At 37.9% G+C, this 115,343-nt stretch carries 114 protein-coding genes, 2 riboswitches and 2 other annotated features (2 of these 118 running past the window's edge); of the genes, 40 read left to right on the top strand and 74 right to left on the bottom strand.

What is annotated here, in order from left to right; genetic code table 11:
* The 6 genes from pfkA to dnaE form a co-directional block, all read right to left on the bottom strand.
* Nucleotides 1–346 carry the beginning of a 6-phosphofructokinase gene (gene pfkA / locus F7984_RS15175; protein WP_066108917.1) on the bottom strand. 614 nt of this gene lie to the left of the window's left edge, so 346 of the gene's 960 nt are visible here — the first part of the coding sequence; the start codon lies at nucleotides 344–346; its stop codon lies beyond the left edge, outside the window.
* Nucleotides 347–639: 293 nt separating this feature from the next.
* Nucleotides 640–1,617: an acetyl-CoA carboxylase carboxyl transferase subunit alpha gene (gene accA, locus F7984_RS15180; RefSeq protein WP_066108919.1), complete on the bottom strand. Its 978-nt coding sequence runs from the start codon at nucleotides 1,615–1,617 to the stop codon at nucleotides 640–642.
* Nucleotides 1,617–2,480 (bottom strand): acetyl-CoA carboxylase, carboxyltransferase subunit beta, encoded by an 864-nt coding sequence (gene accD / locus F7984_RS15185; protein ID WP_066108920.1) that lies wholly within the window; start codon nucleotides 2,478–2,480, stop codon nucleotides 1,617–1,619. Before accD ends, accA begins: the two co-directional genes overlap by 1 nt.
* Nucleotides 2,481–2,853: 373 nt before the next feature.
* Entirely contained in the window at nucleotides 2,854–3,492 is a 639-nt protein-coding gene (locus F7984_RS15190; protein WP_066108923.1) for a FadR/GntR family transcriptional regulator, read from the bottom strand.
* A 6-nt stretch (nucleotides 3,493–3,498) separates the two neighbouring features.
* Nucleotides 3,499–4,737: an NADP-dependent malic enzyme gene (locus tag F7984_RS15195; protein WP_066108928.1), complete on the bottom strand. Its 1,239-nt coding sequence runs from the start codon at nucleotides 4,735–4,737 to the stop codon at nucleotides 3,499–3,501.
* A gap of 102 nt (nucleotides 4,738–4,839) precedes the next feature.
* On the bottom strand, nucleotides 4,840–8,196 hold the full coding sequence (gene dnaE / locus F7984_RS15200) for a DNA polymerase III subunit alpha (protein ID WP_066108931.1): 3,357 nt from the start codon (nucleotides 8,194–8,196) through the stop codon (nucleotides 4,840–4,842).
* A gap of 182 nt (nucleotides 8,197–8,378) precedes the next feature.
* Here dnaE and F7984_RS15205 point away from each other — a divergent pair, with 182 nt between their 5' ends.
* Together F7984_RS15205 and ytrI are read left to right on the top strand one after the other, a co-directional pair.
* Nucleotides 8,379–8,714 carry a sporulation membrane protein YtrH gene (locus F7984_RS15205; protein WP_066108934.1) on the top strand — a complete coding sequence of 112 codons (336 nt, stop codon included), beginning with the start codon at nucleotides 8,379–8,381 and terminating at the stop codon, nucleotides 8,712–8,714.
* Nucleotides 8,711–9,211 carry a sporulation membrane protein YtrI gene (ytrI, locus tag F7984_RS15210; protein ID WP_066108937.1) on the top strand — a complete coding sequence of 167 codons (501 nt, stop codon included), beginning with the start codon at nucleotides 8,711–8,713 and terminating at the stop codon, nucleotides 9,209–9,211. Before F7984_RS15205 ends, ytrI begins: the two co-directional genes overlap by 4 nt.
* Before the next feature lie 43 nt (nucleotides 9,212–9,254).
* On the opposite strand, the gene F7984_RS15215 is transcribed toward ytrI, so the two are convergent.
* Nucleotides 9,255–10,202 (bottom strand): DHH family phosphoesterase, encoded by a 948-nt coding sequence (locus F7984_RS15215; protein WP_066108940.1) that lies wholly within the window; start codon nucleotides 10,200–10,202, stop codon nucleotides 9,255–9,257.
* 148 nt (nucleotides 10,203–10,350) lie between these two features.
* Between F7984_RS15215 and F7984_RS15220 the strand changes: the two genes are divergently transcribed.
* Entirely contained in the window at nucleotides 10,351–10,653 is a 303-nt protein-coding gene (locus F7984_RS15220) for a YtpI family protein (RefSeq protein ID WP_066108943.1), read from the top strand.
* 69 nt (nucleotides 10,654–10,722) lie between these two features.
* Here F7984_RS15220 and F7984_RS15225 read toward each other — a convergent pair whose 3' ends face one another.
* Together F7984_RS15225 and F7984_RS15230 are read right to left on the bottom strand one after the other, a co-directional pair.
* Nucleotides 10,723–12,030, bottom strand: coding sequence for a CBS domain-containing protein (locus F7984_RS15225; protein WP_066108946.1), 1,308 nt, complete (start codon nucleotides 12,028–12,030; stop codon nucleotides 10,723–10,725).
* A 59-nt stretch (nucleotides 12,031–12,089) separates the two neighbouring features.
* Nucleotides 12,090–12,338, bottom strand: a complete 249-nt coding sequence (locus F7984_RS15230; RefSeq protein ID WP_140462225.1) for a hypothetical protein — start codon at nucleotides 12,336–12,338, stop codon at nucleotides 12,090–12,092.
* Between the two features lie 251 nt (nucleotides 12,339–12,589).
* On the opposite strand from F7984_RS15230, the gene F7984_RS15235 reads away from it, so the two are divergent.
* The gene (locus tag F7984_RS15235) at nucleotides 12,590–13,039 is read left to right on the top strand and encodes a hypothetical protein (RefSeq protein WP_140462224.1); all 450 of its coding nucleotides are present in this window, start codon (nucleotides 12,590–12,592) and stop codon (nucleotides 13,037–13,039) included.
* Nucleotides 13,040–13,198: 159 nt separating this feature from the next.
* Here the strand turns inward: F7984_RS15235 and F7984_RS15240 are convergent, their stop codons facing one another.
* Complete coding sequence (locus F7984_RS15240) at nucleotides 13,199–13,876, bottom strand: metal-dependent hydrolase (protein ID WP_140462223.1); 678 nt, start codon at nucleotides 13,874–13,876, stop codon at nucleotides 13,199–13,201.
* Between the two features lie 132 nt (nucleotides 13,877–14,008).
* On the opposite strand from F7984_RS15240, the gene F7984_RS15245 reads away from it, so the two are divergent.
* On the top strand, nucleotides 14,009–15,100 hold the full coding sequence (locus tag F7984_RS15245; RefSeq protein WP_066108958.1) for a M24 family metallopeptidase: 1,092 nt from the start codon (nucleotides 14,009–14,011) through the stop codon (nucleotides 15,098–15,100).
* Nucleotides 15,101–15,395: 295 nt separating this feature from the next.
* Entirely contained in the window at nucleotides 15,396–15,866 is a 471-nt protein-coding gene (locus F7984_RS15250; RefSeq protein WP_066108961.1) for a universal stress protein, read from the top strand.
* 65 nt (nucleotides 15,867–15,931) lie between these two features.
* On the opposite strand, the gene argH is transcribed toward F7984_RS15250, so the two are convergent.
* Together argH and F7984_RS15260 are read right to left on the bottom strand one after the other, a co-directional pair.
* Nucleotides 15,932–17,305 carry an argininosuccinate lyase gene (argH, locus tag F7984_RS15255; protein ID WP_139892799.1) on the bottom strand — a complete coding sequence of 458 codons (1,374 nt, stop codon included), beginning with the start codon at nucleotides 17,303–17,305 and terminating at the stop codon, nucleotides 15,932–15,934.
* Nucleotides 17,302–18,510 carry an argininosuccinate synthase gene (locus F7984_RS15260; RefSeq protein ID WP_066108966.1) on the bottom strand — a complete coding sequence of 403 codons (1,209 nt, stop codon included), beginning with the start codon at nucleotides 18,508–18,510 and terminating at the stop codon, nucleotides 17,302–17,304. Before F7984_RS15260 ends, argH begins: the two co-directional genes overlap by 4 nt.
* A gap of 227 nt (nucleotides 18,511–18,737) precedes the next feature.
* On the opposite strand from F7984_RS15260, the gene F7984_RS15265 reads away from it, so the two are divergent.
* On the top strand, nucleotides 18,738–19,052 hold the full coding sequence (locus tag F7984_RS15265) for a hypothetical protein (RefSeq protein WP_066108968.1): 315 nt from the start codon (nucleotides 18,738–18,740) through the stop codon (nucleotides 19,050–19,052).
* Nucleotides 19,053–19,082: 30 nt separating this feature from the next.
* Here the strand turns inward: F7984_RS15265 and F7984_RS15270 are convergent, their stop codons facing one another.
* From F7984_RS15270 to sppA, 9 genes are all read right to left on the bottom strand, one after another.
* Nucleotides 19,083–19,274 carry a hypothetical protein gene (locus F7984_RS15270; protein ID WP_139892798.1) on the bottom strand — a complete coding sequence of 64 codons (192 nt, stop codon included), beginning with the start codon at nucleotides 19,272–19,274 and terminating at the stop codon, nucleotides 19,083–19,085.
* A 47-nt stretch (nucleotides 19,275–19,321) separates the two neighbouring features.
* Nucleotides 19,322–20,155: an EcsC family protein gene (locus F7984_RS15275; RefSeq protein ID WP_139892797.1), complete on the bottom strand. Its 834-nt coding sequence runs from the start codon at nucleotides 20,153–20,155 to the stop codon at nucleotides 19,322–19,324.
* 252 nt (nucleotides 20,156–20,407) lie between these two features.
* Nucleotides 20,408–21,595 carry an acetate kinase gene (locus tag F7984_RS15280; protein WP_066108974.1) on the bottom strand — a complete coding sequence of 396 codons (1,188 nt, stop codon included), beginning with the start codon at nucleotides 21,593–21,595 and terminating at the stop codon, nucleotides 20,408–20,410.
* Nucleotides 21,596–21,798: 203 nt separating this feature from the next.
* Complete coding sequence (locus F7984_RS15285; RefSeq protein WP_139892796.1) at nucleotides 21,799–22,785, bottom strand: class I SAM-dependent methyltransferase; 987 nt, start codon at nucleotides 22,783–22,785, stop codon at nucleotides 21,799–21,801.
* Nucleotides 22,786–22,950: 165 nt separating this feature from the next.
* Nucleotides 22,951–23,451 carry a thiol peroxidase gene (gene tpx / locus F7984_RS15290; RefSeq protein ID WP_066108980.1) on the bottom strand — a complete coding sequence of 167 codons (501 nt, stop codon included), beginning with the start codon at nucleotides 23,449–23,451 and terminating at the stop codon, nucleotides 22,951–22,953.
* Nucleotides 23,452–23,573: 122 nt separating this feature from the next.
* A complete protein-coding gene (ytfJ, locus tag F7984_RS15295; protein WP_066108985.1) occupies nucleotides 23,574–24,047 on the bottom strand; it encodes a GerW family sporulation protein in 474 nt (157 codons plus the stop codon).
* A gap of 45 nt (nucleotides 24,048–24,092) precedes the next feature.
* On the bottom strand, nucleotides 24,093–24,731 hold the full coding sequence (locus F7984_RS15300) for a DUF2953 domain-containing protein (RefSeq protein ID WP_139892795.1): 639 nt from the start codon (nucleotides 24,729–24,731) through the stop codon (nucleotides 24,093–24,095).
* A 138-nt stretch (nucleotides 24,732–24,869) separates the two neighbouring features.
* Nucleotides 24,870–25,355: an RDD family protein gene (locus tag F7984_RS15305; protein WP_077248180.1), complete on the bottom strand. Its 486-nt coding sequence runs from the start codon at nucleotides 25,353–25,355 to the stop codon at nucleotides 24,870–24,872.
* 12 nt (nucleotides 25,356–25,367) lie between these two features.
* Entirely contained in the window at nucleotides 25,368–26,369 is a 1,002-nt protein-coding gene (sppA, locus tag F7984_RS15310; protein WP_140462222.1) for a signal peptide peptidase SppA, read from the bottom strand.
* Between the two features lie 131 nt (nucleotides 26,370–26,500).
* Here sppA and F7984_RS15315 point away from each other — a divergent pair, with 131 nt between their 5' ends.
* Complete coding sequence (locus tag F7984_RS15315; protein ID WP_066108994.1) at nucleotides 26,501–27,301, top strand: NAD kinase; 801 nt, start codon at nucleotides 26,501–26,503, stop codon at nucleotides 27,299–27,301.
* Between the two features lie 75 nt (nucleotides 27,302–27,376).
* Here F7984_RS15315 and mbcS read toward each other — a convergent pair whose 3' ends face one another.
* The 5 genes from mbcS to ezrA form a co-directional block, all read right to left on the bottom strand.
* Complete coding sequence (gene mbcS / locus F7984_RS15320) at nucleotides 27,377–28,960, bottom strand: acyl-CoA synthetase MbcS (RefSeq protein ID WP_066108997.1); 1,584 nt, start codon at nucleotides 28,958–28,960, stop codon at nucleotides 27,377–27,379.
* Between the two features lie 168 nt (nucleotides 28,961–29,128).
* Nucleotides 29,129–29,329 (bottom strand): alpha/beta-type small acid-soluble spore protein, encoded by a 201-nt coding sequence (locus F7984_RS15325; protein ID WP_066109002.1) that lies wholly within the window; start codon nucleotides 29,327–29,329, stop codon nucleotides 29,129–29,131.
* Between the two features lie 87 nt (nucleotides 29,330–29,416).
* Nucleotides 29,417–30,619 (bottom strand): tRNA uracil 4-sulfurtransferase ThiI, encoded by a 1,203-nt coding sequence (thiI, locus tag F7984_RS15330; protein WP_066109256.1) that lies wholly within the window; start codon nucleotides 30,617–30,619, stop codon nucleotides 29,417–29,419.
* Entirely contained in the window at nucleotides 30,619–31,764 is a 1,146-nt protein-coding gene (locus F7984_RS15335; RefSeq protein ID WP_066109005.1) for a cysteine desulfurase family protein, read from the bottom strand. Before F7984_RS15335 ends, thiI begins: the two co-directional genes overlap by 1 nt.
* A gap of 131 nt (nucleotides 31,765–31,895) precedes the next feature.
* Entirely contained in the window at nucleotides 31,896–33,590 is a 1,695-nt protein-coding gene (gene ezrA / locus F7984_RS15340; protein WP_139892793.1) for a septation ring formation regulator EzrA, read from the bottom strand.
* A gap of 195 nt (nucleotides 33,591–33,785) precedes the next feature.
* Between ezrA and hisJ the strand changes: the two genes are divergently transcribed.
* Nucleotides 33,786–34,598 carry a histidinol-phosphatase HisJ gene (hisJ, locus tag F7984_RS15345; RefSeq protein ID WP_139892792.1) on the top strand — a complete coding sequence of 271 codons (813 nt, stop codon included), beginning with the start codon at nucleotides 33,786–33,788 and terminating at the stop codon, nucleotides 34,596–34,598.
* Nucleotides 34,599–34,613: 15 nt separating this feature from the next.
* On the opposite strand, the gene refZ is transcribed toward hisJ, so the two are convergent.
* The gene (refZ, locus tag F7984_RS15350) at nucleotides 34,614–35,246 is read right to left on the bottom strand and encodes a forespore capture DNA-binding protein RefZ (protein WP_066109013.1); all 633 of its coding nucleotides are present in this window, start codon (nucleotides 35,244–35,246) and stop codon (nucleotides 34,614–34,616) included.
* Between the two features lie 352 nt (nucleotides 35,247–35,598).
* On the opposite strand from refZ, the gene F7984_RS15355 reads away from it, so the two are divergent.
* Entirely contained in the window at nucleotides 35,599–36,078 is a 480-nt protein-coding gene (locus tag F7984_RS15355; protein WP_066109018.1) for a GAF domain-containing protein, read from the top strand.
* 42 nt (nucleotides 36,079–36,120) lie between these two features.
* On the opposite strand, the gene F7984_RS15360 is transcribed toward F7984_RS15355, so the two are convergent.
* Entirely contained in the window at nucleotides 36,121–37,992 is a 1,872-nt protein-coding gene (locus F7984_RS15360) for a sensor domain-containing diguanylate cyclase (RefSeq protein ID WP_066109259.1), read from the bottom strand.
* A gap of 418 nt (nucleotides 37,993–38,410) precedes the next feature.
* Here F7984_RS15360 and rpsD point away from each other — a divergent pair, with 418 nt between their 5' ends.
* Nucleotides 38,411–39,013, top strand: coding sequence for a 30S ribosomal protein S4 (gene rpsD / locus F7984_RS15365; RefSeq protein WP_066109019.1), 603 nt, complete (start codon nucleotides 38,411–38,413; stop codon nucleotides 39,011–39,013).
* Nucleotides 39,014–39,781: 768 nt separating this feature from the next.
* The gene (locus F7984_RS19650) at nucleotides 39,782–40,876 is read left to right on the top strand and encodes a CAP domain-containing protein (RefSeq protein WP_140462221.1); all 1,095 of its coding nucleotides are present in this window, start codon (nucleotides 39,782–39,784) and stop codon (nucleotides 40,874–40,876) included.
* A gap of 126 nt (nucleotides 40,877–41,002) precedes the next feature.
* Here F7984_RS19650 and tyrS read toward each other — a convergent pair whose 3' ends face one another.
* Entirely contained in the window at nucleotides 41,003–42,265 is a 1,263-nt protein-coding gene (gene tyrS / locus F7984_RS15375) for a tyrosine--tRNA ligase (protein WP_140462220.1), read from the bottom strand.
* A 59-nt stretch (nucleotides 42,266–42,324) separates the two neighbouring features.
* Nucleotides 42,325–42,555 (bottom strand) — a binding site (T-box leader).
* Between the two features lie 150 nt (nucleotides 42,556–42,705).
* On the opposite strand from tyrS, the gene F7984_RS15380 reads away from it, so the two are divergent.
* Complete coding sequence (locus F7984_RS15380) at nucleotides 42,706–45,591, top strand: transglycosylase domain-containing protein (protein ID WP_140462219.1); 2,886 nt, start codon at nucleotides 42,706–42,708, stop codon at nucleotides 45,589–45,591.
* A 34-nt stretch (nucleotides 45,592–45,625) separates the two neighbouring features.
* Here F7984_RS15380 and F7984_RS15385 read toward each other — a convergent pair whose 3' ends face one another.
* The 4 genes from F7984_RS15385 to acsA all read right to left on the bottom strand — a co-directional run bounded on the left by F7984_RS15385 (nucleotide 45,626) and on the right by acsA (nucleotide 48,663).
* Entirely contained in the window at nucleotides 45,626–46,009 is a 384-nt protein-coding gene (locus F7984_RS15385) for an NUDIX domain-containing protein (protein WP_225983738.1), read from the bottom strand.
* Complete coding sequence (locus F7984_RS19590; protein ID WP_257469196.1) at nucleotides 45,985–46,107, bottom strand: hypothetical protein; 123 nt, start codon at nucleotides 46,105–46,107, stop codon at nucleotides 45,985–45,987. The genes F7984_RS15385 and F7984_RS19590 overlap by 25 nt, the downstream gene beginning before the upstream one ends.
* 235 nt (nucleotides 46,108–46,342) lie before the next feature.
* The gene (locus tag F7984_RS15390) at nucleotides 46,343–46,828 is read right to left on the bottom strand and encodes a GNAT family N-acetyltransferase (protein WP_139892788.1); all 486 of its coding nucleotides are present in this window, start codon (nucleotides 46,826–46,828) and stop codon (nucleotides 46,343–46,345) included.
* 116 nt (nucleotides 46,829–46,944) lie between these two features.
* On the bottom strand, nucleotides 46,945–48,663 hold the full coding sequence (gene acsA / locus F7984_RS15395) for an acetate--CoA ligase (protein ID WP_066109033.1): 1,719 nt from the start codon (nucleotides 48,661–48,663) through the stop codon (nucleotides 46,945–46,947).
* A 276-nt stretch (nucleotides 48,664–48,939) separates the two neighbouring features.
* Between acsA and F7984_RS15400 the strand changes: the two genes are divergently transcribed.
* From F7984_RS15400 to F7984_RS15410, 3 genes are read left to right on the top strand one after another with little or no spacing between them, the layout of a single operon-like run.
* Entirely contained in the window at nucleotides 48,940–49,572 is a 633-nt protein-coding gene (locus tag F7984_RS15400; RefSeq protein WP_066109036.1) for a GNAT family N-acetyltransferase, read from the top strand.
* Between the two features lie 28 nt (nucleotides 49,573–49,600).
* Entirely contained in the window at nucleotides 49,601–50,248 is a 648-nt protein-coding gene (locus tag F7984_RS15405) for an acetoin utilization AcuB family protein (RefSeq protein WP_139892787.1), read from the top strand.
* Nucleotides 50,245–51,393, top strand: coding sequence for an acetoin utilization protein AcuC (locus F7984_RS15410; RefSeq protein WP_139892786.1), 1,149 nt, complete (start codon nucleotides 50,245–50,247; stop codon nucleotides 51,391–51,393). The genes F7984_RS15405 and F7984_RS15410 overlap by 4 nt, the downstream gene beginning before the upstream one ends.
* Before the next feature lie 184 nt (nucleotides 51,394–51,577).
* Here the strand turns inward: F7984_RS15410 and ccpA are convergent, their stop codons facing one another.
* Nucleotides 51,578–52,576 (bottom strand): catabolite control protein A, encoded by a 999-nt coding sequence (gene ccpA / locus F7984_RS15415; protein WP_066109047.1) that lies wholly within the window; start codon nucleotides 52,574–52,576, stop codon nucleotides 51,578–51,580.
* Between the two features lie 301 nt (nucleotides 52,577–52,877).
* Nucleotides 52,878–53,963: a bifunctional 3-deoxy-7-phosphoheptulonate synthase/chorismate mutase gene (locus F7984_RS15420; protein WP_066109050.1), complete on the bottom strand. Its 1,086-nt coding sequence runs from the start codon at nucleotides 53,961–53,963 to the stop codon at nucleotides 52,878–52,880.
* A 203-nt stretch (nucleotides 53,964–54,166) separates the two neighbouring features.
* On the opposite strand from F7984_RS15420, the gene F7984_RS15425 reads away from it, so the two are divergent.
* The gene (locus F7984_RS15425) at nucleotides 54,167–56,338 is read left to right on the top strand and encodes a cell division protein FtsA (protein WP_077248183.1); all 2,172 of its coding nucleotides are present in this window, start codon (nucleotides 54,167–54,169) and stop codon (nucleotides 56,336–56,338) included.
* Between the two features lie 27 nt (nucleotides 56,339–56,365).
* Here the strand turns inward: F7984_RS15425 and ytxJ are convergent, their stop codons facing one another.
* Genes ytxJ through F7984_RS15440 form a run of 3 tightly spaced genes read right to left on the bottom strand, consistent with a single transcriptional unit; the run spans nucleotide 56,366 to nucleotide 57,965 of the window.
* The gene (gene ytxJ, locus F7984_RS15430) at nucleotides 56,366–56,692 is read right to left on the bottom strand and encodes a bacillithiol system redox-active protein YtxJ (protein ID WP_066109056.1); all 327 of its coding nucleotides are present in this window, start codon (nucleotides 56,690–56,692) and stop codon (nucleotides 56,366–56,368) included.
* A 36-nt stretch (nucleotides 56,693–56,728) separates the two neighbouring features.
* A complete protein-coding gene (locus F7984_RS15435) occupies nucleotides 56,729–57,433 on the bottom strand; it encodes a YtxH domain-containing protein (RefSeq protein WP_066109059.1) in 705 nt (234 codons plus the stop codon).
* 28 nt (nucleotides 57,434–57,461) lie between these two features.
* On the bottom strand, nucleotides 57,462–57,965 hold the full coding sequence (locus F7984_RS15440) for a DUF948 domain-containing protein (RefSeq protein WP_066109062.1): 504 nt from the start codon (nucleotides 57,963–57,965) through the stop codon (nucleotides 57,462–57,464).
* 164 nt (nucleotides 57,966–58,129) lie between these two features.
* On the opposite strand from F7984_RS15440, the gene F7984_RS15445 reads away from it, so the two are divergent.
* A complete protein-coding gene (locus tag F7984_RS15445; RefSeq protein WP_066109065.1) occupies nucleotides 58,130–59,245 on the top strand; it encodes an aminopeptidase in 1,116 nt (371 codons plus the stop codon).
* A 56-nt stretch (nucleotides 59,246–59,301) separates the two neighbouring features.
* On the opposite strand, the gene murC is transcribed toward F7984_RS15445, so the two are convergent.
* The 5 genes from murC to F7984_RS15470 all read right to left on the bottom strand — a co-directional run bounded on the left by murC (nucleotide 59,302) and on the right by F7984_RS15470 (nucleotide 66,711).
* Nucleotides 59,302–60,603, bottom strand: a complete 1,302-nt coding sequence (gene murC / locus F7984_RS15450; protein ID WP_066109068.1) for a UDP-N-acetylmuramate--L-alanine ligase — start codon at nucleotides 60,601–60,603, stop codon at nucleotides 59,302–59,304.
* Nucleotides 60,604–60,920: 317 nt separating this feature from the next.
* Complete coding sequence (locus F7984_RS15455; protein ID WP_140462218.1) at nucleotides 60,921–63,989, bottom strand: DNA translocase FtsK; 3,069 nt, start codon at nucleotides 63,987–63,989, stop codon at nucleotides 60,921–60,923.
* Nucleotides 63,990–64,105: 116 nt separating this feature from the next.
* On the bottom strand, nucleotides 64,106–64,915 hold the full coding sequence (locus tag F7984_RS15460; protein ID WP_066109073.1) for a DUF1444 domain-containing protein: 810 nt from the start codon (nucleotides 64,913–64,915) through the stop codon (nucleotides 64,106–64,108).
* Nucleotides 64,916–65,132: 217 nt separating this feature from the next.
* A complete protein-coding gene (locus tag F7984_RS15465) occupies nucleotides 65,133–65,444 on the bottom strand; it encodes a thioredoxin family protein (RefSeq protein ID WP_066109075.1) in 312 nt (103 codons plus the stop codon).
* 64 nt (nucleotides 65,445–65,508) lie between these two features.
* Entirely contained in the window at nucleotides 65,509–66,711 is a 1,203-nt protein-coding gene (locus F7984_RS15470; RefSeq protein WP_139892784.1) for an MFS transporter, read from the bottom strand.
* A gap of 777 nt (nucleotides 66,712–67,488) precedes the next feature.
* Between F7984_RS15470 and F7984_RS15480 the strand changes: the two genes are divergently transcribed.
* Nucleotides 67,489–69,642, top strand: a complete 2,154-nt coding sequence (locus tag F7984_RS15480) for a class I SAM-dependent methyltransferase (protein ID WP_225983618.1) — start codon at nucleotides 67,489–67,491, stop codon at nucleotides 69,640–69,642.
* Between the two features lie 502 nt (nucleotides 69,643–70,144).
* Here the strand turns inward: F7984_RS15480 and F7984_RS15485 are convergent.
* Together F7984_RS15485 and F7984_RS15490 are read right to left on the bottom strand one after the other, a co-directional pair.
* The gene (locus tag F7984_RS15485; RefSeq protein ID WP_066109087.1) at nucleotides 70,145–70,669 is read right to left on the bottom strand and encodes a DUF84 family protein; all 525 of its coding nucleotides are present in this window, start codon (nucleotides 70,667–70,669) and stop codon (nucleotides 70,145–70,147) included.
* Between the two features lie 63 nt (nucleotides 70,670–70,732).
* Nucleotides 70,733–71,809, bottom strand: a complete 1,077-nt coding sequence (locus tag F7984_RS15490; RefSeq protein WP_066109090.1) for a M42 family metallopeptidase — start codon at nucleotides 71,807–71,809, stop codon at nucleotides 70,733–70,735.
* A gap of 198 nt (nucleotides 71,810–72,007) precedes the next feature.
* Between F7984_RS15490 and F7984_RS15495 the strand changes: the two genes are divergently transcribed.
* Nucleotides 72,008–72,328 carry a hypothetical protein gene (locus F7984_RS15495; RefSeq protein WP_139892783.1) on the top strand — a complete coding sequence of 107 codons (321 nt, stop codon included), beginning with the start codon at nucleotides 72,008–72,010 and terminating at the stop codon, nucleotides 72,326–72,328.
* Nucleotides 72,329–72,742: 414 nt separating this feature from the next.
* Here F7984_RS15495 and F7984_RS15500 read toward each other — a convergent pair whose 3' ends face one another.
* Nucleotides 72,743–73,594 (bottom strand): YtnP family quorum-quenching lactonase, encoded by an 852-nt coding sequence (locus tag F7984_RS15500; protein WP_066109096.1) that lies wholly within the window; start codon nucleotides 73,592–73,594, stop codon nucleotides 72,743–72,745.
* A gap of 52 nt (nucleotides 73,595–73,646) precedes the next feature.
* A complete protein-coding gene (trmB, locus tag F7984_RS15505) occupies nucleotides 73,647–74,282 on the bottom strand; it encodes a tRNA (guanosine(46)-N7)-methyltransferase TrmB (RefSeq protein ID WP_066109099.1) in 636 nt (211 codons plus the stop codon).
* Nucleotides 74,283–74,431: 149 nt separating this feature from the next.
* On the opposite strand from trmB, the gene F7984_RS15510 reads away from it, so the two are divergent.
* Nucleotides 74,432–74,734, top strand: a complete 303-nt coding sequence (locus tag F7984_RS15510) for a YtzH-like family protein (RefSeq protein WP_077248185.1) — start codon at nucleotides 74,432–74,434, stop codon at nucleotides 74,732–74,734.
* Here the strand turns inward: F7984_RS15510 and F7984_RS15515 are convergent.
* The 7 genes from F7984_RS15515 to pepV all read right to left on the bottom strand — a co-directional run bounded on the left by F7984_RS15515 (nucleotide 74,722) and on the right by pepV (nucleotide 82,818).
* Nucleotides 74,722–75,498: a phosphotransferase family protein gene (locus F7984_RS15515; protein ID WP_066109102.1), complete on the bottom strand. Its 777-nt coding sequence runs from the start codon at nucleotides 75,496–75,498 to the stop codon at nucleotides 74,722–74,724. The two genes, F7984_RS15510 and F7984_RS15515, sit on opposite strands and share 13 nt — an antisense overlap.
* 142 nt (nucleotides 75,499–75,640) lie before the next feature.
* Nucleotides 75,641–77,776 carry a type I pullulanase gene (gene pulA, locus F7984_RS15520; protein ID WP_175354318.1) on the bottom strand — a complete coding sequence of 712 codons (2,136 nt, stop codon included), beginning with the start codon at nucleotides 77,774–77,776 and terminating at the stop codon, nucleotides 75,641–75,643.
* A gap of 5 nt (nucleotides 77,777–77,781) precedes the next feature.
* A complete protein-coding gene (locus tag F7984_RS15525) occupies nucleotides 77,782–78,744 on the bottom strand; it encodes a diacylglycerol/lipid kinase family protein (protein WP_139892781.1) in 963 nt (320 codons plus the stop codon).
* Nucleotides 78,722–79,717 (bottom strand): NERD domain-containing protein, encoded by a 996-nt coding sequence (locus F7984_RS15530; protein WP_066109106.1) that lies wholly within the window; start codon nucleotides 79,715–79,717, stop codon nucleotides 78,722–78,724. Before F7984_RS15530 ends, F7984_RS15525 begins: the two co-directional genes overlap by 23 nt.
* 125 nt (nucleotides 79,718–79,842) lie before the next feature.
* Nucleotides 79,843–80,430: an RNA 2',3'-cyclic phosphodiesterase gene (thpR, locus tag F7984_RS15535; RefSeq protein ID WP_140462217.1), complete on the bottom strand. Its 588-nt coding sequence runs from the start codon at nucleotides 80,428–80,430 to the stop codon at nucleotides 79,843–79,845.
* Nucleotides 80,431–80,528: 98 nt separating this feature from the next.
* The gene (gene dat / locus F7984_RS15540) at nucleotides 80,529–81,383 is read right to left on the bottom strand and encodes a D-amino-acid transaminase (protein ID WP_066109109.1); all 855 of its coding nucleotides are present in this window, start codon (nucleotides 81,381–81,383) and stop codon (nucleotides 80,529–80,531) included.
* 25 nt (nucleotides 81,384–81,408) lie between these two features.
* On the bottom strand, nucleotides 81,409–82,818 hold the full coding sequence (gene pepV, locus F7984_RS15545) for a dipeptidase PepV (RefSeq protein WP_066109114.1): 1,410 nt from the start codon (nucleotides 82,816–82,818) through the stop codon (nucleotides 81,409–81,411).
* A gap of 376 nt (nucleotides 82,819–83,194) precedes the next feature.
* Between pepV and F7984_RS15550 the strand changes: the two genes are divergently transcribed.
* Nucleotides 83,195–83,416 (top strand): DeoR family transcriptional regulator, encoded by a 222-nt coding sequence (locus tag F7984_RS15550; RefSeq protein WP_049669825.1) that lies wholly within the window; start codon nucleotides 83,195–83,197, stop codon nucleotides 83,414–83,416.
* A 39-nt stretch (nucleotides 83,417–83,455) separates the two neighbouring features.
* Here F7984_RS15550 and F7984_RS15555 read toward each other — a convergent pair whose 3' ends face one another.
* Complete coding sequence (locus tag F7984_RS15555) at nucleotides 83,456–84,187, bottom strand: pseudouridine synthase (RefSeq protein ID WP_066109117.1); 732 nt, start codon at nucleotides 84,185–84,187, stop codon at nucleotides 83,456–83,458.
* Between the two features lie 71 nt (nucleotides 84,188–84,258).
* Here F7984_RS15555 and F7984_RS15560 point away from each other — a divergent pair, with 71 nt between their 5' ends.
* Nucleotides 84,259–84,474, top strand: coding sequence for a hypothetical protein (locus F7984_RS15560; protein WP_066109121.1), 216 nt, complete (start codon nucleotides 84,259–84,261; stop codon nucleotides 84,472–84,474).
* A 66-nt stretch (nucleotides 84,475–84,540) separates the two neighbouring features.
* On the opposite strand, the gene F7984_RS15565 is transcribed toward F7984_RS15560, so the two are convergent.
* A complete protein-coding gene (locus F7984_RS15565) occupies nucleotides 84,541–86,163 on the bottom strand; it encodes a putative polysaccharide biosynthesis protein (protein WP_066109124.1) in 1,623 nt (540 codons plus the stop codon).
* A gap of 202 nt (nucleotides 86,164–86,365) precedes the next feature.
* Here F7984_RS15565 and F7984_RS15570 point away from each other — a divergent pair, with 202 nt between their 5' ends.
* Together F7984_RS15570 and F7984_RS15575 are read left to right on the top strand one after the other, a co-directional pair.
* A complete protein-coding gene (locus tag F7984_RS15570) occupies nucleotides 86,366–87,637 on the top strand; it encodes a BaiN/RdsA family NAD(P)/FAD-dependent oxidoreductase (RefSeq protein WP_139892780.1) in 1,272 nt (423 codons plus the stop codon).
* A 15-nt stretch (nucleotides 87,638–87,652) separates the two neighbouring features.
* Complete coding sequence (locus F7984_RS15575) at nucleotides 87,653–88,120, top strand: VanZ family protein (RefSeq protein ID WP_225983619.1); 468 nt, start codon at nucleotides 87,653–87,655, stop codon at nucleotides 88,118–88,120.
* A gap of 217 nt (nucleotides 88,121–88,337) precedes the next feature.
* Here the strand turns inward: F7984_RS15575 and F7984_RS15580 are convergent, their stop codons facing one another.
* From F7984_RS15580 to leuS, 3 genes are all read right to left on the bottom strand, one after another.
* Complete coding sequence (locus F7984_RS15580) at nucleotides 88,338–88,523, bottom strand: sporulation protein Cse60 (protein WP_066109131.1); 186 nt, start codon at nucleotides 88,521–88,523, stop codon at nucleotides 88,338–88,340.
* A 58-nt stretch (nucleotides 88,524–88,581) separates the two neighbouring features.
* On the bottom strand, nucleotides 88,582–88,890 hold the full coding sequence (locus tag F7984_RS15585) for a rhodanese-like domain-containing protein (protein ID WP_066109134.1): 309 nt from the start codon (nucleotides 88,888–88,890) through the stop codon (nucleotides 88,582–88,584).
* A 65-nt stretch (nucleotides 88,891–88,955) separates the two neighbouring features.
* On the bottom strand, nucleotides 88,956–91,367 hold the full coding sequence (gene leuS / locus F7984_RS15590; protein WP_066109137.1) for a leucine--tRNA ligase: 2,412 nt from the start codon (nucleotides 91,365–91,367) through the stop codon (nucleotides 88,956–88,958).
* Between the two features lie 77 nt (nucleotides 91,368–91,444).
* Nucleotides 91,445–91,668, bottom strand: a binding site (T-box leader).
* 130 nt (nucleotides 91,669–91,798) lie between these two features.
* Between leuS and F7984_RS19180 the strand changes: the two genes are divergently transcribed.
* Entirely contained in the window at nucleotides 91,799–91,951 is a 153-nt protein-coding gene (locus F7984_RS19180) for a hypothetical protein (RefSeq protein WP_192796817.1), read from the top strand.
* A gap of 101 nt (nucleotides 91,952–92,052) precedes the next feature.
* Here the strand turns inward: F7984_RS19180 and F7984_RS15595 are convergent, their stop codons facing one another.
* Both F7984_RS15595 and F7984_RS15600 read right to left on the bottom strand, forming a co-directional pair.
* The gene (locus F7984_RS15595) at nucleotides 92,053–92,226 is read right to left on the bottom strand and encodes a glycogen biosynthesis protein GlgD (RefSeq protein WP_066109140.1); all 174 of its coding nucleotides are present in this window, start codon (nucleotides 92,224–92,226) and stop codon (nucleotides 92,053–92,055) included.
* 13 nt (nucleotides 92,227–92,239) lie between these two features.
* Entirely contained in the window at nucleotides 92,240–92,503 is a 264-nt protein-coding gene (locus F7984_RS15600; protein WP_066109143.1) for a YtzC family protein, read from the bottom strand.
* A gap of 182 nt (nucleotides 92,504–92,685) precedes the next feature.
* Here F7984_RS15600 and F7984_RS15605 point away from each other — a divergent pair, with 182 nt between their 5' ends.
* Together F7984_RS15605 and F7984_RS15610 are read left to right on the top strand one after the other, a co-directional pair.
* A complete protein-coding gene (locus tag F7984_RS15605; protein ID WP_066109146.1) occupies nucleotides 92,686–93,660 on the top strand; it encodes a tRNA modification radical SAM protein MnmL/YtqA in 975 nt (324 codons plus the stop codon).
* Nucleotides 93,650–94,216, top strand: coding sequence for a tRNA 5-(aminomethyl)-2-thiouridylate-methyltransferase MnmM (locus F7984_RS15610; protein WP_066109149.1), 567 nt, complete (start codon nucleotides 93,650–93,652; stop codon nucleotides 94,214–94,216). The genes F7984_RS15605 and F7984_RS15610 overlap by 11 nt, the downstream gene beginning before the upstream one ends.
* 41 nt (nucleotides 94,217–94,257) lie before the next feature.
* Here the strand turns inward: F7984_RS15610 and F7984_RS15615 are convergent, their stop codons facing one another.
* The 5 genes from F7984_RS15615 to F7984_RS15635 all read right to left on the bottom strand — a co-directional run bounded on the left by F7984_RS15615 (nucleotide 94,258) and on the right by F7984_RS15635 (nucleotide 99,405).
* Entirely contained in the window at nucleotides 94,258–95,049 is a 792-nt protein-coding gene (locus F7984_RS15615; RefSeq protein ID WP_140462216.1) for an ABC transporter ATP-binding protein, read from the bottom strand.
* On the bottom strand, nucleotides 95,043–96,095 hold the full coding sequence (locus tag F7984_RS15620) for a FecCD family ABC transporter permease (protein ID WP_066109155.1): 1,053 nt from the start codon (nucleotides 96,093–96,095) through the stop codon (nucleotides 95,043–95,045). Before F7984_RS15620 ends, F7984_RS15615 begins: the two co-directional genes overlap by 7 nt.
* Nucleotides 96,096–96,272: 177 nt before the next feature.
* A riboswitch (cobalamin riboswitch) is annotated at nucleotides 96,273–96,419 on the bottom strand.
* A gap of 48 nt (nucleotides 96,420–96,467) precedes the next feature.
* Entirely contained in the window at nucleotides 96,468–97,469 is a 1,002-nt protein-coding gene (locus F7984_RS15625; RefSeq protein ID WP_066109159.1) for an LLM class flavin-dependent oxidoreductase, read from the bottom strand.
* 27 nt (nucleotides 97,470–97,496) lie between these two features.
* Nucleotides 97,497–98,579 (bottom strand): tetraprenyl-beta-curcumene synthase family protein, encoded by a 1,083-nt coding sequence (locus F7984_RS15630; protein ID WP_066109162.1) that lies wholly within the window; start codon nucleotides 98,577–98,579, stop codon nucleotides 97,497–97,499.
* Nucleotides 98,580–98,601: 22 nt separating this feature from the next.
* The gene (locus tag F7984_RS15635; protein WP_066109165.1) at nucleotides 98,602–99,405 is read right to left on the bottom strand and encodes an alpha/beta hydrolase; all 804 of its coding nucleotides are present in this window, start codon (nucleotides 99,403–99,405) and stop codon (nucleotides 98,602–98,604) included.
* Nucleotides 99,406–99,515: 110 nt separating this feature from the next.
* On the opposite strand from F7984_RS15635, the gene F7984_RS15640 reads away from it, so the two are divergent.
* Both F7984_RS15640 and F7984_RS15645 read left to right on the top strand, forming a co-directional pair.
* Complete coding sequence (locus F7984_RS15640) at nucleotides 99,516–100,046, top strand: gamma carbonic anhydrase (protein WP_066109168.1); 531 nt, start codon at nucleotides 99,516–99,518, stop codon at nucleotides 100,044–100,046.
* 103 nt (nucleotides 100,047–100,149) lie between these two features.
* Complete coding sequence (locus F7984_RS15645; RefSeq protein WP_077248188.1) at nucleotides 100,150–101,001, top strand: C39 family peptidase; 852 nt, start codon at nucleotides 100,150–100,152, stop codon at nucleotides 100,999–101,001.
* On the opposite strand, the gene asnB is transcribed toward F7984_RS15645, so the two are convergent.
* The gene (asnB, locus tag F7984_RS15650; protein WP_140462215.1) at nucleotides 100,998–102,893 is read right to left on the bottom strand and encodes an asparagine synthase (glutamine-hydrolyzing); all 1,896 of its coding nucleotides are present in this window, start codon (nucleotides 102,891–102,893) and stop codon (nucleotides 100,998–101,000) included. The two genes, F7984_RS15645 and asnB, sit on opposite strands and share 4 nt — an antisense overlap.
* A 197-nt stretch (nucleotides 102,894–103,090) precedes the next feature.
* Nucleotides 103,091–104,290 (bottom strand): methionine adenosyltransferase, encoded by a 1,200-nt coding sequence (metK, locus tag F7984_RS15655; protein WP_140462214.1) that lies wholly within the window; start codon nucleotides 104,288–104,290, stop codon nucleotides 103,091–103,093.
* A 133-nt stretch (nucleotides 104,291–104,423) separates the two neighbouring features.
* Nucleotides 104,424–104,552, bottom strand: a riboswitch (SAM riboswitch).
* A gap of 378 nt (nucleotides 104,553–104,930) precedes the next feature.
* Between metK and pckA the strand changes: the two genes are divergently transcribed.
* Nucleotides 104,931–106,520, top strand: coding sequence for a phosphoenolpyruvate carboxykinase (ATP) (gene pckA, locus F7984_RS15660; RefSeq protein ID WP_140462213.1), 1,590 nt, complete (start codon nucleotides 104,931–104,933; stop codon nucleotides 106,518–106,520).
* A gap of 136 nt (nucleotides 106,521–106,656) precedes the next feature.
* Here pckA and F7984_RS15665 read toward each other — a convergent pair whose 3' ends face one another.
* Nucleotides 106,657–106,899, bottom strand: a complete 243-nt coding sequence (locus F7984_RS15665) for a DUF2584 domain-containing protein (RefSeq protein ID WP_066109181.1) — start codon at nucleotides 106,897–106,899, stop codon at nucleotides 106,657–106,659.
* An 18-nt stretch (nucleotides 106,900–106,917) separates the two neighbouring features.
* A complete protein-coding gene (locus tag F7984_RS15670; protein WP_066109183.1) occupies nucleotides 106,918–107,748 on the bottom strand; it encodes an alpha/beta hydrolase family protein in 831 nt (276 codons plus the stop codon).
* A gap of 145 nt (nucleotides 107,749–107,893) precedes the next feature.
* Here F7984_RS15670 and F7984_RS15675 point away from each other — a divergent pair, with 145 nt between their 5' ends.
* Genes F7984_RS15675 through F7984_RS15685 form a run of 3 tightly spaced genes read left to right on the top strand, consistent with a single transcriptional unit; the run spans nucleotide 107,894 to nucleotide 110,461 of the window.
* Complete coding sequence (locus F7984_RS15675; RefSeq protein WP_066109273.1) at nucleotides 107,894–108,868, top strand: ABC transporter substrate-binding protein; 975 nt, start codon at nucleotides 107,894–107,896, stop codon at nucleotides 108,866–108,868.
* A gap of 20 nt (nucleotides 108,869–108,888) precedes the next feature.
* A complete protein-coding gene (locus F7984_RS15680) occupies nucleotides 108,889–109,656 on the top strand; it encodes an ABC transporter ATP-binding protein (protein WP_066109186.1) in 768 nt (255 codons plus the stop codon).
* A complete protein-coding gene (locus F7984_RS15685; protein ID WP_066109189.1) occupies nucleotides 109,646–110,461 on the top strand; it encodes an ABC transporter permease in 816 nt (271 codons plus the stop codon). The genes F7984_RS15680 and F7984_RS15685 overlap by 11 nt, the downstream gene beginning before the upstream one ends.
* Here F7984_RS15685 and ytkD read toward each other — a convergent pair.
* Nucleotides 110,456–110,929: an RNA deprotection pyrophosphohydrolase gene (ytkD, locus tag F7984_RS15690; RefSeq protein WP_066109192.1), complete on the bottom strand. Its 474-nt coding sequence runs from the start codon at nucleotides 110,927–110,929 to the stop codon at nucleotides 110,456–110,458. The two genes, F7984_RS15685 and ytkD, sit on opposite strands and share 6 nt — an antisense overlap.
* A 245-nt stretch (nucleotides 110,930–111,174) precedes the next feature.
* Here ytkD and F7984_RS15695 point away from each other — a divergent pair, with 245 nt between their 5' ends.
* Together F7984_RS15695 and ytzI are read left to right on the top strand one after the other, a co-directional pair.
* Nucleotides 111,175–111,417 carry a DUF6154 family protein gene (locus F7984_RS15695; RefSeq protein ID WP_066109196.1) on the top strand — a complete coding sequence of 81 codons (243 nt, stop codon included), beginning with the start codon at nucleotides 111,175–111,177 and terminating at the stop codon, nucleotides 111,415–111,417.
* A gap of 156 nt (nucleotides 111,418–111,573) precedes the next feature.
* On the top strand, nucleotides 111,574–111,747 hold the full coding sequence (ytzI, locus tag F7984_RS15700) for a YtzI protein (RefSeq protein ID WP_139063879.1): 174 nt from the start codon (nucleotides 111,574–111,576) through the stop codon (nucleotides 111,745–111,747).
* A 43-nt stretch (nucleotides 111,748–111,790) separates the two neighbouring features.
* Here ytzI and F7984_RS15705 read toward each other — a convergent pair whose 3' ends face one another.
* Complete coding sequence (locus tag F7984_RS15705; protein ID WP_066109199.1) at nucleotides 111,791–112,264, bottom strand: S-ribosylhomocysteine lyase; 474 nt, start codon at nucleotides 112,262–112,264, stop codon at nucleotides 111,791–111,793.
* A gap of 136 nt (nucleotides 112,265–112,400) precedes the next feature.
* Between F7984_RS15705 and yidD the strand changes: the two genes are divergently transcribed.
* The 4 genes from yidD (at nucleotide 112,401) to F7984_RS19595 (ending at nucleotide 114,194) form a co-directional block, all read left to right on the top strand.
* Nucleotides 112,401–112,634, top strand: coding sequence for a membrane protein insertion efficiency factor YidD (gene yidD / locus F7984_RS15710; RefSeq protein WP_066109201.1), 234 nt, complete (start codon nucleotides 112,401–112,403; stop codon nucleotides 112,632–112,634).
* A gap of 109 nt (nucleotides 112,635–112,743) precedes the next feature.
* The gene (locus tag F7984_RS15715) at nucleotides 112,744–113,703 is read left to right on the top strand and encodes a metal ABC transporter solute-binding protein, Zn/Mn family (protein WP_066109202.1); all 960 of its coding nucleotides are present in this window, start codon (nucleotides 112,744–112,746) and stop codon (nucleotides 113,701–113,703) included.
* Between the two features lie 108 nt (nucleotides 113,704–113,811).
* Nucleotides 113,812–113,973: a DUF1540 domain-containing protein gene (locus tag F7984_RS15720; RefSeq protein ID WP_077248189.1), complete on the top strand. Its 162-nt coding sequence runs from the start codon at nucleotides 113,812–113,814 to the stop codon at nucleotides 113,971–113,973.
* A 92-nt stretch (nucleotides 113,974–114,065) separates the two neighbouring features.
* Nucleotides 114,066–114,194, top strand: coding sequence for a hypothetical protein (locus F7984_RS19595; protein ID WP_264158110.1), 129 nt, complete (start codon nucleotides 114,066–114,068; stop codon nucleotides 114,192–114,194).
* A 33-nt stretch (nucleotides 114,195–114,227) separates the two neighbouring features.
* On the opposite strand, the gene F7984_RS19600 is transcribed toward F7984_RS19595, so the two are convergent.
* Both F7984_RS19600 and F7984_RS15730 read right to left on the bottom strand, forming a co-directional pair.
* Nucleotides 114,228–114,359: a hypothetical protein gene (locus F7984_RS19600; protein WP_257469186.1), complete on the bottom strand. Its 132-nt coding sequence runs from the start codon at nucleotides 114,357–114,359 to the stop codon at nucleotides 114,228–114,230.
* An 85-nt stretch (nucleotides 114,360–114,444) separates the two neighbouring features.
* Nucleotides 114,445–115,343: the 3' portion of an o-succinylbenzoate--CoA ligase gene (locus F7984_RS15730; RefSeq protein WP_225983620.1), read on the bottom strand. Its footprint extends 580 nt past the window's final position; the window shows 899 of its 1,479 coding nt (coding positions 581–1,479); its start codon lies off the right edge, out of view — the gene reads right to left on this strand; its stop codon occupies nucleotides 114,445–114,447.

Consider the following 115,343-nt stretch of genomic DNA (forward strand, 5'->3'; position numbering starts at 1 on the left):
CATGTTCTGTTAAAGCTTTGGCTCCACGATAAGAACCATCTCCACCTATAACAACAAGTCCTTCAATTCCAAATTTCTTCAATTGTTCTATACCTTGCAATTGAACATCTCTTTCCTTGAATTCCGGACAACGAGCCGTATACAGCATCGTTCCGCCTCTATGTATAATATCTCCTACAGATCCGATCTCAAGCTTTTTTATGTTCCCATTTAAAAGACCTTGGTATCCGTTGTAAATCCCATAAACCTCAATATTATGGTAAATCGCTTTTCTTACAACGGCACGTACTGCGGCATTCATGCCTGGTGAATCTCCCCCACTTGTTAATACACCTATTCTTTTCATGATATCACCCCAAGTTTAGTATTATCTTCATTGAGTACACATCTGTTTATAGCATCTGTATATAGACAGACAGAAACACAATCACGAAATATAGTTGTTTCCGTTTATTCATAATCGCATCCTTATTCTATGATAACAAAATCCTTTCGTAAAGCCCTTTGTACCAAGGAATTTTATATGAAAACGCTATCACATTGAGAGATTCTCATTATTATCAAGGGATTAAAAAAAATTGTACATCGTGTGTATTTTTCCCTATTGAACAAAAAAGAAACGTACATTTTCATGTACGTTTAATGATTCTTTACAAATTGAGTCGAAAATCCGTACTTGCCAATATTTTTATATTTTTCATATCTTTTATTGACTAGCTCTTCCTCACTCATATTTTTTAATGTATCAAGCGAATTTTTTAATATTTTATCAATCTCTTCAGCCTGATCTTTAACCGAGCGATGAGCACCGCCAAGTACTTCAGGAATAATTTGATCTATAATGCCTAACTCTTTTAAATCTGGTGCCGTAATTTTCATGGATTCCGCTGCCTTCTTTGCCATGGATGCATCTTTCCAGAGGATGGATGCAGCTCCTTCAGGAGAAATAACTGAGTAAGTTGAATTTTCAAGCATATGAATATGGTCTCCCACACCAAGTGCTAAAGCTCCGCCACTTCCTCCTTCTCCAATTACTATACAAACGATTGGCACCTTTAAACCGGCCATTTCGAATAAATTTCTAGCAATAGCTTCACTTTGACCTCTTTCTTCTGCCGCTTTACCAGGATAGGCTCCCTTTGTATCAATAAAACAAATAATTGGCCTCCTGAATTTTTCCGCTTGCTTCATGAGTCGTAAAGCTTTTCTATATCCTTCTGGATGAGGCATGCCAAAATTCCGTCGTATATTATCCTTTGTATCCTTACCTCGCTGATGACCAATAACAGTCACCGGCATCCCATGATACTTAGCTATGCCGCCCACTATTGCTTCATCATCACCAAAAAGTCGATCCCCATGACATTCAAAGAACGATGTAAATAAGTGTTCTATGTAATCGCAGGTTGTAGGGCGTAATGAGTGCCGGGCTATTTCAACTCGATCCCAAGGCTTAATATCTAGATACAGCTCTTTTTCCAATTGGCCCAAGCGTTCCTCCAGCTTATTAATTTCCTCTGTAAACTCTCCATCAGAGTGTGAAGTCATTTTCTTTAATTCATCTATTTTTTTTTGTAAATCCTGTATTGGTTTTTCAAATGACAATTCACCCGGCATTATTTACTCCCCCCTGATGTATGAATATCGATAATTGCAGCCAGTGTATCTTTCATTTTATTTCTCGGCACTACTGCATCCAGTTGACCATGTTTTAGAAGGAATTCAGCAGTTTGAAAATCTTCCGGTAACTTTTCATGGATTGTTTGCTCGATTATTCGACGGCCGGCAAATCCAATTAAAGCTTTAGGTTCTGCAAGGTTATAATCTCCGAGAGAAGCAAAACTCGCTGATACCCCACCGGTAGTTGGATGAGTCATAACCGATATAATCAAACCGCTATGCTCACTGAAACGTTTTAAGGCTGCACTTGTTTTTGCCATTTGCATGAGACTTATAACTCCCTCTTGCATTCTGGCTCCTCCGGATGCGGTAAATATAATAAAAGGTACCTTTAATTCATCAGCTTTTTCAATGGCCCGGGTTATCTTTTCACCAACTACAGAGCCCATACTGCCCATACGAAATGTAGAATCCATTACAGCAATCACAGTGGTATGACCACTAATTCGACCTATTCCTGTTACTACAGCTTCATTTTGTTTTGTCTTATTTCGATCTCTATCGAGCTTTTCTGTATAATCGGGAAAGTTCAGTGGATTTTCCGATATCATCCCCCGATCGTACTCCTCAAAAGACCCTTTATCCATTAAATTGCTTAAACGTTCAACTGCACTCATCGGGTGGTGATAACCACATTTAGGACAAACTTTATCATTTTTTAATATTTCTTTAGAGTATTTAATAGTTTTACAAGACGGACATTTCATCATAATTCCTTCAGGCACATCTTGATTTGCTTTATCAGAAGGAATGGTTGCATACTTTTTCTTTTTTGTACGAGAAAACATGTCTTTCAACAAAACTCTCGATCCCCTTTCGTAATACAGTACATCAATGGTTCATAAATAAACCTTACTGATTTTCTCATCAGCCAGTGATTACTGAAACCACCTTGTCCATTATACCTGCCATCCCATCAGATATATACAGACTATGGTAATAGGACAAACTACTTGCACATTATTGAAGTCCTATCTTATCTACATACAAGAAACACATCTTTGAAAAATCATATCCTTACCGACCAATAGGACAAATCATATGCATCTTCATTAACCCTTATGTCTTAGTAAATCTATAAACCTTAATTGCAAGCAATGGAAAGTTTATAAAATTGGCCTTATATAGTTTACAAAACGTACCTATATAAGGCCAATATACTACAGATATCTATTATTCACTTTTCGCAGTAGCTCTGATTTTTGTATCATATATTTCAAGTGCTTGATCTTTTTCCCCGTTTTCCATTAAAGCAGCTAAAATAATATATTGCTTTCGGTCTTGAATGGAGAATTCATAGCCAGATGCTTTACAGTAACTGTTTACCGTTTTCCAAATTCTTTCCATCAATCGATTGTCAGTCAAACTGGCTAATTGAGAGAAGTAAGCCTCGTCCGTAAATGAGTTGGTTCTAGCCCAATTATAGAGATCTTTAATAGTCTCAGGATTTTTACGGTTGTATTCGGACATTATACGTATACAATCTTTTTCTAACAACAATTTCACTTCAATCAAATCTTCTTTTGTTTTACCTTCTAAAATGAAAAATGAGCCAAGTAATTCAACAAGCTTATGCTCTTGAAAATCATGAATGAATGTTCCTTCTCCTCTTCTTGTTTCAATCAATCCCAAAAGCTCCAACGCTCTTAAAGCTTCTCTGACTGAGGAACGGCCAACATTTAAGCGGTCAGACAGCTCCCGTTCAGAGGGGATTTTATCACCTGGAACAAGATGATCCTCTTCAATCATTCTTTGCAGCTTGCGAACTATTTCTAAATATACTTTTGGCTGTCCTTCAGTTTGTAATTCCATCTGTCATCACTCACTTTTTCCAATGGATGATAGTAATTCTGTCTTCTTTCTGATTTCTTCCGGATCAACTTTTAATCTTGCAACCCCTGTTTCCATCGCCGCTTTTGCTACTGCAGCAGCTACTGCCGGAGCAACTCGCGGGTCAAAAGGAGCAGGGATTACATAATCCGTTTGCAGCTCTTCATCTGTAATTAGATTTGCAATCGCCTCAACGGCTGCAACTTTCATTTTCTCATTAATATGAGTTGCTCTTACATCCAGAGCCCCTCGAAAAATTCCCGGAAAGGCTAAAACATTGTTTACCTGGTTGGGGAAATCGGATCTACCAGTTCCTACGACTGCCGCACCTGCTTCTTTAGCCAATTCTGGCATAATTTCGGGAACTGGATTGGCCATCGCAAAAATGACTGGATCTGAGGCCATTGATTTAATCATTTCAGGAGTTAGCGCGCCTGCAACCGAAACACCGATAAAAACATCTGCATCTTTAATGACGTCCTCAAGACTGCCTTCCAAATGATCACGATTTGTATATTTAGCCACCTCTGCTTTTACAGCATTCATACCATATGGGCGTTCTTCATAAATCGCACCCTTGCTATCACACATAATTAAATCGCGTACACCAAAGTGATATAGTAGCTTAATAATGGCAATACCGGCAGCACCAGCGCCATTTGCAACCACTTTAATCTCAGACATTTTCTTATTGGAAAGCTTCAAGGCATTAACAAGACCTGCAACCGTTACAATTGCTGTACCGTGCTGATCGTCATGGAAAACAGGGATATTCGTTTCTTTTTTCAATCTTTCTTCAATGACAAAACAATTTGGAGCCGCAATATCTTCTAAATTAATTCCGCCAAAAGTTGGTTCAAGTAATTTTACTGTCTCCACAATTTTATCTACGTCGTTCGTATTTAGACAGATTGGAAAAGCATCGACTCCTGCAAACCCCTTAAATAATAATGCTTTTCCTTCCATCACAGGGAGGGCAGCTTCCGGACCAATATTGCCGAGTCCAAGCACTGCTGTACCATCTGATACTACGGCTACCATATTGCCCTTGAAAGTATATTCATATACTGTTTCCGGTTTATCATGTATAGCTTTACACGGTTCAGCTACACCTGGAGAATATGCCAGGCTTAAATCGTGTGCATTCCGCAGAGGTACCTTGGCCACTGTTTCCAATTTCCCCTTATTTAAACGGTGCATATGCAACGCTTCTTCTCTTAAAGTCAATTACCCACACCCCACTTTTTATCATACGATACATTTTATCCCACTTCTGGTATGACCAAAATTATACTGTAAATATATCACAATATTCTGTCTTGTACATAGTTAATCTTCTTTAATCAGGACATTTCCTTCTCCTATAATTCTTTCTAAATCTTTCAGTAGGGCGGGAGTAGGGTTCACCCAGTTTTCCTTGGATAATTGAATAGTTTTTGTATCTTTTTCGTAATATATATACACCTTTGTGTTCCCACGATATTGAATCAAAACATTACGAATAGCTGTTAAGGTTTTATTGGTTTGAACATTTGGAGCAACCTTAATATAGACGGATTTAAAAAGTTCCTTTATTTTCGGTATATCATTCTCTAAATCATAAAGATTTTGTGTGATAAATTGTTTCTTCCCATTGCGCTCCTCCAGCTTTCCTTCTATTAAAACTAAATTTCCTTCTTTTAAAATGGATGAATATTGCTTGTACACATTTGGAAAAGTAACCCCTTCCATATCACCCGTTTCATCACTTAGAAGCAGAAAAGCCATATTTTCGCCTTTCTTTGTACGGATCAGTTTAACAGATTGAATATAAGCACCAACAAATCCTGTTGAATTCAGTGGAAAATTGGACAGAGGAAGTGCTCCTGCATGTTTTAATAAAGGTCTTGAACCGCTGATTGGGTGGTCGGATAAATATAAGCCGAGAACTTCTTTTTCTTTTTGTAACTTTTTGTCCGTTGGCATCGGGTCGACTACTACATATTTCGGTTTAATGAACATATCATCAGCATCAAAAAAACCAACTTCTCCTGAATCAGGACGAACCAATTCAGCATGCTCCAGTGCCACATCTATGCTTGCCAAAATACTTGCACGATCCATTTTAAACTCGTCAAATGCACCCGCGTAACATAAATTTTCCAATACTTTTCTGTTTATGATACGGGAAGGAATACGTATACAAACATCAAATAGATCTTCAAATGGGCCATTTTTACGAGCTGCAACCAGTTCTTTTAAGACGGAAGCTCCAATGCCCTTCACAGCTGCCAGACTGTAACGCACCCCTTTATCTCCTTCAAGAATAAACGGGAAATGACTTTTATTGATTGATGGCGGATAGACTATATAATCTTTTGACTTTAATTCCTGAACGTATTGAGCTATTTTATCATCGTTTCCAATTACAGATGTCATCAACCCTGCCATAAAGCTGCGCAAATAATTTGCCTTTAAATAGGCTAACTGATATGCAATTAGGCTGTAAGCGACTGCATGACTCCTATTAAACCCATAATTTGCGAACCGGACGATTAAGTCATATACTTCATTTGCCGTATGCTGTTCGTGCCCTCTAGCCATAGCCCCTTTTACAAAATGAGCTCTTTGTTCATCGAGAACGTCTTTTTTCTTCTTACTTACAGCTCTTCTCAGCAAATCAGCTTCTCCTAAGCTGAAACCGGCCATTGTCGAAGCAATCTGGATTATTTGTTCCTGATACACAATGATCCCGTAGGTAGGCTTCAGAATTGTTTCCAATTCAGTAATAGGAAAAGTAATAGGTTCAATTCCATGTTTACGATTTATGAATGTCGGGATATTATCCATAGGGCCCGGCCTATACAGGGCATTGACCGCTACCAAATCCTCAAAAACAGTGGGTTTTAGCTTTTTAAGGACATTTTGCATGCCAGCTGATTCAAACTGAAAAATCCCTGATGTTAGTCCCTTACTTAATAACTCAAATGTGGCCGTGTCATCCAATGGAATCTGACTTAACTGAATCTTCTTACCCGATGAACGATTTACCTGTCTCACAATCTGATCAAGCAAAGTTAAATTTCGGAGTCCGAGAAAATCCATTTTCAAAAGACCAATTTCTTCTAAAATTTCCATCGGGAACTGGGTCAAATAAACACCCTCATGCCCTTCCTGAATCGGAATTAAATCGGTCAGCGGTTGATCGGTAATAATTACCCCTGCGGCATGTATGGATGTATGTCTTGGAAGCCCTTCCCACTTCTTGGCGATTTCAAAAATCCGCTTATGAAGTGCAGATTCTGCAATCCATGTACGGAAACGGCTGGATTCAGAATGCGCCAATTGTATGGTCAGTCCGTTAATAGGAGGAAGCGAACGAGATAGCTGGTCCAACTCCTTCGTGTTCAATCCACAAACTCTGCCCGCATCCCGCAAAGCGGCCTTTGCTCCAAATGTACCAAAGGTTATAATTTGTGCCACATGAATGGGTCCATATTTCTTTGCTACGTACCGTATCATTTCTTCTCTGCGATTGTCTGGAAAGTCGATATCTATATCAGGCATCGTAATCCTTTCCGGATTCAGAAACCTTTCAAACAATAGATTGTATTCAATAGGATCGACATTGGTAATTCCAAGCACATAAGCAACCATCGAACCTGCAGCAGATCCACGTCCAGGACCTGTTAATATCCCTTGTTTATTAGCATGATTCATAAAGTCCCAGACAATCAGGAAATAGTCACTGAACCCCATATCAGCAATTACAGTTAATTCATATTCCAATCGTTCAAAGTGCTTTTTATCGGGAGTTGGATAACGCTTGGCAAATCCTTTTTTGCAAATCTCTATCAAATATTGATGTGCGGACAAATCATTAGGAACGGGATACTTTGGAAGTAATTTTTGATTAAACTCTAAGTTTACACAGCATTCTTTGGCTATTTGAATCGTATTTTCAAGAGCAGCCACATCGGATGAGTACCACTCCATCATTTCAGAACGGCTCGCAAAATGCTTCCTTTCATTCTCAGACAACTCGATTTTATCCAATTCTTCTATCTTTATATTATCTTTTAAACAAGTCAATGCTTGATAAGCCAGTGAATCTTCTGGCTTCAAATAACAAATATGGTGAGCTGCAACAAGCTGGGTGTTCGTTTTGTCAGCCAGTTGTTTGATCTTCGCCCTCTCCATTCCTTCCGTAGACGGTTTAGGCAATGAAAGATAAAAAGATTGATTACCAAACAAGGTTTTATATTTCAAGAGGACTTTTTCTGCAGCTTGCTCATTGTGGAAAAGTGTACTTTCAATTTCACCTTCTATTCCCGGTGTAATGGCAATGAGGCCTCTTGCATATCCTTTCAACCATCTGAATGGCAAACCATCAGGAGACTTCGTTTGAATTGCACTCGATATCTTCATTAGGTTATGATATCCTTCATTATTTTTAGCCAGCAAAATAAGAGGATAACTTTTATGCTCTTCATCATCAAATATATCTGCAGTCAAACCTATGATTGGCTTGATTCCCTGTTCCATGCATTCCTTGTAAAAAGACACAGCCCCATACATAACATTTCGATCTGTTAATGCGATACTGCTGAAACCATTATTCTTTGCCGAGGTAACGATATCCCTGATTGATAACGTACTCTCCAGAAGACTATACGCGCTATATACATGAAGATGGATTAATGACATTCTTTCGTCACATCCTTGTTATCATTTTTGTATTTAGGAGAAATTCTCTCTTATTCTCTATTATAGAAGTCCAATGCTCAAAAAGAAAATATGTTCGATGCAAGTTGAAAAACTTTTTAGCCTAATTACATATTACTCATCCCTCCCTCATATATATGTAAAAAACAAAAAGGACGAGGTAAATGAACCAGGCTTTCTTACCAGCATTTATAAACAGTTTCTTCATTTCATTTGGCGTACTGCTTGGCGGATCTTTGATCGGTGGACTGGCTGCTTTCATAACAGGTCAACCCCCATTAACTCAAGTGTTTCGCCTATCCGAGGGTTTAAGAATTTGGGCTATTGTGGCAGCTATTGGCGGAACTTTCGATGCGGTCTATTCATTTGAACGAGGAATCTTTCATGGTGCGACAAAAGATTTATTCAAACAAATCCTGATTATTATTTCAGCCCTTGGAGGAGCTCAAGCCGGTGCTCTCATTATCCAATGGCTGACACAGGAGCAGTTAAATCCATGAGAATCCCTCCATATTATCGAAATCCCTTATGGCAACGCTTTTTCGCAGGAGTTATTATAGGGGCGATCATAAGCTGGGGGCTTTTTTTGTATATGTTCGGTGATCTGCAGGAAAAGCAAATTCAGTTAATAGAAACACAGCAGGATGCTATTAAAGATTTACACGATGAGCTTGAAATATGGCAAAATGAATACGAAATTTTAAATAAAAAAAATGAGAGTAAATTACTCGTACAGGAAGTAACCGTTCATATTACAAACTATAAAAAATACAGATTGGATCCACTCAGTATTTTTGAGGTAGAGCAAAGTATTAAGAAAGATTTCGAAAGCTTATTAGGTAAGGATTTGGAAAGTGTGAGTCATGGAAAAGAACTCCTTAAAAGAGCAATTATTAATAAGAATATCAAATTAAACGGCAGGCACTATCAATTGGAAGTCCAGGAATTAATTCTATACACGCATATCGAAATTTCATTGTCGCTCAAACAAATTTAAGAACAGCCGGGTACTCCTCTGGGTACCTGGCTGTTCCACTTAATTATTTGGATCCATAGTTGGAACAAACCTGTACGAGATCTGCAAGGACATTATTCATGTCCTCCCAATTGTAAATGGTTGCGCCAGATGCTAAGGGATGCCCGCCTCCATTATATTTCATAGCTACACCATTAATAACAGGGCCTTTTGATCTGAGACGAACTCGAATTTCATCATTTTCTTCAATGAAAAATACCCATGCCTTGATTCCCTTTACAGATCCCAAAGTACTGACAAGTGAAGATGCTCCGGAGGATTTTACACCAAATCGTTCCATGACTTCCTTCGTAATTACGACTACCCCAACTCCTGAATCAATTATTTTAAAGTTTTCAAAAACATAGCCATTCAAACGAACGACCGCTTCATCAACATCATACATACCATCGTATATATCCGTGCGATTAAATCCGTACTGAATAAGCTCGCCGGCATACAGAAATGTTTTATCGGTAGTACTTGGATATAAAAATCTACCCGTATCACCTACGATTCCTGCATATAATAATCGCGCTGCCTCCTGATTCATTCGTAATCCTTTATCCTTACCGTACTCATATAATTCATAAATCATTTCACTGCAAGAGCTTGCTGATGTATCAACCCACAAAAAATCTCCGTAAGGATCCTCATTTGGATGATGATCTATTTTAATCAAAAGATCCCCCCTCGTATACCGTTGATCACAGACCCTTTCCTGATTGGCTGTATCACAAACAATCACTAATGCTCCTTCATATGCTTCATCCGGAATCACATCAAGTCGCTTTAGAAAATGTAAAGATTCCTCTTCTTGACCAACCATGAATACTTGTTTTTCTGGAAAGGAATATTTAATGATTTCTCCCAATCCACATTGTGATCCATATGCATCAGGGTCTGGCCGAACATGTCTGTGCAGAATAATCGTATTGTATTTTTTGATTGCATCTATAATCTGTTCCTTCATCACTTTTCTCCCTTTATCTTTTGTATTTTTTATGTATGGTCATGCATATGATACCCGCAACCAAGGATAAGGAATCGAATTCCAAATTGGTACAATATTTCAATATCTTGTACAATATAGGCATACAACCCAATTGGAGGCACAGTGCATGATAATATTTGTATTTTTAATTGTAATGTCTTTTTCGTTTTTTATTTACTATAAGACAAAATACTTCAGAACCAAGTTACCTATGCAAAGAGCATATCTGTCCGGTAAATCATCCATCTCTTTAGGTGTATTTGTTGCTCTTTTCGGTCTTAATCAGCTATTCCTTTTTCATACAACTGTCACCTATATCGTCGCTGCTATTTTTATCATAGTTGGCGGATGGAGTATATATGGCGGTGTAAGAATGTATAAATATTATGCTCCCCTTGCTGAGGAAGAATATCAGGCGGCACTAAAATAATCGTATCATAATCATAACGTGAATATGCAAAATTGCCTTTATAGCTCCTATAAAGGCAATTTTTTATCGTTAACTACGCTCCAATAACTGGCAGGTCATCATGGCCTTACCGACCAATTTTCCTTCATTGAAGACTTCTATATCTACTTTTCCAAACTTCCGTCCAATTTCCAGTACCTTTGGTACAATTTCGAGTTTGCTCTCAAGCTGAACAGGCTTTAAGAAATAGATCGTCATATTCTCTACAACTAAATCACCGCGTTTATATCCTCGCAGCACTCTATTCGTTGCTTCAATTACCATAGCTGTAAATACACCATACGAGATCGTTCCCAAGTAATTAGTCATCTGAGGTGTCACCTCACACTGATAACTATCATTACCCTGAACAGCCGTCATTTGATTGGCGATGACATCATCAATCGTCTCACCGACCTGTGGTTGCCGCTGGCTCATTTGCAATGCCTTTAAAACATCTTGTCTGCTTATAATTCCAATTAAAAGATTGCGGTTATCAATGACTGGCAAGAGCTCAATACCCTCCCAAACCATCATATGAGCGGCAGATGCTACACTCGTCTTTTCACCTACAAAGATAGGATTTTTAGTCATAACTTTATCAATCTGTACGGAAGCATCAACCCCAAGAATATCCCTAGATGTAACCATTCCCTGCAGGCGCAAATTATCATCTACCACCGGAAAACGGCTATGCTTTGTCGCTTTATTCAGTTCAGTCCAACGTTCAACTGTATTTCCTGCTTTCAGTACTTCTGTTTTCTCAATTGGAATAAGAATATCTTCGACAAGTAAAATCTCTTTTTTAATCAGCTGATCATAGATTGCTCTATTAATCATTGTTGCAACAGTAAAGGTATCGTAAGACGTAGAGATCACAGGCATTTGCAATTCATCCGCAAGTTTTTTAACTGAATCCGCTGTATCAAATCCACCGGTGATGAGCACAGCTGCCCCTGTGGTTAATGCAAGTTCATGTGCTTTCACACGGTTCCCGACAATCAAAAGATTGCCTGCCTCTGTGTAACGCATCATCGCCTCAAGCTCCATAGCCCCTATGACAAATTTATTCAGAGTTTTATGAAGCCCTGATCTACCACCGAGGACCTGTCCATCAACGATATTAACAACCTCAGCAAATGTCAGTTTTTCTATGTTTTCTTTTTTCTTCCGTTCAATACGAATGGTTCCAACTCTTTCAATCGTACTGACATACCCTTTATTTTCAGCTTCTTTAATTGCTCGATAGGCGGTTCCCTCACTGACGGTCAGTGCTTTTGCAATTTGCCGTACAGAGATTTTTTGGCCAATCGGTAGTTCATCAATATATGCCAATATTTGTTCATGCTTAGTAGCCAAACTATTCACCCTTTTTCGTTATCCATTATTACTATTATAATGGGAAACGTTCCAATCAATCAATGTGACCTTTTATATTGTCTGGAAATATGGGGATTTTTTGTACCTTTTGACTGCGCAATTGTTCGTTTATTACCCACACTGTACAAAATAGCTGAAAGGTTCCCTCCCAAAACACTAAATGCGAGCGCAAGCCATGCGAATGAAAAAATGGTTTCTTCCATAGTACCTTCAAATGATAGATATGGAAGTGCCCATAATAACATCGCCAGGCCAATTACCAAACTGATACCACAACGAATTTTCATAGATTTATCCCTCCTATAAGATAAATATATGAATAAACGAAAAAAAAAGAAGTACACATAAAACTAACAGGTTCGGTTTTAAGAACAAAATTAATTATGGATACATGCAGAAGTTAATTCAATTCACATTGAATTTGCTCATTTTTGCGTGCAATAAAGGATTTTTTCAGTTGAATTCTAAGTGTTTTAGAAATTTATGTTAAACTATTTTAGTGATTGATTAGTAAATTATTCCATTAAGAGGGAAGCGTATGAAAAAGTACTTGGTTACATTGATTGTATTGATTACTTTAAGTATGGGTGGCTATTTTGTTATTGGACTATTAAACGTAACACCACCTTCACCAACCATAACTGTTGAAGATAAAAATGTAGAGGTCGCACAAGGCTCGTATTGCTGGAATGGACTCATAAATGCTGGTTGTGTTGATATGACTTCTCCTCCAGAAATTATTAAAGATCACGAATTTAAACCTGTGGTTGCATCACCTGAATCTGAATTGAACATAGAATTCAAAAACACACCGCAAGAAAATACATTAAATGTAAATCAATGGCTTACCAATGAAAAAACAGCGAATGTACATATTAGGGATAATAAGATCGTATTGCCAAAAGAAAAAGGCGTATATGGTTACGATGTATCGGCAAGATGGGAAAAGGGCGACTCAAGTTATGCTTTTGTAATAGAAATCCGCTAGTTAAAATAAATCAAGTTAAAAAGCATCGGCATAGTACCGATGCTTTTCTTGGTTACACTATGAAAAATGGTTAGATTTTAATGCTAATTCTAGTATTAATTATTCTGATATTTAGCATTTTCTACTTAAAAAACAATCCGTTCACATAAAACTCTATTTTTATAATTCAATAGATTCTCCCGGATTCAGAACCCGAACGAGTTCTGAATCACATAAGGAAGCAAAATAATATGGATCCTGCTTAATCGGTGGGAACGTATTATAGTGAATTGGAACAACTTGTTTAGGGTGCAGGAAGTCTGCAGCCAGCGCAGCATCTTCTGGCCCCATCGTGAAATTATCTCCAATCGGCAGGAATGCTAAATCAATCGGATGACGGTCACCAATCAACTTCATATCTGAGAATAAGCCTGTATCTCCGGCATGGTAAATCGTTTTACCTTCCGCTGTAATCAACAACCCTGCAGGCATCCCTCCATATATTAATTGGCCATTATCCTCAAACCCCGTTCCGTGAAAAGCTTGGGTTAATTTCACTTTTCCAAAATCAAACTCATAAGCTCCACCGATGGACATGCCATGTGTTTTTACACCTTTCCATCCCAAGTATGTACTTAATTCAAAATTACAGATTACCAACGCATCATGTTTTTTGGCCAACTGAACCGTATCACCCAAATGATCATCATGTCCATGTGTAATTAAAATATAATCCGGATTTACATCCTCCACTGTTAAATCTGTCAATTCATTTCCCGTAATAAATGGATCAATCAGCAATTGTTTCCCCTCTGTTTCGATTTTCACTACGGAATGGCCATGAAAAGATACTTTCATCTCCTTCAGTCCTTTCATTGTTTTTTCAATAAATACCCGTTAAATTAAGTTTTCTAACAATTTACATTATCCTGCATAATTGATACTCTACTTTCATAGTAACATTTACATAAAATATTATGGAGGTCCAATATGAGTAACTTAAATCACTTGGCAAATTGGCTTACCGAAAAACAGGCTGATGCTGCTTTTATCACGTCTACAGAAAATGTTTTTTACCTAAGTGGGTTCTATAGCGATCCTCATGAACGCTTATTGGCAGTAATTACTTTCCCTACTGAAGAACCTATTTTAATTTGCCCGCAAATGGAGGTTTCAGACGCAAAACAGGCTGGCTGGGGGTATGAAGTGCTTGGCATTTCTGATACCCAAAATCCATGGGAAGTTATTAAAGAAACACTGAAAAAAAGAAACATTTCTATTCAAACTCTGGCAGTGGAAAAAGAACATTTAACTATGGAACGACTTGAAGGACTTAATTCAATTTTAAACCAGCCGACATATATATCGGCGGAAGAAAAAATGCGTCAACTGCGTATGATTAAAAGTCCATCTGAATTAAAAATCATTAAAGAAGCTTGCCGTCTTGCTGACTATGCCATAAAAATCGGAACTGAAGAAATTGCAGAGGGTAAAACAGAAATGGAAATCCTGGCTGCTTTGGAGTATCAATTGAAAAGAGAAGGCGTATCCGAAATGTCCTTTGCAACAATGGTGCTAACTGGTGAAAACGCCGCTTCCCCTCATGGAGTTCCTGGACAAACGAAAGTCAAAAAAGGTGACCTGGTTCTATTCGACTTAGGTGTTGTGGTAGATGGATATTGTTCTGATATTACACGTACAGTTGCTTTCGGACAAATTAATGAAGAACAAAGGGAAATTTACAACACTGTTCTTGAGGCTCAAATTGCTGCAGTTGAAGCATGCCGACCTGGAAAAACTTGTGCCGAAATAGATTTAACAGCACGTAATATTATTAGAAATAAGGGATATGGTGACTATTTCCCTCATCGTCTTGGTCATGGCCTTGGAATTAGCGTTCACGAATATCCTTCCTTGACCGAAATCAATACACTGTCTCTTCAGGAAGGAATGGTCTTTACGATTGAGCCGGGTATTTATGTTCCTGGCAAAGCCGGCGTTCGCATAGAGGATGATCTATATGTGACTGAAAACGGGGTAGAAATTCTTACTAAATTCCCGAAAGAACTAGTAACTATTTAAGAGTACTATATAATAAACCAACAGACAGCGGGGATGAACTGCCCCTTAAAAGTTAGACACCAATCTAACTTTTAAGGGGTGTTTTTTATGTATTAAAAAAGAATACTAATCGGATTGAGAGACATTATCTTTCTTGAATCATTAAGTATTTCAAAATAATATTCAATAAATTAAGATATTCGTTATTGTATTATTTATAATATTTATAATTCATTTCAAAATATGTTCATATAATATTCCGACTTTTCGTGTAATTTATAGTATAATATAAATATACTTAAAGGAGGAGATTAATATGGCATTAACCTATAATAATATCCTTGTGGCAGTTGACGGTTCACAGGAGGCAGAATGGGCTTTCAAAAAAGCTATTGACGTAGCAAAAAGAAATGACGCTAGGTTAGTTTTAGCTCATGTTGTCGACAACCGTACATTTGCTGCAGTTGAGGCATACAGCATTTCTATTTCTGAGAGCGCTGAGCAATATGCAAAAGACCTTTTAGAGGAATATAAACAAATTGCTCTTGATGCTGGTGTTAGAGATGTAGCTCTATCTATTGAGTTTGGATCTCCAAAAGTAAAAATTCCTAAAGATATCGCTAAATCTTTTAATGTTGACTTAATTATTTGTGGCGCAACCGGTTTAAATGCTGTTGAGCGTTTCTTTATCGGAAGCGTATCTGAACATATTATTCGTTATGCAAAATGCGACGTAATGGTTATTCGTTCCGATGATAAACCTGTGGATCAAGCTGCAGCAAAGTAAGTATACACGTAATTAACAATAAAAATCCCATGCGCCGCGCATGGGATTTTTATTGTATGAGGCTCTTATTCCACTAAACTCTTTGCTTTATCAATAGCCAGTCTTACCTGATTAAAGCCAGTACCACCAGAGCTGTTTCTTCTTCTCACAGCCTCTTCCGGTTTCAAAGCTTCATAGATATCTTCCTCAATTAGATTGGATGCTTCTTTTAATTTTTCTAATGGAAGATCGAGTAGATAGTACCCCTTTTGTATACAATATAGAACTAATTTACCGACAATTTCATGCGCTTCACGAAAAGGGATTCCCTTAGCTGCCAAGTAATCAGCCAACTCGGTCGCATTTGAAAAATCGTTATAAACTGCTTCCTTCATCACATTTGTATGAACCTTCATAGTCTCTATCATTCCATTAAAAATTTTCAAAGATCCTTTTAGTGTGATAACCGTGTCAAACATGCCTTCTTTGTCCTCTTGCATGTCTTTATTGTAAGCCAGTGGCAAGCCCTTTAAGAGAGTTAATAACCCAAAGGCATTTCCATACACACGTCCGGTTTTACCGCGAATCAACTCTGCCATATCCGGATTTTTCTTTTGTGGCATAATACTTGATCCTGTTGAAAACGTATCATCCAATTCGATAAACCGATACTCTTGGCTGGACCACAAAATAATTTCTTCACTGAATCTGGATAGATGCATCATGATCAATGATGCATTATTCAAAAACTCTGCGATGAAGTCACGATCACTTACAGCATCTAAGCTATTTTCATAGATTCCATCAAACCCCATCAGCTGAGCAGTCAATTCCCGATTAATTGGGAATGTTGTACCAGCCAACGCGCCTGCTCCAAGAGGCGAGAGATTAATCCTTTTCAGGCTGTCCTGTAAACGTTCTTTATCTCGCTGAAGCATCCAAAAATAGGCCATAAAGTGATGCCCTAATGAAATAGGCTGGGCTCTTTGTAAATGAGTATATCCCGGAACAACTGTCTCGATATGCCTTTCGGCCACCTGAATCAGCGTGTTTTGGAATTCTGTAATTCCGCCGATGATTTCATTGACCTGGGAACGTAAATATAAATGCATGTCCGTTGCCACCTGGTCATTACGGCTTCTGGCAGTATGCAATTTACCTCCAACCGGCCCAATTTCATCAATAAGTAATTTTTCCAAATTTAAATGGATATCTTCAAAATCTACAGAAAAAGAGAGCTCTCCTTTTTCCGCCTTTTCTTTTAAAGAGTACAATCCATTCTTAATTAACTCGACTTCCTCTTTCGAGAGAATCTCACAGGCTCCAAGCATTGTCACATGAGCAAGGCTTCCTTCGAGGTCTTCCATCACTAATTCTTGATCAAACGCGATGGAGGCGCCAAAGGAATCAATCCATTCTTCGGCAGTTTTCGTAAATCTGCCTCCCCACAGTTTTTTCACACTGTCACCTTCTTTTGATTGTGAACCTGACTGTTTACTTTTGTAGGCAGTCCCCATAGATTGATAAATCCAACCGCACTCGCATGGTCAAATTCGTCAGCTGAAGTATAGGTTGCCAGGTTTTCATTATAAAGAGAGTATTCAGACTTTCTACCTTCCACAATAGCATGACCTTTAAATAATTTCACACGTACTACGCCAGTCACGAAGCTTTGAGATTGTTTCAAAAAGGCAATCAAAGCATCTTTCAGCGGTGAAAACCATAGGCCCTCATAAATGAGTTCAGTTAATTTCTTCTCAATTACAGGCTTAAAATGTGCCAATTCTTTAACCATTGTTAGGTCTTCCAGTTCTTTGTGCGCTTTAATTAAAGTTAATGCACCAGGACACTCGTATACTTCCCTTGACTTAATTCCAACCAAACGGTTCTCCACATGATCAATTCTGCCAACACCATGTTTACCAGCAAGATTATTAAGATTCTGGATTAATGCGGCTAAAGGAGATTCAACTCCATTTAATGCAACAGGTACTCCTTCTTTAAACGTAATCTCAATAATATCTGGTGTATCAGGAGTATGTTCAAGAGCTGTTGTTAAATCATACGCTCCCTCCGGAGGGGCTGCCCAGGGATCCTCAAGAACTCCGCATTCATTACTGCGTCCCCATAAATTTTGGTCAATTGAGTATGGGCTATCTAAATTAATCGGTACAGGAATATTATTTTGTTTTGCATATTCAATCTCTTCCTCGCGAGACCAGCTCCAGTCTCTAACCGGTGCAAGTACCTTCAAGTTAGGGTTCAAAGCTTGAATTGATACTTCAAAACGTACTTGATCATTCCCTTTTCCTGTACAGCCATGTGCCACAGCAACAGCATTTTCTTTTTCCGCTACTTCAACAAGTTTTTTTGCAATCAATGGTCGGGATAAAGCAGAAATCAATGGATATTTCCCCTCATACATTGCATGCGCCTGAAGAGCTACTAACGCATAATCATTAGCAAATTCTTCTCTGGCATCTATAACATAGGAAGAACAGGCACCAACCTTAATAGCCTTCTCTTTTATAAAATCTAAATCTTTGCCTTCGCCTACATCCAGGCAGCATGCTACCACGTCATACCCCTTTTGTTTTAACCAGGAAATAGCAACTGATGTATCTAATCCTCCTGAATAGGCAAGTACTACTTTATTTTTATTCATGAACGTTCCCCTCCGATGTATATTTATTCAAATAAAAATGTTTTTATGCAATTAGAATATGTTATTCACTTTACCAACATTATGTGACTTTTTCAAGTATTTCCTGAAAATTTATTTTATGCCGAATCATTGTAACTTTCCGCTATTATAAATTACAAAAGAAATTCGTATATATTAGCCAGATTGTGTAAACTATTTGTATGAATGAACATTGGGAGTGAATTAAAATGGAGGATTTTTTCATATACGATGAACGTCTGGGTATACCGATTCCTCACCTGAAATTGGACTTTGCTGTCTACCCTCCTATTGTACAAAAAGCCATCCTAAACCGTTGGGAACAAATTAGAGGGGAGATCCCAGAGCGTATACAGGATATTGAACGGATTATTAATCATAAATTAAATCAGTTAAATGATGAAGATGATTTTGAGGTTTCATGTACTCTAAATTACGAAATTGCTGAACATGCCTCAATCATAAATGATTTATGGATTTGGTACAGAACTGAACAGGATTTAACAGGAAAAAAACATTTATAATTTGTGGTCTATTATCAAAAAAACCGCCCATTATTGTGGGCGGTTTTTTTGATAATATTCATAAATTATGCAATTTAATCTTCCCTTACTTCCCGATGAAATGTCCATGCTCTGGAAAGTTAATTTCTCCAATACTAATTTACAAACTTTTTTAGATCCGGGTATTTTAAATAAATCAGTTGAAATCTGCTGAAGACCTATATCAGTTACAACCATATCCATTCGAGAGCTTACTCCCTATATGTAGCTACACACGGTTGATACATCTATCAAAGGTTCTCTTTTTCACTTAAGTAACGATATTTATAAAATTTATCTGCAAAATCCGTAACTTTTTTTGTTAGACGATAATTAGCACCTGAACCGATAGCCATGCTTAGAATTGGTATTCCCTTAAATACCTTTTTCCTAAAGAAATATATAGCCATCACCTTCATCATTTGTTTAATAGGCTGATCAAACCAAAAAACATTGCTCAACTCATCTTCCCCTTCATAGAAATAAGAAGGTGAATGATCCAAATCCTCCATTAAGGTCTCCCAGAAATACTTTTGCATACGTTCTGGCATTGTACCAGCATGGAATACCTTTAGTGAAATCATAATTTCATATGGGGTGTTCATTTCAAAACCATATGAAATTCCAATCAGCTGAATACTCCTTAAATTGATCACCATTTGAGCCGGCAAATCCGCTGCTAAAGCCACCCCTCCATTTACAGCCGAAATACCTCCCTGAACGAGAGAATACATCCGATGTCTGGCCACTTGCTGTTCAGCGATATAGGCCAACTGATCAATGGAAAGCTCTTTTAAGTCTTTTAGTGTTGATATATTTTCATCAAAAACGCGGGCATTTGTAAGTATACGATTCCTTGCATCAAGTTGGAATTGAGACTCATGAATCATGGAGTGCAGGTGAAATAACCAATTATCCATTTTCGAGAAAAACTCCTGTTGTGTACTCTCCGGCAACAGCGTGAACATATTCTCTATCCACCGATCATAATATGTTTCAAAATCGGTTGGCTCACTTGCCTTCATCTCCGCTTCCCACTCTTTTATTTCCATCCAAATTTCCTGATCCCGTTTCGTCAACGCCATATAATGATCACCTCTTTAAATGGTCTGATACAAAAAGTATATCACATATCGTACCAATTCCTATATTCTCGAAAATAGCTGTACAGAAGTCCTATGAATGAACAGATATAAGAATAACGCAAGATAACATCATCCATTTGAATACTCCTGAGTGAATTTAATAGCACTAAACACAAAAAAGGAATTCAGACTAGGAGCTATAAAGCTCTAGTCCGAATTCCTTTTATCATTAAACTAAAATTATGCAAGTTATTAATGTGTTAAACGTACCACATCACGGGCAATCATTACTTCTTCATCAGTTGGGATAATGATAACTTTAACTGGTGAATATGGATGGTTCACAAATTGCTCTTTTCCACGTACATTGTTTAAAGCTGGATCCCAATATACGCCCATGAATTCTAAACCTTTTAATACACGCGCACGGATTTCAGAACTATTTTCACCAATACCAGCTGTGAAGATAATTGCATCTACCCCGTTCATTTTCGCTGCGTAGGATCCAATATATTTGTGAATACCATCAGCAAATTTAGAGATAGCCAATTCAGCGCGCTCGTTACCTTCTTCAGCCGCTTGTTCAATATCACGTAAGTCGCTGGAGAAACCGGAAACACCAAGCATACCGGATTTTTTATTAAGAATATTGATTACATCATCAGCTGTTTTACCTGTTTTAGCCATTAAGAATGGGATTAAGGCAGGGTCTAAGCTTCCGGATCTTGTTCCCATTGTTAAACCTTCCAATGGAGTGAATCCCATAGTTGTATCGATAGATTTTCCGCCTTCAATTGCGGTAATACTTGCTCCATTACCTAAGTGGCAGGAGATTAAACGCAATTGCTCTAGAGGACGTTTTAATAGCTCAGCTGCACGCTCGGATACATATTTATGAGAAGTTCCGTGGAAACCATATTTACGGATTCCGTATTCTTTATAATAGTCGTATGGCAAGCTGTACAGATAAGAGCTTTCAGGCATTGTTTGGTGGAATGCTGTATCGAAAACAGCAACCGCTGGTACGTTTGGCAATACTTCACGAAAAGCTCTGATACCAGTTGCGTTCGCACGATTGTGAAGCGGCGCTAATTCAGCCAAGTCTTCAATTTGCTCCAATACTTCATCCGTAATAACAGCAGAATCCTTAAAGATTTCTCCGCCATGTACGATTCTGTGTCCAATTCCTTCAATTTCTTCAAGGGAATTGATGATTTTATATTCAGTAAGCTTTTCAAGCAAAAGCTTTACAGCAACGGAATGGTCAGGTATTTCTGTAACCATCGTTTTCTTTTCTCCATTTACTGTAATTGTAAAAATGGAGTCTTGAAGTCCGATTCTTTCTACAATCCCTTTAGTGATTACAGTTTCCTCAGGCATCTCAAATAATTGAAATTTCAAAGAGGAACTCCCAGCATTAATCGCGATTATTTTTGACATATATTCTCTGCTCCTTACATTTATGAATAGCATCGATGTTACACGGTAACTGCTTATTTTATATGTTCTCGATTCCAATTAAAACATTGAACAAGCGTTCTCGCAAGCCGAAATTACTTTGTTACCGTTTTCACAATAATATTATTTTATTTAAACAATTCTAACTTGTCAAAAAATTTATATAACGGTAATAAAACTTTCTTTTACTTTTCTTCTTCTATCCATGCATCAATTTTACTTAACATGGAAGCTGTAGCTGCCCTGTCAGATAGCTTCGGCATATTGACGAGCAAAACCTGCTTTGGTGCTTTTATATCTTTCCCTTTTTTCTGCAGGATAAGAATACTTTTAGCCGATTGCTTCGATTGGAATAAACTTTCAGGCAGCTGAATCATCCCCTGAATATATCCCTCTTCGTTAATAAATTGATGAAGAGCCTTTGCTTCAACTGTGTTGAAAAGATCATTAGGAATCAGGAAAAATAGATATGCCCCTTCTTTTGAATACGTGAAGCTTTGTTCAATTAATAAATGATGGGCATATGACATACCATTTTCAGATTTCACTTTAAAATCGGCTGCTCTCTGATCGTTTGGATAATAGCCTACCGGTAAATCACAAACTACTGCATCTGCAGGGTTAATAAACAACGGCTGCAGGCTATCCTGATGTAAAAATTGGATAGGATGGCCGATGAGATTAGCTCCACAATAGGCGAGTCGAATTAAAGTTTCATCGACCTCAACACCTGTAGCATCTAGCTCCTTTTTATCCAGTGAATTTAAAATAGAAAACAGAAGGTTACCTGTTCCGACTGCCAAATCAGTAATCGTTAACGTATCTTGATTTTTGGTGAATTTTTCGAGCAGATAAGCAAATAGAAATCCCAAGGCATCCGGAGTCATTTGATGATTTGCCTGAACATTAGATCTGCTGGATTTTAATACTGCCAATTGCCAACCTTTACGGATATCTTCTTTACTAAACTGCTCCAAAGGTTTATCCTGATAGCTGTTTTTCAAACGTTTGACTGCCAGTTCACTCAATTCTTCCTGAAGCACGGCATTATGGAACCAATTTTCTCCTGTTTCAGCGATGGCTTCCAACTCTGTAATCCCTAGTTCGTCCTGTATTATAGTTGCGGTAGATGTTATCAATTCGTATATAGATTCAACATTTGTTGTGATCATTTTAAGTTCCTCCAGCTTTTGTGCATTTTACTTTCCCCATTGTAGTATTACGTTTCATAAAGGACAAGTCTAATCATTCAAAAAAAATACGTTCATTAAAAACGCCCCTTAAACGTTAGAAAAGCCTGTCTAACTTTAAGGGGCAGAAAGTTTATATAGAGCTTTTTACTTTGCAGCTTTAGCTGCTTCAAGCGCTGCTTCATATTGCGGATGCGTAGTGCCTTCCGGTACATATTCCACATATGTCACTTTATTATTGCTGTCAACTACAAAAACAGCACGTGCCAATAAACGTAATTCTTTCATTAGTACTCCGTAAGCCTCTCCAAAAGAAGCGTCTCGGTGATCAGAAACCGTTATGACGTTTTCTAAACCTGCTGCTGCACACCAGCGTTTTTGAGCAAAAGGAAGATCCATACTTACTGTCATTACAACAACATCCCCTGCTTTTGCTGCCTCTTCATTGAATTTTCTTGTTTGAGTATCACAAACGCCTGTATCCAAAGAAGGTACGACACTAATAATTCTTACTTTTCCATCTGTATCTTTCAATGTTACTGGGGATAAATCATTAGCCAACACTGTAAAATCAGGTGCAGTGTCACCTACTTTTACTTCCTTACCAATCAATGTAACCGGATTACCTTTAAATGTTACTGTTGCCACACCAATTCCTCCTTATATTCCGATATATTCTCTACATTCTTAAGTATAGAGATATTCAAACTCTTTGTAAAAAAATAACCACATTCGCATGGAATGTGGTTATGATAAAACTTTACTAACAATCACATAAAGCTATTCCCTGATTCATTGGAAGAGGAATCTGAAGCATCCTGAGAATTAGAGTTATTTTTTTTATTGTTTTTCCCTACCTTCGAAATCATTGATTCTACCTTATCCATAGCAATCGGAGCTGAATCAAGAATTTTTTCGATTAGATGTGTACTCTCATTAAGATGAAGCATTTTTACACCATGAGCATTAACAATTAGAAACGCAATCGGTGTGATTGAAACACCACCTGCAGCTCCTCCACCGAATGGATGACGCTTCTCCTCGCCAGTACCCTGGCTTCCTCCTCGGCTAATTTGATAGTCACTGCCTCCAGCTGCATAGCCAAATCCAACCTTTGACACAGTCATTATCACACTGCCATCAGGAGTTTCTACGGGATCACCAATAATCGTATTAACATCAATCATACTTTTTAAGTTTTCCATTGCTGAATTCATAAGACCTTCAATTGGATGATTGGACATTTTATAACCTCCTGCATAGTTTTGCTTATTTCAAATTTTCATTTCCTATTCCCTTAGCATTAAACGCGCTAGCTTCCATCCTGCAACTATAGTTTTTGCCATTCGGACACGGGCTATGCATTCGATTTTCGTTTCAAATGGTTTCTTGACTGAGAAATATGGGATAATATCGATTTTAGGAGGTATCATTAATGAAAAATACTGACTGATGATACCAATAGCTCCGCCAGTTAACCCCCATAATGCTCCGGTTGCCACTGCTGTTGTTGATGCTTCACCTGTACCGTAATGAATTTCCATTTGCAAATCTGTCATTTGTATTTTAGAGGTGAATTTTTTTACAGTTTCTTGATAACTCCTAAATTGTGAAAGCATTTCCTTCAGATTCTGAAAGGCAGCTTGAACACCATCCATAGATAAAGATTCATCAGCAGAGGATTCACTTTGGTTTGATTGATTTTGTTGTCGATAAGTACTTTCTCGATAAGAAGAAGGCTGATATTTTTCGTCAGACAGCTGTACTACTTTAGAATAGTGGATAAGGCCTCTCCATAATTGAATCTTTATAATTGCCTTATTCTTTTCCTGAGTGTGATGATATTCAATATGTATCGTTACTTTCGAAAGCAAAAAGACGGATATAAGGATTAGCACAACTATACAAATCAGTAATAAAAGCTTCATCGTTTATATCCTCCCGAGTACGTCATCAAACAAACAGTATGGTCAATCATAACTGAATCTAAACTTCTCATTGACTTTTTTAACGTCGAGATAGCAAAAAGACCCCTTCTAACAGAAGGAGTCCTTTATAACCTGTATTTATTTACCGCGCTCTTCCAACACAACAACTGTATCACTGAACATATCATGAAAGCCCTGTTTCTTTGGATTAAATGCAATAACGATATAACCGAGCATAAGTACAGCGGAGATATATCGGCCAATCCATTCTCTAAAAATTACTGTTTTCCAATCCAAAGGCGTTCCATCCAATGATACCACTCTAAGACCCATAATCATTTTTCCTAGAGATTGGGCTAAAAATTTGGAAGTAAGAATGAAATACCCGAAAAATACTATCGAATCAACTATGGTATAAGCTGAGAAGATACCCGTATTATCCATAGAAATATCAAACAGTCTGAATATCGGATTGATAAATAATCGACTTATGCTGCCAATTACTATAAGATCGATGAGATAAGCCCAGAATCTCATCCAAAATCCTGCACGCAGATGGTTTGGAATAGAGTCAGGAGGCTGTATCTGTTCGTCTAAAGTCAGTTCTTCTTGATAATCTTCCATTTTCCACCCTCCTTAATTCGCAGAATATAGATACATCATCCGTGGCGATTGATTTTCAGTCATTAGGCTTTTGATCGTGCTTACCTCATCATTCACGCCTGCCCATTGCTGCATTTTCATCGAAAATAATGAGCTTAGGCTATCTGATCCAACTAAACGAACCACTTGTGCACCTTTTAGATTTTCACTTTTTTTCATATCGGCAATTACATCCTCTAAATAACCAAGCTCATCAATTAAATTAATCTCCTTTGCTTGACGGCCATCGTAGATACGCCCATCAGCAATTTTTCTTACTTCATCCTCAGGCATACTGCGCCCTTCCGCAATGACCTTCACGAATTGATCATAGGAGCTGGTAACCATCGATTGAAGAATTTCCTTTTCATCCTCTGTCACTTCTCTAAATGGATTCATAAGATCCTTAAATTTACCGCTTTTAATAGTGACCATGTCGATTCCATACTTTTCAGCTAACCCTTTAAAGTTATAGCTTTGCATAATGACTCCGAGTGACCCTGTCATTGTTTCCGGACTGGCAAATATCTTGTCGGCCGGTGTTGAAATATAATAACCTCCAGATGCAGCCTGTGAACCCATTGATACATATATTGGTTTCTTTGTTTCCTTTTTAATTTGCATTAACTTATTATGTATTTCCGCACTTTCCACGACACCTCCACCTGGGCTGTTGACGCGTAAAATAATTCCTTTGACCGTATCATTGTCCTTAATGGCATTCAATCTTTCCATAAAGGATCGGTGATTATAGGCTTCAGCCGTAAAATAACTTTCTTCCTCACCTGTGTCCTGAATGACTCCTTCTACATCCATGACAACAATTTGACTGTTCACATCCCCTTCTTCAATGATATCCTCCTCAAATAATGTATCCTCAAACAAATTTGTCATAGCAGACTCTTCACTTGAAAATGTTGAGATAGCATTCATAAGAACGGATACAAAAAATATCACCGCTGCTATTCCAAGTGCCAACCATCTTTTTTTACTCATACAAATTGTCCCCCAATCATGCTTTAAGTAGTTTTAATGTTCTTATTATTCATGATAGAATTATTATAGCACCTTATTTTGGTAAACCTATAATCAGGAGTACCAATACTAACCTACAAGGAGGGAACAAAATGGGGGAACGCAGAAATATCTTTTTTTATTACAAGCAAGGTCAAGAAATGGTGGATCAGGTCAATAAATTAAAGGATAATGCAAGCAACTACGGATTCGAACTTGTAGATGAACATAAAGATGCTAATATTATCGTTAGTGTAGGAGATGACGGAACATTTCTTCAGGCAGTACGTAAGACAGGCTTCAGAGAGGATTGCCTGTATGCAGGCATTTCATTAAACAAGCAATTAAATATGTATTGTGATTTCTACATAAATGATACGGAAAATATGGTGGAAGCAGTCACAAAGCCCGTCATTGAAGTAAGAAAATATCCTACAATTGAAGTAACGGTTGATAACCAAATAAGTTTTGATTGCTTAAATGAATGCACATTCCGTTCTGCTTTAATTAAAACAATGGCTATCGATGTTCACATTGATGACATATTATTTGAAACATTCCGTGGGGATGGGATGATAATTTCTACACCTACTGGAAGTACTGCCTACAACAAATCGGTCAACGGTGCAGTTGTAGACCCTTTGCTTGACTGTATGCAGGTGAGCGAAATAGCATCGATGAATAATAATCATTATCGTACGCTTGGTGCTTCATTTATTTTGGCTCCAGATCGTACTCTTTCTCTTCAAGTATTAGATAATGAAAACGATTACCCGATTATCGGGATGGATAATGAAGCGATGAGTATTCATCTTACCGAACGATTGGATATTAAACTGAGCGGAAGATATATCAAGACGGTAAAGTTACGTAATAATTCTTTTTGGGAAAAAGTCCACAGGACATTCCTTTAAATTTTCATACGAAGGAAACAAAAAAGATGATTCCGCTGGTCGGAATCATCTTTTTTTGACGAAAGAGGATTTTGTTTACGCCTTATATACTTCTTTCTCCTTATTTCTTAATTCGACACGCATTATTTTGCCGCTGATTGTTTTCGGCAAATCTTCCACAAAAGTAATTTTTCTTGGATATTTATATGGGGCTGTAAGCTCTTTAACATGGTTCTGCAAGGTTTGCACCAATTGAGGATCATTGACATCAACGCTATCTTGTAAGACTACGAACGCTTTTACGATTTGCCCTCTTACCTCATCCGGACTCCCTACTACAGCGCACTCCTTCACATATGGATGTTTAACAAGTGCATCCTCCACTTCAAATGGCCCAATGGTATAACCCGAACTGATAATAATATCGTCACCGCGTCCTTCAAACCAAAAATACCCGTCCTCATCTTTTTTAGCTTTATCTCCTGTAATATAAAAATCGCCTCTAAACTGCATTGCTGTCCGTTCCGGATCCTTATAGTAATTTTTAAACAACGCGGGAGTTTTAATGTGGACAGCTATATCGCCTACTTCGCCAGGTTGGCAAATCTGCCCCTCCTCATTAATAATTTCTACGTTATTTCCAGGGGTTGGTTTCCCCATGGAACCCGGCTTCACATCCATCCCCTTCATGATACCGACCAGAAGGGTATTTTCTGTTTGCCCGTATCCATCACGAACGGTGACCCCGAAATAGTTTTGAAACGTATCGATCACTTCTCTATTAAGCGGCTCACCTGCTGAAACGGCACTATGTAGGCTTCCCAGGCTATATTGATCGAGGCTGTCTACCTTCGCCATCAATCGATATTCCGTAGGGGTACAGCATAAAACAGTAATTGAATGCTGATCAATTAATTTTAAATATTTCTCTGCTTCAAACTTTCCGTGATATACAAACCCAGTAGCTCCCGATCCAAGAACAGATAAAAAGGGACTCCAAATCCACTTTTGCCATCCAGGTCCGGCTGTAGCCCATACAACATCATCTTCACCTATTGATAACCAGTTTGAGGCAGCTGTTCTGAGATGTGCATAGGCCCAGCTATGAGTGTGGACAACTCCCTTTGGTTGCCCTGTTGTACCTGAAGTATAGGATAAAAAGGCCATATCATCTCCCATGGTTTTCACCATTTGTAACTCTTCTGAAGCGTCTTTCATTCGTTCATCCAGTTGAATCCACCCATCTTCATTTCCATTTATAACAAATGATTTCAGTGAATCCTCCGATATAATTTCTGTAAATAAAGAGGTATGAGGCTTATGAACAATTACCGCTTTTGCTTCTGCATGCTTGCTTCGATAAACAAGATCTTTTTCTCGAAGCATTTCAGAACATGGTATGACCACTGTACCTATTTTTAAAGCAGCTAAGTAAATCACATACGCTTCAATAAAGCGAGGAATCATGACGAGAATTTTATCCCCCTCCCTCAACCCTTCCTCTAACAAAATATTGCCAACTCTATTCACCCTTTTAATCAATTCTCCATACGTAATTTTTTGTGTTTCCCCGTATTCATTTTCCCAAATCAAAGCGATTTTGGTTTCGTTCTTACTGTTATTTTCTACCTCGCTGACTAGATTATATTGTTCTGGTGCGATCAGGTTCTGTTGATTCATATCCTTCTCCTCCCTTAAAACAAATAATGTTAATCAAACTCTATTATACATTGTTTTACAAATAATGGATTAAGAGAGTGGAAAAAGATTGGCTCTTACAATGGCTTTCAACATACAAAAAAAAGAAAGCGGACTAAAAATCCGCTTTCTTGTAGCCATGTTATTTAATTATCTGGAGAATCCTCCACCCAATTGTTGTTCAGCCATTTGAACAAGACGCTTAGTAATCTCTCCTCCAACAGAACCGTTAGCACGAGAAGTTGTTTCTGCTCCAAGTTGTACACCGAACTCAGAAGCGATTTCATATTTCATTTGGTCAAGAGCTTGTTCAACTCCTGGTACCAAAAGATTGTTTGAGTTATTTGACATGTGTTTTTCACCTCCTTGTGATAATAGAGTGTGTAAAAACACATATCTTCATTCCGGATTTAAAATGGTAATTGTTCACAAATAAATTTAGAATAAATCCTCTGTTTCCGATTCTTTCTCCTTACCTGTGAAAACTAACATTTCTGTTTTATCCAATGCCTCTTTAATTAAAGGTTCAAAATCGACATAGCTCTCATAATGACCGACTTTTTCTCTTTTTGGCTTAGTTTTGGGATTAGCTGGTGTAAACACCGTACAGCAATCCTCAAAAGGACGTATGGATATCTCATGAGTATCAATTTTCTCTGCAATTTCAATAATATCTGTTTTATCCATTGCTATAAGCGGCCTCAGAATTGGTGTATTTGTAACCTCATTAATTGTAAACATGCTTTCCATCGTCTGGCTGGCTACTTGGCCTAAACTTTCACCAGTCACAATCGCGAGCGCATTTTGTTTTTCTCTGATTGCATCAGTAATTCGCAGCATCAATCTGCGTGTGGTTGTCATTGTGTAGTTATCAGGTATTTGCTTTTGAATCAATTTTTGAATTTCGGTAAATGGCACAACATGCAGTACCATACGTCCATTGACTTCTGCCAGCTTATTCGCTAAATCAATTACCTTTTGTTTCGAGCGTTCGCTTGTGAAGGGAGGACTGTAGAAATGTACACATTCAATCTCTACTCCCCTTTTCATCGTTAAATATCCCGCAACCGGGCTATCAATCCCTCCAGAAAGCATGAGCATTGCTGAGCCGCTGCTTCCTATTGGCAATCCGCCAGCTCCAATAATTTTTTCACCCGTAATATAAGCAGCATCCTGGCGTACTTCGACTCTCAATTTCAAATCTGGATTGTGAACATCGACCGTTAAACCGTCTACATGCTGCAAGCAATATCCCCCTACCAAGCCATTTAAATCATATGTTGAATAGGGATAGGTTTTATCAGCACGCTTAGCATCAATTTTAAACGTACGAATTTTTGTTGTTAGATGATTTATATAAAACAAAGCTGATTCCTGAATGGCTGAGATTTCTTTATCAACCTTTAAAGCCGGACTTATCGAAGAAATGCCATATATTTTTTTGAGAATATCCATAATCGGCTTGTAATCTGCACCTTGTAAGTGAACATACATTCTCTCGTGCTGCGCCTCAATACGAACCTCCGGATAATCTGACAATGCTTTTTTTATATTTTTACGTAATTGAACAATAAAGCCTTTACGATTCCTTTTCTTCAATGTAATCTCACCATAGCGGATTACGATATGATCAAATCTTATCATTTCTTTCTTACCTCACTTAACATTTGGATTGCTCTTTCAATTTCCTTAAGTGCCTGCTCTATTTCTTCCTTCGAATGATCATAATCTAAGCTTATTCGTATGGAACTGCCGGCTATTTGCTCATTTTTTCCCATAGCGAGAAGTGTTTGGCTAACCGTTTTTTTCTTTGATGAACAAGCACTGTTTGTTGAGACATAGATTCCAAACTCACCCAAAGTATGAACGAATGTCTCTGATTTAAGTCCCGGAATTGAAAAATTAATAATATGTGGAGCTGCATGTTCTATAGGTGAATTGATGACAACATTCTCCATTTTGGATAGCTCTTGAAGTATCAGAGTACGGTACTCGTTCATTCTTCTACTGCCGTCCCTGCTCTTTTCGATTGCCAATCTCATTGCTTTTGCCAAAGATACGGCCCCAGCCAAGCTTTCCGTCCCACTGCGCATGCCTCTTTCTTGGTTCCCCCCGGCAATTAACGGTGAAAGTGTAATTCCCTCTCTGGCAAATAGAATTCCGGTGCCTTTTAATCCATGGAATTTATGTCCTGATAAAGAATATAAATCGATATGAGCATCACGTAAAGAGAGTTCGACTTTACCAAAGCCCTGAACCCCATCTACATGAAAATGTATTTTAGGATAACTCTTCAAAAAATGTCCTATTTCATAAATTGGTTGTACAGTTCCCACTTCGTTATTAACATGCATAACTGACACCAATATTGTATCTTCTCGGATTGCTTCCTTAACTTGCTCAATTTCAACTCTGCCATCTTGATTAACAGGCAAGTAGGTTACGTCATAGCCAAGTTCCTTTAGCTGTTCAAACGGTCTTTTTACGGAAGGATGCTCGATTGAGGTGGTAATAATATGCTTCCCTCTGTTTCGATAATTTTCTGCTATTCCTTTTATGGCCAGATTATTGCTTTCAGACCCTCCTGAAGTAAAGATAATCTCTGTAGCCTTTACTCCCAGAAGACCCGCGACCTGTTCTCTAGCCTGTGCTAACAGTTTTTCTGACTTCCCTCCGAAGCCATGTAAAGAGGATGGATTCCCCCAGAAATCGGCAGTAACCTTTGCGAAGGAATCAATCACTTCCTTATAGGGTTTTGTTGTCGCGCTATTATCTAAATAAATCATGCTTTTTCCCCTTCCTATCAATAAGAAAATGTAGCATATCCTGTCCTGTTTATAAAGTAATTTTCTCTTATGCCTCTATCTTATGCTGGATTGAACAAAGAAAAAAACCAGACTGGTAAGTCCAGACTGGTCTATACATTGCTATGTTCAAGATACTCTTGGATTTTTTTTAACGAACCCGGTTCAACTTTTTCAATTGCCTCAGCTGCATGCTCTAAAGCATCTTGGTATTGATAATTGCGGAATTGCTTTTCTGCTTCGGTCAGGGCAATAGCAACTGAAGGGAATTTGCTTCTATATCGATTGCCGTATTGAATAACCTTCTCGGCCAACATTACTTGTTCAGTCAATTCAACAGTAGCCTCCTGAACACGACTAACCGCAACACTTGCAATATCCAGATGGTGCATGACTGCATTCATATTCAATGGTTTTTCTTCCAATTTCTCTTTTACTTCTTCAATGCTTTCTTTTGCTTGTATAACCATTAATTCATAAGAAGTTGGAAGACCCGGTAAATTGCTTCCTTTGATGATTCGTAAGGATTCCGTCATGCTTTGATGCAACTTCCTTATCGTTTCTCTTGATTCCAATTCATCCTTACGCAGAGTATTTAATTTCTCTTCAAATTCTTTTTGTAAGTCTTTCAGTTCATCCAATTTGGATTCAAGCTCAACGATGTCCTCTTTTAATACCGTATAAGCTGTCTCTCTTTCGTATATTTTCTCTTTAAGCATTTCCCATTTTGATTTCAATGTAATCAGTGTTTTATCAAGATTAGAACGTGCATCAAGTTCCTTCTCCGGCATTTGATAGATTTGTTTCACCAATTCTGTCTCTTCATCAAGTCTCTCAAGCTGATCAATTGATTTATCTAGCTTTTGCTGATACAAATCCTTAACTGATAAAACATACTGACGTGCCACAACCTCTTTTTCCAACAAATCATAATAGGATTGAATGGATTCGTTTAATTCCTCGATTCCTTTTGCAGCTTCTTCGGTGTTTATGTCAACAATATATTCCTTATATTTTTCTAGATTTTCTTCCATTTTTTCAATTTCATTTTCAAAAAACATATGACTTAACGGATATCCTTGCTCACACATTTCCGCATATCCCATTTTAAGTTCATGCAAAAGTCCCGGTATATGTATTTGGCAATGCCCAATTAAATCAGGAATCAAATCCAATTTTTCTTTCAGGTTTTGCAATTTAGCCTGGATGCCCAGTACTTGCTCTCTAGCCTCTAAGTAATCACCTGATTCTGTTTGGTTATTGAATGTGTCAAAATCCAGAGCAAGCTTATCAAATTCCTCTTCCAATTTACCCGCAGCTTCACCAAATGAATGACGGTGTGCCAATAAACGTTTCTTCTGTTCACGATAAGCTAATAAAAGCTCTTCAACTAATTTTTTATTTTGCTCCTCGCTGCCCACCAATTCATTTAATTCATGCAGCATCGCTGAAAGTGTAATTTCGATTTCTTCAATAATATGCTCAATCTTCTTTTGAACCTGCACTGATTTATTAAATCGGTACTTGTCAGCATATTCTTCTGCATCAAACAGCAGGGTCTCAACATCGGCAAGGCGATCCGTTTGGATTGTATCCCATTCGTTACGCCATCTTTCAAACATTCTCTCTGTTTGACCAGTCATATTCAAACTTTTTACCCTGGCTAATTCTTCTGCTATCGGCCTGTTCATGATGTCAATTTTTTTCTCTGCAAGTCTATCTATTTCTTTGTAGTGTTTCTTCCTTGCCAATATTCCAATAATAAAGGCAATAAAGATAATCACCAATATCCCTATTACATACTCCATATGAAGCCTCCTATTCAAAACGAGACAGATAATATATATAAATAAGTTCAATATCAATGATTTAATGATAACATGGTATAAAGTATTTTTAACTAATAAAATCTACTTTTTCTACAAAAAATTATTCAATGCCCTCTTTTAATATCCAGAAAATATATTTTATTTAAAATATTTGTCGAAAAGGAGGCTTTCTCGATGAAATTTAAGGACGGACATGTACATACCCCATATTGTCCGCACGGAACAGATGAACCCGTTTTTGCTTATATTGAAAAAGCGATAGCGCTGGGGTACGAAGAAATCACCTTTACCGAACACGCTCCTTTACCAAAAGGGTTTATTGATCCGGCTCCAACACGGGATAGTTCCATACAAATGGATCAGTTATTCACATATATAGAGGAAATAAGGCGTTGTAAAGAGAAGTATAAGGCGAAGGTTGCTATTAATATTGGTTTGGAAGTGGATTATATAGATGGCTGGGAACAGGAAACAACAGAATTCCTGAATGAAATTGGCCCTTATTTGGATGACTCGATTCTGTCGGTTCACTTTTTAAAGAATCAAAACGACTGGTATTGCCTGGATTATAGTGAAACAGAATTCGGTCATATGATAGAACAATACCAATCTGTTGATCAACTATATAAGGCTTATTACCATACCCTTCAAAAATCGATTATAAGTGATTTGGGGACATTTAAGCCCAAACGGGTAGGCCATATTTCTCTAATTACAAAATTCCAGAAAAAGTATCCAAGCAATGCCCCATTAGAATCCTATTTACTACCAATACTTTCATTAATAAAAGAACGTGGGTATGAACTGGATTTAAACACGGCCGGCCTTTTTAAACCCTTGTGCGGTGAGACGTACCCTCCCATCCCCTTTATTCAGGCAGCCATAAAAATGGGGATCCCTCTCTGTTATGGATCTGACGCTCACCATCCGGAAGATCTTGGAAGAGGATTAGATGTACTAAAAACAAAAATCTTAACAAACGAATAATCGCTTAGCATCCAGTCAGATGGGGACAGGGCAAACACGCTCCTCAAATAAGCAGTCATTAAGAAATCGTTCAATCTCTAACTGATACTTGTTTATAAAATACAATTCGTTCGTAAATAATTGCCAAACCTCACTGAAGTATTGGGCCTGAATAAAGGGTTCATTCAGTAATGCTTTTAGCTTCATGACAAACATAGATGGATTAATCTTTTTTAATTCACCGCAATCCATACCAGCATCAAGGAATAAATTAATATAAAATTTTTCTTTCGATAAATAGGTTGTATAGATTTCTCTGTTCAGGCTTGAGTCTACTGATATTTCTCTTAATACAAGACGTGTTAATAGGAACTTTTCTCTGTAATAATGCAAGCAAAATTTGGTATACTTTAAGACACATTCTTTCGGACCAATGAGTGGGAGTTGTTCAGCGATATTTTCAATACCGCTTATATAGCCTTCGAAGAAATCTGTAAAACAATATTCAAGGAGACCTTGCTTATGCTGAAAGTGATAAGCTATATTTGCTGAATTACCTCCGGCACGGCCAGCGATATCTCTGATTGAAGTTGCTGAATAACCTTTCATATAGAATAAATAGACAGCAGCTTCAAAAATATCATCTTTTTTATTCGATAGTTTATCCATAAATTTATCTTCCCCCTTTATGATTAACATTCTCTAGGAATGTCAGATGACAAAGTGAAACCTTGCTCGGCGGGGAGTTCTTTCATCCAACACCGAGTATTCGTTGAACCAATCGGGGATATTGCGCTAAGACCTACACAGAACCGTAATAGAAGTGAAGTCTTCGTGCTAATTTGAAAGGAATAAAAGCCGTTCTAGCATAAGCTGTGCGTTCACATGGATTTTCTCTTATACATGAAGTAGTTCTTCTTTTTAGAGACTTATCCTTCTATAACTTCTCGACAAAAAAGACAGTACTGACTATGGTTAGAGGTTATTCTCTATTGAGGGTAACAATGAAAGGAGAATGATGATGTTTCAAGTCGGAAAATATAAAAAAACGAAACCAGAAAACTATCAAATGGTTAGCAAACAGCTGGAAGCCCTAATAGATGGTGAAACAAATTTAATTGCCAATTTGAGCAATGCTTCTGCCCTTTTAAATCAATTTTTGGACGACGTGAACTGGGTAGGATTCTACCTATATGAAGAGGAGCAACTGATACTTGGACCATTTCAAGGTCTCCCAGCCTGCATTCGAATTCCTTTAGGCAAGGGAGTATGCGGAACAGCGGCAGAAAAAAGAGAAATAATCAGGGTAATGGACGTACATCAATTCCCTGGACACATCGCCTGTGATGCTGCCACTCAATCAGAAATCGTTTTGCCGATTCTGAAGGATGGCCGTCTGATTGGTGTACTTGATATAGACAGTCCATCAAAGAATCGTTTTGACAAAGAAGATGAACATGGATTAAAACAATTTGTTGATATACTTGTCCAATCAATTTAAAAAACAAAAGGCTAAGCCAAAAATGAGCTTAGCCCTTTTGTATTAACAGGATACAATCATCTGATTTTTACCTGATCGCTTAGCTGTATACAGGGCATCATCTGCCCGCTTGAAAAGGTTTTTAATCGTATTGTTATTTTTCTGATTGGATTCCCAATACGATACACCGCAAGAAATGGTAACCGGAGGATTTGTTTCTTTTCTTACTTTTTCAACAAGTCTTTCCGCAACTGCTTTACCAGCCTCTATCGGTGCCTTTGGAAGGAAAATAGCCAGTTCTTCCCCGCCCCACCTTGTACCTATATCGGTGTCTCTAATACTATTTTTAATTAAATCAGCTACCTGAATAAGGACCTCGTCTCCCTTTTGGTGCCCATATGTATCATTTGTCAGCTTGAAATTATCTATATCTATTAATATAAACGTTCCCTCAGTTTCAGAATTTATCAGTTCAAGCATTCTTCCTTCAAGATAATTTCTCGAATATAGACCTGTTAAATAATCAGTTATGACCATCTTTTCAAGCTCTTCTCTTAATATTGAGTTCACAAATGCCATCGAAGAATGATGAATAAGAGACTGCATTAATTTAAACATATCAAATGTAAAATGATACGGTACTCGATGAAGAACAATACAAAAACCATCCATCTTTCCACTATGTATCATAGGGAAAGCCATAAGGGATTTATAAGGGCCATCCTGCCCGACTTTATCCGAATCCATATCCCCAATATATAAAGCCTCCCGATCCTGCTCTAAGCTGCCTTTGACATATTGGATGTAGTGTTTAGATGTCTCTTCAGTGAAAAAAGGTGAACTTCCCGGGACAAGTTTTGTCTGTCCATTCCTAATCATAAAAAAGCCTACTTCGTCTGCGAGGAATGATTTATTTATTTGTTGCTTCATATAACTAACTGTTTCACTAAGCCTCAAGGTAGAATTTAGACGATGCGATGTTTCATTAATCAGACGTAAATCCGCAATTAAGCGTTTGGATTGTTCATATAATTGGGCATTCTCCAGTGCCCCGCCTGCCGTATTCGCGAGGAGAGAGATGAATTCGATTTCCGTATCAGGAAATATGACTGCTTCAGGTGCAATAACTTGTAAAACCCCATAAACACCCTGCTTGCCTAATAAAGGCGCATACAACACAGAATTTTTCACTTCCATTGAATCCTCAAATTGAACACGACCGGAAACATATGCCTGCATGGCAGATAAATTTTCCCCATCCATTTCCAAACTTTTAATTGGAAGATTTAATGTGTTATCGCTATCCTGAGACATTAGCAAATAGTAAACAAAGGACGGATATACTTCACGCAGGGTTTCTATTACCTCCGCCAAAACGGAATGCATATTCATAGAGGAATGAAATTCTGTCGTAATCCGTTGCAATAGTTTATATCGTTTCTCTTCCTTTTTTCGTTCTGAAATTGCAATTGCCTTGTGCAGTAATTCTCCTATCACTGTCCTCAATTCAGATAAATCAATTCTATTATCATTTTTCAACTCTTTATTTTCAGAAAGAACTACAAATAGTCCCAGTAATTCTCCTTCATGATATAAAGGAATTCCCAAGGGGTATAATGTATCAGTTAATGATACACAGGCTTCCGTACATAAATCTTTCATTGAGGAGTTTAGTAAAGCATCAAGTGAAATGGTGCTAGCAAACTGATTTTGGAGTTCTGTTTTCGAAGCCGCTTTTTCCAGATAGAGCTTTTGTTTCCAAGGATCATTATAATAACAGGCAATCTCATCCACCCTTAATAATTCCAATAAGAAGTCGACCATTTTATCTGTAAATCTATCTAAAAAGAGTTCATTATCATCTTTAATCATACATTCAACAAATAGACTTTTTAAATTTGTTTCCCAGCTCAGATTTAATTGATTATCTACCATCACATTAATCAACACCTGTTGTCATATTTTATTTCGTATTTTTTATAAATTTAGATTGATTTTTAAAAAAATAATACTTTATACCTGCATTTTACCAATATATGCTAAAATAATCATTACTTTCTTTCAATATAATTACATTTTTTATTTAAACCTGTGAAGGAAGCATCATATTGTAACGATTCCATTTAAGAGAATCCCTTGACTTATGTAACAATAAATTATACAATATTCTTTGTGTAAAATATCGCAGCTTATGTTCACATCTTTATTCGTTCATTTCATTCCTCTACCATGAGGTGTATCTTGTAACCCGCTGCTGCTAGGGCGAAGGTACATGAAAATGAAATGGCAGTAATGTTTGTAAACATCAGTTTTTATTTTACAAAAATAAAAACATTCAAGGAGGAGTCTTCTTATGGCTCGTTATACAGGTCCAAGCTGGAAACTATCCCGTCGTTTAGGAATTTCCCTAAGCGGTACAGGTAAAGAATTAGAAAAGCGTCCTTACGCACCAGGACAACACGGTCCTAACCAACGCAAAAAGCTTTCCGAATACGGTTTGCAATTGCAAGAAAAACAAAAACTTCGTCACATGTACGGTGTGAACGAACGTCAATTCCGCACAATGTTCGATCGTGCTGCTAAAATGCCTGGTAAACAAGGTGAAAACTTCATGATTCTTCTTGATTCTCGCCTTGATAACATTGTTTACCGTTTAGGTTTAGCTCGTACTCGTCGTCAAGCTCGTCAGCTTGTAAACCACGGGCACATCTTGGTTGATGGACGTCGCGTTGACATCCCATCTTACCGTTTAGCTCCTGGTCAAGTAATCGGAGTACGTGAAAAATCCCGTAACCTTGATATCATCAAGGAAGCTATGGAAGTAAACAACTTCGTACCTGACTACCTAACTTTCGATGCTGACAAGTTAGAAGGTACATTCACTCGCTTACCTGAGCGTTCTGAATTACCAGCTGAAATTAACGAAGCTCTTATCGTTGAGTTCTACTCTCGTTAATTAATACGCTTTGTAAATAGCGTATTCAAAAACCCTGGAAACCTTGTTTCCAGGGTTTTTATTTGTGTAGAAAATATAATTACTAAACTTATAATCAGACTCGAAATATTATTTATAAGAATTATGAAGCAAATGACACTTAATTCTCTCTTTGTTTTTGGAAAAACGAAGACCAGGCAATACCTTAAAAATTTACCATGACATCATCTGTAAACACCATTAAACGGGACTCCAAACCTAAAACAGATCTTAGGTTTTTCATCCTAACAAGATCTGTTTTGGTGTACTTAACATAGCTGTGGACATATCTATTAAATCAATTTCTTTTGGAATACTTTTCAATCACATAAAGTAAAAGCCAGCATCAAACTCACTAAAAATCGGAAATTAAATCCCCTCTAACTTTATCTACAAATAGAAATTAGTCACCTCTTCAGATGTATTATAAAAGAACTATATTGTGGATCAAATTTATCATTCACTTATTAGACAGTACAGTAGAATAACGGTTTGTTACCTCCTTCATTTCAAGACTATCCCAACTATTAGAGTAACTGATACTTATACCAATCTATACATATTGTAGTAGGCGAGAAAATGAAAAATGAAAAAAATAAAAATCAGAAAAAATATAATAGTTTATTTAATATTTTATTAACAAACTAATCAAAAATTGTGATAATATAGTTAATTGTGTAAATTATTACTAACAAAGAGGAGGGGAATTTGTTGGCTTCTTAATTTTAATGAGGAATACCAACAACTAAGATGAAAAAATATATTGCTGGAATTTTAACTGTTTTCTTAAGTTTTACTGTACTATTTTTAACGAATAGTAATCAGGTTGAGGCTGCTTCCAAAACGATGTACGTAACTGCAGACAATTTAAATGTGAGGGAGAAAGCATCATCATCGTCAAAAATTATTACGGCCTTAAAGAAAAATACAAAATTGATTGTAACTAAAAAGAGCGGTAACTGGGGATATGTCAAAGTTAACAAAAAAAATGGATGGGTATCAATAAATTATTTAACATCCAAGGCTCCCGTAACAAATAAAACAATGTACACTACTGAAAAAACAACCCTGAAAAAGCTAGCAAAAAATAACTCCGGCACGCTGAAAACGATTAACAAAGAGGCAACAATAATTGTTTATTCAACTACTTCCGATAAATATGCCAAAGCAAAGTACGGTGGAAAAACGGGATGGATTTTAAAATCTAAAGTGAAAGATTCGAAGACAGTTACAACAACTTCAAAAGCAGCAATAAAATATAAAACAATTAAACAAAATGACAATACTTTAGCAAAAGGCACTACGAAAGTCGTCCAAAAAGGAAGCAACGGAAATCAAACGATCATATACAAGAAAACGTTAAAAAATGGAAAGCTAATTAGCACAAAAAAAATATCGTCTAAAGTAACAAAAAAAGCAGTGAATCAAATTATTAAAGTAGGTACTAAAGAAACTAAAGCATCTAATTATGCAACCGAGGTTCTTCGATTGGTTAACCAAGAACGCGCAAAAGTAAATATAGCACCTTTGAAAAATTTAAATAGTCTTTCGAAAGTTGCCGAAGTTAAATCAAAAGATATGCGTGATAACAATTATTTCAATCATACAAGCCCCACATACGGGTCTCCGGGAGAAATGGTAAAAAAATTCAATATTTCTTTCACGATGCTTGGTGAAAATATTGCAGCTGGACAAATTACTCCTGCATCTGTAGTGAACAGTTGGATGAATAGCCCAGGGCACAAAGCGAATATTCTCGATGCACGTTATACCCATATCGGAATTGGGTATGCCGAAGGTGGTTCATGGAAACATTATTGGACACAATTATTTTTAAAACAGTAAGTAAAAATACTTAATATTCATTTCAATTTTATTTCTTTCAACCATTTATAATAAAGCACAATAAGAAAAATATCTTACTATACATTAAAAGGGCTGCCTAACCGAGACAGCCCTTTCTTCTTTCTATCATGCGTACTTAATAAGCGTGTATTTCTTTTTACCGCGGCGAATTACCGTGAATTGTCCTTCTAGCTTATCATCCTCTGTCATCGTATGAGCGAGGTCTGTGACTCTTTCACCGTTGATGTAGATCGCACCATTTGTGATATCCTCACGCCCCTGACGTTTAGAAGGAGAAATTTTTGCATTTACTAGTAAATCTACCAAGAGCAGTTCCTCATTGCTGCCCACTTCAAAGCTTGGTACATCCTTGAAGCCCTGGCGAATTTCTTCTACAGATAATTGCTTAATATCACCGCTGAATAAAGCTTTAGAAATATTGATTGCTTGTTGTAAAGCTTCTTTACCATGAACAAGTTTCGTTACTTCCTCAGCAAGCGCCTTCTGAGCTGCCCGTTTTTCCGGAGCTTCAGCAACCTCTTTCTCAAGCGCTTCGATTTCTTCTTTGCTTAAGAATGTAAAGTATTTAATGTATTTAATAACATCACGGTCATCTGTATTAATCCAGAACTGGTAGAACTCATATGGAGACGTTTTTTCACGATCTAACCATACCGCTCCGCCTTCTGTTTTACCAAACTTAGTTCCATCTGATTTTGTAACTAATGGAACCGTTAAACCAAAGGCTTTTGCATCTTCCTTCGTTTTACGAATTAATTCCAGACCTGCGGTAATATTTCCCCATTGATCACTTCCGCCGATTTGTAAACGGCAGCCTTGAGTTTCGTATAACTTCAGGAAATCAAGAGATTGCATGATCATGTAACTGAATTCAGTAAACGAGATACCAGACTCAATACGGGATTGTACAGAATCTTTAGCAAGCATGTAGTTGAGTCCAAAATGTTTCCCAATATCCCGAAGGAACGTAATTAAGTTCATGTTGCCAATCCAGTCATAGTTATTAGCCATGATTGCTTTATTCTCACCAGTTTCGAAGTCGAGGAAACGGGAAAGCTGATCTTTAATACGTGCAGTCCATTGGTGAACAACATCCTCTGTATTTAACGTACGCTCAGCTTTTTTACCACTTGGGTCTCCTATCATACCTGTCGCTCCGCCGACTAATGGGATTGGCTGATGTCCTGCTAACTGGAATCGTTTCAGGATTAAAATAGGTAACAAGTGACCAATATGCAAGCTATCGGCAGTCGGATCGAAGCCAGCATATAGTTTCACGCTTTCTTCCTGTAATAATTTTTCCAATCCCTCTTCATCTGTAAATTGATTCACGAGACCTCTAAAACGTAAATCATCTAAAATATTCATCCTTCTCCACCTCTTACTGTTTAGATTAGATTAAAATAAAAAACGCCCCTTCATCTAAATGAAGGGACGATTACTATCGCGGTACCACCCAACTTGCGAAACATATAACTGTCTCGCCGCTTATCCTTTTAACGGAAAGGTTCCGGCATTCGCTACACAGCTTTACATAAAGCATTCCCGAATGCTGCTCGAGGAGGTAATTCATCATTTCGCTTGTACCGGTTTACACCACCCACCGGCTCTCTTAAACATTGGCGAACTAACTACTGAAATCCTGTTATCGCATCAAATATATAATATTGGTTATGCTTTTTTTACCATAATAACAAACTGTTTGTCAAACCCAATAATTGTATTGTTTCGCTAATATAGAGAAACTATACCTACCTGAAACACTTGCTTATGCTATAATGTATGTGATTTGTTGGGGGAGTGAATGAATGAAAGATATTTTTATAAAACTTAAAGAAAGGCTTGCGCCATTGTGGGACTTTGTAAACAAACCCGTTGTACAGCGAAGAGCACGTATTTCCTATCAGGTTATCTGGAATAATCTATTAATCTTCTTAATTGTATCTGTCATCGGGATGGCATTTGCTGGCGGAGTTGGAGCTGGTTACTTTGCATCTATGGTAAAAGACGAACCAATCAGGAGCAAGGAACAGCTTAAATCAAGTGTGTCCAGTTATGAAGAAACATCTGAGATTTATTTTGCAAGCAATGTATATATGGGGAAAATGCGTTCTGATCTTGAACGTAAAGCAGTGAAACTGGAAAATGTTTCGGATTACGTTAAGACAGCATTAATTTCCACAGAAGATTCCTATTTTTATGAGCATAAGGGTGTTGTACCAAAAGCCATCATTCGAGCTTTACTTCAGGAAGTGACAAATTCTTCTGTCCAATCAGGAGGAAGCACACTGACACAACAATTAATAAAACAACAAATCTTAACGAATGAGGTTTCCTTTGATCGTAAGGCGAAGGAAATCCTGCTGGCATTACGCCTTGAAAAATTCATGAAAAAAGATGAGATTTTAGAAGCTTATCTGAATGTCTCACCGTTTGGCAGAAATTCCTCCGGCCGTAATATTGCCGGTGTCCAGGCTGCAGCGGATGGCATTTTCGGGGTAGATGCCAAAGATTTAACTCTGCCACAGGCTGCCTTTATTGCGGGATTACCAAAGAATCCATACCTTTATACACCATTTACACAATCCGGTGAAGTGAAGGAGGACCTTTCCCCAGGTATCAATCGTATGAAAACAGTTCTTAAAAGAATGTATACCAACGATGCCATTACAAAGGAAGAATATGATAAAGCATTAAAATATGATATTAAGAAAGACCTTGCAAAGAAACAAACATATCCTACTGAAAAGTATCCATACTTAACATATGAAGTAGAAAAAAGAGCAATTGAAATCATGATGCCAATATTGGCAAAGAACGATGGGCTTTCAAGCAAGGATTTAGAAAAAGACGATGACCTATATAAGCAATACTATACTCTGGCTGATCAGGCCATCCGACAAAATGGCTATCAAATTCATACAACCATAAACAAAAAAATGTATGACAATATGCAAAAAGTCACTAAAAATTACCCTTATTATCAGGGTACCCGCCAGGTGGAGAAAAAGAATCCGGATACAGGAGAAACCTATATAGAGAATGAACCAATTGAAGTTGGCGCCATGCTAATTGAAAACTCTACCGGAAAAATACTCAGCTTCGTTGGAGGCCGTGATTTTAAACGGGAGCAGCTTAATCATGCTACATCAGCTGTACGTTCAAATGGTTCAACAATGAAGCCACTACTTGTATATGCACCAGCAATGGAGTACGGAGTTTCCTATCCAGGCAAAACTTTGGTCAATGCACCTGTGAACATTCGCGGTTGGAGTCCAGGAAACTATGCTGGCGGCGGAATTACCGGTATAACCTCTGCACGTGAAGCATTAAAGAGATCCTATAATATACCGGCAGCGGTTCAATATGCGGAAATTATAAATCGCAACCCAGTAAAATATCTTGAAAAAATGGGCTTCACCTCTTTAGAAAAGCAAGATTATACAAACCTTTCCACGTCTTTGGGTGCATTAGCCAGAGGCGTAACCGTAGAAGAGAATACGAATGCCTATGCAACATTTGCAAATGGTGGACAATTCGTAGATAGCTATATGATCGAAAAAATAGTAGATTCTAATGGAAAGACCATTTACCAACATAAAAAAGCGAAGACGGATGTATTCAGTCCACAAACAGCTTATTTAACAATTGATATGATGAGGGATGTCATCACCTCTGGAACAGCAGCAGGTTTAAACAGTAAATTGAAGTTTTCAGCCGACTGGGCCGGCAAAACCGGCACTAGCCAGAACTTTCATGATGCCTGGATGGTCGCGACCAATCCAAATGTCACATTTGGAGTTTGGATGGGATATGATTCAAATGCATCTGTGGATACATATGGAATGAGTTATTCACAGCGAAATCAAACATTATGGGCACAATTAATTAATTCAGCTTATGATGTTGCACCAAACTTAGTCGGGACTTCGAAGCGACACCAAATGCCAGGTGGAATTGTATCCAGATCCTATTGCACATTGACCGGTTCCCTGGCATCCAAATCATGTATAGATGCAGGACTCGCAAAATCCGATTATTTCAATGCCAAATATCTTCCTTCATCTGAGAACGGCAATTTGGCAACATCAAGCGAAAGATATGTGTTCATAAATGGTAAGAAATATGTGGCACTGGGGTCTACTCCAGAGGAATTCACAGAAACCGGTCTTGTGATCAATGCCGACTTTTCTAACATTACAGGAGCAAAATACCTTATTGATAAATCATCTATTACGCCAAAAGGCTCTGAATTTGAAGGGGCAGCTATCGGAGCTTCGAAAATGAATGATAACGGGAAAGTACCTGGAGCACCGGCAGTTACTTCAAAGGAGAAAGTCATCAACTGGAAATCTTCTGGTGACTCTGACATAGTTGGATATCGTGTTTATAGAAATGGTGCTAAAGTAGCCAGTATCAAATCTGACAATACACTCAGCTTTAAAACAGATGGAAATGGAAAGTACTACATTACTGCAGTGGATATAGCTGGTAATGAATCTGCTCCATCCTCTATTATCGAATATAAACCAGCTCCTAAGCCGGAACCTAAGCCTAAAGAAGTAAAAAAAGAGAAGGCAGAAGATAAAAAAGAAGACATAGAAGATAAAAAAGAAGAGAAGAAAGATCCAAAAGAAGATGAAAAACCAGTTCATGCCGAAGAACAAGAGCATGATGAAAATACAGAGGAATAAAAAAGAGGCTGTTCCAGGTCGGTATCACACTCGACTATCGGAACAGCCTTTCTCTATATCTATCAAACAACTTTTTTTTGCAATCCCCAATATATATAGGATTACTTGAATCCCTTTTTATATATTGAATAAGAAAATCTCTGTCCTCAGGATATGTTAACTTCAGTGTTTTTAATTCCTCAAGGTCTTTCCAGGCAATATCATAAATAAGACCGTCCGGATCCCGAATATTTCTTTCACCACCCATAATCCTCACTATATAGTAGCGAACTTCAGCAGTAATATAGTGTGTTTCATATATTACCCTTTTTACCTTAACTTCTTCAACAATTTCTGTTAAATATCCCGTTTCTTCTTCCATCTCTCTAATACAGCACTGTTCAAAACTTTCATCTACTTCTTTACCGCCCGATGGAATAGACCATAATTTTTCTCTTCAGGTTTCCCCTGCAGAACCATTAACAATTGACCATTGTCATTGATACATAGACCTGAAGAACCAAACCATTCTTTCACTTTATCAAGCCCCTTTTAAACTACAATCTTTAATTTCTATATAGCAAAATGATGTTACTTTTCTTCATCATTTAATAAAAATAACTCAACAATTTATATGCAATTGCTTTTAGGTAATTTGTTCAATAGTTTCATCGGCATCACTCCATTTCTTTTCTGGCTAATCAATTATCAATTTATCTATTTTTACTATCCTATTAAAATTGAAAAACTTATGTAATTGGTAAATGATTTTTTATAAAAGTTTACTCATAATTTCCCCTGGTAACCCATCTATCGCACAGACCTTTTCAGATTTGAATCCAAGATTAGCTAATATTTTTCTCGAAGGAATATTATTAGGGTCTATTATCGCCACTAATTTCTTCAATTCCGATTTCCTCACTTTTCCAATTAATACTTCGGCAATATCTGTCCCATACCGTTGCCCCCAATGTTCAGGTAGAATCATATAGCCAATTTCAGCTTCGTCAGTAAGTTTTTCATTTAAAATTAAAGATCCGAGTCCAATGAATCTCTGAACGGAAGCATCAAAAATTTTAAAAGTCCCAAAGTTTTCATGTTTCTTATTACGTTGCAATATCTTTTGATAGTTCAACCTTGCCTCCTCTAAAGGCAGAGCCCGTTCTGTTATTTGGGCCATAACCTTCTCATTACTTACCAAACTATAATAATCCTTAAAATCGGTTTCTTGAAACTTCATTAGGTTAATATTCTTCATTTCCCCCACTCTTCCTGCTAAATGGAATGATATGTATTCCATTTGCTCATATCCTTTGTAAAAACCAAAAAAAGGGGTGTTTATAAGGGTTAAATCACCTTATAAACACCCCTGTTTTAATCTTCCATCGTTGATAAGTCGCCTGTTGGCAATTCAAGCTCCCAAGCTTTTAATACCCTGCGCATAATTTTACCACTGCGCGTTTTCGGCAGTTTATCCTTGAACTCAATCTCTCTTGGTGAAGCATGTGCAGCAAGCCCTTGTTTAACAAATAGCCTGATATCCTCTTTCAGCTCATCCGAAGGCTCGTATCCAGACCTGAGGGCAATAAATGCTTTAATGATTTCACCCCGTACAGGATCCGGTTTGCCTATTACACCCGCTTCAGCAACCGCCGGATGTTCTACCAGCTTGCTTTCAACCTCAAAAGGTCCTACCCGTTCTCCGGATGTCATAATAACATCATCAATTCTGCCCTGGAACCAGAAGTACCCATCTTCATCCATATAAGCTGAATCTCCTGAAACATACCATCCTGATGGCATAAAATAGGATTCATACTTTTGTGGATTATTCCAGATTTGCCTCATCATGGATGGCCATCCTTTTTTAATTGCTAAATTGCCCATACGATAAGGCGGTACTTCATTCCCTTGGTCATCTACGATGGCAGCCTCGACTCCAGGAATTGGCTTACCCATAGAACCCGGTTTAATCTCCATACTTGGATAGTTACAGATTAGTTGTGCACCGGTCTCTGTCATCCACCATGTATCATGGATACGTTTGGAGAATACTTTTTGTCCCCATTTAATAACTTCAGGATTTAAAGGTTCACCTACACTTAGTAAGTGGCGAAGGCTGGATAAATCAAATTGTTTTACTACCTCATCCCCTGCCCCCATCAGCATACGGAATGCAGTAGGGGCACTGTACCACACGGTTACATGGAAATCTTCAATGGTTTGATACCAAGCTTCCGGGCTAAATCGTCCACCTGTGACCACAGAAGAGGCTCCATTTAGCCATGGAGCAAATATCCCATAAGACGTTCCTGTGACCCAGCCTGGATCCGCTGTACACCAATATACATCCTCTTCTTTTAGGTCGAGTACCCATTGTCCGGTTTTCAGATGCTGAATCATTGAATTATGCGCATGCAGAACACCCTTTGGCTTACCGGTTGAACCGGAAGTATAATGTAGAATCAGACCGTCTTCCCGATCTACCCATTCTATATCTAATTTTTTAGATGCATTTTCATATTTGCTGTTAAAATCTATATATTTACCAGTTTCCTCTACATTATCTCCTACTACAAAAATATGTTTCAATGCTGGCAGGTCATCTGCAGGAATTCTAGACAATAATTCAGGGGTAGTGACGATTACACTGGCTTCACTATCTTCCAATCGATCCTTAACCGCCCCTTCCATAAATGCCTCAAATAACGGGCCGACAATAGCTCCCAATTTTATCGCACCCAGCACTGTGAAATACAATTCCGGTGATCTCGGCATAAAAATAAATACCCTGTCACCTTTTGTTACATTCCCATATTCCTTCAGAACATTTCCTGCTTTATTCGATAAATCTTTCATATCACTATATGTATACTTCTCATAGCGATTAGGGTCCTTATAATATAATGCTACCTTATTGCGCCTGAAATTTTCAGTATGCCTGTCAATACATTCGTATGCCGCATTCACTTTACCCGTTTCATTCCAAGAGAATTCCTGCTCTACATCCTTCCAGTCAAATGATCTGTAGATTTCCTCATAGTTTGCTAAATTATAATCCCCTTGCACAACAGAAAGCGCTTCCAGTTTCATAATTATTCCCCCCTGATCAAAGATAATATATTGATAGTATAGTACAAAATCCATTTTATCTCAATTTTTAAAATATTTAATAAGTTACACTAATATGTTACAATTTTTATAATTGTAGTGTTTTTAAGATAACATCCCCATTAAGTGTTTAAGAGAATTATGCCAGTAAGCTTCTTAATTTCCACTACATATGACTTAAAAAGTTCATATCATGAAGCATTTATGGATTTAAAGTGCTGTATAATAGCTTTAAAATGTGACCTGGGTGGTGTATGGATGGAGCATAAAAAAACGTATAATTTGAAGGAATTGCAAACCCCATGTGGGCCGTTAGTTATCGAGGGCCCGGTATCTCGAGATCAATTAGAAAATCTTGAATTTCATGAGGGTCTCGTTGCCTTTAGGGTTCCTGAGAAGCAGCATAAGGCTTTAATTCAAATCAGCAGCCTTCCTGAAGGCCGAATTATTATTGCGAGGGCCGGCGATGTCATTGTCGGATATGTCACTTATTTATACCCAGATCCTCTTGAAAGATGGTCTGAAGGGAAAATGGATGACTTACTGGAATTGGGTGCTATTGAAGTAATCCGTGAATATCGCGGATGTGCGGTCGGGAAAAACTTGATCCGCGTGGCTATGATGGATGAGTGGATGGAAAATTACATTATTATTACCACAGAATATTATTGGCATTGGGATTTAAAAGGCAGCGGATTAAATGTATGGGAATATCGAAAAATGATGGAGAAAATGATGAGTGCCGGTGGCTTGGAATGGTATGCCACTGATGACCCTGAAATTTGCTCCCATCCAGCCAATTGTTTAATGGCCAGAATCGGGAAAAACGTTAAAAAAGAGAGTATTCAAAAATTCGATCAATTACGATTCATGAATCGATATATGTATTGAACGAACTGATTTTTGAGGAGGGCTACTTGTGATTATTGAGGATATCATGATCAAGGATGTTATTACGCTTCAAAAAAATGCTACACTCCAGCAGGCAATTGATTTAGTAAAACAAAAAAAAATCAGGCATATACCAATAGTAGATGATGAACAACGGTTAATCGGCCTGTTATGTGATGTCGATATCCGCTCTGCAACTCCATCTATCTTCCATCTTGATGAATATAAGGAAGACCTTCTAAAGCCAATAAGCGATATCATGATTACCGATATTTATACAGCACACCCACTTGATTTCGTTGAAGAGATTGCATTTGTATTCTATGAACAAAAGATATCTTGTATGCCTGTGATCAGCGACAACAAATTAGTCGGGATTATTACTGAAACAGATCTTCTGCATACATATGTAGAACTTACTGGCTCAAATCAGCCTGCATCCCAAATAGAGGTAAAGGTCACTAATAAATCAGGTACGCTCAGTGAAATAGCCGAAGTCATCAAAGGCCACAATTCCAATGTAAATAGCATTTTCATTTATCCATATAAAGAAGACCCGGCATTTAAAGTCTTGGTACTAAGGATTCAAACAATGAACCCGCTGAAAATCGTACAGGACCTACGGTCATCCGGATATGAGGTATTATGGCCAGATATACCGGAGAGCACTCTATGAAGGAAGCCTCATTTGTTTATTCAACCGATCTACTTTCCTACAAATTTAATGATAACCATCCTTTTAACCAAAAACGGCTGCAAATAACAGTAGACTTATTAAATAAAATGAATGCCCTGAAAGAGGATGACTGCATCAAACCACGAATGGCAACAGATGAGGAATTAAGCCTGGTGCATGATCCCGATTACATCAGTGCGATTAGATTAGCCGGACAAGGAAAGCTTGACCAGGATAAAGCATTAAATTATGGAATTGGGACCGAAGACACCCCCATTTTCTCTGGAATGCATGAGGCAAGCGCCTGGCTTGTGGGAGGAACATTGTCTGCCGTTGATGAAGTAATGGAAGGGCGTGCTCAGCATGCCATAAACCTGGGCGGTGGTTTGCATCATGGCTTTAGAGGGAAAGCCTCCGGATTCTGTATCTATAATGACAGCTCTGTTGCCATTAAATATATGCAAAAAAAATATAATGCCAGAGTTCTCTACGTAGATACGGATGCCCATCATGGAGATGGTGTTCAGTGGACTTTTTATGATGATCCTTCTGTTTGTACACTGTCCATTCACGAAACAGGTCGCTACCTATTCCCTGGAACTGGCAATATTACTGAACGTGGAAATGGAAAAGGATATGGTTATTCATTTAATATCCCCCTCGATGCCTTTACGGAGGATGAATCATGGCTCGAGTGCTATGAAAAATCCTTTAAATCTGTCATAGAATTTTTTCGCCCAGACGTTATTTTAACTCAAAACGGCGCTGACGCTCATTACTATGATCCATTAACGCACCTTTCTGCTACCACTGCAATCTATCAATCCATCCCAAAACTGGCCCATAAGCTTGCACACCAGTACTGTCAAGGTAAGTGGATAGCAGTTGGTGGCGGTGGATATGATATCTGGAGAGTGGTTCCGCGTGCCTGGTCCCTAATATGGCTAGAAATGACTAATAATTCGAATTGTTCAGGTGAGTTGCCTGTTGATTGGGTCAATCATTGGTCAGCATTAGCACCCGTTACATTACCCACTACATGGGAAGATCCACCTGATATGTACAAGCCCATCCCACGTAAGGCTGAGATTACTGAAAAAAATGCAAAAACTCTAGAAAAGGCATTATACACGATTCTATCCTAACCCTATGAATCTGCTGAATTTCAAATACCTGATTATTTAAATTTCTTATATAACTGGTCACAGACACCAAGTTACACACTAAAAAGATGAGGACTGGATATAATGTATACTACCTGTTTTACTAAAATAAAAAGCTGAACCATTTGTAGAACTATTCACAAAATGGCTCAGCTTTTTTTATTTTTTATTTTGTTGAATCTCTCTCTTCAATTCTGTACGGCAGAATTACGGAGGATTCATCTACCTCTTCTTTGTTCATAAGCTTTGTCAGCAAGCGCATGGAAACAGCACCAATATCATATAATGGCTGAACAACCGACGTTAGGCGAGGTCGCACCATTAAAGATAATCTCGTGCTATCCGAACTGATTACTTCAAGATCCTCCGGTATGGAGATACCTTTATCTTGTGCTGCATGAATGATACCAAGAGCTGCCTCATCTGAACATACAAAAATAGCTGTCGGTTTATTATCCAATTCCATTAGCTGGTTCAAGGCTTCGATTCCGTCATCATAGGATGCATCTGTTTCTACTAGATATTCTTCATTATAAGGAATATTAGCTGCCTCCAATGCTTTTCGGTATCCCGGCACCATTTTTTTCTCTATAATTGCATTTTGAAAAGATCCTGATACCATGGCAATATTCTTATGTCCACGATCAGCAAAAGATTTAATCGCATCCATCACTGCTTGTTCATAATCAATATTCACAGATGGAATTTGAGCAGAATCTTCAATTGTACCTGCCAATACAACAGGAACCGGTGATTTCTTGAATTCTTCAATATGCTCATCCGTAATATTTGAACTCATAAAGACAAGTCCATCGACTTGTTTGCCAAGCATCGTTTGGATTAGTCGGCTTTCTTTTTCTTCATTTGAATCCGAGTTACTTAAAATAATATTATATTTATACATGGTGGCAATATCTTCAATCCCTCTTGCTAATTCAGCATAGAAGATACTGGAGATATCTGGGATAATAACTCCGACTGTTGTTGTTTTCTTACTTGCTAATCCGCGTGCCACAGCATTCGGTCTGTAGCCAAGTCTTTCAATTACTTCATTTACTTTTTTACGTGTTGCCGGTTTAACGTTTGGATTACCATTGACAACACGTGATACAGTTGCCATGGAAACATTTGCTTCACGAGCTACATCATAAATTGTAATATTCATTTTTTACACCGCCCAAATTTCTCTATTCTAATCCTAATAGTATTCAATTAAGTACCATTTAGTATGTTATTATAATAATACTCTACCCTCTAAATTCGTGCAAATAAACACTTTATCTATTTTCTTACTATTGTATACATAACAAATCCAATTTTCACTAAGACTAACTCAGTACTTCTTTAAAATGATAGCATTTGAATAATAAATTATAAAAATTCCACTGAAAAATTCAGGGACTATTGATTCGTTAATCTATTGGAGAAAAATGAAAAAGAGTTGCCAAATAGCAACTCCATATTTATTAAATTCTGATACCTGTCTGCTTGGTAAATTGATTAATCTCGTTTACAAACGTATCAAATTGGTTTAGATCCATCTGTTGTGCGGAATCGGAAAGAGCAACTGCCGGATCCGGATGAACTTCAGCCATAACCCCATCAGCACCGATTGCCAATGCAGCTTTAGCAGTTGGAATTAGCAGATCTCTTCGGCCAGTCGAATGCGTAACATCCACCATTACCGGTAAATGCGTTTCCTTTTTCAGTATAGGTACAGCTGAAATATCCAATGTATTCCGTGTAGCTTTTTCATACGTACGAATTCCGCGTTCACATAATATGATATTTCCATTTCCCTGCGCCATTATATATTCAGCTGCGTTAATGAACTCTTCAATTGTCGCTGCCAGCCCTCTTTTTAGCAGAACGGGTTTATTGACCGCTCCCGCTGCTTTTAACAACTCAAAGTTCTGCATATTACGAGCACCAATCTGGATCACATCAATATACTTAACCGCAGTCTCAATATCCGCCGGGTTTACAATTTCGCTTATAACAGCCAAATCGAATTCATCAGCAACCCTTTTCAGGATTTTTAATCCTTCTTCACCCAACCCTTGGAAATCATAAGGGGATGTTCTCGGTTTATAAGCTCCGCCTCGAAGTAATTTATATCCTTTATCCTTAACAGCTTTTGCTACAGTCGCTACTTGTTCATAGGATTCTACCGCACATGGGCCAAACACAAAGGACGGTTGTCCATTTCCCACTTTCTCACCCTTCAAATCAATTATAGTATCATCAGGATGCTTTTTACGGGAAACAAGCAATGCTTTACGATGATCATCTTCCTGTAGTTCAAGGCTTGCTTTAAATATTTCCTTGAAAATATGTTCAATGGTTGATTTTTCAAATGGACCATCATTATTTTGGATAAGTGTATTAAGCATTTCTCTTTCTCTAACAGGATCAAAACGATACTGGCTTTGCTTACCTTTTAATTCACCGATTTGTTGTACAACTTTTCCTCGTTCGTTAATAAGCTTTAATAATTGCAAATTCAAATTATCCAGTTGTTCTCTTAATACATCCAGTTCCATATTACTCAATATCACTCATCCTCTCTGTTCTGCATTGCATGTTTTAGCCTGGGTTTCATATATTTTAAAAATTTCTAAATCACTTAGTAAAATATTTTACATTTCAGTATATAATTGAAACTATTATAACGGATTAATTCGGTATTGTCACTATTAAACCTTTATCAATAAACCGCTTTTAAGTGTTAAAGCATAAAAGGAGAGACGAATCCTTGACCAAAAAAATTTTTGCTCTCGATATTGGCACTCGCTCAGTTGTAGGAATCATATTAGAAATACGCCTCGATCAATATGTCGTTACAGACGTCATCATTAGAGAACATACTGAGCGTGCCATGCTGGATGGCCAGATTCATGATGTCGTAGCTGTTTCCAACGTTATACTCGATATTAAGCTTACACTTGAAAAAAAGCACGGTCCTCTTACTAAAGTATGTGTAGCAGCTGCAGGACGTGCTTTGCGTACAGAGATTGGGAGATCATCTATTCCCATATCCGGCAAGCCTCTCCTGTCTGCCGATGACCGCATTCATCTGGAATTAGCTGCTGTACAACAAGCACAGTTTCAGGTAGCTGAAAAAGAAGACATCCAAAGTAATTATCATTATTATTGTGTAGGCTATTCTGTTCTCCATTACTATCTTGATGGCCAGGAAATCGGAAATTTACTTGACCAAAAAGGGGATGAAGCAGAAGCAGAAATTATCGCTACTTTTCTGCCGCGAGTGGTCGTTGAATCACTGTTTGCTGCACTCAAAAGAGTAAATCTTGAGCTAGAAGCACTTACTCTTGAACCAATTGCTGCAATTCATGTCCTTATTCCACCCTCTATGAGAAGGCTCAACGTATGCCTTGTTGACATTGGAGCTGGTACTTCTGATATAGCGATTACAGATGAACGAACCGTTATTGCCTACGGAATGGTCCCTGTTGCTGGAGATGAGATAACAGAGGAAATCAGTGATCAGTATTTACTTGATTTCCCGAATGCGGAAGATACCAAGAGATCCATAAATGAACAGGAGTTTGTCAAAATCAGTGATATTCTTGGTTTCGAATCAGAGATCCCAAAAGAAGAAATGATTACAGCCATCTATCCCGCCATTGAAAAATTAGCAGATTCCATTAGCCGAGAAATTTTGCAACTGAATAATGCTAAGCCTCCGCAAGCCGTTATGCTTATTGGCGGAGGTAGCTTAACACCGCGCTTACCAGATATTTTGGCAAAGAAATTAAATCTGCCTGCCAATAGAGTTGCTATACGCGGAATAGACGCTATCAAAAATTTAGTGATTGAGTCAGATTACATTAAAGGGCCCGAACTCGTTACGCCCATTGGAATAGCCATTTCATCAGATGTTAATCCAATTCATTATGTTTCTGTTGAAGTAAATGGGACCCCAGTTCGTTTATTTGATCTTAAGCAACTGACTATAGGAGATGCCTTGCTTGCAGCAGGACTTCATTTAACAAAGCTATACGGTAAACCTGGAAATGCGAAGATTGTTAGTATTAACGGCAGAAATATTACCATACCAGGTACACACGGAGAGCCTCCGCAAATCAAAAGAAATAATGTGTCTTGCTCTCTTGATTCCCCATTAACCCCTGGAGATCAGCTATGGATAGATAAGGGAAAAGACGGTTCTGAAACATCTGTGATATTAAGAGAATTACTTGATGAACTGCCTATGAGGGAGATTTATATAAACGAAGAGAAATATGAAATTCCTTGTACCCTATTTATGAATGGTTTTCCTGCTGATGGCCACGAAGATATTCATGATGGTGATCGGATTGCTTTTAAAATGCCAGAGACTGTGCAGGATGCACTATTGTTCGCTGGCTTGAATTCTATACTGGACGAACTTGTCCCGTTTAATCTAGTTATCAATGGCCGGCTGGAAAGCTTCGTCTCGTTTTCAGGTGCCATATATGTTAACGGAAAAGGTGTATCTTTTAACCATCGGATAGCCGATCATGATCGCCTCACCTTAGTTCGTAGAAAAGCAATCACAGTCAAAGATTTAATAGGTGTCTATAAGGCTGAAGAGATTAATCAAATATCTGTTACGTTTAATGGTCAACCACTTACGTTGACAAATAACAGCTATACAGTCTATCGAGAAGATAAGTCCTTAAGTGATACAGATATCCTTTTTAACGGGGAGCAACTAAAAATAAACTTTAATAAAGAATCCGCTTTTATATTCCAGGATCTATTTCGGTACATAGAAATAGAACTTCCCAAGAATAATCCGGGCGGCTTTCACCTTATGCGGAATAAACAGGAAGTCACATTTTACAATGAAATCCAAGATGGTGATCAACTTGAAATTGTTTGGTTCAACTCACAGAATTATCCGACCAAAGTAAACCGGTAAGGAATTAAATTCCTTACCGGTTTCTATTTAGATATATTCTTTAAGTGCCTGTTCTAGATTTTGTGCTGTAATTCTTCCATGAGATGTATTCCACACAGCCTCACTATTTTTAAATAATATAGCTTGCGGTGACTCATGTTTAATTCCGGTTAAATCTCGAACATGCTCTGATAGTGGTTTGGCTTCCTGTACAGCTAGATAAGCTGTAGCTATAGCAGGATGCTCAGCGACAAACTGGGAATACTCATCAAAAGCTGCACCACTAATTGGACATGTAAGGCTATGCTTCAGAAGCAGAAAAACATCATGCTCTAAAAGTTGCTGTAATTCCTCTTCGTTAGTAATCTTTTTCATCCATATCCCCCCATTTGTGTTTATTCCAAACCACTTTTATTTTTTATTCGTTGTGTTTTTCGAATTGGTTGCTGAATTATTTTTATTTCCAGTTGAATTAGAAGAATTAGAACCTAAATCAACTTTTATTGTATTATTCGAGCTATTGGACGGTGTTTTACCTGAAGATGTATTTCCGCTGGCTGTAGAATTGAAACCAGTTTTTTCAGAAGCATACGTTTCTTCTTTAGCAGTATTTTTACTGTCTATGTTTTCTTCTCCAACATAAACGTCATCTGGGGAATCAACTACAACATTACTATCCATCTTCTTATCTGTTTGATTTTCCTTTGTATCAGATGATTGACTGTTGCTTTCTTCATTTGTCGTGCTTCCAAACTTTTTCTTAACCGCTTCTGTTAATGGTGCACCTTTTTCTCTTGCGACAGAAATCCATTCTGTTCCTTTTTCTTGAGCTGTTTGTTTTAGAGCAATTCCTTTTTCAGTGGCTGTTTGTTTTAAAGCAGATCCCTTTTCTGTAGCCGTTTGTTTTAAAGCAGAACCCTTTTCAATCAATGGAGTTCCTTTTTCCATTAAAACGCTGCCTTGTTCAGATAAATCATGACGAAGTTCTTTACCGGACTTAGGTGCTAAAAACAGTGCAGTAGCTGCTCCAACAAGCCCGCCTACTATTGCTCCTACTACAAAATCTTTTGTTGACATACCATTATCTTGATTAAAATTATCATTTTTATTATTCATTCTTAAACATCTCCTTTTTTATGGTTGATTAAGATTGAGAACGTTGATATCTGGTTTCTTGTGAAGGTAAAGTAACATCTCTGCCTGCTTCAGATTCGGTATAGATTGCTGTACTCTGTTCAGCTTTATGCTTTTTCCACTTATTCACAAGCTCAATGCATGCATTTCCCCATTGAACTACTTGGGTAATTTTTTCGTCATTTTGACTCGCTGCTAATTGAACTCGGTTTGTAATCTGGTCAATGGTTTGATTCACACGTTGAATCGATCCTCCCACACCTTTAACTGCATCAACAACCGTATTTAGATTCTCAGATTTATGCTGAATATCTTCAGCCAAAGCATTCGTCTTATGTAGCAGCAGTGTTGTCTCGGTTGTTATGCCTTGCATCTGAGTTTCTAGGCCTGTTAATGTGCTAGATACACTCTCCATTGTTGTTTGAAGGGATTTTAATGTTCTTGAAAGATAAATAACAAGAACCAGGAACGCTATGGCAATCAATGCCACGCTTAAATATAAGATAATTTCCATCGTCTTCACTCCATCTCTAAATTATAATTAGTTTTTACCCTTTATCTCCTTATTTAAACTATATAGGAATTTATTCTGATCCACAATGTTCCTTCCACCTTAATATTATTACTAAAGTAAGATACAATTAAATTAAAGTTTAGAGATGAAAGGAGATTTTTTTTATGAGGGATCCAAGAATTCAGCAATTAGCTCATAATCTAATTAACTATTCTGTAAAATTACAAAAAGGTGAAAAAGTACTTATAGAAAATTTCGGTATACAACCAGAATTGGTTAAAGCATTGGTAAGTGAAGCATATGAGGCAGGTGGATATCCATTCGTTTCAACAAAGGATCAAACCATTGAAAGACAGTTACTATTAGGTGCAACTGAAGAACACTATAGATTAATCGCCGAATTTGAATCACAGGTTATGAGTAAAATGGATGCATACATAGGTCTTCGTGCAGGCGATAATATTTCAGAACATTCTGATGTCCCTGCTAATAAAATGAAAATCTATGGACAGACCGTACAAAATAAAGTACATAGAGACATCCGAGTTCCAAAAACGAAATGGGTGGTCCTTCGTTACCCAACCAATTCAATGGCTCAGCTGGCAAAAATGAGTACAGAAGGATTTGAAGATTTTTATTTTAATGTATGTAATCTTGATTATGCCAAAATGTCTGAGGCGATGGACAGCCTAGTCGAGTTAATGAATCAAACGGACAAAGTACGCATTACAGGTCCAGGAACAGATTTACATTTTTCTATTAAAGGCATTCCTGCCATTAAATGTGCAGGGGAGCGTAATATCCCAGATGGTGAAGTGTATACCGCACCTGTACGTGATTCTGTAAATGGCACCATTACGTATAATACCCCATCTCCATATCAGGGATTTACATATGAAAATGTATGTCTAACATTCGAAAACGGAAAAATCGTTAAGGCAACAGCGAATGACACAGAAAGAATCAATAAGGTATTTGATAGTGATGAAGGCGCACGTTATATCGGCGAATTTGCGATAGGGGTTAATCCATATATAACCAATCCAATGCAGGATATTCTATTTGATGAAAAAATTGATGGAAGCTTTCACTTTACACCGGGTCAAAGCTATGATGAGGCGCCAAATGGTAATCACTCCAGCATTCATTGGGATTTGGTTAATATCCAACGTAAAGATTATGGAGGCGGCGAAATATATTTTGATGATCGACTAATTAGAAAAGACGGCAGATTCGTTCTCCCAGAATTAGAGAAATTAAATCCTGAAAATCTAAAATAAATAAAAAACCCTTCAAGAGTACTTACTGATTACTCTCGAAGGGTCTTTATGTGCATTTATTTCGTTATAAAGCTCTCATAGGCTGCTTGCACTTTTTGAATATCTCCAGCACCCATAAATAATAATACACCATTGTGATGATTTTTAAGGATAGACGGATCTTCCTCCTGAATAATTTGAGCACCGTCCACCTTATTACAAAGATCTTTAACTGTTAATTTCCCATTCAACTCTCTTGCTGATCCGAAAATTTCACATAAGTATACTTTATCTGCTTCTTTTAAGCTTTCAGCAAAATCATCCAAAAACTTCTGAGTTCTAGAGAAGGTATGCGGCTGAAATACAGCTACAATCTCCCGATCAGGATACTTTTGTCGAGCTGAATCAATTGTTGCCTTTATCTCTGTTGGATGATGGGCATAATCATCAATTAAGATTTGATGATCAAGTTGTTTTTCAGAGAAACGTCTCTTAACGCCAGTAAATGACATTAGGCGTTCCTTAATGATCTCCACATCAATATCCTCATATTGACAAAGTGCAATAACAGCTAGCGCATTTAAAACTGTATGGCGCCCAAACATTGGAATCGTAAATGTCTCATAATAATTATTTCTTACATGCACATCGAATGTAGTTCCAGCTTCTGAAGTGACAATATTTTTAGCCTGGAAATCATTTTCTTCGTTAAACCCATAAAATATGACCGGTACTTTCGCCTGGATTTTTTGTAGCTGCTCATCATCACCACAGGCAATAATTCCTTTATTTACTTGCAGTGCCATCTCTTGAAAGGCAGAGAACACATCATCAAGATTTGCAAAATAATCCGGATGGTCAAAATCAATATTGGTCATAATGGCATAATCCGGATCGTAGGATAAAAAGTGTCTTCGGTATTCGCAAGCTTCGAATACAAAGTATTTAGAATCTGCTTCTCCCTTACCCGTTCCATCTCCAATTAAAAATGACGTTGGCTCAGCTCCGCTGATTACATGAGACATTAAGCCGGTAGTCGATGTTTTTCCATGCGCGCCTGTAACAGCTATGCTCACGAACTTTTTAAGGAAATCTCCAAGAAATCGTGGATAGCGAATGACTGGCAAACCAAGTTCTAAAGCTTGAACAATCTCATCATGACTATCAGGAAAAGCATTTCCTGCAATGATTGTCATACCTGGTTTAATATTTTCTTTATTAAATGGCAATATTTTTATACCGGCATTTTCAAGTGCGATTTGGGTAAAAAATCTTTTTTCATAATCTGAACCCTGTACCTGATATCCCATATCATTTAGGATTTGGGCTAACGCGCTCATCCCGGATCCTTTTATACCTACGAAGTGATAAACTGTCATAGAATGAACCTCCAACATACGTCAATGCTGTAAAACAGTATATGACGGTCTCTTTTTTTTGCTAATTGCAATTTGCCTGCTATGCCTGTTTAGGCTTTACTAATTGAAACAATATAAGTATTTAAAACCAGTTAGATTACTATTATAACGAGCACATGCAATCAATATCTTCATTGCGTTAAAGATATAACTTGTATGATTATAAACCTATAAATCGATTTCGTACAATTTTTCTAACTGATTTTCTCATAAATATAGTATTACCTTTTCTGGGAAATACTCATAATTAAATTATTATACAAAAATTTTTCCTCTGTTCAAAAAGGGGATTGAGATTCATGTATAGCCTCTAAATCAGATTCAGATATAAGCACATCACGAGGTTTACTTCCTTTTGATTCTGATAAAATACCTTCTTTCTCCAGCATATCAATCAGCCTCGCTGCCCTGTTATAACCAATCCTAAAGCGCCTTTGCAGACTGGATATGGATGCTCCTCCCATCTCAACCGCAAATTCACACACTTCGTAATAGAGTTCATCCTTTTCTTCTATATGTTCACTTGTTTTTACCAATTCATTTGGCTCAAACATAAAGGACGGTTTAGCCTGAGCCATTACATGTTTTACGACATCCTCAATCTCATCATCAGTTACAAAAGTTCCCTGCAGGCGAACTGTTTTAGAAGTTCCATTTTCCAAAAACAGCATATCTCCCCGTCCAAGTAATTTTTCAGCTCCACTTTGGTCCAAAATCGTACGTGAATCTACCTGTGAAGAAACGGAAAAAGCAATTCTTGTAGGAATATTTGCTTTGATTAACCCGGTAATGACATCTACAGATGGTCTTTGTGTTGCCACCAGTAAATGAATCCCGCATGCTCTGGCTTTCTGCGCAATACGGCAGATCGCTTCCTCTACGTCAGCAGGAGACATCATCATTAAATCAGCCAGCTCATCAATCACGATAACTAAATAAGGCAGCTTATGCTCCATTTGCCCGGATGATAGTGCCTTTTCATTATATCTGACAATATCTCTCACTCCTGAATGGGCAAACAACTCATATCTCCGTTCCATCTCTTCTACTGCCCATTTCAGTGCAGCTGTTGCAGCTTTTACATCAGTAATAACCGGTGCTGCCAAATGCGGAATATTGTTATATGGCGCAAGTTCAACCATTTTCGGATCAATTAATAAGAGTCTGACATCAGATGGGTGTGATTTATATAATAAACTGATTAAAACAGAGTTAATAAATACACTTTTTCCAGAACCTGTAGAGCCTGCCACCAAACCATGCGGCATTTTCTTTAAATCTGTTACAATCGGGTTTCCTGAAATGTCCAACCCAACTGCCACTGAAAGCGGTGAGGTATTCTCAGCAAAAACTTTTTCCTCCAAAACCTCACGCAGATAAACAGGACGTGTATTTATATTGGGAATTTCAATTCCAATCATTCGTTTCCCGGGAATCGGTGCTTCTATACGAATATCTTTAGCAGCCAGGCTTAGTTTTAGATCATCATTTAAATTTGTGATTTTACTAACCTTAACACCAGGATCCGGCTGAACCTCAAATCTTGTTACAGAAGGTCCTTGAGAATACGTATGTACTCTAGCCTTAACATTGAATTGTTCAAGTGTATCATCTAGCAATGCTGCTTGTTCTGCAAGCCAATCAGCATCTTCTCTAATGTCCACTCGTGGCTTCAAAATTGAAATATCCGGATATTGATAGGAATCATTCAGTTTTTTTTTAGGTTGCTCCGAAGGCTTTTCCTCTTTGCCGGCAATCGTTTTTTGATTGCGATTTGCTGCAATATGATCTTTATCATTCTTAAGCATTAAAACGTTAAAAGGAATGTGTTTTCTGCGCTCCCTAATGCGCTTTTCTCTTTCTATTTTTCGTCTCTCTTCTTCATCCATAGCATCGCTTGTCACTGTTGCTTCCATTGGACTGTTCGGCTCTGATAAAGAGACTTCTCTATCTATATGGTTCTCCGTATCATCCAGTTGCGCGGATTTCTCCAAACCATTAGTTCGATCGATTGACTGCGTTTCGAACGAAGCTATAGATTCATTCGAAACTGGCTCATTCGTTTGAATGTCCTTGATTGAAAACTCATCCTCAGTTCCGTCAAGCAAAATGATATCCTGCCCATTTTTCTCATTGTGACTGATGTCTATATTTTTCTCATCATTTCCGCTTACCTGATGATTTTCTTCTATATTCATTACAGAATCATTGGTCTGCGTGATTAAATCATGAGCTTGCTGAATTTCATCTCTCTTGTATGGTTGGTCTTCCTCCATATCAGAATCAGCTTCCTCAATATCCTCATATACCTCACTGCCTGAAGGGGAATGGTAGTAATCTTCAACTGGTTCCTCCGGTTGTAATCCAAAGTTGTTCTCCAAATTTTCATCATCAGCTTGTTCGTCAAGATTCTGATGAATCATTGGAATCGACTGAAATTCCTCCTGCTCCATCTGTGAGCCAGAGTGCATGATCAGCGTATCTTCTTCCACGATTCCTTCTTCTTGAGTTATTTCATCTTCGTAATCAGCGTTCAAAATTGCTTCATTCATTTCCTCTATTATCTGATTCTCGCTGACTGGATTCCATGCTATTTCACTTGTGGCTGCAACCTCTGTATCTTCTGCTGAAACAGTATCCGGTAATAGCGGAGCAATCACACTCTCGATATCCTCCGTATGTCTATTTCCATCATTAGTCGAGACTTTTTGCTGTTCCTCTTTTATCTCTTCATCTGAATGCTTGAAATCGGAATTCAGCGGCAGCTCATTCTGTCTTTCCATTTCAAATGATGGTTCTTGATTGACACTCGGTGGATTCACTTTCTTTCCATGCATTAAAGCAAGAACGGAATCTAAGGTCGTTTCAGGTGGTAATTCGTATTCGACTGTTTTTTGATTTTTAGTGCCGGCCTGTCGATTTTGAAATCCATAAATAGGCGAAGGTATTTCTGTTCTTCTAAACGGCTTTTTATTCGGAACAACTTCGTTCTGTTTTGGTTCTGGCTTAGGTATTATTCTTTGATTAGACACTTTCAATTTAGGAACAGCAGCCGGGGATTTCTCAAATCTCCTCACGTGCACTTCCTTCTTCACACCCAACTCATTTTGCTTCTTTTTTTGTTCTTTTAATCTTATTAACTCTTCATCTGAGATTAATGGGAATTTGAAATTATCCTTTGGGTATCTATATTGAATTCTTGCTTCAATTTCAATTTGATTTTCTTTTTGTCTTTTTACTTGTTTAGGTTTTTTTTGAATGTTTTCATGGCTATTACGAGGTTCTACTTCTACTTCCTCTTCTACATCCTCATAGAACCAATCAATGATTTTTTTGAAAAAGCTCATAGCCTTCCTCACACTTTCTATGGTTGTTATAAATTAGTATTACAAGTATCTATTTTATCAAAAAATTTACTCATTTAAGACATATTCCTTGTAAATGGTATCAATTTCCTATTATATTATTGGTCTTCTACCGGTCGATTCTTTGCTAAAATAAAGATTGGCTCCAATTCTCCATTTTCATAAAGGAATGGCAGAGCGGTGACCGGAACATTTCCATTTGTAAAAAAGTGCATATTCATTTGTGCTAAAATGTCATAACCTGCATCATTTTGTATGTCTGCAATGATTAAGACATCCTGATGTGGAATGGCCACTGCCATTGTCCCTTTCATATCTTCCTTCCATGTTTTCATTTGTGAATCAATCAGGACTCTTGAAGCATCGTATCCATCGTTATGATTAATAAAATAAAAGTCATTTCCGCGTACACTGTCTTTTTTAGACTTAATCGGCAATGACCTGACATTAAACATAGCCATTGAACGTATGGAATCTTGATCCCAGCCTTCTTTCCTCATTAGCTCCTCATCAATCAACCTATACGTATTACCCAAATCAAGAGCATAATAAACTCTCGTTTCGGCTGTATGCTCATCTGTAATAAACGGTGTATTTTCACGGGACTCCATTGGGAAGGAAGTCGAACGGATAACAGGGTAAATTAATTTTTCATTTCCCTTCAAAGATTGTTCCGTACCCATTACTTTCGTTGATTCTTTTATATAATAAAGGACTTCATCAATCGCTTTTTGACCAGATTGCTCATACTTCGATACAAGCGGCGCCAATCCAATTGTTATTCCCTTGCCAGTTTCTTCATTTTCAATTCTTAATTCCTCTTTATCACGATTATAATTAAATTTTGAATTTGTATCAGCTAAGCTTTCCATAAGTAAAGATTTCATTTTAGTAGTCGTCATTTTCATAGGGATTCCTCCTTAACATTACTATAGCTTAATTAAACTCATGCTGCTAAATAAAGTGTAACTTTGTTGGTTGGGTTCCTTCATTCCAAAGAGCACCAACGGAGTCAATCGGGTTCATACGGGCGATTATCTCCACTTAATCGTTCTTTTTTCTGCTTTTTTTGAAGTAAGAACGGAATAAAAAAATCCCCCGAATAGGGGGGAGTATAATAGTTTATCATAATGAAGCAATGAAATCTTCAATTTGCTCTTGAGTCTTCCGGTCCTTATTTACATATCGGCCGAGCTCTTTTCCATCTTCAAATGCAATAAAGCTCGGTATTCCAAAGACATCCAGCTTTATGCACAGATCAAGAAATTGATCGCGGTCCACATAGATAAAGGTATACTCTTTATTTGCGGCCTCAATGTCACCTATAAATGGTTCGATGAATCTGCAATCCGGGCACCAATTTGCAGAAAATAAAAGCATCACTTTCCCATTTGACATCAATTCATTATAATGTTCCATACTTTCTAATTTTTTCATATCAAAATCATCCTCTCGAGTAGCCTCTTGTATGAGTTATCATACCCAAATCTACAGAGGATTGCTATTCTAACGTCACATTTTTAGTTTCCTTGCCAAGAATCAATACAGACAGCATCCCAATTATAATGGCAATGCTAAAAAGTAAGAAGATTTTATCAATAGATGTATGAGAAGCCAGTAAGTTTCCGACGGCAAGCGGGCCAAGGATACCTCCTATTCTCCCCACAGCTGCTGCCATTCCTGTGCCAGTCCCTCTTATAATAGTTGGATATTGTTCAGGTGAGTAGGCATAGAGCGCTCCCCAAGCTCCCAGGTTAAAAAAGGAAAGAAAACACCCTGAAATCATTAAGGCTGTTAATGTTTCTGCATTACCGAAGAAATAAGCACTTACAGCTGTTCCAAACAAATATGTAACCAATACAAATTTACGTCCAAATTTCTCTATAAACCAGGCAGCCGTGAAATACCCAGGCAATTGCGCCAAGGTCATCATAACAACATATTGGAAACTTTTTATGAGTGTAAAACCTTTCAAAATCATAACACTGGGAAGCCACAGAAACATCCCGTAATAGGAAAAGACAACACAGAACCACAGAATCCAGAGCATCAAAGTCTTTACCGCATAATCTTTAGTCCATAGTGTCTTAAGCGAATTTACGATTGAGATGGATTTCTTTTCCTTAACCATTTGAAACTTCTCAGAATCAGGTAGATGTATTCTTAAATAAATCGCATAAAAAGCAGGAAGTGCACTGATTAGTAAAGCAATTTGCCAGCCATAAGTTGGAATGACAAAGTATGAAATAAGCGCCGCAATCAGCCAGCCTGCAGCCCAAAAACTTTCAAGCAGCACTACGACTCTGCCTCTTCTCTCTGCAGGCACACTTTCCGACACCAACGTAGAAGCAACTGGCAATTCACCGCCAAGCCCCATTCCAATTAAAAATCTGAAAACCAGAAAAATAGATAAGCTTGTCGTCAAAGCAGAAAATCCGCTTCCTAAGGAAAATAATAATAGCGTAATAATTAATACATTTTTTCGGCCGATACGATCAGCCCAAATCCCAAACACTAAAGCACCTACTGCCATGCCGATAGAGTTCACACTTCCTATCCACCCCATTTGTTCTGAGGTTAAATTCCACTCCTTCTGCAGAGCCGCGATAATAAACGAAAGCATTCCAACATCCATAGCATCGAATAGCCAAGCGACCCCGGCAATCCCCAATAGTTTCCGTTCTTTTACCTTTCCCTTCCCCATTCATTGACCCTCCCCATCACAATCTCAATGAAAACTATTAAAATGAAATCTCTAATTTGTATATTAACTTCTGTCTTGACAGGTGTAAACAACTATTTAAATTATTTTCTAAAGAATAATACTCGTCTAAGTCTCTTTGATTCTACAAGGCTGTTATCTCATAGATTGTTCCTCCTGAATAAATAAGTTAATCACCATTCTGTGATATCGCCAGAATAAAGATAGCTTCTTAACTAAGGGCAGTGTTAATGTTTTATAAAGACATTTATTGTAGAAGGGGAATGTTATGAATAGAAAAATCCGTGTTTTTTTATTTGTTTTCTTCTGTTATTTATTGTGGCTATACTTCGCTATATATGAATCTTCAATTTATAACTGGTGGACAGTAAATGTGATAAAACACGCAACTGATGATACTGTTCAAATAGGTGTCTCATTAGTAAAGGTGTTTGTTGGTACGGTTATATTTACTCTTAGTGGATTTATATTCTATTTATTGTTGAGAAAGAGAAGTTAGTTCTTATTGACTAAGGGGGTTTTAGTTGAATATCCGAGATAGCAAAAACACTGCCTCTTTTTATGGCATTAGCAACAATCTTTACGAAAACATCCAATAGACATTCTCTAATAGGATAAACGGCTATTGAATACAAATAAGCTGGGAGAAAAATAGTTATAATTTATAAAGAAATCCCCTTTATCCTCACCACAAATATCTTCCATTCTGAAAAGGATATACACCGTTCATTGAAGAATTAATATGGAAGTAACTACAACATGCATAAAGATATAATCCTAACAGAATGGTTTTCACCCCATTATTCTGCTTTATTAGAAAGGCGGATTTATTTGTTAAACTCACTAAAATGTATTCAAGAAGTAAAGATAGGAAATACAAAGGTATTAAGAAATCATAAGTGGATACACTTTCTCTACCTTACAAAAGAACAACACGTAAATTTAGAGCAAGTAGAATCTTTAGAGAAATTGCCGCCAAATCCGGTTCTATCCTATGTAGAACGAACCCTTTGGTTATTGAACGAGATGAATCTTCCCATTAATGAAAGGTCAATTATTGAAGATGTCTTGATTTGGTCTGAGGTATCAAAAGGCGGGTTGAAGCACAAACGTAGAGAGTGGGAGAAAAAAGGATTCCAATTGGCCATTCATAATATTGGCTCAGCTCAAATTTATGCTGATGAACAAATGAACCTGCCGTTACACTCCCGCAATTTAGATAGAGAGGAACTTGTTTATCTTCTCATATTAACACATGGGTTAGCCGGTCAATTTATCAGAGGAGAAATCCATTATTCTCAATTCCGTCCCTTAATTTATTGGATTGAGGAACATAAAAACTTAGAATATAACATAGAAAGGATTCTCTATTCCCTAAATCAGTGTGTTATTCAAGCGGTTTCAGATCAGTTGTGGAACAACGTCCATAAGGAAGTAGAAGAAGTACTATTCTGGATAAACAAAGGTGAACAGGCAAAAGAACTTCCCCTAAAAGAGCGGATGAGAAGATTAAGAAGATCTTCAATCCAGCGCGGGGAAAACTTCGATGATTTATACAATCAGTATTTTGAAAACAAACAATTAGAGAGATACATAGAGTTGTTCTTCAGTAAAATAGATATGTGGTATCTTGAATCTGCTTTAAAAGAGTTTTCTTTAGAAGAGTTTTTGAAAATTTTCTTATTGATATTCCAGAAAATTAATCCCCTTACTATACAACAGGTTAGCTTTGAGTCTTTTATGAAGGATATTTACTATGATTACAAGGGGCAAAAAGTAATCAATCTATACAAAAAAAGAATTATCGAGACATTCCTGAATGAGTTTACAATTGATGATTTACTAAAAGGAAAGATGCCTGTAAACGAACACGTTCAAATTCAAATTGAACCCTCAGACTTACTAGGTCAAATTGTAGGGGTTTATTTTAGTTATTCAAGTGCCGGTCAGAAATTAATTGAATTTTGCCAGGAAGCCGAAAAGTCTCCGATCTATGAAAGAGCAATTATCTTACTTTATGACTTTTTTGGTTTCAGGAAAGATGCCTTTGATCGCTTGCAGAATGAAGAAAACTATTTAACCGATATGAATAATGGTCAAGATCATAAAAAGGTCATATCTGATTTTGCTGTAGGGAAGGTAATGCTGGACATTGGAGCCGGCGGCGGTGTGATGCTTGATATCCTATCTGAAAATCACCCAGAAGCAACTGTAATCGGAATTGATATCTCAATTAATGTAGTAGAGGAATTAAACAGGCGAAAATTCAGGGAAAATAAATCATGGCACGTAAAACAGGCAAACGCCTTGGAATTAAAAGACTATTATGAGCCAGGAAGCGTGGATACCATTGTGTTTTCTTCTATCTTACATGAAATGTATTCTTATATTCCGTACAAAGGCAGGAAATTCAATCGAGATGTAGTTATCCAAGCACTGAAAAGTTCTTTTGAAGTATTAAACAAAGGCGGAAGAATCATTATTCGAGACGGAATTATGACTGAGCCTATAGACCAATGGAGACTACTCGAATTTGAAGACCCAAAGGGCATGGACTTCTTTATGAGATATGTTCATGACTTTAGGGGAAGGACTATCAATTATGAAAGACTGGAGAGTCTTCTTATCAAACTGCCTGTTAATGATTTAATGGAATTCCTCTATACGTATACTTGGGGAGAAGAGGCTTATCCACATGAGGTACAAGAACAATTTGGGTATTTTACTCCAAGTGAATATGAAGAAGTTATTCATGTATCTTTAGGTCAAGAGGCAAAAATTATAAAACTTCATCATTATTTACAAAACGGATACGAAGAATTTCTTTTACCTAAAGTAAAAATTATGAATGAAAAAAAAGAGATTGTACCGCTACCGGACAGCACCTGTTTAATTGTAATTGAGAAAACATAAGACAAGAAAAGAGGAGAAATTATCTCTCCTCTTTTTATATGGCTGTTTTTGTAAGGATTTATATGGAAACAACTGCCTCCAGAAAGGAAGTGGCTGTACATCCGTAACTTTTATCCAGGAGCAGCAATCATGCGAAAGCCCGCTGAGTTGTAGAATCACCTTCTTCAATCAAAAGGTGATTTGGCTTTTGACTCTTAGTAGCTATGAGAGATCATATAGTATATTCCCAGCTCTTAATAGCCCTTAGAAAGGATAAAAACAAGCAACTACCCTTATTTGACAAAATTCGGCAGTCCTCAACGTTTTTAGCAGTATTTTTTTATCACCTATGTTATCATACTAGTAAAATCATAGATAAAGGTGAGAAATTACATGAAAAATAGTATTATCTCCCTCGTCGGGTTTATTATTTCGAAGCTCTTCTCTTCCAAAATAAAGAAACATGAAGAAATTCAGCGTCTATCAGAAGATGAAAAATACTAAGACTCCTAAACTCTCCTCATCACGACTTCTTTACTGTTAAATGATACTCATACTGACCAACTAATAATTCAATAATGTGCTCAAACATACGATCTCTTGTTATACGGCCGTTTGAGAATACACCAACAGCTCCTTCTGACTTCCTGATATCCTGTTTCTTTGTATATTCATCCATAACCGGCCCAAGCTCTCTGCCCGAGTATAACTCCTCAGCAATACTTTCCGGTAATTTGATACGTGCACCGCCACTGACAAAGCTTTTGCCTTCTTTCGTGACTAGTGCTCCCCAATTGCATATAAACAATCCATAAGGCGTTTTCACCACTCCGCCTTCAAGACCCAGCCCAAATTCAGCCTGAACTTCCTTCATCGCATTTCTTGCTCTATTTAAAGCACCCTCAATTGTTTCTTCATCCGAGAATGGCTGTTCATTTACCTCAGATGATACATTAACCGGAACAAGCTCAGCTGATAACTCCCGGCCCGCTAATTCTCCAGCCTTAATTTTCGCCGGATTTTTAGTGCCCAAAGCAATTTTAACCATTAATCTGCATCCTTTCTTTAAAAAAGAAGACAGATAGATGCCTCTGCCTTCTCAACTCTTTTATTAACCGTTTTGTTTAATCGTTTCAACGGTTGTTTTATCACAGCTTCTAACTAATTTAACCAATAATTCTTTTGCTGCAGCATAGTCATCAATATGAATAATGGAGGCATGCGTATGGATATACCGTGAACATATACCAATTACGGCACTTGGTATACCGCGATTTGTAATATGTACTTTCCCTGCATCTGTCCCCCCATTTGGAGCAACAAAATATTGATATGGAATATGATTCGATTCCGCAGTATCCAAGATAAATTCTCTCATCCCTTTATGCATGACCATTGTACGGTCATATATTCTAAGTAATGGACCTTTTCCGAGATAACCGAATACAGATTTACTGCCTGACATATCATTTGCAGGACTTGCATCACATGCAAAGAAGATATCAGGATCAATCATCGTCGCCGCTGTACCCGCGCCTCTCGTACCGACTTCTTCCATAACAGTAGCACCGCTGTATAGGATATTAGGCAATGTCTCATTTTGAAGCTCTTCCAGTAGTTCAATCGCCAATCCGCAGCCATACCGATTGTCCCATGCTTTTGCCAGAATTTTTTTAGGATTGGCCATTTGAGTGAATTCACTATATGGGATGATTTGCTGACCTGGTTTCACTCCCATTGCAATTGCATCCTCTTTATCATCAGCACCAATATCAATCAGCATATTACCGATTTCCATAGGTTTGGACCTTTGGGCCTCACTCAGCAAATGTGGCGGAATCGAACTGACAACACCGATAATAGGGCCTGATTCAGTATATACCTGCACTCTTTGTGCCAGCAACACCTGACCCCACCAGCCTCCAAGCGTTTGAAAACGAAGTAACCCCTCAGGAGTAATAGAGGTTACCATAAAACCAACCTCATCCATATGTCCGGCAACCATAATTTTTGGTCCTTGGTCATTTCCGCGTTTCACACCAAAAATACTGCCAAGGCCGTCCTGAATGATTTCATCTGTGTATTTGGATAATTCCTTTTTCATAAACGAACGAACTTCATGTTCAAATCCAGGTGCTCCTGGAATCTCGGTAAGAGTCTTAAATAAATCTAGAGTAGATTGCTTCATATATGTATCCCCTTTACCATGTTATTTTCTATAATCTCTATTCTCATTCTACAGAATCATACTTCCAAATACCACATACATGGAGTTTGTTGGTTAAAAGATGGCACTATTTAAGCTTAAAATGTATAATGAACGGGAATAGATTAACCAAGCAAATGTTAAATAACAGCTATTACCCATTTGATTGGAGGAATATAAGTGAATTGGAAAACATTTATTTCAGGTGTTGCAGCAGGATTTGCAGCAGGTTATGTCGTTAAAGAATTAACAAATCAAAGCAATATTACTTCTCCTGAAAAGATTTTGTCCACTATTAAAAGTACACTTGGACAAGGCGGAGAGACCATCAGAGGCTCATGGATTATGATGAAGCCTGAAAAGTATACAAAAAATGAATTGGATTATGATGTATACAAAGGTGGGCTTACAAAGCAAGAAGGCCTTGAATCTACGCAGTATGAATTTATAGCGGATGCAACAACAGGAACAATCATCGATTTTTACGAACAAGTACATTAATTAAAAATGGTAGAAGGAGGAAAATCACTTTTCCCCCTTCTATTTTTTTATTTCATTAGGCGTTTCAATAAGATAGTAGTAATTTTGAAGGAGAATTATATGTTTTCCCTATTTTATGCGCGAAATCAGGAATTATTGAGCGATTTCCCTTTTTTAAGAGCGAAAACAGTGATTATTGAGCGATTTCCCCTTTTTATGAGCGAAAGCAAGGTTTATTGAGCGATTTCCCCTATTTTATGCGCGAAAGCAGAATTTACCGAGCGAATTTCCCCTCTTATGAGCGAAAAAGATATTGATTGAGCGGGAATTTTAGATATTGGATGCCTCATAACCGCAGCATACCACCACATTAAACTAATAGCCCGTAAAAAAAAGCGCCGATAAGTCACCAACAAGTGACCTACCGGACAGCCTTTATTCTGGTCGATTTCGCTCAACTTTTTCGATTATTCCTTTTCCGTCTGCATCCCATTTGATGGCACGGTAAGCATAATCATGATAAAAAGTGAACCATGCTTTATTTTCAATTCCTTGTTTAATCCATTTCTCTTTTGCATGTATGGAATCCATCGGGTAATCATCATAAGCCAGCACCCATAGAGGATTCTGATGGGCATGCGTTGGCATAAGGTCTCCCATATGAATTAATTGTTGATTATTGTCCTCGAGCACGATAATGCTGTGACCGTCACTGTGGCCGCCTGTATGAATCATCCTCAGTCCTTCAGTGATTAATACTTCACCTTCAAATGTTTCGACCTGTGTAACAATTGGCTTCCAATTTTCTTCCCAGTAGGTATTACGGGAACGAATATTGGGATTCTGAAGTTCTTCCCATTCAATTTTCGAGGTATAAATCGTTGCCTCAGGAAATAGGCTGATCAATTCGCCTTCCTGATAACCAGTCAGCCCACAGGCATGATCAAAATGCATATGAGTCATCAGAATTGCATCGATATCCGAATAGGTCATTCCGAGCCTGCTCAAGGATTCCTCGAGCTTGGACTCTTCACTGACACCATAATTTCTAATTTGTTTTTCCGACAGCTTCCCTTTGCCGAGGCCAGCTTCGATTAAATAATTTTTATGATCTGTCTGTACTAAGATGGGGTCCGACCTTAACTCTATTTGGTTCAATTCATTAACAGGATAACGTTTTGACCATAATGGTTTCGGAACCACTCCAAACATGGCTCCACCATCCATATGAGTATCTCCGCCATTCAACCAGGTTAATGTAAACTTACCAAATTGCAAAGTTTCCATAATCTATAAGCCCCTTTTTATAAGTGTGTTGACAGATCAAAAAACCATAGGATTAAAAGGAGACTTCACAACGATAAATTGGATTGCCCTTTGCTGAAAATTTTTGTTCATATTCAGTCATAATATTGCCTTCCATATCACTGTTGTGTAAATCCAAGCTCACTTCATTTAATGTCATCCCATAATGCGAGAAGCTTACAAGTGAGTATTCAAATAATCCTCTGTTATCTGTCTTAAAATGAATTTCGCCATGCTCCGGCAAAATTCCTTTATATAGATCAAGGAATGTCTTATACGTCAATCTTCTCTTTTCATGACGTTTCTTAGGCCATGGATCAGAGAAATTCAGATAAACACGGGAAACTTCTCCCTCTGCAAAAATATTTGGAAGCTCTTCGGCATTCACATTCAGCAACTTCACATTTGGAAGATTAGATTCCAGCAATCGATCAAGTGCTGTAACAATCACACGCTCTGCCAATTCAATACCGATATAATTAATATCCGGATTTTGTGCAGCCATACCATTAATAAATTGTCCTTTACCAGTACCTACTTCTATATGAATCGGATTATTATTCCCAAACACTTCATTCCATGAACCCTTTTTAGTAGTCGGCTCCTGAATGCAATAATAAGGATTGGCCATTAGCTTATCCTTAGCCCATGGTTTATAACGTTGTCTCAAATTTGTGCACCTCCGCTAAAATACGTAAAAAAAGAGTAGCATAACATTTCATAAAATACCATGCTTATTAGTTAAAACATAATAAAAACCGGCATATGCCGGTTAAATATGAATAAATTTGGCTAAACTTTCACAACCTAAAATTGAATATGAAGAGAAGGGTTGTGGATAATTTGCCATTATCACAAAATCATCATTGGATGTTAGTAAAAGATATTTTAAATAATCATCAAGAAGATTGCTGCGGTTCACAATCAGAAGTTGAACAGCTTGAGAGAACTGTTAAATCCCTGATGGTTCAACCCGGTCTTGATGTAAATACAAAAGCTGTACTTGATGAGATTTACCAATACAGCCAAAGCGGTATACATGCCGCCAACCTGGAAAGTCATATAGAAGCACACCAGCAGCAACTCTCTGGCTGGGTTCGAGACATTGATCAATATTCCTGAGCAAATTTTAAATATTCGATATACCGGTTCATTTCATGCAACCGGTTTTTTCGTTTGTGCAAGACTATATTTTGTATAACCTGTGCAAGCACATGCCATTTCATCCTTAACTTAAGGTCTTCAGTGAGCTCTAATCCGTATTTGGATAGCCATTCCTTCCAATGCTCTTGTTTAACATAGGAATATAATAGCATACCGATATCCATAGCCGGATCTGCGATAATTGCACCGTCCCAATCAATCAAATATAGATCACCATTGTCAGAAATAAGGAGATTATTATGATTAATATCACCATGGCATACAACTTGCTGGTCACTGTTGACATCCTGTATATGTCTTTCCATAAATTCAATCGTATTTTGAATACTTGGATGATTTTCTAATTCCTTATCAAGGGAATTTTTTACGGACATTAGGATTTGTGTAGGTGTTTGGGCTGTCTTACCTAGGCGTCGAAGCATGTTTAATAAAGGTTTAGAAAGATGGATTTTCTGAAGCAATTCAGCAACCGCTTCTTCACTCATCTCAGTAGGATGTAATTCTCTACCATTCATCCATTCCTGAGCAGTAATCACGTCTCCATTTTCAAGCCTCTTGGTCCAGATCAGTTTTGGCACTATTCCTTCAGCGGAAAGCACAGCTAAAAAAGGAGACGAATTCCTTTTTAAAAATAGTCTTTGCTCATCATGCCTAGCAATAAACGCTTCACCTGTTGCTCCTCCGGCAGGGGTTATCTCCCACTCTTGCCCTAAATAATCCATGGTATTCACCTTCAATAATCTAATCTATTCTGGCATGGTTGTATGTAAAAATAAAAAAGACAGCCATTGACTGCTTTTTTCCAATAGCCATCTTATTAAATTTTAGTAGGTTAGGGACACATTCGTCAAGTGTTCCTGACTATTATTCCTGAACAAACACATATGTTCGCAAAGGTTCAAGGGTATAATCTCTTATGCTTTTCCTGATTATACGGTCTCCTTGTCCATCAGCACAACTATCACAAAGAATATCCCATTCAGTATCATTTGGCAGAGTGATTGCTGTTTCCTTTTCAGCATGGTGGAAGATTACTAAAATATTTTTCCAGCTTCCATATTCACCGACATTTTCATACATCAGGGCATGACAATTAACATGAATATCGACAATTTTCATATGTCTTTCTATTTCTTCACGTGTTCGAAAACGGAATGCACCATGGCTTTTTCGAATTTGTATCAAGCATTTTAAATAAGATATTGTTTCATCATGTTGCTCTCTTAGATCCCAATTAAGTTCATTTATCCAATCCGGTGAACAATAACTATTTTCGATTCCTTGTTTTGTTCTAAAAAATTCCTGTCCACTATGCAAAAATGGAATACCTTGTGAAAGCAAGACAATACTTGTAGCAAAACGATGACGGCGCTGCCTTAATTCATTTGACTCCAACCCATTAGCCACCTGAAGGCGATCCCATAATGTGTGATTATCATGACATTCCACAAAATTGACTGATTGTACCGATGTCAATGGATATTCGGTACCTGTATTGGTCACAAGCTCAAAGAAATCATGCGGCTCTACTCTTTTACCGGAAATATAGCCGATATCTTTTAAATCAAAATTACTTCCTTTAATCGTATCTCTAAAGCGATCATTAAAGAATCCAATACCCGTTAATTTATGAGCATTTGCAATCGTTGATTTTTGCTCAGCAGGGAGTGCTGTGTGTAAATCCCAGCCTTCTCCGATGAGAATGGCATCCGGTCTTATTTCTCTTACCACACGTTCTATTTCCTTCATCGTATCCAAGTCTAGTAAGCCCATTAAATCAAATCTAAATCCATCAACCTGAAAATACTCCAACCAATATTTAATGGAGGCTATAATGAATTTTCGGACCATAAATCGTTCTGATGCTACATCATTTCCACAGCCGCTGCCATTTGAAGGCATTCCGTTTGAATCATAGCGGAAATAATAGCCAGGTACGATTTTCTCAAAGTTAGACAATTCCTTTTGAAATACATGATTATAAACAACATCCAAAATAACGCCAAGTCCATTTTTATGAAGACTCTTAATCAATTCCTTTAATTCTTCTATTCGATTGAACGGCAGATGCGGATTTGTGCTGTAGACTCCTACTGGAGAATTAAAATGACGCGGATTATAACCCCAATTATACTCCTTACCAATGACTGTTTCATCAACCCCTGAGAAATCATTAACCGGCAAGAGTTCAATATGAGTAACTCCAAGTTCCTTTAAATAACTGATCCCGGTTGAATATCCTTTGTTTGTTTTCGTATTTTCTTCTGTAAACGCCAAGTATTTCCCCTTGGCATCCATGCCGCTGTTGTTATGATGAGAAAAGTCGCGTACATGTGTTTCATAGATAATTGCATCGACATGGCTGTCTAACGTGGGAATTTTATAGGAATGTCTTTCGATTTTTTCGGGATCTATAATAGCGCTGTATTGGCCATTTACAGAAACAGCCTTCGAATATGGGTCGGTTGCTTCTCTCCAAATATAATTGACACGAACCAAATAAGAATAAAAATAACCCTTTAAATCATTATGAATCGTTAATGACCATACTCCTCTTTCCCCCCGCTGCATCGCCACAGTTCCTTTTTCGGCCCCAAAATCATTGATTAGCTTAACCTTTACACTGGTAGCAGTTGGTGCCCATAGCTTAAACACTGTCTTTTCTTTTGTATAGACAGCGCCTAAATCATTTCCATCATAATGATAATGTTCATCAAATTCAGGAGTCCGGATTACTGCACCTGTCCGAAGTCCAAAGGCTATTCCTTTATCATCCTCTATTTGATACTCTTCACCGAGCGGTATTTCAAATGGAGCCGTACATATATATTTAATGTAATGCTCTATTCGAACGACCTCTTCAACCTTTAATACGCCAATTTTTTGACCTTCGAAATAAATCGTAAAGGTCGGGGTTTCGTTATCACGATAATTAAGTGGAATTAAGATGGTAATTTTGTTTAATGCGTCCAAAAAAGCTGAAAACCTATCTGAATACACAATACTCACTCTCCTAAAGCTGCAATATTTACTTTATGATGATGCATATTAACGACTACCTTATCATTGCCAATATAATCGCCATCTGCATGAATAAATGCTGGTTGCTCAGAAGAAAGTTTTATATTCTTCCCTTGTAATTCCTGTACTCCCCTTATTTTGAGATGGCCGCCCCAAACTACTGTGACGAACATAAGTATCAGTTTCCATTTGGAAATATTATGTACGATTATGATATGAAAAAGCCCGTCATCTGGTTTCGAGTTTGGTGAAATCTTTATTCCACCACCAAAATAGGGCTGATTGGATGTCGTAACAAGCCAAACATTTTTATAGTTGAGGTCCCGGCCATCTATCGAAAGAGAAACATCAATTGGTCTATATGTTAACCATTTAATAAAAAAGAAATATAAATAAACAAGCTTTCCAGCGCCTATTTTATTAAAGTAATATTTTGATTTCGACTCATTTACAGCTTTTGTAACTGCTGCATCCAATCCCATACCCAAACTGTTCATAAAATACCCTTGTTTGTCAGTTTTATAGGATCCTAGATCGATTGGTGTCATTTTTTCACTATTTAGACACAATTTTTTAAATGCTTTAGTCGGATTTTTATCAATCTGGTATCCTCTTGAAAAATCATTTCCGGATCCTGCAGGAATATAAGATATCCTGGCTTCTTTATATCCGACAGCACCATTAATGACTTCATGAATCGTCCCGTCTCCACCTACAGCAATAATTAACGAATCACTCTCCTTTTCCAAAATTTCTCTAGTGATTTTACAGGCATGTCCTTCATATTCTGTATACCTATATTGGTAATGGATATTTTCACGTTCTAGGTATTTTTTTACCTTTTTCCAAATTTTTAAGCTTCCCCTATTCTTCGCGGCAGGATTTATAATGAAATTGAACTTCTCCTTGCTCATTAAAGCTTCCCTATAAACCGCTCTCTCTATCAAGCTCCTCCAACTCCTCTTCCAAATCCATTCTAATAGTGTAGGCTGTACTGCAGTAGTCCAATAGAGCCTGACCTGACTTAAGCTGTTGGTTTTTTATAGGAGACTGATTATTACGTATGCCCTCAAACCATCTTGCATAAGAACGCTTGTCGATGATTATCTCTGTATGGATGGCATTTACATCATCGATATATCCATTACGACAAATGATTCCTTTCCTGATTGGCATATCAATCTCCTTGCTTTCTAAGATCCTCTTAATGATTCTTTCCATACGATTTATGGATATATACGGGTTTAACACTTTTTTGTCTGCCCGATTATGATGTTTTCTTGTCCAAAACCTTCCCCTGTCCGCCAAAAATACGGCATCCTCTTCTGCTTCAAGAAAAGTTAAGCACCATATTTCCGTAGGCGTCATAAGCAGAATATCCAATTCTACCGGTGCATTTTTAAACTGAAAGACAGGCTTGTAAAGAATTAAGCAGTTATCAGGAAAGCGTTGCAAAAAATAACGCAGTTTCTGGTCATATACATAATTGGCATTTACTACAGATTTTTCTCTTAAGGTTGAACTCGCCCATTTAAGCTGAAAATTAAAAATCCGATCTAAAAATTGCTGTTTTAAATCGCTCTCTATTCGTGGGGGGAATTTCAAAAACCGTCCCAATTCCTGTTCTCTGTTTGAAACAGTTTGCCCTTCATGAACGTGAAAAGGTTCGCTTTGTTCTCTTTTAGTAAATATCTTCTTAAACGTCTCCGAGAGAGTTCTCTTTTTAATGGGATCATCCTGATTTTGATATATCTCATTGTTTTCTCCGCCAATCAGCCAGTCATTGATATCTCCTTCTTCATAAGCCTGCTTTAGTTTAGTCCACTGCTGTTTTTTTAAGCGGACAAACTGAGAGGAATAATGATAAATATCCTGTTCATAACGGGATACATAATCCTGCAGTTTAATTAATTGTCCCATCCCGTTTCCCCTGCCCTTTTCTAGTCTCTTTAAAATCTATATGGTCATTTTAGATGTGCATAATCATGACCAATAAAGCCTTCATGTTTTAATCAATTCAACCTACCATTACGTTTATGAATATCTTACACCAATGGAAATTTAATGATCGGTTCATATTTAGGAATAGATTGGCTATTGGTTTGATATAGAACGAGATGCTGTACCTGAAATTCTGGTATAGATGGGAGAGAGTCTTCTAGTTGTCTTAGACTGTCTTTTTCCATTGCCTCCATACATCTTCTTGCTATCGTAGCATGCGGTGTAAACGGCTTTGTATCCAACTTAAAGCCGATACTTGTACAAGCATTCCATACGTTCTTCTGCACTTCATATAAGATCGGCTGTTTCCTCACATCTGCCCATAGAATTCTTGGCTGATTCACCATACCAAATGTACCCAATCCTTTAATCGTTAATGGAAATGAAACAAGTTGCTCTGCTCTTGACTTCAATAAATTCACAGCACCATCCAACATACTATGAGAGGCACTGCCAAGGAATGCTAAAGTAATATGATAATCGCTTGGATGAACCCAGCTTTTAAATGCATACATACGTTCTAATTCAGCAGCCCATTGGTGCAATGATTCTTTAATCTCCTTAGGTAATTCAATTGCAAAAAAATAATGATTCTGTCTATTCATCGGCCTATCTCCTTCATATTTTAACATAATGTCCACCCTTCTATTTTAACTATTTAGACGATTTTGAATAAAAATGTTTATTCAAAAAAGAGTTCAGGGTTAGTATTCCCTGAACTCTTTTCCATTTACTTTAATCTTCCGCATTCATTTTCAATTTTAGCAAGGAAGGCTTTCTGAAGCTTTCTTGTTGTAGTATATGGGGCTTTTCCAACCGCTTGTCCGTTGGTTTTTACAACGGGTATAATTTCTAATGTGGTACCAGACAGAAATACCTCATCAGCCGACATTAATTCCCCAGGTGTAAATGGTCTTTCTTCGTAAGGAATTGAAAGCTCCTCACAAAGCATTAAAACCAACTGCCTGGTAATCCCATTTAAAATTAGATTGTTTGCAGGATGAGTAATCAGAATACCATCCTTTATAATCGATACATTCGTATGACTGCCTTCTGTTATCATGCCATCTCTGTTTAAAATCGCTTCCTTACATCCCTGTTTAACCGCCTCTTCAAAGGCTAGGATATTACCGAGAAGGTTCAAGCTTTTAATATCGCAATTAAGCCACCGTTTATCTTCAATAATACAGACTTCAGCACCTGACTCCATCAGTACAACAGGACGTTCAGATTCTCTTGTATAAGCGATAAAGGTCGGTACCACCTCTTTACCTGGAAAAGCATGATTCCGCGGTGAAACCCCCCGTGTAAATTGCAGATAAACAGTACCGGTAGTCAGCTCATTTTTAAGAACCAATTCCTCAATAATCTCCTTAAGGCGTTTCGGACTGTAGGGTATCTCTATGCCGATCTTTTGTGCGCTTGCAAACAGACGCCTGCTATGCCCTTCCCACGCAAATAGCTTTCCATTATAAATCCGTATAACCTCGTAGATACCATCCCCAAATTGATACCCACGATCTTCTATATCGATGGCAATTGTTTCTCTTTTCGAAAGGACGCCATTGTGAACAATATAATCCATTTCCCCCAACTCCCCTTGTGATAGATTATCTTGTTAATTCATAGATAGCTTGTGCATACATAGCTGTTGCTTTTAATAAATCGTCAATCATGATGTATTCGTCTTTTTGATGAGCTACATCTTCCCTCCCCGGAAATAAAGGGCCAAAGGCAACCGCATTTTTCAGCGCACGCGCATACGTCCCGCCGCCAATTGCCAATAGCTCAGGTTCTTCCCCTGTGTGCTCGTGATAAATTTTTTGCAAAGTTTTAACCAATTGGCTATTTGCATCCACATGGTGAGGTCCCAAATGGGTTTTTATAGTCGCAGTAAATTGATGCTTATCAGCGATTTGCTCAATCGTTTTCCATCCATTCTCAAAATCATATGTCACAGGATAACGCATATTGAAGGCAATCTTACCTAATTCGCCATTTCTATATGTAATAATTCCATAATTAATGGTTAAATCACCGGTAATATCATCCGAATAAGCTACACCAAGTTTTCTTCCTCTGGATTCACTGCTCAAATACTGATGGATGAATTCAAAAAATGCACGGTCATCCCCACGTAAAGGCATGGTGAATAGAAAATCCGCCAGCTTAAGACCTGCATTAAGTCCAAGATCAGGCTCCATACCATGGACAGATATCCCTTCCATCGTTAAGATGACCTCATTATCTAACATGGAATATGTACCTTTTAAATTATGATCTTTCAAGTACATTGCAAATTTTTCTTTCCACTCTTTCGCCTCATCGAAATTAAGAGAAATAGTTGCTTTAGCTGCCTCTGGTACCATATTAAAACGCTGACCCGCTTCAAAGCTTTTCACAACAAAGGATTCAGCCGGTATACTTTTTGATTTCATATCCATTGTGAAATCTGCTATCCCCTTTTCTGCATAGATAATTGGAAAATCAGCATCCGGCACGAACCCTACCGTTGGCATTTCTTCTTTTTCAAAATAATAATCCATACAGCGCCAGTCACTTTCTTCATCCGTACCCAAAATCAATCGAACTCTTTTATTTAAATCGATGCCCATTTCTTTAATGATCTTCATCGCATAATAGGCAGCCATCGTTGGTCCTTTATCGTCGATCGCGCCACGTGCAAATATTTTTCCATCCCGAATATCTGCTGAATAAGGGTCGCTGGTCCAGCCCTCTCCCTCAGGCACTACATCCAAATGTCCAAGTATACCGAGGAGCTCATCTCCGTTTCCCATTTCCAAATGAGCTCCATAGTTATCAACATTTTTAGTGGTAAAACCGTCTTTTTCTCCAAGCTGAAGCATAAAATCAAGCGCTTCCTTTATTCCAGGACCAAAAGGAATATCAGTAGTTGATGCAGATTCATCCAGTGTACTTTTAATTCGAAGTAATTTCTGGGTGTCGGCAATCAAATCATTTTTTCTCATTTCCACTTCTTTTTGCCAATTAAGATCCATAAAAGTGACCCTCATTTCTTTGTCATATCATTTATCGTTATTATATCGAATTTCAGCATGATTAGCATTTTTTGTTGAACCACATGACTGTGCCGTTCATATTTTATAGTGTAATAAATAAAATATATCGTATTGTTGTCATAGTGCCTGTATCGCAAAAATAGATATAGTTAAGTGAATTTTCATTTTATTTTATTGGAAAATATGGATTTAAAATTTAGAGAGGGGTATTATAGTACTAGAAGGACTTGTATTTTGAAGTCCTAAAAAAGGAGTGCTGTATAGGTGATAACTTAGTTAAGTGGGATGGTTAACAGCCTTTATACCTTGCAGGTTGGAATGTTGCCATTGGAAACTATCCATAAGGAGTGGTTTTTTGAAACCTTCAACAAACCGTATGCTTACCAGAATTAAGTCCATTTATATGTTCATCGTCCGCAACGGCACGGTAACAACCCAAGAATTAGTGGATGAATTTGGAATTACTCCACGCACCATTCAGAGGGACTTAAATGTGTTGGCTTATAACGAACTTGTTGTCAGCCCCAGTCGTGGAAAGTGGACCACCACTCAAAAGAAAGTTAAATTAACCTCGTAATGATTTAAACAGTTTTTCCTACAAAAAGAAGACCGCTTTTTAACGGTCTTCTTTTTCCGGAGTACGTGTATTCAATAGGTTGATCTCTTCTTCAGTCATTTCTCTGTACTCTCCTGTTTTCAAGCTCTCATCCAACTCAAGCTCGCCCATCTTAATTCTTTTCAAATACACTACTTTTTTTCCTACAGCTTCAAACATCCGTTTAACCTGATGATATTTTCCTTCTGTTATGATGACTTCTATTTCAGATCTTGGACCACTTGTAAGAATCCTTAATTTTCCCGGTTTCGTTACATATCCATCATCCAATGTAACTCCCTTAGCAAACTGTTCAATATCTTCCTCGGTTACAATCCCCTGAATAACTGCGTAATAGGTTTTAGGAACATGTTTTTTGGGAGCAAGCACCTCATGAGCAAGCTGCCCATCATTTGTAAGAACCAACAGCCCTTCAGTATCCCGATCCAGCCTTCCAACAGGGAATGGTTTTTTACTTGCATCTTCAGGTTCCAATAAATCAAGCACCGTTTTCAGCCTGTCATCTTCTGTGGCAGATATGTATCCGGCCGGTTTATTCATTAACAAATAAATGTATTCCTTATAGTTGACTTGCTCTCCATAAACGGTAATTACATCCTCATCCGGATTGACATGCTTTTTAGCATCGCTTATTTTTACATCATTACAAAGAACTGCCCCTGATTTAAGTAATTGTTTAACCTCTTTCCGGCTTCCATAACCGGAGTTAGCCAATAATTTATCAATTCTCATCCTAAAATCACCCATTTTCCTTTTTTGAATAGACTAATGCTGAATATAAATTGAAGGAGTGTTCTAAATTTATGGATTATCAACAACAACCCTCTAACGAACAAGATGATAGACAATTGCCACAGCCAGCCGGTTTTCCTGGACCAGGAGGCCTATTTCCTGGCTTAGGTGGAGTTAATGCCCGTATAGATCGGCTTGAAAACCGCTTTGAACGTCTGGAGCGCCAATTTGAACGCCTTGATCGACGTGTATCCCGCATTGAACGAGCACTTGGAATGCGATACTAATTATGAGAATGGCCTGCTTTAAATAATAAGCAGGCCTTAAAGTTAAACTTTCACATTTTAATTTGATTAATTCCCTCTCGTGAAACGGCTCAATTTTAGCTTGCGCAATAGTCCATCCGTTCGCTCTCCAAAAATGACATGTAATAGACCACTTTTAATGGATAAGAAAAAGTAGATTAGGACCCCGACTGGAACAGTAATCGCCACCCTGAAAACCGCATCCATCTGACCTTTTGAACCTATCCAGGAAGACAGGACCTGATCCAGACTCCATACAACCAAGGCCATAACCCCAGCAAATATGAGTGATAATAATCCCCTTCTCAGCACAGATTTTATTCGATAACCAGTAAAGTAATAAATTACATATAAATTAATAAGTGTACTGACCGTATATCCAATTGCAGTCGCATAAACTGCCCCATTCGTTTCAAACATTTTTATAAACGGAATATTAAGGCTCAGTTTTATTAATATCCCAGTCAATAAACTAAGGACTGTAAAACGCTGCTGGCTTATTCCCTGCATGATTGCAGCTGTAACAGAAAATAAAGCAAATAGAATAGCAACCGGTGCATAAACTTTCAATACTTCTGACCCTAAATCAAGAAATCCATAAAACGATCCATATACGCTCTCAGATAAAACACTGATTCCTACAACTGCCGGTATCAAAATAAACAGCAAAGTTTGGAACGTTTCTGTTAATTGTTGTTTGTATAGCTTCCAATTCTTTTCAACAAACGATTTCGTTACACTAGGAACAATGGACAACGAAAAGGCCGTAGCAAGTGTCATTGGAATAAGGACAAGCTTTTGAGTCGATACATTTAAAACACCAAAAGCCACATCTGTTGTTGCCTTTTCTCCAATTGATACCATCGCTCTGTTAAAAGTAACCGTATCAACTAACTGGAATAGAGGCATAGCCAAACCAACAAAAATAAATGGTATTGAGGAAACAATGATTTCTTTATAGATCTCTTTAAGAGATATATCTATTTCATTTTTACTTTCGCTCAAAAGTTTATCGAGATGACGTTTCCGCTTTTTCCAATACCATAAGAGAACAAGAAATCCGAAAACCGCTCCAATAAAGGCTGAAAATGTTGCCACACTCATAGCCTGTACGACATCTCCGCCCATTAAATTCAGGACAATATATGCACCGCCCAGCAGGAATATAATTCGTGCTATCTGCTCGATAACCTGGGAAACAGCTGTCGGCCCCATTGACTCATTTCCTTGAAAGAACCCACGCAATATACTTTGCGAAGGTACAAGGATCAGAGCAAAGCTAACAGCCCGTATAACCGATGTAACATCCTCAACGGAAAATTTTTGCGTATCCATCATGGCAGCCAATCCAGGGGCGCTAACATACATAATGAGAAAAGCCGAAATCCCCGTTAACATCATTATTTTTCGGCTTGATTCAAATAGCTTACGCCCAACTGCATATTCACCCATTGCATTATATTTGGCCACAAATTTGGCCACCGCGAGGGGAATCCCTCCCGTTGATATACTGATGAAAATCGTATAGGGGATATACGCAAAGCCGTATAACGCCATTCCTTCTTTGCCGACAATTTGATTAAAAGGAATAACATAAAACAATCCGAGTATTTTCGATAAAACCATACCAACTGTTAGAATAAAAGTGCCTCTAATAAGTTTCGATGACATGTAACAATCCCTTTCACTCTTTCCCTTAACCTGTAAGAAATATATTTTCATGAGTCTTTTTGTTTATTTGTTCACTATTCTGTAGTTTACTCTTTTCTATCCTTTTTGACAATTGAACTTCAATTTGTTTACGACTTTTGCCTTATTCATAAAATCACTTATAATAGAACATATTAGCATGTTTTAGAAAAGAGATGGAATAATGAAATACGATGTAATAATTATAGGCGGAGGCCCCTCCGGTTTAATGGCTGCCATAGCAGCTGCAGAAAACGGCGCTTCCACCTTATTAATAGATAAAGGATCCAAGCTTGGCCGAAAGCTGGCCATTTCAGGCGGAGGCCGATGCAATGTCACAAACCGTCTGCCGATTGATGAGATTATCAAGCATATTCCCGGTAATGGCAAGTTCCTGTACGGTGCATTCTCTGAATTTGATAATGAGGGAATTATTTCTTTCTTTAAGAAACTGGGAGTTGAATTAAAAGAGGAAGATCACGGAAGAATGTTTCCAGTTAATGACAAAGCTCAATCCGTTGTGGATGCAATGATGAATCGTTTGAAGCAATTGGGTACCGATATACGCACAAACTCACCTATAGCTGATGTTTTGTATGATTCAGGGAAAGTAATTGGCGTTCGGACACAAACAGGCGAAACGATCGAAGCTGACTCCGTTGTCATTGCTGTTGGCGGTAAATCCGTTCCTCACACCGGGTCAACCGGTGATGGCTATGCTTGGGCGGAAAAAGCTGGACATACTGTTACAGAGCTATTTCCAACTGAGGTTCCGCTCACGTCAGCTGAAAATTTTATCAAACAGAAAACATTACAGGGTCTTTCACTTCGCGATGTCGCAATCAGCGTAATGAATCCTAAAGGAAAACCATTAATTACCCATCGTATGGATATGATTTTCACACATTTTGGTCTATCAGGTCCAGGTGTCCTGCGATGCAGCCAATTTGTTGTAAAGGCCCTCAAAAAATGGAATCTTAAAGAGGTCGTTGTCCAAATTGACGCGCTCCCTGATTTAAATGAAGAACAGGTATTCCAACAGATTATTAAAATTATTAAATCGGATGACAAAAAAGCTGTCAAAAACAGCTTAAAAGGTTTAGTGCCTGAAAGATATTTATTATTTTTACTGGAGCGTAACCAGATTGACCCTTCTTCCCAGGGGGCAGTCATCGCCCATGAGAAATGGCGTTCTTTAAGCAAAGATATTAAAAAATTCCCTGTCCGTGTTAATGGAACACTTTCTTTAGAGAAAGCATTTGTGACTGGCGGAGGAGTATCGGTTAAAGAAGTTGAACCAAAAACAATGGCCAGTAAATTCATGAATGGCTTATATTTCTGCGGAGAAATTTTGGACATTCACGGATATACGGGCGGCTATAATATCACTTCAGCTTTGGTAACCGGCCGTTTAGCAGGATTAAATGCTGCAGCAAAGAATAATTTCCTGGCATAAGAAAGGATGGTATAAGTGCAGGATATAGCCCAAACGATAAAAAACAATAAGCTGTTTTCGCCGCTTATTTACATGTTGTTTTTCATCTATTTAGCCATCCTTTCCTATCTTTTGTTTTTTGGATACTACAGACAAGAAGACAGGATAGAATCTTATAATCTTGTTCCCTTTAAAACAATCAATATGTATATTACGTTTGCTGATTACTTCAAATTTAAAATATGGTTTTCGAATCTATTCGGTAATATTATCGCTTTTATGCCATTTGGATTTTTTCTGCCAATCGCCTTTAAAAAGCTGAGAAATTTACTGATTATCACATTTCTGTCCTTCTTGTTTTCTTTATTTGTGGAGACGATGCAGCTTACCTTCCATGTCGGTGGATTTGATGTAGATGATATTCTATTAAATACAATCGGAGGTTTCTTTGGCTACATGGTTTTCAAGCTCATGTATAAGCTTTTCAAAAAACCCGTAACCTAATAAGTTCAAACCTAAAAATAAGTGGAGAAACAAGTTTGTTTTCTCCACTTATTTTTACTATATTCAATTGTAATTTTAGCTGTAACGATTGAGTTAGCAAAAATTAAATTCATCAACCTATGGATTATTTCTTAGATGTTCCGCTTCATCTGGGAATAGACTTGTTCCTACGGGTAAATATGAACCAAGAATTAATTTTACCAAAAATGATAACTACTCATTTTTTATAGATAACCATTGCGCTAAAACAATAGATTTGGTCTTCCTCATCCTCTTCACCGAAAGCTGCTATATTATATTTTATATCTACAATGCTGTCCTCATCTATTTTTCCGAGAAAATGATTCATCCCTTTTTCCAGGTCTTTTTCATGTTCATAATCAAACATTTTTACTTGGATCACGGCAAAGACTCCTCCTGTTTTTATATATCTTTGCCAGACTTTTATATTTTTATACTATTCAGAATACCATTTCCCCTTGCCAATGCATCATACCGCCCTCCATTGAGGCTGTCTTATATCCCTTCTCCTGCAGAAAATAAGCCACATTTTCACTTCTTACTCCTGCATGACAGATTAGAATATACTCCTTTTCTTTATCAAGCTCATCAAGCCGATCGGGTATTTCTCCCATTCTCATATGAATAGCACCTGGTACCATGCCATTTATAACTTCATAATCCTCCCGTACATCAATGATGGATAATTCCTCTCCATTTTCAATTCTGATCTGCAGCTCTTCGGGTTGGATAATTTTTATTTCTTCCATCTCCATTTTCCCCCTTTATAAAAAAGCCGTCTTACGTTTTATTAAACGTAAGACGGCCACACTTGTTAGTTTGCAACGATATTTACTAATTTTCCTGGAACAGCAATAACCTTACGGATTGTTTTACCGTCAATTTGCTCTTGGACCTTTCCGTTCTCCATTACGATTTTTTCCATTTCTTCTTTCGTAATGCCGGCCGGTACCTGAAGTTTTGCTCTCATTTTACCGTTTATTTGAATAACAATTTCAATTTCATCATCAACCAATTTGGACTCATCATATGCAGGCCATGAAGTATAGGCAAGTGTTTCATTGTTGCCCAGTCTGCTCCAAAGTTCTTCACTGATATGAGGGCAAATAGGTGACAAGAGCTTCACGAATCCTTCCATATATTGAATTGGAAGGATTTCCGCTTTATACGCTTCATTAATAAACACCATCATTTGAGAAATAGCTGTATTAAAGTGAAGTGCTTCCAAATCTTCTGTTACCTTTTTAACCGTTTGATGATAGATTTTCTCAAGGTGAGTATCATTGGATTCAGTGATCTTATCATTTACTGTACCGTCATCGGTAATAAACAATCTCCAAACACGGTCAAGGAAACGTCTGGAACCATCAAGTCCGTTTGCAGACCAAGCAATGGATGCATCAAGCGGTCCCATGAACATTTCATAGAGACGAAGTGTATCCGCACCATGGCTTTCTACGATATCATCCGGATTTACTACATTTCCTTTGGATTTACTCATTTTTTCGTTATTTTCTCCAAGTATCATTCCTTGGTTAAATAGCTTTTGGAAAGGTTCCTTTGTAGGAACAACACCAATATCATACAAGAATTTGTACCAGAATCTTGCATAAAGCAAGTGAAGTACAGCATGTTCTGCTCCGCCAATATACGTATCTACTGGCATCCAATGCTTAAGCTTTTCAGGATCAGCAATCGCGTTTGGATTTTTCGGATCGATATAGCGCAGGAAGTACCAGCAGCTGCCCGCCCATTGAGGCATTGTGTTTGTCTCGCGTCTTCCTTTACGGCCGTTCTCATCTACTACATTTACCCACTCTTCAATGTTGGCAAGAGGAGATTCACCTGTACCTGATGGTTTAATTTCGGTTGTTTTCGGAAGCATAAGCGGGAGCTCAGATTCAGGTACAGCTGACATAGTACCATCTTCCCAATGAATAATTGGGATAGGCTCTCCCCAGTAACGCTGACGAGAGAAGTTCCAGTCACGCAAGCGATAGGTTACTTTCTTCTCACCAATTCCTTGTTCTTCAAGCCATTCGATCATTTTGCCAATTGCTTCTTCTTTATTCAAGCCATTCAAGAATTCAGAGTTTACATGTTCTCCTTCTCCTGCATAAGCTTCTTTTTCAATATTTCCGCCCGCTACAACCTCACGGATTGGCAAATCAAATTTCTTAGCGAATTCATAGTCACGTTCATCATGAGCCGGAACTGCCATAATTGCACCTGTACCATAGCTCATCAATACATAATCAGCAATCCAGATCGGAATCTCTTCCCCATTTGCCGGGTTGATTGCATATGCTCCTGTGAATACACCTGTTTTCTCTTTAGAAAGCTCTGTTCTCTCAAGATCGCTCTTAGATTGAATTTCCTTTTTATACGCTTCAACTGCTTCTTTTTGCTCTGCTGTTGTAATTTTATCCACAAGCGGATGCTCTGGTGACAGGACAGAATATGTTGCCCCGAACAAGGTGTCAGGACGTGTCGTGAATACCGTGTAGGATTCGTTCGTACCTTTAATCTTAAAAGTTACAGATGCTCCCTCAGAGCGTCCGATCCAGTTACGCTGCATATCCTTAATGCTTTCAGGCCAATCCAATTCATCCAAATCCTCAATCAAACGATCTGCATAAGCCGTAATTTTCAAAATCCATTGGCGCATAGGCTTACGGATAACCGGATGTCCGCCCCGCTCACTTTTCCCATCAATAACTTCTTCGTTAGCCAAAACTGTTCCGAGTGCCGGACACCAGTTAACCGGTATTTCAGCCATATAGGCAAGTCCTTTTTCATATAGCTTTAAGAAAATCCACTGCGTCCATTTATAGTACTCTGGGTCGGTTGTATTGATTTCCCTGTCCCAGTCATAGGAGAACCCAAGTGATTTAATCTGACGTGTGAATGTACCGATATTTTTAGCTGTAAACTCTTCCGGATCATTTCCTGTATCAAGAGCATATTGCTCGGCAGGCAATCCAAATGCATCCCAGCCAATTGGATGAAGGACATTATATCCCTGCATACGTTTCATGCGAGATAGAATATCTGTTGCTGTATATCCTTCAGGATGCCCTACATGAAGGCCGGCTCCTGATGGATAAGGAAACATATCCAAAGCGTAAAATTTACGCTTCCCTACATGATCAGTCGTTTTGAATGTTTTGTGTTCTTCCCAATAAGATTGCCATTTCTTTTCAATCTCTACATGATTGAAACTCATCCTAATTCCTCCTACATGGTTCAAAATTGCTGTGCTTAAAAGCTTAAAACAATAAAAAAAGCCACTCATCCCTAATAAGTAGGGACGAGAGGCTTGTTATTAACTTCCCGCGGTACCACCCTGATTGATGCAGTAAATATGCATCCGGCTCGACTCTTTAACGCAGATGTACGGCAAACCTTACTCTTAGTTCAGGCTTGCAACTCCAGGGTGAGTTCATAATGTGTCCTGTTGACTTGCAGCGACCGTCAACTCTCTAAAAAGAACAACAATTACTACTAATCCCTCTCAAAGTTATTCATATGATTCAAAAAATATATACATTCATTGTATGTAAATCCGCTAAAAAGTTCAAGTCAATTTAGACTGTTTTTTCAATCATTGACAAATATAGCATCGATTATACAGGTTTGATAAAAATTTATGTGTGATTGGCGAGGGAAACTGGGGACTGGATTAATCTCAATTTTGGCCGGATTAATCCTTTATTTGGCTGGATTATGGGCATATCCGGCTCTATTCCTTTGTCGATTGGCTGGATTCCTCTCATTTTGCTGATCTACTCACTCATCTGGCTGAATTAGTCTTTCATCCGGCTGGATTCTCCGCCGCATTCATTATCCCCATAACTCACTTGTATACAAATAAACCAACAAGCACAGCCATATAGACTGTGCCTGCTGGTTTATTTGTATTGCTTTGGATGAACTGTTGCTTTAGTTTGTTGGCCTCCAGATGCTTCGTTCATCTTTTTAGCCTTCTTTATAATATCTTGATCTTCACCGGCCTCGATATCTTGATTATTAATGCCATTACGAGTCTTTTGTTCCGGATTATTATGTTTAGAACGTTTCCGCATAGTGAATACCCCCTTAGCGCCTGCGTACAACCATTGCATGCTGAATATCCTGAACCTGTATTTTCATACGGTTCAACATATCACGCTGTTGATCATTTGCACTGTGATCCATTGCTTCTAACTCATTAAATGAGTTTTCCAATCTGACCAATGCCTCGGTATATCCTGCTTCATTGTAGTGCTCCTGTTTTGCAGACTCCTTATATTGCTCTTCTGCGAATTCAATTGCATTAGTACATCGTTCCATACACTCACCCATGGATTTTCGTGTAGCCAAAGATACCCTCTCCTTTTTTCATTGGATTGGTTTACAAAAGCTCATCCATTATCCATTATGCCCCTTTGAAATTAAAAAGATTAGTGATTTTTAAAGCTGCTAATAATAGTCAATTGGAAAGTATACATCAGCGTGGTAAAATGGAGTTTATGTTCTTGAAATCTAAACAGGGGGTTTTTGTAATGAAACAGGTTAACCCTTTTCAATATGCAAGTGACGACAAACGTTATCATACATGGAATTATCATCTACGCAATCAATTTGGTCACAAAGTATTTAAAGTAGCTCTTGATGGTGGATTTGATTGTCCGAATCGTGATGGCACGGTAGCTTTTGGTGGTTGTACATTTTGCAGTGCCGCTGGATCCGGCGATTTTGCCGGCAATCGTGCTGAAGATTTGCAAAAACAATTTGCCGATATAAAAGCAAAAATGCATCAAAAATGGAAGGACGGCAAGTATATGGCCTATTTCCAGGCTTATACAAATACCCATGCACCAGTCGAGGTGTTACGGGAAAAATTTGAAACTGTCATGAACGAGGAAGGTGTAGTCGGATTATCCATTGCCACTCGTCCAGACTGTCTGCCTGATGATGTTGTAGAATATTTAGCTGAATTAAATGAACGTACCTACCTGTGGGTTGAGCTTGGCCTGCAAACTGTTCATGAGAAAACAGCTAATATCATAAACCGTGCACATGATTATCCAACCTATGTAGAGGGCGTAAACAAACTTCGGAAACACGGTATACGCATTTGCAGCCATATTATTAATGGACTGCCGCTTGAAACTCCAGAAATGATGATGGAGACAGCTAAAGAAGTTGCTAAACTGGATGTACAGGGAATTAAAATTCACCTATTGCATCTCTTAAAGGGCACTCCAATGGTAAAACAATACGAAAAAGGAATGCTGGAATTCCTTTCGTTAGATGAATATGTCAATCTTGTCTGTGATCAGTTGGAGATCCTTCCGCCTGAAATGATTGTCCATCGTATTACCGGTGACGGTCCGATTGATTTGATGGTTGGACCAATGTGGAGCGTTAATAAATGGGAAGTATTAAATGCTATCGATGCTGAATTAAAGCGTCGCAATAGTTATCAAGGTAAATTTTATGTGCCAAGTAAGGATGCTGTCATAAATGAAGCTTGATCGTATCCTTCCCTTCGCAAGACTATTGCTTGAAAAAGCAGTTAAACCTGGTGATATAGCCATTGATTGTACGATGGGCAATGGGCATGACACCGTATTTTTAGCAAATTTAACTGGTCCGGATGGACATGTATACAGCTTCGACATTCAGGAATCTGCCTTGCAAAAAACGGAAGAGAGACTGATGACAAATGAGCTTCAGGAGCGGGTAACACTAATTCATGCAGGTCATGAGCGTTTACAGGAATTTATCCCAACTGGCAAATCTGTTACAGGCGCAATCTTTAATTTAGGCTATTTGCCTGGCGGCGATAAAGAAATTATTACAACCGCTCCTACTACGATTCAGGCTGTAACGTCATTACTCAAAATTATGGAGCCTGAAGGCATCATAGTTCTTGTCATCTATCACGGTCATCCCGGCGGAGACATTGAACGTGACGAATTAATCAAATTCGTTACAGAGCTTCCACAGGATACGGCCCATGTGCTGGAATACCGATTTATGAATCAAAAAAACAATCCGCCATTTATTATCGCTATCGAAAAACGTTAAAAAAGTGTGAGCTTATGGATGCTCACACTTTTTATATATAATCATTTAAAGTTCTCAGGGGTAAAAAAGATCTGCGGTGTTCCCGTAATAGGATGAGGGCGACTTACCAAATCTACCTCGTATACAGATGAAAGCAATGTTTCATCATAAAGTAAATCTATTCCACCCTCCGCCACCTTCCTTCCATCCTTAAGCAAAGCACATCTATCTGCATATAAAGCTGCCATGTTTAAATCATGGAGGATGGCGACAATCGTCAGCCCATTTTGAAGCTGGAGCCTCTTTAATAAATTTAACAATTCGATTGTATGCTTTACATCCAGATGATTTGTAGGTTCATCGAGAAACAGGAGCTTTGGCTGCTGGGCCAAAGCCTTTGCTAAAAGGACACGTTGCTTTTCCCCTCCGCTTAATGACGAAAAGTATGTATACTTAAATTTCAGCGTGTTTGTCTGAGCAAGACACTCATCAACAATTGCGTAATCCTCACTACGGTAATGATTAAAAAATCCCTTCTCCTGATAAGGATACCTGCCTAATAGTACGATTTCTTCCACCGTAAAATCTATACCCACCATATGTTCCTGACTTAACACGGCAGCAATTTTAGCCAATTCTCCGGTTTTATAGGATGAGGTCCTTTTCCCATTAATGATTGAAGTCCCTTCTTTATATTCCATTTTTCCCAATATACTTTTAATCAATGTCGTCTTACCGCTTCCATTTGGACCAAGAAGAGCAAAAAATTCTCCGCTCTCAACCTTAATAGAAAAGTCCTGAAGCACTTGCTTATTTTTATGATAGCCTGCACTGAGGCTCTCTACGGTTAACATGTCAAATTCCTTCTTTTTATGCGTTCTTTAATCAGTAAGATTGTAAATACAGGTGCACCGATTAAGGCAGTAATGACACCGATTGGTAATTCCTGCGGGTTGATAATCGTACGTGCAATCAAGTCAGCCAATACGAGATATCCACCTCCAATAATCATGGATAATGGCAGTAAGTGGCGATGATCAGCACCAGCAAGAAGGCGAACAAGATGTGGAATAACCAGTCCAACAAAGCCAATAGCTCCTGATACGGCAACTGCTGCACCCGTTAATAGTCCAGCCCCGATAATAATGATTATTTTCTTTCGTTTCACATCGATACCATTATATTGAGCGGATTGATCTCCAAGAGCCATCCCATTTAGTTCACGATAATGATATAAAATTATGGAAGCTCCTATAATAAAAAAGGGAATCAATATACTGACGTGTCCCCAATTTTTCATAGCCACACTGCCCATCAGCCAGTTTAATACCTCCCTCATTTGATCTCCTGAGGATAGCGCAATGATAAGTGAGACCACAGCGCCAATGAATGAATTCATAATTATACCGGCTAAAATAATGGTCTCATTTGCATAGGTAACACTAGCTGCCTTTGTAATACCAAATACAATAAACAAGGTTATAAAACTAAACACGATTGCAACAAGCGGCAATGTGAACTGACCAAAAAGAGCAAATTCGATATTAAAGAATAGAACAATCACTGCCCCAACCGATGCACCGGAAGAAATTCCAATAGTATATGGATCAGCGAGTGGATTTTGCAAAAGCCCCTGAAAGGCAGCACCGGCAAGTGCCAGTGAGGCACCCACAAATAAAGCGATTAATACCCGGGGTAATCGTATATTCCAAATAATCATTTCTATATTTTTTGGACCGGTATAGAAGGATTCCTGGCCGGTCACGTTCTTCAAGAGAATCCCAAGAATATCTTTAAATGACATGTCCACGCTGCCTATAAACAGGCCGAGCAACGCAGCGAGCAGCAAAAACAGGATACTCCCAAAATAAATACCGGTTGTTCTATTTTTATTATTCATAACTTATACTTCAATTCCTCTTTACTCCTGGCGGCGAACCTCGGATTATTCATGCACTTTAAAACAAGATTATAAGCTACAACACATAAAAAATCCTTAGCTCAGGATGGTATTGAGCTAAGGATTCACTTTTTCACGCCTGTGAATACAATAAGCCTACTTTTCCCTCCGAAAAATAAGTACTAAAACTCTAAAAGCAGGTTTCCTGGCTTTTACTAAATCAGACTTGTGATTTAGTAAGTACAGTAGCGGGGGCTGCAACGGATTTGAACCGTTTTCCCTTTTACCCTCGTGTACCGAGGCACTTTTAAAGTGATTTATTAGATTTTATTCTTATTCTAATAGATTGATTGACTAATGGCAAATCCACTATTATTTCAACAGTTCTTTGGCAATTAATCTGAAGGAGTTTTCTTTAGCCTCGTATGAATGGGTGATTGTCACAAGCATAATTTCATCTGTAAAGAAGCGTTCACTCAGCTCTCTAATTTTTTCTCCAATCATTTTAGGAGAACCGATAATCATCTTGCTTCTGTTGTAATCAATCCGAGCTTTCTCAAACTGCGATAATGACATTTCATGAATTTCTTTTGGGTGAGGTGTTCCCTCTCTTATAATTCCCTGTGAAAGAAACAGCATCGATAAATCCAATGAACCAGCCAGATATTCTGCCTCTTCGTCCGATTCCGCACAAACTGTAAATACAGTAACCATACCTGATGGATTCTGTACTAACTCTGTAGGTCGAAATGCTTCATGGTAATGCTTCATATTTTCTTCAGCATATTCACTGTTAATAAACAAAGCAAAATTATAGGGTATACCCTTATGAGCTGCAAGAGCTGCGCTAGATGAACTAGATCCAAGCATCCACAATTCCGGCGGAGATGTAATGGTAGGTGTCGCCGATAACCCATATAGAGGATGCAATTCCGGTATTTGATCATAGAGATACCAGGATAACTCATCTACCTGGTCAGGAAAACGATGCAGTTCCTGTACTCTCCCCTCCTGCAACGCTCGCGTTGCTCTTGGCATCCCTCCAGGAGCCCTGCCGATTCCCAAATCTATTCTTCCTGGAGCTAAACCAGATAATACTCTGAAGTTTTCAGCTACTTTATAAGCACTGTAGTGAGGCAGCATAACACCGCCTGTTCCAACTCTTATTTTATCTGTTTGAGCAGCAATCCATGTTGCCAATATCTCAGGCGAAGATCCTGCCAAGCCTTGACTATCATGATGCTCGCTGACCCAAAATCTTGAGTATCCCCACTCCTCAGCCAATTTTGCCAGTTTGACCGTATTAGCAAGTGCCTGCTCTGAAGGCTCTCCAACAGAGCGCGGTGACTGGTCTAGAATACTTAATTTCACCATTCTGCTCCATCCCCTTAGTATTGAATGCTAGACTCGCCTATTCTTTTTCATTCTCTTAAACGCATGATACAGCTTACTATTCCAATAAAAGAAATACGCTGAACGGCCACCCAGGCTTAACATTTTTTTAGTATATTGCTTAACCGACAACTGGTCTTTCACCTTGGAATCGGCTAGATAAATACCCAATAATCCCTGGTTAATCATGCTGTGGAACTTGCTGTCCGGTATTTTTGTGACATCTAAATTGGCTTTTTCAACAAAATAACAAAGTCTATCAATCAGTTGCTCTTCCGTTTCGTAATAAAAACAGAAATTTAAATCGTCGCCTTGGCGATCCTCCTCCTGATCAATAAAATAGTCCAACATAATATGCAATCCTTGCACATAAGGAAAATAAGATTCATATATGTCTTTCCCCAAATGTTCAGTAAAATTATCACGCACTGCATATGAAACTAAACAAAAGATGCCCAGAGTAGATCCTGCACAAGCACTGAATTCATACCATGACAAACCTTCTGGAAGCTGCTGTTTATTTTCATTGAACCAGGTTTCTAATCTATGTACCCGTTCTTCCCACGTAACATGCTTATGTATTTGTAAATCACAATAAAAGGTGCAAAGCTTTTTCAAAAAAGGCTCGATATGTTGATAATGCACCATATTTGAAAGAACAGATTGACAGGTTTTTACTAACTCGACTAAATACCCGCCATCTTCCTGCTCCTCTCTGAGTTCATAATAATTTCTCGTCAGGGCCTCCGGATTAAGAGCATCCTTCATAGATTGATGCAATAGCGTAAAATCATTAGGATCAAGTGAGGTACTGCGGTCACATAGATTATCAAGATAATCACTGATTGTTTGATACGCAACAATAAATCGAATGACATCATCTTTTTTTTCACCTGCTGCGAGAGCTAATATAGAACCACCCTCGCAATGAAAAGTTTTGTGGGCAATACTGGATAAGGCCTGTGTACGCAGCTCTTCATTAGGGATTTTTTCTGCCTTTGCCTGCCAACTCGCGAGTTCTCGATGAACAACTGGAAATACATTTCTGTATACATTCTTTACTAAGCTGATATCACTAGTGGGTAATTTCATTTGTGTCCCATCTCCTAACCCCTTAAACGATATACCCTATATTGCGCAATCTCGCTTCAATAAAGCTCTTTGCATATAGAAATACATCTTCTCTCTCTGGCTCATTAAATATTTCATGATACAGCTTAGGCCATTCTTTATAATGCTTTTCGGATGCCGGAAAGTAGTTAAACCATTCTCTAACCATAGCCTTGTCCACTATTTTGTCGTCCCCTGCCTGCATAACAAGAACAGGAATATCCGGGAAATCCTCATCAAAATCAAAGGCATCCTTCATAGCTGAAATTAATTCACGATACCATCTGACTGATACACTTGTGATGTAGAGTGAATCGTTCAAATCAAATTCAATAACTTCTGGATTTCTCGTTGCCATTTCAACCGTTAATCCTGAAGGTTTTTTATATGTAGGATAAACAAGATTTAAAACCTTTGACATGGATTCAAGTAATTTTGGAGGATGAATTAATGTTCCAAAGCATGGTGAAGATAGGATAATACCCGCTAAATTATATTCTTTAAGTTGAAGCATGTTAATGATGATGAGTCCTCCCATGCTATGACCCAGCATGAATACAGGCAAACCAAATGTATAAGCCTCGTTCACCCATGAATCAACCTCATCAATATAATCCTCAAATGAATCAATATGCCCTCGATTTGCACGTGAAGTCATTCCCTGACCTGGCAAATCTCCAATAATTACGTGATACCCTTCTGATAGCCATCTTTCAATTAACCATTTATATCTGCCTGAATGCTCCATGGCGCCGTGAACAATCACGATTACACCATAGGCTTTCCCCTCAGCTTCCCACTTTTTCATAGATGAACTCCTCCTGTATGATGTTTAGCTTTATTTTATTTACACTGTACCGCTTTATATGTACACTTTTATTAACTATCTATTTTACAGTAGAAAACGGAGGTTTTGTAATGAAATTATATCAATATATAGATAAAATTCCTTCCATCGATCAAACTGCTTATTTAGCGGATCATGTAGTTATCAGTGGTGATGTCACAATCGGTGAAAATTCAAGTGTTTGGTTTAACACAGTCATTAGAGGTGATGTCGCTCCTGTGATTATCGGTAAAAATGTTAATATTCAAGATAACTCAGTCCTCCATCAAAGTCCCAACAACCCATTAGTACTGGAAGATAATGTAACGATAGGCCATCAAGTCATTCTCCATAGTTGCCATGTGAAGAAAAATGCTTTGATTGGGATGGGCTCCATTATTCTTGACGGAGCTGAAATAGGAGAAGGTGCCTTCATCGGTGCAGGCAGTTTAGTATCTCAAGGTAAAAAAATCCCACCAAACACACTCGCTTTCGGCAGACCTGCTAAAGTAATTCGTGAATTAACAGATGATGATCGTAAAGACATGGAAAGAATAAATAAGGAATACGCAGAAAAAGCACGCTATTATTCAAGTATACAACCTTTAAAAGAGAATAACTAATTATCATTCCTCATTAGGGTATACTCTTTATTGTATACCCATTCCCTTTATTATTTAGCTATAAATGATACACCTTTTTAAAATCAATTTCAGGAGTAGGATTATGAATACTTTCATTTTGATTTTCATGTTATTTAGTATCATTTCAATCATTTTGGTCCTATGGCGTCAATATCAGCCACTATCTATTTTGATTGTTATCTCTTTGATAGGCACTTTCCTGTATACAGGCTGGAAGGTCTATAACTCAAATTACTCCTTTGCTCATCAAATTAATAATATGATTGATAAGTCAGTAAGCTTAACAACTTCTATTACCAAAGATAATCGACCTGCAAAACCTCCTGCCAAAGATAAAGTACTTCTTGATGTGCCGATCGTTAAACAGCAGCCCGAGCTCCCAAGAGGATGTGAAGTAACCAGCCTGGCTATGCTTCTTCAATATTCCGGATTGGATGCTGATAAATTAAAACTTGCCCAGCAAATAAAAAAAAATCCAGCTAAAATAAAAAAAATAAATGGTGAAATCCATTACGGTGATCCTAATGATGGATTTATTGGAGATATGTATTCAACTAATAAACCTGGCCTCGGAGTGTATCATAAGCCTATAAAAAAACTTGCTGAGCATTATATGCCTGGCAAAATAATCGATTTTACCAATGGAGATTTCAACCAAATCAAAAAGTATCTCTCAACCAATCGGCCCGTCTGGGTTATCATAAATACAGCCTATGAAAAACTGGATCCATCCTATTTCCATACTTGGAAAACACCAAATGGGAAAATATCGATTACTTATAAGGAGCATTCTGTCGTAGTGACGGGATATGATCAGCATTATATTTATTTTAACGATCCCTTAACAGGAATTAAAAATAAAAAAGCACCCTCCGCTGATTTTGAAAAAGCGTGGGTGCAAATGGGAAAACAGGCTATAACCTATAAAGATTAATGGATTGGGTCACTTATCATATCCTTTTCAGCTAATGCCTGGAAAGGATATTTTTCTTCGACATATACAGAGTACCATATCATAAATACCAATACAGTCCATAGTTTACGGCTATTATCCGCTTTACCTGTAACATGATTATTGAACAGATTCATAATGACTTGCTTATCCAGCAAATGATCTGTTTGGCTTTCTTTTATTATTGTAATCGCCCATTCATACATTTCATTTTTTAACCAATGACGGATAGGGACTGGAAAACCAAGTTTCTTACGATTTAATACATGGTCAGGAATGATTCCCTCTGCAGCTTTTCTAAGTATATATTTGGTCGTTCCATGAGCAGTTTTTAAATCAGTTGGAATTCCGGATGCCACCTCAAATACTTTTTTATCAAGGAATGGCACTCGAAGCTCAAGAGAATGTGCCATCGTCATCTTATCAGCTTTTACTAATATATCTCCGCGCAGCCATGTATGAATATCAATATACTGCATTCTGCTCACATCATCATATTCGGGTGTTTCTGCGTAGAACGGATGTGTTATCGTAGTATAATCCAGCTTTGATTTATATAATTTGAATAATTGCCCCTTCTCTTCCTCCATAAACATCTTGGCATTTCCAAGATAGCGTTCTTCAATCGGCGTACAGCCGCGCTCTATAAAACTTTTGCCTTTTACACCTTCAGGCATCATGGCAGCAATTCTTTTTAGCGCTCTTTTCATAAGTACAGGAATTTTATTAAACATGGCTAAGGATTGAGGCTCACGGTAAATATTGTATCCTCCGAATAATTCATCCGCTCCTTCACCGGACAGAACAACCGTTACATGCTTTTGCGCTTCCCTTGCCACGAAATATAAAGGAACACAAGCGGGGTCTGCCAACGGGTCATCCATATGCCACATAATTTTCGGCAGTTCCCTCATATATTCCTGCGGCGATATAATATAGCTGATATTCTCTACCCCAAGCTTGTCAGCTGTTTCTTTAGCTACATCAATTTCACTGAAACCATTCTGTTCAAATCCAACTGAGAATGTTTTAATTCCAGGATGAAATTCTTTAGCTATGGATGCGATGATTGTAGAATCAATTCCACCTGAAAGAAATGAACCAACGGGTACATCACTGCGCATATGCATGCTGATACTGTCATACATCACATCTTGAATTTCTTTAATCCAATCTGGTTCACTGCGCAGAATAGGTTTAAATTCTGCTTTCCAATATTGGCGGATTTCCATAGGTTCTCCAATTTTCTTTGTAAAGCAATGTCCAGGCAATAATTTTTTCACATACTTTGTCATCGTTGCTGGTTCTGGAATAAATTGAAAGGTAAGATAATGCTGCAGAGACACATGATCCAATTCTTGTTTTTCTATAGCGTGTATAATACTTTTCTTTTCAGAAGCAAAATAGGTCTTATCCCCATCTTCCTTATAAAAAAATGGTTTAATCCCAAATGGATCACGGGCACCAAAAACAGATTTCTCCTGTTTATCCCAAATCACGAACCCAAACATCCCACGAAGCATTTCAACTGCCTTTTCCCCATATTGAACAAATGCCGCCAGGATTACTTCAGTATCTGAATTTGTAGAAAACGCCATGCCTTCCTTTTCCAGCACTACTTTCAATTCCAAGTAGTTGTATATTTCTCCGTTAAAAACAATCCAATAGCGTTCATTTTCATACGTTAAGGGCTGATGTCCACATTCAATATCAATGATGCTTAGTCTTCTGAAACCAAGCTGGATATGTTCATCTATATAATACCCCTCGTCATCCGGCCCTCTATGCGTAATCAAGTCATTCATACTTTTAATTAGTTCTGAATCCTGATTCGCTTGTTGGTGATCATGCATACATCCTACAAATCCACACATTATTATTCACTCACTACCTTTACTTTCGACTGTTTTTCATTTAAAAATATCAAAGAATTAGATTTTAGATATGAGCTAGGGTCCCGACAAAATACGATCCATTATACCCGATTTCATAGTTTCCTAATATTACCATATTTAGACAAAAAAAGAAAGAGGGTTTATCCCTCTTTCTTGAAATGTTTATGCTGTTTATCTTAGATTTTAGCTTCCGTACGCAGTACTTCTACTTTATCCGTTTTCTCCCAAGGAAGATCTAAATCATTACGTCCAAAATGTCCGTAAGCTGCTGTTTGTTTATAAATCGGACGTCTTAAATCAAGCATTTTTATGATTCCTGCAGGGCGCAGATCAAAGTTAGCACGTACTAATTCAATTAATTTTTCCTCTTCAATTTTACCTGTACCGAACGTATCAATGGATATAGATACTGGCTGAGCCACACCAATCGCGTAAGCCAGCTGAACTTCTGCTTTATCTGCAAGACCTGCTGCTACAATATTTTTAGCTACATATCTGGCTGCATAGGCAGCAGAACGGTCTACTTTTGTAGCATCTTTACCAGAGAATGCTCCACCACCGTGACGTGCGTATCCACCATACGTGTCAACAATGATTTTACGGCCAGTCAAGCCTGCATCCCCTTGTGGACCTCCAATAACAAAACGGCCCGTTGGGTTAATAAAATATTTAGTTTGTTCATCAATAAGGTGAGCAGGAACAACCGGTTTAATTACTTGTTCTTTTAAGTCTTTCTTAATTTGATCCAGTGTTGTTTCCGCGTCATGCTGAGTAGAGATTACGATGGTATCAATTCTTACCGGATTTTTATTTTCATCATATTCCACTGTGACTTGTGTTTTTCCATCAGGGCGCAAGTATGGAAGAACTTCTTGTTTACGAACCTCAGCCAGCTTTCTAGATAATTGGTGAGCAAGAGAAATAGGAAGAGGCATTAATTCTTCTGTTTCGTTGCAGGCAAAACCGAACATTAGACCCTGATCTCCCGCCCCAATTGCTTCAATCTCTTCATCTGACATCGTGCCTTCTCTTGATTCCAAAGCTTGGTCTACACCTTGGGCGATATCTGCAGATTGTTCATCAATAGAGGTTAAGACAGCGCATGTTTCTGCATCGAAACCATATTTTGCACGTGTATAACCAATCCCTTTGATTGTGTCACGGACAATTTTTGGAATATCCACATACGTAGAAGTAGTGATTTCTCCCGCTACTAAAACTAATCCAGTGGTAACAGATGTTTCGCAGGCTACCCTTGCATTTGGATCCTTTGCTAATATTTCATCCAAAATGGCATCAGAAACCTGATCGCAAATTTTATCCGGATGACCTTCTGTTACAGATTCTGATGTAAACAAATGTCTCTTATTAGACATGTATATTTCCTCCTTCAGTTTCCCTGTTTATGGCTACTCATTATCTTTAATTATCTCCTGATTATACGAAAAAAGACCCTTCCCCTTTATAAAGAAAAGAGGAAAGGTCTGAGTCTCAGAAATCTGCCTTTCACTCTCATCGTTCAAGGCATTATAACCTTGCATCAAGTTAGCACCTTTGCGTGATTTCCATTAAAAGGAATCAAACTGCAGGTTGCCCCGGCTTCATAGAGCTCGTCTCTCCACCGAGTCTTGATAAGAGTATCCATATCAAATGTATATAATATCTTATCCATCATTTTCTGTCAATAAATAAACAGGAATATATTGTTAAGATAAACCTTTAGCTTCATCCTTTTCCTAATAGAAGTACAGTCAGAACTTAAAATTCGCATTTAAATTATAATATTGATATAATTAATTTACGAATATTCAAATAAATATACTTTGTTATTTATCCGTGAATATTGAATAATATCCCTATTCTTTTACCAATGGAAACAATAATAATTATCCTTATATACTATATTAAAACATATTTTTGAAAATTAACACAATTAGTATGGATAAATCAATTAAATGTGTTATACTATTTTCCATATAATATACTTACCAAAATTTTGGAAAAGGATGATACCTTATGAACAGTGTAGGAGTTTCCAACGAATTGAAACAATTACTTACTCATGATAATATTCACATTCAGCTTTCAGTGCCACAACTAGTTGAAAAAGTATTAACGAGAAAAGAGGGTATCCTCACATCTACTGGAGCTATTAAGGCTGAAACAGGAAAATATACCGGCAGATCTCCAAAGGATAAATATATTGTAGAGGAAGCTGCCACTAAAGATAAAATAGCCTGGGGAAGCGTCAATCAAGCAATATCTGAAGACGCATTCTCTAAATTATATGATAAAGTTATCGATTACCTCGAAAAACGAGATGAATTATTTGTATTTAATGGGTTTGCTGGAGCTGCAACAGACTACCGCCTTCCTATTCAAGTAATCAATGAATATGCCTGGCACAATTTATTTGTACATCAGCTGTTTATCCGCCCCACTAAAGAAGAGCTTGAAAATCATTCCCCTGAGTTTACTATTATCTCAGCACCAGGTTTTAAAGCAAACCCTCTTGTGGACGGTACACAATCTGAGACGTTTATCATCATTTCCTTTGAGAAAAAAGTCGTCTTAATTGGAGGCACTGAGTATGCAGGTGAAATGAAAAAATCCATTTTTTCAATCATGAATTACCTGTTGCCTGAGAATAATGTGTTTTCTATGCATTGTTCAGCAAATGTAGGTTTCGAGGGAGATGTAGCTCTTTTCTTTGGCCTATCCGGCACTGGAAAGACTACTTTATCAGCCGATCCAAATCGCCGCCTTATAGGTGATGACGAACATGGCTGGTCTCCTGATGGTGTATTTAATATTGAAGGCGGCTGTTACGCAAAATGCATCAATCTCACACAGGAAAAAGAGCCTCAAATTTTTAATGCCATACGCTTTGGTTCTGTACTTGAGAATGTGGTTGTAGATGAAGATACAAGAATTGCTGACTATGATAATGGAATGTTAACTGAAAATACTCGGGCTGCTTACCCTATCGAAGCCATGCAGAACATCGTCACACCTAGTATAGCGGGCCATCCCAATACAATCATCTTTTTAACTGCTGATGCTTTTGGCGTTCTGCCTCCAATCAGCAAGTTAACAAAAGAACAGGCAATGTATCATTTCCTAAGCGGTTATACGAGTAAATTGGCAGGAACTGAACTCGGAATTACTTCACCACAGGCAACGTTTTCTACCTGCTTCGGTTCACCGTTCTTACCATTACATCCAACAAAATATGCTGAGATGCTTGGCAAAAATATCGAGGAGCATCAAGTTCAGGTATATCTGGTTAACACCGGTTGGACTGGAGGAGAATATGGGACAGGCAGCCGCATGAAGCTTTCTTATACACGTTTGATGATTCAAGCTGCATTAGAAGGAGAACTGGCCAATATCGAAACGGTACAAGACAGAATATTCGGCTTAGCAATTCCTTTACACGTACCTGGAGTACCTGATGAAGTTTTACAGCCTCAGAAAACGTGGAAAGATTCTGAAGCCTATTATGAAAAGGCGAATGAGCTTGCACATAAATTCAGAGAAAATTTCAAGGAATTTAAAAATATCAGTTCTGAAATTGAAACTAAAGGTGGACCAATTACCTTTTAAAGAACTAGCGGTGTCTTAGGAAGCCAAAAAGAAATGGCTTTCCTGAGGCACTATTTTATTTGTCTAAATTTAAAAACAAACCCACCGCCCAATGTAATTCTGGATGAAGGTTTGTTTTCTTTAGTTTCTATTCAATTTAGTTACTGGAATTTAAAGAAATCAACTCATATGTAATGGTTGTGCAGTTATTTTCCCATTCCACTTTTTTTATCCGTGCCGTTCCTCTCGATTCTCCATCCAGAGTTTTTCGGATATCAATCGGAATTTCAATTGGATATAGGCGGTATCCTTCTTTTTTTAGGACGAATAGATTTTCCTCAACCCTTTTTTCATTAGCCTTTGTCACTATAAGAGTATTCAATTCCATTGGCATACCCAATTCTCTCACTCCCCTGCTTCATTTATTTATTTCAATGGTATCATTTGAAGCGGCTTCTTTCATCCATTTCGTTAAATCCGTGACGATTTGCCGATTTATTCTAGGAGGTAGATAATGTGTATAGTCCTTAAGGTACCACACATCGACGCTCTTGCCGAGATCCTGCAGTCTGTTTCTTAATAGATTGGCATGTTCAACCGAAACGTTCTTATCCTTCTCGCCATGAATAATTAGAACATTACATGGTATTTTTTCAATTTCATACAAGGGTGTACGGGCTTTATATTCATCCGGCACCTTGTTTGGCGTACCTCCAATGACCCTTTTCAGCATTCTTCTTAAATCAATTCTCTCTATGTAGGTCAGAACCATATCGGAAACTCCCCCCCACGTGACAAGTGAAGCAGCGTCCTGGCAGTATATAGCTGTCCACAAGGCCATAATCCCGCCTCGAGAAAATCCAAAAATATGGACCTTTTTTGGATTAACCTTGGGATGTTGCTTTAAAAGTTCAAAACCTGCAATAGCATCCCAACGATCTTCTCCTGCAAAATCTTCCTCTCCTTCTCCACCCTGGTTGCCACGATAAAAGGGGGCAAAAACAACAAACCCCTGACTTGCGAATTGAATGATACGCCCTGGACGGACCTTCCCAACATTTTTAATGCCTCCGCGTAAATATAAAAATCCGTCCATTATTTCATCATTTTTTTTTGGCTCAGCTAATAGCCCCTTAACCCTTAACCCATTCGATAAATACGTGACAATATATAGATTTATATCCGGATGTGGCGATGGATATCGACTTCTATCTACGATACTACCTAGCGATGATTTTACTTCATCCATAATCCGGGCTCCTTTACAAAGTTCTATAGGCATTCACACAAATATATACCACACATACAATACGATTAACTACACTTTGGCATACATACTGCCTACTAAGGAGGAAATTCCCTTGAAATATTATCTTAAAACCCGCTTCTTCTGTATGCTGTCCATTCTGCTCATCTTTAGTTTATCGGCCTGTAAAGAAAATAAGTCGACTGAAGAATTGACAAAAGTCAAAGTAGCAGAAGTCACACGCTCTATTTTTTATGCACCTGAATATGTCGCCCTGGCCAAAGGATTTTTTAAGGACGAAGGGCTTGATGTAGACCTGCAGACTGCATGGGGCGGTGATAAGACAATGACTGCTCTACTATCAGGCGGAGCTGATATCGTGCTTGTTGGCTCAGAAACTTCTATTTATGTTCATGGACAAAATTCAAGAGATCCTGTTATTAATTTTGCCCAATTAACTCAAACAGATGGAACTTTTCTTGTATCCAGAGAAAAAATAGAGGAATTTAACTGGAACATGCTAAAGGGCAGTACATTTCTCGGACAGAGGAAAGGCGGTATGCCACAAATGGTTGGAGAGTTTGTACTGAAAAAACACAGCATTGATCCTCAAAAGGATTTGAAATTAATTCAAAATATTGATTTTGCCAATGTCGCCAATGCCTTTGCATCAGGAACAGGTGATTATGTACAGCTATTCGAACCTCAGGCAAGTGTTTTTGAAAAAGAAGGAAAAGGACATATTGTCGCTTCCTTTGGAAAAGAATCCGGCCATGTTCCATACACCACCTTCATGGCAAAGGAAAGCTATATGAAGGAAAATGAAGATATCGTTAAACGTTTTACAAAAGCGATTTATAAAGCACAAAAATGGGTTGAAGAAACAGATTCCGCTGAAGTAGCAAAAGCTATTCTCCCATATTTTGAAGATACAGACGTAGAGATTATTGAAATGGCCATTGACCGTTACAAGTCACAGGAGTCCTTTGCCTTAAATCCAATTCTTGATGAGGAAGAATGGTTAAATCTGCAGGATATCATGAAAGAAGCAGGAGAAATCGATTCCTATATCGATCATAAAACACTCGTAAATACAGAAATCGCTGAAGAAGTTTCAAAATAGGAGCTAAGGAGGCAGGGATTATGCCTTTATTGTCGATAGAGAATGTATCTCATCTCTATTTATCTAAATCGCAAACATCAATTGCTTTAGAGAATATATCAATGAGTATTGAGGAGGGAGAATTCATCTCCTTCCTTGGCCCAAGCGGCTGCGGTAAAACAACCCTTCTATCCATTATATCTGGCCTTTTTAAGCCAACCGAAGGAAGTGTTAAGCTATACGGGAAGGATGTCCTCATCCATCGCCAGGATATTGGATATATGCTGCAGCAGGATTATTTATTTCCCTGGAAGACCATTAAAGAAAATATATTGATAGGATTAAAATTATTAAAGCAGCTCGACCAAAAGCACGAAGAACAAACCATATCACTATTAGAAGAAATCGGCCTGAAGGATGTATTGACTAAATTTCCAAGGGAGCTATCAGGAGGAATGCGCCAACGAGTTGCCCTAGTTAGAACTTTGGCCACTAACCCTACTCTGCTCCTCTTAGATGAACCTTTTTCTGCTTTAGATTTACAAACCAAACTAAAGCTTGAAGATATCGTATCAAGTACATTAAAATCGTTTAAAAAAACGGCTATTTTAGTTACTCACGATATAGGAGAAGCAGTAGCCATGAGTGATCGTGTCTTCCTCCTCTCTCCAAAACCAGGAAAAATTCACAAAGAATTTGATATTCCAAACGAGTTAAAAGGGCTATCCCCATTTAATGCAAGAAATCATCCAGCCTTTTCAGATGTGTTCCAGCTTATATGGAAGGAGATGGAGCAGCTTGACGGATAATAAACTTAAAATTAATACCCTTCACAAGAACTATATCCAACAATTAAAAACCAACCAGCATAAAGTATGGCTGTATCAGGGTGTTATCTTTGTTTTATTTTTTGCTCTTTGGGAAATAGCCAGCCATTTTTACTGGATAGATCCCCTCCTGTTCAGTTCACCTTCCAATGTCGTTGAAATGCTGATTGAAAAAATACAGGATGGCAGTTTGCTCAGCCATCTCGGACTTACCTTGTTCGAAACAGTCATCAGCTTTATTTTAGGCACTCTACTAGGGACACTGCTAGCTGTTGCCTTGTGGTGGTCTCCAATGCTTTCAAAGGTCCTGGATCCCTATTTAGTCATCTTCAATGCTATGCCTAAGGTAGCCCTTGGACCCATTATTATTGTGGCGATGGGCCCTGGATTAATATCCATTATCACCAATGGAATCATTATCTCAGTTATCGTTACGACTATAGTCGTCTACACGAGCTTCAAGGAAATCGATCCCAATTATATAAAGGTAATGGAAACGTTTAATGCTCGCCGCATGCACATCTTCAAGGAAGCTGTCTTGCCGTATTCCTTTCCAGTCATTATATCGACACTAAAGGTTAATGTTGGTTTAGCCTGGGTTGGTGTCATAGTTGGAGAATTTCTTGTTTCTTCACAAGGACTTGGCTATCTAATCATTTATGGATTCCAGGTATTTAATTTCACCCTTGTTTTAATGGCATTACTCGTTATAGCTGTATTTGCAACGATTATGTATAAAATGGTCGAGTTTGTTGAAGCTAAGTTAATCCGCGACCGCTTATCATAAAAATTTTAACCGGCTTATTTTATCCAGACATTTCAAAACAACCTGATCCTTCATAATGAAGCTATATTGGGTGCTCGTTTGAAAATCATGTGGCAGTTCTGACAGTAAAACGGGCCCTTCTGTTTCCAGATAATCTTCTTTCTTCGTAAGGGCAGTAAGCTCGGCATAAAATACTGCTTTAACAAAGGAACCCGCTGGGTCGAGTACTTTATACTCGCCAATTGGAATTAACTGCTTTGCTTCTCCCCCTGTTTCCTCATATACTTCACGTATGGCAGCCTGAACAGGGGTTTCATTGTTTTCCACCTTGCCTCCGGGAAATTCAAGCCCTCTTTTGGAATGGTTGGTAAGAACCCATTTCCCTTTATAGCGGCATATGACGAATACATGACGAGCTTCTTTTTCAAATTGACCTTGTTCATCATGAAAATAGACATTATTTCCATGGATATCCTTAAATATGTCCATCTATCTCTACACTTCTCTCTTAATTGTTTCTTTCAATTATAGCAAAACTGGCTCTTATATAATTTATAAGGAATAAATCAATTAGAAGCTTACTTTTACAACACACTTTCTTAAAAATATAACAAATATAGTCATGAAGGATGGAATCAATAATATTTTCAATATAAGTAGAGTACATTTATAAAGGTTGGGGTAAATAATTACTATATGAATCGTGATCTAAAAATTGAAAGGAGTTCTTAGCAGTGAATTTCATTGATGAACTATACCAATTGTATCGAGATAAACTAACTGGCGATGATGAAGATATTGATATTTTGGCTTTAGCCGTTTTAGAACAGCTTGATCGTAAGGATGTTATGCAATTAATTAATGAACTGGAAGATCGGGAGCTATATAATTTAATGGGGATATACATAATTGATAGCCTTAAAAAGCGATTTGCAAATGATGATGTACAGCCGCCTGTATCAAAATATTTGCACTAAGATAGGATTACATAGCGAAACCTTCTAAAAATAGGAGGTTTTTTTAGTTTTTTAAATAAATTCACAGAGACCCCGAAAAACGATATGGTAAGATATAGGTCATTTCTATGTAACAGCAATGATATAATAGAGGTCATAAAGACTGGGGGAAAGCATATGGGGATGACAGGAATATTTATAATAGGGGCAATTATTATAGTCCTAATAATAGGGGTTACTGCACTTGTCACAACAAAAGCATACGAATACAAGCACACTATTGATCCATTAGATCAAAATCCGCATTTGAGTGGTAAAGAAGAGGTTCGCACATCTGAACCACATGAATAAGCGCAAAAAAGAATCCCCAGATAAAAAGGGGATTCGACTTTGTTTATGCAAATACTTGTTTTAAATCTTCTTTGCTTTGTGTCAGCCAAAATCTCATCAACTTTTTTGCACCTTCAAGGTCATGAAGCTTGGCTTGACCGCATTGTTTTTCGTTAGCCGCAGGAATATCAGTTATCTCAACAGCTTCTTTCATGGTTTTATCAAGCACATCTATGATTTCTTCAACAGTTGGCTCACCGCTGACCACCAAATAAAATCCAGTTTGGCATCCCATGGGTGAAATATCAATGATATCAAAGTGAGAATAACCCTCAGAATATTTCCTGATATTAAACGCCAACAGATGCTCTAAAGTGTGAATCGCATCTGGCTTCATGGCCTGTTTATTTGGCTGGCAGAAACGAATATCAAATTTGTTAACAACTCCATCGCTTCCTACTTTATGAACACCACAATGACGAACATACGGGGCCTTAACAGCATTATGGTCCAAATCAAAACTTTCAACAGATGGCATTATAAAACCTCCTTTTAAACTTATTACTAATTTTACCTTTTCTCCATCAATATTTCATCTCTAAAGTTTGAAGTTTGCCCTTTCAGGCATTATGATATGGTTGTATCTAAACATTCTAATTAAGGAAGTTCATATTATGAAAAAAATATTACTAAAACTAGTCCGTTTTTATCAAGTGGCCATTTCACCTATGAAGCCGCCAAGTTGTAGATTTTATCCAACATGTTCTCAATATGGCCTTGAAGCAATTGAGCGTTTCGGACCAGTAAAGGGGACCTGGCTAACCATAAAACGAATCTCTAAATGCCATCCACTGCATGCCGGCGGGTTTGATCCTGTACCTGAAAAACAAGAAAAAAAAGACTCTTGATTTACAAGAAAAAGCCGTGTATCATACTAGATATGCAAATCGTAATCTTTTCGATTTATATTTTTGCTTAACAAATCGTAATGAATACGATTAACAGGAGGATACTACATTGAAAAAAATATCATTTATATTCGCACTCATACTTGGTGCATCTATTTTTCTTTCCGGATGCAACAGCGATAATAGCACGGCTGATACTAAAAATGAAAACCAGCTTTCTATTTATACAACTGTTTATCCATTACAGTATATGGCTGAGCAAATAGGTGGTGAACATGTAAATGTATCTTCTATCTATCCGGCAGGTGTAGATGAACATACATTTGAACCAACACAAAAGGATATTATCAATATCGCAGAGTCTGATTTATTTTATTACGTTGGATACAATTTAGAAGGCTTTGTAAATAACGTGACCAAAACATTGGGAAACGAAAATGTGGAAATGATAGCTATTGGTGAAAAAGTAAATCTTGATACTCATGGACATGAAGAGCACGAACATGAAGATCATGAGCACGAAGACGACGGCCATAATCATGGTACAGTCGATCCGCACTTATGGATAGATCCACTATATGCAAAAGAAATGGCTGAACATATTAAAGACACACTGATTGAGAAAATGCCTGAACAAAAAAGTGCCTTCGAGGAAAATTACGAAACACTGGCTAAAAAGTTCGATGAGTTAAATACAGAATATACAAAGGTATTCAGCGAAGCACCTCATGATGAATTCCTTGTTTCTCATGCTGCGTTTGGATACTGGGAAGAACGTTATGATGTAGATCAAATAAGCGTCTCCGGTATATCTACATCCGAAGAGCCTACTCAAAAATCACTTGAGAAGTTAGTGGATACTGCCAAGGAACATCAACTTAAATATATTTTAGTTGAACAGAATATAAATAGTAAATTAACGGATATTATTAAAAAAGAGGCTAATTTGACTGCATTGCCTATTCATAATCTATCTATCCTGACTCAGGATGATATTGATTCAGAACGCGATTATTTTTCAATCGCGAAGGATAATTTAGACTCACTGCAAAAAGCTTTAAATGATTAATCACGTAAAAGCCCGAATTCTTTTGGATTCGGGCTTTTTTCTTCCTGTATTTACTTTACATATAAGAGGTGAAAAGAAGCATTCTAACAAAAGAAAGGAGAGATTTTTATGCCAAATGGTGTTAAATGCTCTGTGAATTCCTGCCACTTTTGGAAACAAGGGAATAAATGTGCAGCAGAAAAAATTCAAGTAAATATGTATTCAGAGGAACGTGCTTATAAAAGTGGCGATACTGGATGCAAAACCTTTCGCCCAGCTGACTTTTTATAAACGAAAGGCTGTCATAAATGGATATCAATCACATACTCCGAAATTTTAACGAGGATTTACAAAATTCCAATTCCTTAACATTTCCTATATGCGTGGACTCTTTTACGAATTATTGGAGTACCGAATTCGGATCCCTTGATGAATTACCGAAGGAAGTAGACCAGCTTATAGCTAAACGGGGATTGGAATTAGGTTTACTGGAAGAAGAAATAAATCAATAAAGAAAAGCGCCCTGTGACCCAGGCGCTTTTCCCTTAGTAACTTTTCTTTACTAATTCGACAACTTCTTTTTCTGCCACATTTGTTATTGCGGTTATAACTGATAATGGGAGTCCGCGACGCAACAAGATCTCAGCAATCAAGTATTGTTTTTTCGAACGAGCCATTTCTTCCCCGCCTTCTTATGTCTTTTTTTCCATTATACAGGATTTGATAGCCGAATTGAATAAGTCCAACACCCAATATTCAGAATTAACTAAAAAAATTAATTAACTCTCTTCTCACTATTTTGTTTGAAGCATTACGGGGTAACTCCTTACCCATCACTACTTTTTTAGGAATTTTATATCGCGCCAGCCTAGATTCACAAAATTCGATGATCTCTGTCTGTTGTAAATGGCTCGCTGGATGGGGGACTATTACGGCTGCTGGAACGGCTCCCCATTCATCATCGCTAAGACCAATGACTCCCGCTTCTTTTACGAAAGGATGCTCCATCAAAACGGATTCTATTTCAGCCGGATAAATGTTTTCTCCACCAGAAATAATTAAATCAGAGCGTCTATCAATGACAAACAAATACCCTTCCTCGTCGATATAACCGATATCACCTGTATAAAACCAGCCATCCTGGAAAGATTCCGGTGCCCTTCCATGAAGATACCCCGGAGTTACATTTGGGCCTTTTACTGCAATCTCTCCCGGTACACCAACTGCAGCAATCCTTCCATCCACAATAATTTTTATCTCACATGGCAATAATGGCTTACCGGCAGAGCCCAGTTTTCGCGTTGCATCTTCAGGAGCCAGCGTGACGATTTGAGAGCATGTTTCTGTCATACCATATGTTTGAAAGACAGGTGTGTTTTTATCCGTAGCCTTTTTCAACAACGCCATAGGTGCTGAGCCGCCCCCTAACAGCATACAGCGAAATTCCTCAGGGTATGTCCTTTCTCCTAAATCTTCAAGCATTCTTGTCAAAGTATTCGTCACAACCGAGCAAATCGTAATCTTCTCTTTCCAAATAGCTTCATTTGCTTGTACAGGGTCGAATCCTCTTTGCAAAACAGTCTCTATCCCATAAATGACTGATCTTAAAAGGATAGATAAACCACTTATATGGAATAGCGGCATAAAGCAAAGCCATTTAT

Origin of the sequence: Pradoshia sp. D12, assembly GCF_008935075.1 — a bacterium.
Lineage (GTDB): Bacteria > Bacillota > Bacilli > Bacillales > Pradoshiaceae > Pradoshia.

Bases quoted from the DNA above. Each gene is read 5' to 3' on its own strand.
- accA (WP_066108919.1), bottom strand. From the start codon at position 1,617: ATGCCGGGTGAATTGTCATTTGAAAAACCAATACAGGATTTACAAAAA.
- F7984_RS15190 (WP_066108923.1), bottom strand. From the start codon at position 3,492: ATGGAATTACAAACTGAAGGACAGCCAAAAGTATATTTAGAAATAGTT.
- dnaE (WP_066108931.1), bottom strand. From the start codon at position 8,196: ATGTCATTAATCCATCTTCATGTATATAGCGCGTATAGTCTTCTGGAG.
- F7984_RS15205 (WP_066108934.1), top strand. From the start codon at position 8,379: ATGAACCAGGCTTTCTTACCAGCATTTATAAACAGTTTCTTCATTTCA.
- ytrI (WP_066108937.1), top strand. From the start codon at position 8,711: ATGAGAATCCCTCCATATTATCGAAATCCCTTATGGCAACGCTTTTTC.
- F7984_RS15215 (WP_066108940.1), bottom strand. From the start codon at position 10,202: ATGAAGGAACAGATTATAGATGCAATCAAAAAATACAATACGATTATT.
- F7984_RS15220 (WP_066108943.1), top strand. From the start codon at position 10,351: ATGATAATATTTGTATTTTTAATTGTAATGTCTTTTTCGTTTTTTATT.
- F7984_RS15230 (WP_140462225.1), bottom strand. From the start codon at position 12,338: ATGAAAATTCGTTGTGGTATCAGTTTGGTAATTGGCCTGGCGATGTTA.
- F7984_RS15235 (WP_140462224.1), top strand. From the start codon at position 12,590: ATGAAAAAGTACTTGGTTACATTGATTGTATTGATTACTTTAAGTATG.
- F7984_RS15240 (WP_140462223.1), bottom strand. From the start codon at position 13,876: ATGAAAGTATCTTTTCATGGCCATTCCGTAGTGAAAATCGAAACAGAG.
- F7984_RS15245 (WP_066108958.1), top strand. From the start codon at position 14,009: ATGAGTAACTTAAATCACTTGGCAAATTGGCTTACCGAAAAACAGGCT.
- F7984_RS15250 (WP_066108961.1), top strand. From the start codon at position 15,396: ATGGCATTAACCTATAATAATATCCTTGTGGCAGTTGACGGTTCACAG.
- F7984_RS15260 (WP_066108966.1), bottom strand. From the start codon at position 18,510: ATGAATAAAAATAAAGTAGTACTTGCCTATTCAGGAGGATTAGATACA.
- F7984_RS15265 (WP_066108968.1), top strand. From the start codon at position 18,738: ATGGAGGATTTTTTCATATACGATGAACGTCTGGGTATACCGATTCCT.
- F7984_RS15270 (WP_139892798.1), bottom strand. From the start codon at position 19,274: ATGGATATGGTTGTAACTGATATAGGTCTTCAGCAGATTTCAACTGAT.
- F7984_RS15275 (WP_139892797.1), bottom strand. From the start codon at position 20,155: ATGGCGTTGACGAAACGGGATCAGGAAATTTGGATGGAAATAAAAGAG.
- F7984_RS15280 (WP_066108974.1), bottom strand. From the start codon at position 21,595: ATGTCAAAAATAATCGCGATTAATGCTGGGAGTTCCTCTTTGAAATTT.
- F7984_RS15285 (WP_139892796.1), bottom strand. From the start codon at position 22,785: ATGATCACAACAAATGTTGAATCTATATACGAATTGATAACATCTACC.
- ytfJ (WP_066108985.1), bottom strand. From the start codon at position 24,047: ATGTCCAATCATCCAATTGAAGGTCTTATGAATTCAGCAATGGAAAAC.
- F7984_RS15300 (WP_139892795.1), bottom strand. From the start codon at position 24,731: ATGAAGCTTTTATTACTGATTTGTATAGTTGTGCTAATCCTTATATCC.
- F7984_RS15305 (WP_077248180.1), bottom strand. From the start codon at position 25,355: ATGGAAGATTATCAAGAAGAACTGACTTTAGACGAACAGATACAGCCT.
- sppA (WP_140462222.1), bottom strand. From the start codon at position 26,369: ATGAGTAAAAAAAGATGGTTGGCACTTGGAATAGCAGCGGTGATATTT.
- F7984_RS15315 (WP_066108994.1), top strand. From the start codon at position 26,501: ATGGGGGAACGCAGAAATATCTTTTTTTATTACAAGCAAGGTCAAGAA.
- mbcS (WP_066108997.1), bottom strand. From the start codon at position 28,960: ATGAATCAACAGAACCTGATCGCACCAGAACAATATAATCTAGTCAGC.
- F7984_RS15325 (WP_066109002.1), bottom strand. From the start codon at position 29,329: ATGTCAAATAACTCAAACAATCTTTTGGTACCAGGAGTTGAACAAGCT.
- F7984_RS15335 (WP_066109005.1), bottom strand. From the start codon at position 31,764: ATGATTTATTTAGATAATAGCGCGACAACAAAACCCTATAAGGAAGTG.
- ezrA (WP_139892793.1), bottom strand. From the start codon at position 33,590: ATGGAGTATGTAATAGGGATATTGGTGATTATCTTTATTGCCTTTATT.
- hisJ (WP_139892792.1), top strand. From the start codon at position 33,786: ATGAAATTTAAGGACGGACATGTACATACCCCATATTGTCCGCACGGA.
- refZ (WP_066109013.1), bottom strand. From the start codon at position 35,246: ATGGATAAACTATCGAATAAAAAAGATGATATTTTTGAAGCTGCTGTC.
- F7984_RS15355 (WP_066109018.1), top strand. From the start codon at position 35,599: ATGTTTCAAGTCGGAAAATATAAAAAAACGAAACCAGAAAACTATCAA.
- F7984_RS15360 (WP_066109259.1), bottom strand. From the start codon at position 37,992: ATGGTAGATAATCAATTAAATCTGAGCTGGGAAACAAATTTAAAAAGT.
- rpsD (WP_066109019.1), top strand. From the start codon at position 38,411: ATGGCTCGTTATACAGGTCCAAGCTGGAAACTATCCCGTCGTTTAGGA.
- F7984_RS19650 (WP_140462221.1), top strand. From the start codon at position 39,782: ATGAAAAAATATATTGCTGGAATTTTAACTGTTTTCTTAAGTTTTACT.
- tyrS (WP_140462220.1), bottom strand. From the start codon at position 42,265: ATGAATATTTTAGATGATTTACGTTTTAGAGGTCTCGTGAATCAATTT.
- F7984_RS15380 (WP_140462219.1), top strand. From the start codon at position 42,706: ATGAAAGATATTTTTATAAAACTTAAAGAAAGGCTTGCGCCATTGTGG.
- F7984_RS15390 (WP_139892788.1), bottom strand. From the start codon at position 46,828: ATGAAGAATATTAACCTAATGAAGTTTCAAGAAACCGATTTTAAGGAT.
- acsA (WP_066109033.1), bottom strand. From the start codon at position 48,663: ATGAAACTGGAAGCGCTTTCTGTTGTGCAAGGGGATTATAATTTAGCA.
- F7984_RS15400 (WP_066109036.1), top strand. From the start codon at position 48,940: ATGGAGCATAAAAAAACGTATAATTTGAAGGAATTGCAAACCCCATGT.
- F7984_RS15410 (WP_139892786.1), top strand. From the start codon at position 50,245: ATGAAGGAAGCCTCATTTGTTTATTCAACCGATCTACTTTCCTACAAA.
- ccpA (WP_066109047.1), bottom strand. From the start codon at position 52,576: ATGAATATTACAATTTATGATGTAGCTCGTGAAGCAAATGTTTCCATG.
- ytxJ (WP_066109056.1), bottom strand. From the start codon at position 56,692: ATGAAAAAGATTACTAACGAAGAGGAATTACAGCAACTTTTAGAGCAT.
- F7984_RS15435 (WP_066109059.1), bottom strand. From the start codon at position 57,433: ATGAATAATAAAAATGATAATTTTAATCAAGATAATGGTATGTCAACA.
- F7984_RS15440 (WP_066109062.1), bottom strand. From the start codon at position 57,965: ATGGAAATTATCTTATATTTAAGCGTGGCATTGATTGCCATAGCGTTC.
- F7984_RS15445 (WP_066109065.1), top strand. From the start codon at position 58,130: ATGAGGGATCCAAGAATTCAGCAATTAGCTCATAATCTAATTAACTAT.
- murC (WP_066109068.1), bottom strand. From the start codon at position 60,603: ATGACAGTTTATCACTTCGTAGGTATAAAAGGATCCGGGATGAGCGCG.
- F7984_RS15455 (WP_140462218.1), bottom strand. From the start codon at position 63,989: ATGAGCTTTTTCAAAAAAATCATTGATTGGTTCTATGAGGATGTAGAA.
- F7984_RS15460 (WP_066109073.1), bottom strand. From the start codon at position 64,915: ATGAAAATGACGACTACTAAAATGAAATCTTTACTTATGGAAAGCTTA.
- F7984_RS15465 (WP_066109075.1), bottom strand. From the start codon at position 65,444: ATGAAAAAATTAGAAAGTATGGAACATTATAATGAATTGATGTCAAAT.
- F7984_RS15470 (WP_139892784.1), bottom strand. From the start codon at position 66,711: ATGGGGAAGGGAAAGGTAAAAGAACGGAAACTATTGGGGATTGCCGGG.
- F7984_RS15480 (WP_225983618.1), top strand. From the start codon at position 67,489: ATGCATAAAGATATAATCCTAACAGAATGGTTTTCACCCCATTATTCT.
- F7984_RS15485 (WP_066109087.1), bottom strand. From the start codon at position 70,669: ATGGTTAAAATTGCTTTGGGCACTAAAAATCCGGCGAAAATTAAGGCT.
- F7984_RS15490 (WP_066109090.1), bottom strand. From the start codon at position 71,809: ATGAAGCAATCTACTCTAGATTTATTTAAGACTCTTACCGAGATTCCA.
- F7984_RS15500 (WP_066109096.1), bottom strand. From the start codon at position 73,594: ATGGAAACTTTGCAATTTGGTAAGTTTACATTAACCTGGTTGAATGGC.
- F7984_RS15510 (WP_077248185.1), top strand. From the start codon at position 74,432: ATGAAGAGAAGGGTTGTGGATAATTTGCCATTATCACAAAATCATCAT.
- F7984_RS15515 (WP_066109102.1), bottom strand. From the start codon at position 75,498: ATGGATTATTTAGGGCAAGAGTGGGAGATAACCCCTGCCGGAGGAGCA.
- F7984_RS15530 (WP_066109106.1), bottom strand. From the start codon at position 79,717: ATGGGACAATTAATTAAACTGCAGGATTATGTATCCCGTTATGAACAG.
- thpR (WP_140462217.1), bottom strand. From the start codon at position 80,430: ATGTTAAAATATGAAGGAGATAGGCCGATGAATAGACAGAATCATTAT.
- dat (WP_066109109.1), bottom strand. From the start codon at position 81,383: ATGGATTATATTGTTCACAATGGCGTCCTTTCGAAAAGAGAAACAATT.
- pepV (WP_066109114.1), bottom strand. From the start codon at position 82,818: ATGGATCTTAATTGGCAAAAAGAAGTGGAAATGAGAAAAAATGATTTG.
- F7984_RS15555 (WP_066109117.1), bottom strand. From the start codon at position 84,187: ATGAGAATTGATAAATTATTGGCTAACTCCGGTTATGGAAGCCGGAAA.
- F7984_RS15560 (WP_066109121.1), top strand. From the start codon at position 84,259: ATGGATTATCAACAACAACCCTCTAACGAACAAGATGATAGACAATTG.
- F7984_RS15565 (WP_066109124.1), bottom strand. From the start codon at position 86,163: ATGTCATCGAAACTTATTAGAGGCACTTTTATTCTAACAGTTGGTATG.
- F7984_RS15570 (WP_139892780.1), top strand. From the start codon at position 86,366: ATGAAATACGATGTAATAATTATAGGCGGAGGCCCCTCCGGTTTAATG.
- F7984_RS15585 (WP_066109134.1), bottom strand. From the start codon at position 88,890: ATGGAAGAAATAAAAATTATCCAACCCGAAGAGCTGCAGATCAGAATT.
- leuS (WP_066109137.1), bottom strand. From the start codon at position 91,367: ATGAGTTTCAATCATGTAGAGATTGAAAAGAAATGGCAATCTTATTGG.
- F7984_RS15595 (WP_066109140.1), bottom strand. From the start codon at position 92,226: ATGCGGAAACGTTCTAAACATAATAATCCGGAACAAAAGACTCGTAAT.
- F7984_RS15605 (WP_066109146.1), top strand. From the start codon at position 92,686: ATGAAACAGGTTAACCCTTTTCAATATGCAAGTGACGACAAACGTTAT.
- F7984_RS15610 (WP_066109149.1), top strand. From the start codon at position 93,650: ATGAAGCTTGATCGTATCCTTCCCTTCGCAAGACTATTGCTTGAAAAA.
- F7984_RS15615 (WP_140462216.1), bottom strand. From the start codon at position 95,049: ATGTTAACCGTAGAGAGCCTCAGTGCAGGCTATCATAAAAATAAGCAA.
- F7984_RS15620 (WP_066109155.1), bottom strand. From the start codon at position 96,095: ATGAATAATAAAAATAGAACAACCGGTATTTATTTTGGGAGTATCCTG.
- F7984_RS15625 (WP_066109159.1), bottom strand. From the start codon at position 97,469: ATGGTGAAATTAAGTATTCTAGACCAGTCACCGCGCTCTGTTGGAGAG.
- F7984_RS15630 (WP_066109162.1), bottom strand. From the start codon at position 98,579: ATGAAATTACCCACTAGTGATATCAGCTTAGTAAAGAATGTATACAGA.
- F7984_RS15635 (WP_066109165.1), bottom strand. From the start codon at position 99,405: ATGAAAAAGTGGGAAGCTGAGGGGAAAGCCTATGGTGTAATCGTGATT.
- F7984_RS15640 (WP_066109168.1), top strand. From the start codon at position 99,516: ATGAAATTATATCAATATATAGATAAAATTCCTTCCATCGATCAAACT.
- F7984_RS15645 (WP_077248188.1), top strand. From the start codon at position 100,150: ATGAATACTTTCATTTTGATTTTCATGTTATTTAGTATCATTTCAATC.
- asnB (WP_140462215.1), bottom strand. From the start codon at position 102,893: ATGTGTGGATTTGTAGGATGTATGCATGATCACCAACAAGCGAATCAG.
- metK (WP_140462214.1), bottom strand. From the start codon at position 104,290: ATGTCTAATAAGAGACATTTGTTTACATCAGAATCTGTAACAGAAGGT.
- pckA (WP_140462213.1), top strand. From the start codon at position 104,931: ATGAACAGTGTAGGAGTTTCCAACGAATTGAAACAATTACTTACTCAT.
- F7984_RS15670 (WP_066109183.1), bottom strand. From the start codon at position 107,748: ATGGATGAAGTAAAATCATCGCTAGGTAGTATCGTAGATAGAAGTCGA.
- F7984_RS15675 (WP_066109273.1), top strand. From the start codon at position 107,894: ATGCTGTCCATTCTGCTCATCTTTAGTTTATCGGCCTGTAAAGAAAAT.
- F7984_RS15680 (WP_066109186.1), top strand. From the start codon at position 108,889: ATGCCTTTATTGTCGATAGAGAATGTATCTCATCTCTATTTATCTAAA.
- ytkD (WP_066109192.1), bottom strand. From the start codon at position 110,929: ATGGACATATTTAAGGATATCCATGGAAATAATGTCTATTTTCATGAT.
- ytzI (WP_139063879.1), top strand. From the start codon at position 111,574: ATGGGGATGACAGGAATATTTATAATAGGGGCAATTATTATAGTCCTA.
- F7984_RS15705 (WP_066109199.1), bottom strand. From the start codon at position 112,264: ATGCCATCTGTTGAAAGTTTTGATTTGGACCATAATGCTGTTAAGGCC.
- yidD (WP_066109201.1), top strand. From the start codon at position 112,401: ATGAAAAAAATATTACTAAAACTAGTCCGTTTTTATCAAGTGGCCATT.
- F7984_RS15720 (WP_077248189.1), top strand. From the start codon at position 113,812: ATGCCAAATGGTGTTAAATGCTCTGTGAATTCCTGCCACTTTTGGAAA.
- F7984_RS19600 (WP_257469186.1), bottom strand. From the start codon at position 114,359: ATGGCTCGTTCGAAAAAACAATACTTGATTGCTGAGATCTTGTTGCGT.